Annotated in this window: 89 protein-coding genes and 5 pseudogenes (2 of these 94 cut by a window edge); 42 read left to right on the forward strand and 52 right to left on the reverse strand. The window is 63.6% G+C overall.

All coding sequences use genetic code 11. The features are described 5' to 3' along the window. A protein-coding gene (locus LLW23_RS09295) for a DUF389 domain-containing protein (RefSeq protein WP_228944890.1) crosses the window boundary here: on the forward strand, positions 1–1,498 show its 3' portion. The gene continues 74 nt to the left of window position 1, outside the view; the window shows 1,498 of its 1,572 coding nt (coding positions 75–1,572); the start codon falls outside the window, past its left edge; its stop codon occupies positions 1,496–1,498. 32 nt (positions 1,499–1,530) lie between these two features. Here LLW23_RS09295 and LLW23_RS09300 read toward each other — a convergent pair. Both LLW23_RS09300 and LLW23_RS09305 read right to left on the reverse strand, forming a co-directional pair. Continuing rightward, a pseudogene (locus LLW23_RS09300) lies at positions 1,531–2,786 on the reverse strand (DUF2254 domain-containing protein). Positions 2,787–2,931: 145 nt separating this feature from the next. Continuing rightward, a complete protein-coding gene (locus LLW23_RS09305) occupies positions 2,932–3,201 on the reverse strand; it encodes a GlsB/YeaQ/YmgE family stress response membrane protein (protein ID WP_228944892.1) in 270 nt (89 codons plus the stop codon). Between the two features lie 158 nt (positions 3,202–3,359). Between LLW23_RS09305 and LLW23_RS09310 the strand changes: the two genes are divergently transcribed. Beyond that, positions 3,360–4,841 carry a helix-turn-helix transcriptional regulator gene (locus tag LLW23_RS09310; protein ID WP_228944894.1) on the forward strand — a complete coding sequence of 494 codons (1,482 nt, stop codon included), beginning with the start codon at positions 3,360–3,362 and terminating at the stop codon, positions 4,839–4,841. 29 nt (positions 4,842–4,870) lie between these two features. Here the strand turns inward: LLW23_RS09310 and arsH are convergent, their stop codons facing one another. From arsH to LLW23_RS09335, 5 genes are all read right to left on the reverse strand, one after another. Further along, positions 4,871–5,638 carry an arsenical resistance protein ArsH gene (gene arsH, locus LLW23_RS09315; protein WP_228944896.1) on the reverse strand — a complete coding sequence of 256 codons (768 nt, stop codon included), beginning with the start codon at positions 5,636–5,638 and terminating at the stop codon, positions 4,871–4,873. Continuing rightward, on the reverse strand, positions 5,638–6,921 hold the full coding sequence (locus LLW23_RS09320) for an arsenic transporter (protein ID WP_228944898.1): 1,284 nt from the start codon (positions 6,919–6,921) through the stop codon (positions 5,638–5,640). The genes arsH and LLW23_RS09320 overlap by 1 nt, the downstream gene beginning before the upstream one ends. Next, on the reverse strand, positions 6,921–7,349 hold the full coding sequence (gene arsC / locus LLW23_RS09325; protein WP_228944900.1) for an arsenate reductase (glutaredoxin): 429 nt from the start codon (positions 7,347–7,349) through the stop codon (positions 6,921–6,923). The genes LLW23_RS09320 and arsC overlap by 1 nt, the downstream gene beginning before the upstream one ends. 11 nt (positions 7,350–7,360) lie before the next feature. After that, on the reverse strand, positions 7,361–7,693 hold the full coding sequence (locus LLW23_RS09330; RefSeq protein ID WP_228944902.1) for an ArsR/SmtB family transcription factor: 333 nt from the start codon (positions 7,691–7,693) through the stop codon (positions 7,361–7,363). Positions 7,694–7,959: 266 nt separating this feature from the next. Further along, the gene (locus tag LLW23_RS09335) at positions 7,960–8,295 is read right to left on the reverse strand and encodes a TFIIB-type zinc ribbon-containing protein (protein WP_228944904.1); all 336 of its coding nucleotides are present in this window, start codon (positions 8,293–8,295) and stop codon (positions 7,960–7,962) included. Positions 8,296–8,430: 135 nt separating this feature from the next. Here LLW23_RS09335 and LLW23_RS09340 point away from each other — a divergent pair, with 135 nt between their 5' ends. Next, positions 8,431–9,093: a Fe2+-dependent dioxygenase gene (locus LLW23_RS09340; RefSeq protein WP_228944906.1), complete on the forward strand. Its 663-nt coding sequence runs from the start codon at positions 8,431–8,433 to the stop codon at positions 9,091–9,093. A 33-nt stretch (positions 9,094–9,126) separates the two neighbouring features. Here LLW23_RS09340 and LLW23_RS09345 read toward each other — a convergent pair whose 3' ends face one another. Then, positions 9,127–10,734, reverse strand: a complete 1,608-nt coding sequence (locus tag LLW23_RS09345; protein ID WP_228944908.1) for a carbon-nitrogen hydrolase family protein — start codon at positions 10,732–10,734, stop codon at positions 9,127–9,129. A gap of 381 nt (positions 10,735–11,115) precedes the next feature. On the opposite strand from LLW23_RS09345, the gene LLW23_RS09350 reads away from it, so the two are divergent. Both LLW23_RS09350 and LLW23_RS09355 read left to right on the forward strand, forming a co-directional pair. Then, positions 11,116–13,392, forward strand: coding sequence for a putative bifunctional diguanylate cyclase/phosphodiesterase (locus LLW23_RS09350; RefSeq protein WP_228944910.1), 2,277 nt, complete (start codon positions 11,116–11,118; stop codon positions 13,390–13,392). Between the two features lie 126 nt (positions 13,393–13,518). Beyond that, positions 13,519–14,085 (forward strand): DUF1993 family protein, encoded by a 567-nt coding sequence (locus LLW23_RS09355; RefSeq protein WP_228944912.1) that lies wholly within the window; start codon positions 13,519–13,521, stop codon positions 14,083–14,085. A 12-nt stretch (positions 14,086–14,097) separates the two neighbouring features. On the opposite strand, the gene LLW23_RS09360 is transcribed toward LLW23_RS09355, so the two are convergent. Beyond that, positions 14,098–14,625: a TetR/AcrR family transcriptional regulator gene (locus tag LLW23_RS09360; RefSeq protein ID WP_228944914.1), complete on the reverse strand. Its 528-nt coding sequence runs from the start codon at positions 14,623–14,625 to the stop codon at positions 14,098–14,100. A 223-nt stretch (positions 14,626–14,848) separates the two neighbouring features. Between LLW23_RS09360 and LLW23_RS09365 the strand changes: the two genes are divergently transcribed. Next, the gene (locus tag LLW23_RS09365; protein WP_228944916.1) at positions 14,849–17,242 is read left to right on the forward strand and encodes a TonB-dependent receptor; all 2,394 of its coding nucleotides are present in this window, start codon (positions 14,849–14,851) and stop codon (positions 17,240–17,242) included. Positions 17,243–17,329: 87 nt separating this feature from the next. Here the strand turns inward: LLW23_RS09365 and LLW23_RS09370 are convergent, their stop codons facing one another. The 4 genes from LLW23_RS09370 to LLW23_RS09385 form a co-directional block, all read right to left on the reverse strand. Next, positions 17,330–18,154 (reverse strand): ferredoxin--NADP reductase, encoded by an 825-nt coding sequence (locus tag LLW23_RS09370; protein ID WP_228944918.1) that lies wholly within the window; start codon positions 18,152–18,154, stop codon positions 17,330–17,332. A 120-nt stretch (positions 18,155–18,274) separates the two neighbouring features. Then, positions 18,275–20,242, reverse strand: a complete 1,968-nt coding sequence (locus LLW23_RS09375; protein WP_228944920.1) for a TonB-dependent receptor — start codon at positions 20,240–20,242, stop codon at positions 18,275–18,277. Positions 20,243–20,306: 64 nt separating this feature from the next. Next, entirely contained in the window at positions 20,307–23,450 is a 3,144-nt protein-coding gene (locus tag LLW23_RS09380; protein WP_228944922.1) for a sialidase family protein, read from the reverse strand. Positions 23,451–23,547: 97 nt separating this feature from the next. Then, positions 23,548–26,637, reverse strand: a complete 3,090-nt coding sequence (locus tag LLW23_RS09385; RefSeq protein WP_228944924.1) for a TonB-dependent receptor domain-containing protein — start codon at positions 26,635–26,637, stop codon at positions 23,548–23,550. A gap of 423 nt (positions 26,638–27,060) precedes the next feature. Between LLW23_RS09385 and LLW23_RS09390 the strand changes: the two genes are divergently transcribed. The 3 genes from LLW23_RS09390 (at position 27,061) to LLW23_RS09400 (ending at position 30,874) form a co-directional block, all read left to right on the forward strand. Next, on the forward strand, positions 27,061–28,302 hold the full coding sequence (locus tag LLW23_RS09390; RefSeq protein WP_228944926.1) for an LLM class flavin-dependent oxidoreductase: 1,242 nt from the start codon (positions 27,061–27,063) through the stop codon (positions 28,300–28,302). 43 nt (positions 28,303–28,345) lie between these two features. Further along, positions 28,346–29,581, forward strand: a complete 1,236-nt coding sequence (locus tag LLW23_RS09395; RefSeq protein WP_228944928.1) for an acyl-CoA dehydrogenase family protein — start codon at positions 28,346–28,348, stop codon at positions 29,579–29,581. A 138-nt stretch (positions 29,582–29,719) separates the two neighbouring features. Continuing rightward, positions 29,720–30,874 (forward strand): extracellular catalytic domain type 1 short-chain-length polyhydroxyalkanoate depolymerase, encoded by a 1,155-nt coding sequence (locus LLW23_RS09400; protein WP_228944931.1) that lies wholly within the window; start codon positions 29,720–29,722, stop codon positions 30,872–30,874. A 95-nt stretch (positions 30,875–30,969) separates the two neighbouring features. Here LLW23_RS09400 and rfbA read toward each other — a convergent pair whose 3' ends face one another. Genes rfbA through rfbC form a run of 4 tightly spaced genes read right to left on the reverse strand, consistent with a single transcriptional unit; the run spans position 30,970 to position 34,351 of the window. Further along, the gene (gene rfbA / locus LLW23_RS09405) at positions 30,970–31,839 is read right to left on the reverse strand and encodes a glucose-1-phosphate thymidylyltransferase RfbA (RefSeq protein ID WP_228944933.1); all 870 of its coding nucleotides are present in this window, start codon (positions 31,837–31,839) and stop codon (positions 30,970–30,972) included. After that, positions 31,836–32,729 carry a dTDP-4-dehydrorhamnose reductase gene (gene rfbD / locus LLW23_RS09410; protein WP_228944935.1) on the reverse strand — a complete coding sequence of 298 codons (894 nt, stop codon included), beginning with the start codon at positions 32,727–32,729 and terminating at the stop codon, positions 31,836–31,838. Before rfbD ends, rfbA begins: the two co-directional genes overlap by 4 nt. Further along, positions 32,726–33,778: a dTDP-glucose 4,6-dehydratase gene (gene rfbB, locus LLW23_RS09415; RefSeq protein WP_228944937.1), complete on the reverse strand. Its 1,053-nt coding sequence runs from the start codon at positions 33,776–33,778 to the stop codon at positions 32,726–32,728. The genes rfbD and rfbB overlap by 4 nt, the downstream gene beginning before the upstream one ends. A 12-nt stretch (positions 33,779–33,790) precedes the next feature. Further along, positions 33,791–34,351 carry a dTDP-4-dehydrorhamnose 3,5-epimerase gene (rfbC, locus tag LLW23_RS09420; protein WP_228944939.1) on the reverse strand — a complete coding sequence of 187 codons (561 nt, stop codon included), beginning with the start codon at positions 34,349–34,351 and terminating at the stop codon, positions 33,791–33,793. A 306-nt stretch (positions 34,352–34,657) separates the two neighbouring features. Here rfbC and LLW23_RS09425 point away from each other — a divergent pair, with 306 nt between their 5' ends. From LLW23_RS09425 to LLW23_RS09440, 4 genes are all read left to right on the forward strand, one after another. Continuing rightward, on the forward strand, positions 34,658–35,869 hold the full coding sequence (locus LLW23_RS09425; protein ID WP_228944941.1) for a sugar transferase: 1,212 nt from the start codon (positions 34,658–34,660) through the stop codon (positions 35,867–35,869). A gap of 142 nt (positions 35,870–36,011) precedes the next feature. Next, positions 36,012–37,079 carry a GDP-mannose 4,6-dehydratase gene (gene gmd, locus LLW23_RS09430; RefSeq protein WP_228944944.1) on the forward strand — a complete coding sequence of 356 codons (1,068 nt, stop codon included), beginning with the start codon at positions 36,012–36,014 and terminating at the stop codon, positions 37,077–37,079. 51 nt (positions 37,080–37,130) lie between these two features. Next, the gene (locus LLW23_RS09435; protein ID WP_228944945.1) at positions 37,131–38,093 is read left to right on the forward strand and encodes an NAD-dependent epimerase/dehydratase family protein; all 963 of its coding nucleotides are present in this window, start codon (positions 37,131–37,133) and stop codon (positions 38,091–38,093) included. Further along, positions 38,090–39,265, forward strand: a complete 1,176-nt coding sequence (locus LLW23_RS09440) for a DegT/DnrJ/EryC1/StrS family aminotransferase (RefSeq protein ID WP_228944946.1) — start codon at positions 38,090–38,092, stop codon at positions 39,263–39,265. The genes LLW23_RS09435 and LLW23_RS09440 overlap by 4 nt, the downstream gene beginning before the upstream one ends. 767 nt (positions 39,266–40,032) lie before the next feature. On the opposite strand, the gene LLW23_RS09445 is transcribed toward LLW23_RS09440, so the two are convergent. Then, positions 40,033–40,830 carry a 2OG-Fe(II) oxygenase gene (locus LLW23_RS09445; protein ID WP_228944947.1) on the reverse strand — a complete coding sequence of 266 codons (798 nt, stop codon included), beginning with the start codon at positions 40,828–40,830 and terminating at the stop codon, positions 40,033–40,035. A gap of 233 nt (positions 40,831–41,063) precedes the next feature. Between LLW23_RS09445 and LLW23_RS09450 the strand changes: the two are divergent. Beyond that, positions 41,064–41,321 (forward strand): annotated as a pseudogene (locus LLW23_RS09450) (transposase); the annotation flags it as partial. A gap of 413 nt (positions 41,322–41,734) precedes the next feature. Here the strand turns inward: LLW23_RS09450 and LLW23_RS09455 are convergent. Continuing rightward, positions 41,735–42,010: pseudogene (locus LLW23_RS09455) on the reverse strand (transposase); the annotation flags it as partial. 126 nt (positions 42,011–42,136) lie between these two features. On the opposite strand from LLW23_RS09455, the pseudogene LLW23_RS09460 reads away from it, so the two are divergent. Beyond that, positions 42,137–42,980 (forward strand): annotated as a pseudogene (locus LLW23_RS09460) (IS3 family transposase); the annotation flags it as partial. Between the two features lie 114 nt (positions 42,981–43,094). On the opposite strand, the gene LLW23_RS09465 reads toward LLW23_RS09460, so the two are convergent. Beyond that, positions 43,095–44,255 carry a glycoside hydrolase family 55 protein gene (locus tag LLW23_RS09465; protein ID WP_228944948.1) on the reverse strand — a complete coding sequence of 387 codons (1,161 nt, stop codon included), beginning with the start codon at positions 44,253–44,255 and terminating at the stop codon, positions 43,095–43,097. A gap of 241 nt (positions 44,256–44,496) precedes the next feature. Here LLW23_RS09465 and LLW23_RS09470 point away from each other — a divergent pair, with 241 nt between their 5' ends. From LLW23_RS09470 to LLW23_RS09505, 8 genes are read left to right on the forward strand one after another with little or no spacing between them, the layout of a single operon-like run. Next, a complete protein-coding gene (locus LLW23_RS09470; protein ID WP_228944952.1) occupies positions 44,497–45,240 on the forward strand; it encodes an O-fucosyltransferase family protein in 744 nt (247 codons plus the stop codon). A gap of 11 nt (positions 45,241–45,251) precedes the next feature. Next, positions 45,252–46,271, forward strand: a complete 1,020-nt coding sequence (locus tag LLW23_RS09475) for a glycosyltransferase family 10 domain-containing protein (protein ID WP_228944954.1) — start codon at positions 45,252–45,254, stop codon at positions 46,269–46,271. Then, positions 46,264–47,244 (forward strand): glycosyltransferase family 2 protein, encoded by a 981-nt coding sequence (locus LLW23_RS09480; RefSeq protein ID WP_228944956.1) that lies wholly within the window; start codon positions 46,264–46,266, stop codon positions 47,242–47,244. Before LLW23_RS09475 ends, LLW23_RS09480 begins: the two co-directional genes overlap by 8 nt. Then, a complete protein-coding gene (locus LLW23_RS09485) occupies positions 47,241–48,365 on the forward strand; it encodes an EpsG family protein (protein WP_228944958.1) in 1,125 nt (374 codons plus the stop codon). Before LLW23_RS09480 ends, LLW23_RS09485 begins: the two co-directional genes overlap by 4 nt. A 7-nt stretch (positions 48,366–48,372) precedes the next feature. Then, entirely contained in the window at positions 48,373–49,659 is a 1,287-nt protein-coding gene (locus LLW23_RS09490; RefSeq protein ID WP_228944961.1) for a glycosyltransferase family 4 protein, read from the forward strand. Continuing rightward, positions 49,656–51,161 carry a lipid II flippase MurJ gene (locus LLW23_RS09495; RefSeq protein WP_228944963.1) on the forward strand — a complete coding sequence of 502 codons (1,506 nt, stop codon included), beginning with the start codon at positions 49,656–49,658 and terminating at the stop codon, positions 51,159–51,161. The genes LLW23_RS09490 and LLW23_RS09495 overlap by 4 nt, the downstream gene beginning before the upstream one ends. Continuing rightward, a complete protein-coding gene (locus LLW23_RS09500) occupies positions 51,161–52,204 on the forward strand; it encodes a glycosyltransferase (RefSeq protein WP_228944965.1) in 1,044 nt (347 codons plus the stop codon). The genes LLW23_RS09495 and LLW23_RS09500 overlap by 1 nt, the downstream gene beginning before the upstream one ends. Next, positions 52,201–53,280 carry a DUF1972 domain-containing protein gene (locus tag LLW23_RS09505; RefSeq protein WP_228944967.1) on the forward strand — a complete coding sequence of 360 codons (1,080 nt, stop codon included), beginning with the start codon at positions 52,201–52,203 and terminating at the stop codon, positions 53,278–53,280. Before LLW23_RS09500 ends, LLW23_RS09505 begins: the two co-directional genes overlap by 4 nt. A gap of 33 nt (positions 53,281–53,313) precedes the next feature. Here the strand turns inward: LLW23_RS09505 and LLW23_RS09510 are convergent, their stop codons facing one another. From LLW23_RS09510 to LLW23_RS09540, 7 genes are all read right to left on the reverse strand, one after another. Beyond that, entirely contained in the window at positions 53,314–53,676 is a 363-nt protein-coding gene (locus tag LLW23_RS09510; protein WP_228944969.1) for a hypothetical protein, read from the reverse strand. Further along, positions 53,676–54,917, reverse strand: coding sequence for a tetratricopeptide repeat protein (locus tag LLW23_RS09515; protein WP_228944971.1), 1,242 nt, complete (start codon positions 54,915–54,917; stop codon positions 53,676–53,678). Before LLW23_RS09515 ends, LLW23_RS09510 begins: the two co-directional genes overlap by 1 nt. After that, complete coding sequence (locus LLW23_RS09520; protein WP_228944973.1) at positions 54,917–57,121, reverse strand: GumC family protein; 2,205 nt, start codon at positions 57,119–57,121, stop codon at positions 54,917–54,919. The genes LLW23_RS09515 and LLW23_RS09520 overlap by 1 nt, the downstream gene beginning before the upstream one ends. Before the next feature lie 10 nt (positions 57,122–57,131). Then, complete coding sequence (locus tag LLW23_RS09525; protein ID WP_228944975.1) at positions 57,132–57,842, reverse strand: polysaccharide biosynthesis/export family protein; 711 nt, start codon at positions 57,840–57,842, stop codon at positions 57,132–57,134. Between the two features lie 41 nt (positions 57,843–57,883). Beyond that, positions 57,884–59,197, reverse strand: coding sequence for an O-antigen ligase family protein (locus tag LLW23_RS09530; protein WP_228944977.1), 1,314 nt, complete (start codon positions 59,195–59,197; stop codon positions 57,884–57,886). 126 nt (positions 59,198–59,323) lie between these two features. Next, positions 59,324–59,794, reverse strand: a complete 471-nt coding sequence (locus tag LLW23_RS09535) for an IS5 family transposase (RefSeq protein WP_228944741.1) — start codon at positions 59,792–59,794, stop codon at positions 59,324–59,326. A gap of 134 nt (positions 59,795–59,928) precedes the next feature. Beyond that, positions 59,929–60,090, reverse strand: coding sequence for a transposase (locus LLW23_RS09540; RefSeq protein ID WP_228948520.1), 162 nt, complete (start codon positions 60,088–60,090; stop codon positions 59,929–59,931). A 378-nt stretch (positions 60,091–60,468) separates the two neighbouring features. Here LLW23_RS09540 and LLW23_RS09545 point away from each other — a divergent pair, with 378 nt between their 5' ends. From LLW23_RS09545 to LLW23_RS09555, 3 genes are read left to right on the forward strand one after another with little or no spacing between them, the layout of a single operon-like run. Further along, entirely contained in the window at positions 60,469–62,163 is a 1,695-nt protein-coding gene (locus tag LLW23_RS09545; RefSeq protein WP_228944979.1) for a hypothetical protein, read from the forward strand. 3 nt (positions 62,164–62,166) lie between these two features. Continuing rightward, positions 62,167–63,315 carry a glycosyltransferase gene (locus tag LLW23_RS09550; protein ID WP_228944981.1) on the forward strand — a complete coding sequence of 383 codons (1,149 nt, stop codon included), beginning with the start codon at positions 62,167–62,169 and terminating at the stop codon, positions 63,313–63,315. Positions 63,316–63,354: 39 nt separating this feature from the next. Further along, entirely contained in the window at positions 63,355–64,254 is a 900-nt protein-coding gene (locus LLW23_RS09555; RefSeq protein ID WP_228944983.1) for a class I SAM-dependent methyltransferase, read from the forward strand. Between the two features lie 130 nt (positions 64,255–64,384). On the opposite strand, the gene LLW23_RS09560 is transcribed toward LLW23_RS09555, so the two are convergent. The 3 genes from LLW23_RS09560 to LLW23_RS09570 are packed head-to-tail and all read right to left on the reverse strand — an operon-like array spanning position 64,385 to position 66,913. Beyond that, positions 64,385–65,221, reverse strand: coding sequence for a class I SAM-dependent methyltransferase (locus LLW23_RS09560; protein WP_228944985.1), 837 nt, complete (start codon positions 65,219–65,221; stop codon positions 64,385–64,387). 1 nt (position 65,222) lies between these two features. Further along, complete coding sequence (locus tag LLW23_RS09565; protein ID WP_228944987.1) at positions 65,223–65,651, reverse strand: GtrA family protein; 429 nt, start codon at positions 65,649–65,651, stop codon at positions 65,223–65,225. Further along, positions 65,648–66,913 (reverse strand): glycosyltransferase family 2 protein, encoded by a 1,266-nt coding sequence (locus tag LLW23_RS09570; protein ID WP_228944989.1) that lies wholly within the window; start codon positions 66,911–66,913, stop codon positions 65,648–65,650. Before LLW23_RS09570 ends, LLW23_RS09565 begins: the two co-directional genes overlap by 4 nt. A gap of 273 nt (positions 66,914–67,186) precedes the next feature. Here LLW23_RS09570 and LLW23_RS09575 point away from each other — a divergent pair. Continuing rightward, a pseudogene (locus tag LLW23_RS09575) lies at positions 67,187–67,753 on the forward strand (IS3 family transposase); the annotation flags it as partial. Between the two features lie 219 nt (positions 67,754–67,972). Here LLW23_RS09575 and LLW23_RS09580 read toward each other — a convergent pair. Both LLW23_RS09580 and LLW23_RS09585 read right to left on the reverse strand, forming a co-directional pair. Then, positions 67,973–69,286, reverse strand: coding sequence for an NAD(P)/FAD-dependent oxidoreductase (locus LLW23_RS09580; protein WP_228944991.1), 1,314 nt, complete (start codon positions 69,284–69,286; stop codon positions 67,973–67,975). A gap of 187 nt (positions 69,287–69,473) precedes the next feature. After that, entirely contained in the window at positions 69,474–71,324 is a 1,851-nt protein-coding gene (locus LLW23_RS09585) for a bifunctional diguanylate cyclase/phosphodiesterase (protein WP_228948523.1), read from the reverse strand. A gap of 475 nt (positions 71,325–71,799) precedes the next feature. Here LLW23_RS09585 and LLW23_RS09590 point away from each other — a divergent pair, with 475 nt between their 5' ends. Further along, a complete protein-coding gene (locus tag LLW23_RS09590) occupies positions 71,800–72,225 on the forward strand; it encodes a fasciclin domain-containing protein (protein ID WP_228944993.1) in 426 nt (141 codons plus the stop codon). 84 nt (positions 72,226–72,309) lie between these two features. Beyond that, a complete protein-coding gene (locus LLW23_RS09595) occupies positions 72,310–73,245 on the forward strand; it encodes an NAD(P)/FAD-dependent oxidoreductase (protein WP_228944995.1) in 936 nt (311 codons plus the stop codon). Here the strand turns inward: LLW23_RS09595 and crtI are convergent. The 8 genes from crtI to LLW23_RS09635 form a co-directional block, all read right to left on the reverse strand. Next, positions 73,242–74,861: a phytoene desaturase family protein gene (gene crtI, locus LLW23_RS09600; RefSeq protein WP_228944996.1), complete on the reverse strand. Its 1,620-nt coding sequence runs from the start codon at positions 74,859–74,861 to the stop codon at positions 73,242–73,244. The genes LLW23_RS09595 and crtI overlap by 4 nt on opposite strands. Further along, positions 74,858–75,058 (reverse strand): hypothetical protein, encoded by a 201-nt coding sequence (locus LLW23_RS09605; RefSeq protein WP_228944998.1) that lies wholly within the window; start codon positions 75,056–75,058, stop codon positions 74,858–74,860. The genes crtI and LLW23_RS09605 overlap by 4 nt, the downstream gene beginning before the upstream one ends. 180 nt (positions 75,059–75,238) lie before the next feature. Beyond that, positions 75,239–75,862, reverse strand: a complete 624-nt coding sequence (locus LLW23_RS09610; RefSeq protein WP_228945000.1) for a LuxR C-terminal-related transcriptional regulator — start codon at positions 75,860–75,862, stop codon at positions 75,239–75,241. A 141-nt stretch (positions 75,863–76,003) separates the two neighbouring features. Continuing rightward, positions 76,004–76,675 (reverse strand): glutathione S-transferase, encoded by a 672-nt coding sequence (locus LLW23_RS09615; RefSeq protein WP_228948524.1) that lies wholly within the window; start codon positions 76,673–76,675, stop codon positions 76,004–76,006. 114 nt (positions 76,676–76,789) lie between these two features. Then, positions 76,790–77,185 (reverse strand): DUF1761 domain-containing protein, encoded by a 396-nt coding sequence (locus LLW23_RS09620; protein ID WP_228945002.1) that lies wholly within the window; start codon positions 77,183–77,185, stop codon positions 76,790–76,792. A gap of 52 nt (positions 77,186–77,237) precedes the next feature. Further along, positions 77,238–78,305, reverse strand: a complete 1,068-nt coding sequence (locus LLW23_RS09625; protein WP_228945003.1) for a lipocalin-like domain-containing protein — start codon at positions 78,303–78,305, stop codon at positions 77,238–77,240. Beyond that, on the reverse strand, positions 78,305–80,830 hold the full coding sequence (locus LLW23_RS09630) for an FtsX-like permease family protein (protein WP_228945005.1): 2,526 nt from the start codon (positions 80,828–80,830) through the stop codon (positions 78,305–78,307). The genes LLW23_RS09625 and LLW23_RS09630 overlap by 1 nt, the downstream gene beginning before the upstream one ends. After that, entirely contained in the window at positions 80,820–81,482 is a 663-nt protein-coding gene (locus LLW23_RS09635) for an ABC transporter ATP-binding protein (protein ID WP_228945007.1), read from the reverse strand. The genes LLW23_RS09630 and LLW23_RS09635 overlap by 11 nt, the downstream gene beginning before the upstream one ends. Positions 81,483–81,858: 376 nt before the next feature. On the opposite strand from LLW23_RS09635, the gene LLW23_RS09640 reads away from it, so the two are divergent. Beyond that, positions 81,859–84,987, forward strand: a complete 3,129-nt coding sequence (locus LLW23_RS09640) for a PAS domain S-box protein (protein WP_228945009.1) — start codon at positions 81,859–81,861, stop codon at positions 84,985–84,987. 74 nt (positions 84,988–85,061) lie between these two features. Here LLW23_RS09640 and LLW23_RS09645 read toward each other — a convergent pair whose 3' ends face one another. Beyond that, positions 85,062–86,141 (reverse strand): FAD-dependent oxidoreductase, encoded by a 1,080-nt coding sequence (locus LLW23_RS09645; RefSeq protein WP_228945011.1) that lies wholly within the window; start codon positions 86,139–86,141, stop codon positions 85,062–85,064. Between the two features lie 386 nt (positions 86,142–86,527). On the opposite strand from LLW23_RS09645, the gene glsA reads away from it, so the two are divergent. Both glsA and LLW23_RS09655 read left to right on the forward strand, forming a co-directional pair. Next, on the forward strand, positions 86,528–87,346 hold the full coding sequence (gene glsA / locus LLW23_RS09650; RefSeq protein ID WP_228945013.1) for a glutaminase A: 819 nt from the start codon (positions 86,528–86,530) through the stop codon (positions 87,344–87,346). Then, positions 87,343–88,440: a serine hydrolase domain-containing protein gene (locus LLW23_RS09655; protein ID WP_228945015.1), complete on the forward strand. Its 1,098-nt coding sequence runs from the start codon at positions 87,343–87,345 to the stop codon at positions 88,438–88,440. Before glsA ends, LLW23_RS09655 begins: the two co-directional genes overlap by 4 nt. Before the next feature lie 15 nt (positions 88,441–88,455). On the opposite strand, the gene LLW23_RS09660 is transcribed toward LLW23_RS09655, so the two are convergent. Genes LLW23_RS09660 through LLW23_RS09670 form a run of 3 tightly spaced genes read right to left on the reverse strand, consistent with a single transcriptional unit; the run spans position 88,456 to position 92,202 of the window. After that, entirely contained in the window at positions 88,456–90,459 is a 2,004-nt protein-coding gene (locus LLW23_RS09660; protein ID WP_228945017.1) for a M3 family metallopeptidase, read from the reverse strand. Next, complete coding sequence (locus tag LLW23_RS09665) at positions 90,452–91,267, reverse strand: transglutaminase-like domain-containing protein (protein WP_228945019.1); 816 nt, start codon at positions 91,265–91,267, stop codon at positions 90,452–90,454. Before LLW23_RS09665 ends, LLW23_RS09660 begins: the two co-directional genes overlap by 8 nt. Then, complete coding sequence (locus LLW23_RS09670; RefSeq protein WP_228945021.1) at positions 91,261–92,202, reverse strand: transglutaminase family protein; 942 nt, start codon at positions 92,200–92,202, stop codon at positions 91,261–91,263. The genes LLW23_RS09665 and LLW23_RS09670 overlap by 7 nt, the downstream gene beginning before the upstream one ends. Between LLW23_RS09670 and LLW23_RS09675 the strand changes: the two genes are divergently transcribed. The 3 genes from LLW23_RS09675 to LLW23_RS09685 all read left to right on the forward strand — a co-directional run bounded on the left by LLW23_RS09675 (position 92,196) and on the right by LLW23_RS09685 (position 95,113). Further along, the gene (locus LLW23_RS09675) at positions 92,196–92,975 is read left to right on the forward strand and encodes an N-formylglutamate amidohydrolase (protein ID WP_228945023.1); all 780 of its coding nucleotides are present in this window, start codon (positions 92,196–92,198) and stop codon (positions 92,973–92,975) included. The genes LLW23_RS09670 and LLW23_RS09675 overlap by 7 nt on opposite strands. 204 nt (positions 92,976–93,179) lie before the next feature. Then, a complete protein-coding gene (locus LLW23_RS09680; protein WP_228945025.1) occupies positions 93,180–93,944 on the forward strand; it encodes a hypothetical protein in 765 nt (254 codons plus the stop codon). 143 nt (positions 93,945–94,087) lie between these two features. After that, a complete protein-coding gene (locus LLW23_RS09685) occupies positions 94,088–95,113 on the forward strand; it encodes a hypothetical protein (protein WP_228945027.1) in 1,026 nt (341 codons plus the stop codon). Between the two features lie 28 nt (positions 95,114–95,141). Here LLW23_RS09685 and LLW23_RS09690 read toward each other — a convergent pair whose 3' ends face one another. The 7 genes from LLW23_RS09690 to LLW23_RS09720 form a co-directional block, all read right to left on the reverse strand. Next, positions 95,142–97,580: a zinc-dependent metalloprotease gene (locus tag LLW23_RS09690; RefSeq protein ID WP_228945029.1), complete on the reverse strand. Its 2,439-nt coding sequence runs from the start codon at positions 97,578–97,580 to the stop codon at positions 95,142–95,144. A 105-nt stretch (positions 97,581–97,685) separates the two neighbouring features. Then, positions 97,686–98,573, reverse strand: coding sequence for a DMT family transporter (locus LLW23_RS09695; protein ID WP_228945031.1), 888 nt, complete (start codon positions 98,571–98,573; stop codon positions 97,686–97,688). 171 nt (positions 98,574–98,744) lie between these two features. After that, complete coding sequence (locus tag LLW23_RS09700; RefSeq protein WP_228945033.1) at positions 98,745–104,069, reverse strand: autotransporter domain-containing protein; 5,325 nt, start codon at positions 104,067–104,069, stop codon at positions 98,745–98,747. A gap of 60 nt (positions 104,070–104,129) precedes the next feature. Beyond that, on the reverse strand, positions 104,130–104,330 hold the full coding sequence (locus LLW23_RS09705) for a hypothetical protein (RefSeq protein ID WP_228945035.1): 201 nt from the start codon (positions 104,328–104,330) through the stop codon (positions 104,130–104,132). Positions 104,331–104,398: 68 nt separating this feature from the next. Next, a complete protein-coding gene (locus LLW23_RS09710) occupies positions 104,399–105,886 on the reverse strand; it encodes a deoxyribodipyrimidine photo-lyase (RefSeq protein WP_228945037.1) in 1,488 nt (495 codons plus the stop codon). Positions 105,887–105,893: 7 nt separating this feature from the next. Beyond that, positions 105,894–106,388, reverse strand: coding sequence for a DUF427 domain-containing protein (locus LLW23_RS09715; RefSeq protein ID WP_228945039.1), 495 nt, complete (start codon positions 106,386–106,388; stop codon positions 105,894–105,896). After that, positions 106,385–106,681 carry a DCC1-like thiol-disulfide oxidoreductase family protein gene (locus LLW23_RS09720; protein WP_228948525.1) on the reverse strand — a complete coding sequence of 99 codons (297 nt, stop codon included), beginning with the start codon at positions 106,679–106,681 and terminating at the stop codon, positions 106,385–106,387. The genes LLW23_RS09715 and LLW23_RS09720 overlap by 4 nt, the downstream gene beginning before the upstream one ends. Positions 106,682–106,907: 226 nt before the next feature. Here LLW23_RS09720 and thrC point away from each other — a divergent pair, with 226 nt between their 5' ends. The 6 genes from thrC (at position 106,908) to LLW23_RS09750 (ending at position 113,405) form a co-directional block, all read left to right on the forward strand. Continuing rightward, complete coding sequence (gene thrC / locus LLW23_RS09725) at positions 106,908–108,305, forward strand: threonine synthase (protein ID WP_228945041.1); 1,398 nt, start codon at positions 106,908–106,910, stop codon at positions 108,303–108,305. A gap of 75 nt (positions 108,306–108,380) precedes the next feature. After that, complete coding sequence (locus LLW23_RS09730) at positions 108,381–109,907, forward strand: peptide chain release factor 3 (protein ID WP_228945043.1); 1,527 nt, start codon at positions 108,381–108,383, stop codon at positions 109,905–109,907. Positions 109,908–109,912: 5 nt separating this feature from the next. Next, entirely contained in the window at positions 109,913–110,092 is a 180-nt protein-coding gene (locus tag LLW23_RS09735) for a hypothetical protein (protein ID WP_228945046.1), read from the forward strand. 60 nt (positions 110,093–110,152) lie between these two features. Next, a complete protein-coding gene (locus tag LLW23_RS09740; RefSeq protein WP_228948526.1) occupies positions 110,153–111,274 on the forward strand; it encodes a BaiN/RdsA family NAD(P)/FAD-dependent oxidoreductase in 1,122 nt (373 codons plus the stop codon). 540 nt (positions 111,275–111,814) lie between these two features. After that, positions 111,815–112,357, forward strand: a complete 543-nt coding sequence (locus tag LLW23_RS09745; RefSeq protein WP_228945047.1) for a hypothetical protein — start codon at positions 111,815–111,817, stop codon at positions 112,355–112,357. Between the two features lie 322 nt (positions 112,358–112,679). Beyond that, on the forward strand, positions 112,680–113,405 hold the full coding sequence (locus tag LLW23_RS09750; RefSeq protein ID WP_228945048.1) for a hypothetical protein: 726 nt from the start codon (positions 112,680–112,682) through the stop codon (positions 113,403–113,405). Positions 113,406–113,464: 59 nt separating this feature from the next. Here the strand turns inward: LLW23_RS09750 and LLW23_RS09755 are convergent, their stop codons facing one another. Beyond that, positions 113,465–114,916 carry a M23 family metallopeptidase gene (locus LLW23_RS09755; RefSeq protein ID WP_228945049.1) on the reverse strand — a complete coding sequence of 484 codons (1,452 nt, stop codon included), beginning with the start codon at positions 114,914–114,916 and terminating at the stop codon, positions 113,465–113,467. A 217-nt stretch (positions 114,917–115,133) separates the two neighbouring features. Here LLW23_RS09755 and LLW23_RS09760 point away from each other — a divergent pair, with 217 nt between their 5' ends. Then, on the forward strand, positions 115,134–115,343 hold the beginning of the coding sequence (locus LLW23_RS09760) for a helicase-related protein (protein ID WP_408642040.1). It continues 2,253 nt past the right edge of the window; 210 of the gene's 2,463 nt are visible here — the first part of the coding sequence; it begins with the start codon at positions 115,134–115,136; its stop codon lies off the right edge, out of view.

Here is a 115,343-nt window from a genome sequence, read left to right on the forward strand (position 1 = left end):
ATCGATCGTCGCGCCGGTCGATCACGAAGCGGTGGTCGCCCGCATCGTGGAGGAAAGCGGGTGGTCACCGCGCTACGCGTTCATGATCATGATGTCGGCAGGGATTGCAGTTCTCGGATTGCTGCTGTCGTCGCCGGCCGTCGTGATCGGCGCGATGCTGATCTCGCCATTGATGAGTCCAATCCTCGGCTTCGGGTTCAGCCTGGCGCTGTTCGATTCGGCGGAGCTGCGCCGTTCGCTCAAGGCCCTGGCGCTCGGCGCTGCCGCAGCGGTCGCGTTCACCGCGCTGATCGTGACGATCTCGCCATTACAGGCCCCCACGGCCGAAATCGTCGCGCGGACGCGGCCGAGCCTGTTTGACCTTGCCGTGGCGCTGTTCGCGGCGCTCGCGGGCAGTTTCGCCATCATCCGCGGCCGGGGCGAGACGATCGTCGGGGTGGCGATCGCGACTGCCTTGATGCCGCCGCTGGCGGTTGTCGGCTACGGTATCGCCACGCGCAACGTTCCCGTCGCGACTGGGGCGTTCGCGCTGTTCGTCACCAACTTCGTCACCATCGCGCTGTCCGCGACGGTGATGGCGCGCTTCTACGGCTTCGGCCATCATCTGTCGCGTCGGCAGAGCTGGGCGCAGTCGATCGGCTTGATCCTGGTCTTCGTAATCATGTCGGTGCCGCTCGGCATATCCTTGAACCGGATCGGGCGCGAGGCGGTAGCGGTCTCGCAGGTTCGATCGATGCTTGGAGAGCGGTATGGCGAGGATGCGCGCGTGACTCAGCTCGACCTCGATTTCGCGTCGACCCCGCTGGTGGTCCGGGCGGTCGTCATTACGCCGCGTGGCGCGATGCAGAAGACGCAGGCCGTTCAGGCGGCGCTGGGCGAAACACTCGGCCGGCCCGTTCGCCTCGACCTCGACCAGATCGTGCTGGAGGCGGGCGCCGGCGCGATCGACGCGCAGCGCGAGGAATTGCGTCAGGCCGGCGAGAGCGGCGCAGCCGAGGCGGCGCGGTTGGGCAAGCTGGCGGCGATGATCGCACTCATCACCGGCATTGCCGCGGACGACGTGACGATCGACCGCGATCATCGTCGCGCGACGGCCGCGGCACGCGTGCTGCCGGGCGCGACGATTGCGACCTACCGCACGCTGGAGGCGCGAGCGACCGAGGAGGCCGATGGCTGGGATGTGGCGATCGTTCCCCCGCAGGTGCCGCTGCCGATCATCGCCTTCGCCGACAACGTGGACATTCTGGACGATGCGGCGCGTGCGGCAGTGTTGACGTCCGCATGGGCTGCGCGCCGGTGGAACATGCCCGCGCTTGGCGTCCCCGGCTTACCGCAAGGAACCGTCCCCGACCGACCCGCGCTCAACGAGCGCCGGGCACTCGCGATTGCGGCCTTGCTGCAGACGCAAGGGTTGGCAGCGGTTTCGGCGCCAGCAGCCGGCCAGCGGTTCGCACTCATTACTACCCTGTCGAACGCGACCGGCAGCTCGGGCAACTGACGCCCCGGCAGCTTCCGGACGCCAGTATTCGATCAGAGGGTGCCCGCCGCCGCGGTACGAAGGATGGCAAGATCGTCGTCGAAAGTCATGGCTGCCTCGGCGCGCGTCAATGCCGCTGCGGCATGGTGTCTTGCCGATGATTCGAACAGTCCTGGCGCATGCGTCGCGAGTGCAGCCAAGGTCGCCCGCAAGCGCAATTGCACCTCGATATTGCCGGCGCCGTCGCGTGCTATAGGCCGGAAAAAGTCGTCGAACAGCTCTTCGATCCTGAGCCCTGGCGCATGGACCCGCTCGTGAACACCGGCGTCGGATCCGCGCTCGTTGTCGGCCAGCGCGAACAACACGCGCTGGCCCGCGCCCAGGACACGGATCGCGGTCCCCGGATCGTTCACTGCGGGTGATAATGCCCGGGATGCAATCTCCGATAGGACGATCAAGCCGAAGCGCGGGTCCTGCTCGAAGTCGCGGTCCGACTGGATCGTGAAGGCATCGACGATCTCTTTCCGGCAGTCATCGCCGACCTCGCCGACGATGTGTACGAGCGCGCGCTCGGGGAAAACGAACGCGCCGGGAAGCGGTGCGATATGGATCGTGAGGTTGTGGCGCTCGGCAAGCTGCGCCAACGCCGATGCATCGATGTGGACTATATAGCCCGACTTGGTGGTGAAACCCGCGGTGGCGGTGTTCGGAATGGTGACCGGCGGCTGCGCGCCGAGATGAGGCGCCTGCGCCCATGCCTCCATCGCCTCGCGGGCGACCTTTTCCACTCGTTCGACCGTGTCCCGCACGCGCCCGAAGCTCGACAGATGCTGGATCCAGCGCAGTAGGGTGATGACGATGACGACCACGATCACGATCGTGGCGAAGAACAGGACGACGCGTCCTTCGGCGCCGTACAGTCCCGTCGTCAACGCGATGATGCCGACGATGCTGAACAGAAATGTCCCGACAAACGTCGAAAGCGCGTTTTGCGTGAACCGGTCATCGACAAGCAATGCGTCGCACGGGGGGTCACGGTGCTCGTCGCTGCGCTATAGGCAGTCACCGAGGCGGACAGGGCAAAGGTTGTTACCGCGAGCATGCTCGATGCCAGGATCGACAGGATGTTGTCGACCGCCTTGCCACCCACCCGCAGACTGAGTTCGTAAGGGATGAACGGGGCGATCCACGCCGCCAGCAGCGCCGTCAGGACCGCTGCGATGCTGAAGAGCGACGCGCGGAACCAGATGCGCTTGGTTATCTGTCGAATGATGAAAAGGCTGCGCCCGGCCAGATAGCTACCCGTCAATGCATGTTCCCGGCCGTAATCGGGGGTAGCTCTACATCAGATTGCCGCCCACTGCGACTGCATGGCCGGCTTCTGGCAGCATGGTGTGGGTCAGGTAGAAAATACTGGGCCGGCAGCATTGCCGACCCAGTACCAGCTCTTTCGATTAGCGCAGCGAACCGCGGCGAAAGAGATTGATGATCGCGAGCAGCACGATCGCGCCGAGCAGCGACACCAGCACCGACTGGATAGAGATCGCGCCGCTCGTGATCGGCGCGCCGCCGATGAGTGGCGTCACGATGAAGCCGGCGAGCAATGCGCCAACAATGCCGACGACGACGTTCAGAATGATGCCTTGTTGGCCATCGGTGCGCATAATCATGCTTGCGACCCAGCCGATGAGGCCGCCGACAATAAGAAGGACGATGAGGCCCATGGTTTTTCCTTTCGCGTGTTTGCTTGAAGTCTAAACCAGCGGAGCCGCTCGAATGTTCAGATCGGCGCTTGCGGCCCAGAGCTACCGTTGGTGCTGATGCACTAGACGGATTGGTATCGGGCCTTGGAACGCCTGGCCGCGTCAGGCGCTTGGCCTCAATGTCTGACATGCTTTCGAGCCAAGGCCAGCTCACGCTCGGCCATCTGCAGCAATTGATGGCGCAGTTGCTCGATGGCGTGATCCTGATCGACCCGGCCGGGACGATCCTGAGCGCCAACGAGTCAGCGCTTCGGATGCACGGCGTCCAACACGTCGAGCAGCTCGGCGGGACGGCCGAAGGCTATGCGCAGCGCTTCCTGCTGCGCACGGGCGATCATCGCGCGATGAAGCATCGCGACTATCCGTTATTCCGCCTGCTCGCGGGAGAAAGCTTTCCCGACCTGATCGTCGAGGTCGCACCCGCGAGTGACGGCGAGGTACGGTGGGTCCATCAGGTCCGTGATGTCGTGATGAATGTCGATGGCGGCGAGGCCGATTATCTGGCGCTCGTCATCACCGACGTGTCGCAGCGGTTCGATGCCGAGGTGCGGTTCAAGGCGATGTTCAACGCCAACCCCGCGCCTGCGATCGTAGTGCGCTTGCACGATCAGCGCATCGTTCAGGTGAACCCGGGGTTCAGCACGTTAACCGGGTTTGCCGCGGATGACTTGCTCGACAAGACGCTGTTCGGCCTCGACCTGCTCCACGGGCTTGCCGACCTGCGCGCGTTCCGGCGACACATCGAAAACGGGGAGGTCGTGTCGCAGACCGAAGCCGAGTTGCGCGTCGCCGACGGATCGAGGCGGCTTGTGCTGTTCGCCGCCCAGCCGATCGACGTCACCGCTGAAGACGCGCTCCTCTTCACCTTCGCGGACCTCGAGCCGCGGCGACAGGCCGAAAAGGCATTAGCGGCCAACGAGCAGCATCTTCTGGCGATCTTCGAGATGGCCCCCGTCGCGATGATGGTCACGCGCAACGCCGATCACCGGATATCGGCGATCAATGCCGCCTTCCGGCAGCTGACCGGCCACGATGGCGCGGCCGTTGGGCAGACAGCCGATGAATTGAAGCTGTGGGATGGCGCCAAACAGCATGAAGCGCTCGAACGGATGCTCGCCGAACAGGGCGGTATCCGCGACGGCGATGGCAGAATCCTGTCGACAGCAGGCGCAGAGATCGATTGCCTCGTCTCAGCGGAGGCGATCAGCGTGGACGGCACGCCGTGCGTGCTCTGGGCCTTTCAGGACATCACCGAGCGCAAGCAGACCGAGCGTGAACTTGCCGACGCGATCGAAGCGGTGATGAAGGACACCAATTGGCTCAGCCATTCGATCCTCGACAAGCTGGCGACGCTTCGCCGACCCGAGGCTCGCGCGCCGGCGGTTGGGCTGAGCCCGCGGGAACGCGAGATCCTCGAACTGATCTGCGATGATCTGGACGACGGCGCGATTGCGGAGCGGTTGGCGCTATCGCGTAATACGGTGCGCAACCACGTCGCGCGGCTGTACGCCAAGATCGGCGTGAACCGTCGTAGCGGCGCGGTGATCTGGGGCCGCGAGCGGGGGATGGGCACGAGGCGTGATCCAGGCGCCGCTTCGTAGCGGCCGGCTGCCAATCGCGAAGGTGGCTGTTACTTGCTGTCGGTCGAGCGCCCAGGCTGGGGCGCAGTAGCGATGCTCGACAGGTCGTTGGCCGCATCGATGGGCGCGTTTGCCGCCTTCCGTTCGGAATAACGATCGACCAGCTGCGCGGTGTGTGGACGCAGCAGGATCGTGAAGCGCACCAGTTCCTCCATCACGTCGACGATCCGGTCGTAGTAACTTGACGGCTTCATCCGGCCCGCGTCGTCGAACTCCTCGAATGCCTTGGCGACGCTCGACTGGTTCGGGATCGTCACCATCCGCATCCAGCGGCCGAGCACGCGCAACGTGTTCACGCTGTTGAACGATTGCGACCCGGCCGAAACCTGCATCACCGCGAGCGTGCGGCCCTGCGTCGGGCGCATCCCGCCCATCGCGAGCGGCAAGTGATCGATTTGAAGCTTCATGATGCCAGTGATCTGGCCATGGCGTTCGGGGCTGCACCACACATGCCCTTCGGACCACAAAGATAATTGGCGCAGTTCGTGGACGGCGGGGTGATCGTCGCCGCTCACCTGATCGGGCAGCGGCAGCGTGGACGGATCGAAAATGCGGGTTTCGCAGCCGAAGAACTGCAGCAGGCGGGCTGCTTCCTCGATGCAGAGGCGCGAATAGGACCGTTCCCGCAGCGAGCCGTAGAGCAGCAGGATGCGCGGCGGCGGGTCGGCTGCGCCCAACCCGAGCGCTGGACGGTGAAGCGCGTAGCGTCGATCAAGTGCGGGCAGATGGTCGGGATCGATAAGCGGGCGAAGCGGCATTACAGACTGAGCCTTAGGGCGAGCGCGGCAAGCGTCACCAACAAAACGGGGACCGTCAGCGTCGCACCGACCCTGAAGTAATACCCCCAGCCGATGCGGATGCCCTTCTGCCCCAGGACGTGCAGCCACAGCAATGTGGCGAGCGAGCCGATCGGGGTGATCTTCGGGCCAAGATCACAGCCGATCACATTGGCGTAGATCATCGCTTCCCTCACCGCGCCCGTGGCCTGGGTCGCGTCGATCGACAACGCCCCGATCAGCACGGTCGGCATGTTGTTCATCACCGAAGACAGCAAGGCCGCGATGATCCCGGTGCCGAACGCCGCGCCCCATACGCCGCCCTGCGCGGTGCGATCGAGCAGCGCGGCGAGATAGTCGGTCAGCCCGGCGTTCCGCAGGCCGTAGACGACGAGGTACATGCCCAGCGAGAACAACACGATTTGCCACGGCGCGCCGGACAGCACCTTGCGCGTTTCGATGACGCGCCCGCGCCCCGCGACGACGAGCAACAGCGCAGCACCGGTCGCGGCGACGGCGCTGACGGGCACGCCGATCGGTTCGAGCAGGAAGAAGCCGGCGAGCAGGGCGGCGAGGACGACCCAGCCGGCCTTGAACGTGGCAGCGTCGCGGATCGCTGCGGCCGGAGCGCGCAGGTGCGCCACGTCGTAGCTCGCCGGTATGTCGCGCCGGAAGAACAGCAACAGCACGATAAGCGTCGCGGCGATCGAGGCCAGATCGACCGGCAGCATCACCGCGGCATAATCGGCAAAGCCGATCCGGAAGAAGTCGGCCGACACGATGTTGACGAGGTTCGACACGATCAGCGGCAGGCTGGCCGTGTCGGCGACGAACCCTGCCGCCATCACGAACGCGAGCGTTGCCTTGTCCTTGTATCCCAGCGCGCGCAGCATCGCGATGACGATCGGCGTCAGGATCAGCGCCGCGCCGTCATTGGCGAACAGCGCCGACACCGCCGCGCCCAGCAGCACGATCAGCACGAACAGCCGCCGCCCATGCCCGCCGCCCCAACGCGCAACGTGGAGCGCCGCCCATTCGAAGAACCCCGCCTCGTCCAGCAGCAGGCTGACGATGATGATCGCGACGAACGTCGCCGTCGCGTTCCAGACGATGCCCCACACCACCGGCACGTCCGACAGCGAGACCACCCCGACAAGCAGCGCCACGACTGCCCCGCCGATCGCGCTCCAGCCGATGCCGAGCCCCCGCGGCTGCCAGATGACGAGCGCGATGGTGACGACGAAGATGGCGAACGCGAGCAACATCAGGCGATGCGCTGGCCCGAGGCGTCCACCACCTGCTCACCGTCTTCCTTGGCGAACGCGCCCTGTTGCGGCTCGGGCAGCAGATCGAGCACGGCCTCGGACGGACGGCAAAGCTTCACCCCGAGCGGCGAGACGACGAGCGGGCGATTGATGAGGATCGGGTGCGCCATCATCGCGTCGAGCAGCGCATCGTCGGACAGCGCGGCGTCGGCCAAACCAAGCTCGGCGTAGGGCGTACCCTTCTCGCGCAGCAGATCGCGGGGGGCGATGCCGGCGCGCTCGATCAACTGGGCCAGCAGCGCGCGCGACGGCGGCGTTTTCAGATATTCGACAACGTGCGGTTCGATGCCGGCATTGCGGATCAGGCCGAGCGTATTGCGCGACGTGCCGCAGGCCGGATTGTGGTAGATCACGATATCGACGGTCACGGCACGTCCTTTCAGCAGCAGGGGGCGAGTTCGGCGACAAGCGGCGCGCACAGCTCGGGTGAGCCGGCGCAGCAGTCGTTGACCAGGAACAGCATCAGCGTGCGCAAACCGTCCAGATCGGCGCGGTAGATGATCGAGCGGCTGTGCCGTTCGGACCGGACGATCCCGGCGCGCGCGAGGATGCCGAGGTGCGCCGACATGGTGTTCTGCGGCACATCAAGCTGCCGCGCGATCTCACCCGCCGCCATGCCGGTCGGCTCATGGCGCACCAGCAGGCGGAAGACGTCGAGCCGCGTGGCTTGCGCAAGCGCCCCCAAGGCAACGATCGCCGAATCGCTATCCATATATCCAGCATAACGGATGGATGCGGTGATGCCAGAGCTTTGCTAGACCTCTGAGTCAGTGCTGAGCGGCGCGCAATCTAAGGTGCGCCTGCGACACCCACCTGGCGTTCTGTCGCTCCCGCCGGCGCGCGGGAATATGCCGTTGCGGCTTGGCACGGCCGATGTGGAGCGGCCGAGCCGAGACGCCTACTGGCGCGTGGACCCGCGGCCGCTCAGGTAATCGGGCCGAATCCATGTCCGTTTGCCGTAACGATCCCGCAACGCGGTCAGTCGAAGATGTCGAAGATCGAATTCCGCTTACGATAGCCTCCGCCATAGCTACCGCGCTCGCCCCGTTCGCCATACTCGCCGCGCTCACCGTATTCACCGCGTTCTCCGTGCGCGCCATAGCCGCCACCCCAGGGTTGCGGCGGGGGCGGGGCGTAGTGCGCGCCGGCCTGGGGCGGAGGCGCGGCGTTCTGGGCGCCCGCTGCCATCAGCTTTTCGAGCTCGCCCCGGTCCAGCCACACGCCGCGACAGGTGGGGCACATGTCGAATTGCACGCCCGCGCGGTCGACCGTCTGCATCGAGCTGTTGTCGTTGGGGCAGAGGAGTAGGGGCATGGGCGCTTCCTTTCAGGCCAGGCGCGGCATTGCTACGATCGCCGGAGCAGACCTAGGCCGATGCTCGATCGCCCGCAAGAATGGGGTGGCTCGCAGCTACGAGCGGAATGGGCGTAGGGCCTCGGGAGACCAAGATTGATCATCCAAGCCAATGTGTTGCGCCAGGAGGATCTGCTCGCGATCCGGGAGGGGCTTTCCAGCGCGGCGTTCCGTGACGGGCGGGCGACGGCGGGCGCTGCGGCGGGCCGGGTGAAGGACAATGCGCAGGCCCGCGGCAACGATCCCGGCGTGATTGCGCTCGCCCGCCGGGTGCGGCTCGCGCTTGAGGCGCACCCTGTCGTCCGCAGCTGGGTGCGACCGGTTCGCTGGTCGCAGCCGATGTTCGCCCGATACGGCCCCGGCCAGCACTACGGCGCCCACACCGACGCCGCCTTTGTCTATAACGAGAGCGGACGACCGGTTCGCACCGACATCAGCTTTACCCTCTTCCTGTCTGACCCGGGCGCGTACGACGGTGGTGAACTTTTGATCTCCGACCCGGCCGGGGATCGCCAATTCAGGCCCGCAGCAGGGTCGGCCATCTTCTACACGACGGGCCAGCTGCACTCGGTGACACCCGTCACCCGCGGCGAGCGGCTGGTTTGCGTCGGCTGGGTTCAAAGCCTGATCCGGCGTTCGGACCAGCGCGAACTCCTTAACGATCTCGAGCAGGTCCGAGACGAGATGGAGTCCGGCCACGGCTCGCTGCTGATGGACAAGGCGATTGGCAATTTGCTCCGCATGTGGGGCGAAGACTGATCGCCCGATCCCCGAGAGTCCGGCATCTAGCCGTCAGCCCCCGCCGGGCGCCTTTGCTTTCGTCGGTGGGTGCGCCTGTGGCGCTGCGTCGCGCGGTGCGCCGGTTTTCCAGTCGATCCGATACAGATCAAAGCGCCGGTCCGCGAGGTTGCGCACCGTGCCTTCCGCACGCGCCCAGGTGAGATCCGCCAGATTGACGTCGGCGATCGTCAGCGTCTCGATATTCTCGCTCGCTTCGGCGGCAATCCCGTCACGCGCAAACGGGAAGTCGCACGGCGTCAGGATGCAGGATTGCGCATATTGGATGTCCATATTGTCCACGCCGGGCAAGTTGCCGACATTGCCGGACAGGACGACGAAACACTGGTTCTCGATCGCCCGCGCCTGCGCGCAATAGCGCACGCGCATATAGCCCTGGCGATTGTCGGTGCAGAACGGAACGAAGATGATGCGGGCGCCCTCGTCGACCAGTCGGCGCGCCAGTTCGGGGAATTCGCTGTCGTAACAGATCAGGACGCCGACCGGCCCAATATCGGTCTGGATGACGTCGACCGAGCTGCCGCCCTTGATCTTCCACCAATAGGCCTCGTTGGGCGTGGGGTGGATCTTCTCCTGGGCGTGGACCGACCCGTCGCGTAGGCACACATACGCGACGTTCTGGATGCTGCCATCTTCGGTGCGGGTCGGGTGTGATCCGCCGACGATGTTGATGTTGTACCGCAGCGCCATGCGCGAAAGCTCGGCGACGATCGGTGCGCGATGCTCAGTCATGCGATCGATCGCTTCCATCGGCGACAGCGCGTGCGATTCGAACGAGAGCAGCGACATCGTGAAGAGTTCGGGAAACACGACGAAGTCGGAACGATAGTCCGCGGCGACGTCGACGAAATATTCGATGTTGTGGACGAACTCCTCGAAGTTCTTCACCGCCCGGGCCTGCAGCTGAACGGTCGCCAGGCGGACGCTCTCCACATCGCGCGGCACGCGGAACGCAGGGGGCTCGTTGGGGTCGACGTACGGGTTGCGCCACACCATGTGCGCTGCGAAGCCGTCGGACGGCTTGTCCGATGGCAGATATTGGCGAAGCGCCCCGATCGGCGTGAAGCCGTTCGCGAGCTGAAAGCCGATTACCTGGTCGCGCAATTCCCCGGCACGCACCCGCGCGATATAATCTTCCGGCCCGGCCAGCTTCGATTTCACCCGCGCATAGCCTGGCATGCGGCCACCGAAGACGATGCCGCGAAGTCCCAGTCGCTCGGCGAGCACGCGACGCGCTTCGTACAGGCGCTTGCCGATGCGCAGGCCGCGATGACGCTCGTCGACGGCCATTTCGATGCCGTAGAGCCAGTCTCCGGTCGGATCGTGCCGGCTGCCGAAGCCGCCGCCGGTGATCGTCGCCCAGTCATGCGGCGCGAGCGCGACAGCCTCGTCGATGCGGGAGGAGGCGCAATAGCCCACGATCGCGGACTCGTAGACCGCGACGAACTGCCCCTCGGGGAAATTGTTGATCTGCCCGCTGATCTGCCCGCCGCTGTAATTCTCGATGCCGGGGTAAGCCCGGCTGATGAGGGTCAAGATCCCCGGGACGTCGGTTGGAACGGCAACGCGCACCTCGAGGGTGGCTGGGCTCTTTCTGGGCACGATGGTCTCCTGAGCTGCTCACGACAACGCGCAGCGCTCGAATCGTATCAAGCTGGACGAACGGCGCTCCTTGGTCCGGCTGGCGCCCGATGCCAAGCGTCAGTGGCGGCGCCACGCAGATTGTTCGTATCGGGCGCTGACATCGTAGGTCCGGACGGGCTTCCCTCGCGCGGGGCCTCGACTTCCGGCACAAGTGCCGGATTGCTGACATTCTCCGCGAGTTCCAATCGCTTCGTCCTGATTGCGCATGGCGGCTGTCGATCTCCATCTGCCTGCGCGCGGCTTCATGCAGTGTTTACCTGTAAGCCATATCTGGCGGCGATCGCGGCGTTAAACTTTTGTCTTTGAGGACAAAGCGATGCGCGAGGAGTCGGAACCGGGATGCAGTATAATCCAGGCGTAAGCTGGTCCGCAGGCACCCCTGCCGTTCCTGTTCCGGTCGTAACCGACAACCGTATCCAGCAGCTGCTCGAAGCGACCCTTCAGGCAACGGCCTGTGGCGTTGCTGCCGTGTTTGCCGAGGATGGCGACGGATATCAGCGGATCGGACATGCCGGCGATCCGCTCGCTGAACTGGTGGAGATCGTTCCCACTTCGGCGGCAACGAGGCTGCCATCGGGCGCGTTCCAGATCGCGCCGGCCGCGGCTGGGGGAGGGCTGCGGGTGCAGGTCGGCGGGCGAGACCTGGAATGCTTCGCCGCGGCGGCTGCCTTCACGATCGCGAGCGGTAGGGTCGGTCTACTCGTCGTGGTGGACGAAACGTCGCACCGACATCTCAGCCCCGCGCAGGGTTATGTGCTGCAGGCCCAGGCCGCACACTGCCGGACGTTGCTGGAGCTTGCGGACGCCCACCGCTGCGCGCGCGACGAACGCGTAGCGGATGGCGTCGCGTCGGAGCGGCTTAGGCTCCTGGAATCGGTCGCCGTCCATGCTCGCGATTCGATCGTGATCACCGAGGCGGAGCCTTTGGACCTGCCCGGTCCGCGGATTCTGTTCTGCAACGCGGCGTTTACCCGCGCCACTGGCTATGCCGCGGAAGAGGTGCTCGGGAAGACACCCCGCATCCTGCAGGGCCCGGAAACCAGCGCAATCGCCCGCGCGAAGCTGCGCGAGGCCTTTGCATCGTGGCGCCCGGTCGAGGTCGAACTGGTCAATTATCGCAAGGACGGCACGCCGTTCTGGGTCGAGCTGAGCATCGTTCCCGTGGCGAACGAAGCTGGCTGGTTCACGCATTGGGTGTCCGTCCAGCGCGAGATCACCGAGCGCAAGGCAGCCGAAGAACTCGCCATGCGCATGCGCGTGACGCAGATCGAAAACGAGATGCTCGCCACGGAGATCCAGGAGCGCAAACGGGTCGAGGCGGAGCTGCTCTACGCGGCATTTCACGACAGCCTGACCCGCCTACGGAATCGCGCCTTCTTCATGGAACGGTTGAGCGGCGCGATCGAGCGACAAAGGGCGAATGCGGCCAATAGCTGCGCCGTGCTGTTTCTCGATCTCGACCGGTTCAAGGTCGTGAACGACAGCCTCGGCCATTCGGCGGGCGATACGCTGCTGAAGGAAATCGCGCGGCGGCTGAAGAGCTGTATGCGTCCGCAGGACACGTTGGCGCGCATCGGCGGTGACGAATTCGCTGTGCTCATCGAGGACGCAGCCGAGCTGGAAGCGGCCGCGGCGATCGCGGAGCGGATCATCGAGGCGATGCGGACGCCGGTGCGGCTGGGGCGTCAGGAGGTTTTTCCGGCCTGTAGCATCGGCATCGTCCAGTCGTCGCGGTACGATAATCCCCAGGTGCTGCTGCGCGATGCAGACATGGCCATGTACGAGGCCAAGCGCGCCGGTTACGGCAGCTACGCGGTCTTCAACGAAGTCATGCACGCTGACGCAGTCGCGAAGCTCGAGCTGCAGACGGACCTTCGGCTCGCGCTCGCCCGCGGCGAATTCGAGATCGTCTACCAGCCGATCATTCACCTCGCGAGCGGCCAGGCTTCCGGGTTCGAGGCGCTGCTTCGGTGGCGCCATCCGGTGCGCGGTCTGATCTCGCCTGCGGAGTTCATCGATGCGATCGAGGAGATCGGGCTCATCCGGCAAATCGACGGGTGGGTCCGGGTGGAGGCCTGCCGGCAGCTGAAGGCTTGGCAGGAGGCCTCGGGCCGACCCGATCTGCACATGAGCATCAATGCTTCCGCCACCGAATTCGCCGATCCGAATTTCGCGTCCGATCTTGCGGACCTGCTGACGCGCTTCGACCTCGCACCATCCACGGTGCAGCTCGAGATTACGGAAGGTATCTTCCTGGATCCTACGGCGGGCGTGATCGGCACGGTGGAGCAATTACGGCACCTAGGTGTGCGGATCGCGCTGGACGATTTCGGCACCGGCTATTCGTCGCTCAGCTACATCAACCGCTACCCGATCGATACGATCAAGATCGACCGTTCGTTCGTCATTGGCATGATCGCGAACGAGCGCACCTTCGCGGTCGTGGATCTGATCGTGAGCCTTGGGCGCAAACTGGATCTCGCGATCGTCGCCGAAGGGGTGGAGACGGCCGAACAGGCCGCAGCGCTTGCCGCCATCGGCTGTGGCTTCGGCCAGGGGTATCATTACGCCAGGCCAGCGCCGGCCGCCGTCGCGCAGGCGTTGTTGATCGGTTGATCCAAGGCTGGCGAAAGCCATCCCGGTCGTCGGATTTTGCAAGCGCGCGTATCGCTTTGTCATGAGGCTCGGGATAGGCGAGCGCTGGAGCGCGCCTGGCCGCCGATCGGGATAAGAGAGATCATCATGACATTGCTGGACACCCTCGTACCGACCTACGTGCAGATGCTGGGTGCGCTGTCAGCTTGGCTGGCCAAGGCCGAAGCGCAGCGGCCGGATGGTGGGGCGGAAGCGCTTCTCGCCGCGCGTCTGGCGCCGGACATGTTTCCATTATCCACTCAGGTCCGCTTTGCTTGCGTGCAGGCGCAGGAAGGCGTGTGCAGGCTGCGCGGGGATGCGCTGCCGGCGTCAGTGACGGCGCTGCTGGACGAGGGGCGGAACGCGGCCGAGCGCCCAGGATCGATCGCGGACGCGCGGGCTAGGATTGCCGAGACGTTGGCGGTCGTGGCGGCCGCCGCCGCGGACGCGCCAGTAATTGACCCCGCGACGCCGATTGCGCATGCACTGCCGCAGGGCATGGTGTTCGACCTCACCGCCGAGCAATATGCGCGCGACTGGGCGCTGCCGCAATTCTACTTCCACATCATGACCGCCTATACGATCCTGCGGGCGCAAGGCGTCGAACTGGGCAAGGCGGACTATGTCGCGCACATGTTCGCCTATCTTCGCCCCGGGACGCTGCCTGCGCAATAACGCGCGACAGGCCTATGCGCTTTGCTCGACGGGCAGCACCAAGGCGATCAGCAGGCGGGCGGCTTCGGCCGGGGCCGGTGTCATCCCGCCTTCGATCCAGGCCAGCAGAAAGCCGCTGACCGCGCCGGACAGCATTGCGATCGTCAGCTTCGGATTGTGCCGCCGCGCCTCGGTCGTTGGATAGGGCAGGGTAGCCGTTAGCTCCATCATCTGCTGGCGGAACAGCGTCGTCGCGTTCGCGCCGGCCGACCCGTCGAGCAGCGCGCGATAAAAGCCGGGGCGTTCCATGATGCGATGGAAGGCATAGCTGGTGATCTCCTGCACCGCCGCACGGGCATCCAGGCCTTGCGCCGCAAGCCGCCGCGCCAATGTGCGCTGCTCGGCAAGATCGTCGCCCAGCCGATCGATCAGCAGCGCGTTCACATCGGTGAAATGGCGATAGAAGGTCGGCCGTCCTACATCCGCTTCCTGCGCCAGCAGGCTGACCCCGATGTCCGAATACGGCATCCGCGCGATCAGGCGCTCGAGCGCGGCGTGCAAAGCGACACGCGTACGCCGCTGCCGCTGATCAAGCGACCCTTCCCCCTCTCCTGTCATTGCGTGGGTATCCACGCACGACCGTGACATTGCAACAACACCGTCGCGACAGTGCCGCGCCGGACATAAAGAGACACTTGTATCATAAAACGGCCGATGATAGCGCCCGCCGCACTGTAAGGCTGGCCGCTCAACGAGCCCGCTTCACCGCTTAGGAGTGGAACGAATGACTTTGAAGACCTGGGCTATCCTCGCATCGACCGCATCGATGCTGAGCGCCACCGCCGCCCTGGCCCAGAGCGCGCCGGCACCGACATCGGCACCTGCGACGCCGGCCGCTGCCGAGCAGGAGCAGGATGGCGTCGCACTCGGCGACATCATCGTCACAGCCCAGCGTCGCAGCGAGAACCTTCAGAACGTCCCGATCTCGATCACCGCAGCGAATGCCGATGCACTGGCGACCGCGCGCGTCGAGAACATCTCGAACATCCAGGCGATCAGCCCCAGCATCAGCTTCCGCGTGACGAACATCGCGTCGTCGTCCGCCAACGTCATCATCCGCGGTCTCGGCACGACGGGCAACAGCCGCAGCTTCGAAGGCTCGGTCGGCGTGTTCATCGACGGCGTCTATCGCAGCCGTGCGGCGTCGGCGCTGCAGAACTTCCTCGACATCGACAATCTGCAGGTGCTGCGCGGCCCGCAGGGAACGCTGTTCGGCAAGAACACCACGGCCGGCGCGCTGCTGCTGACCTCGACGCTGCCCGATCCCAATCAGGTCTCGGGTCTGGTCGATCTCAGCTACTCCAACTATGATACCGTGCTGGCGCGCGCAGCGGTCGGCGTGCCGCTGACGGATACGCTGACGTTCCGGATTGCCGCGCTTTCCTCGACCCGCGACGGGTTCTTCACCGATGCCACGAGCGGCCGCCCACTCAACAACGATGCCAGCCAGGCGGTGAAGGCGCAGCTTCGCTTCGAGCCGAGCAGCGCATTCTCGATCCGCCTGATCGGCGACTATTCCAACAGCGAAGGCAATTGCTGCTACGCCACCGCCGACTTCGTCGATGGCCCGACGCAGCCGCTGGTCAATGCACTGACGCAGGCCAACGGGAAGGTTCTGCCGTCTCGCCGGCTGAGCGCATTCAGCCAGTCGCTCGATGCCACGAACCAGCAGCAGATTCAGGATTACGGCGGCACCGCGCTGATCTCGATCGGCGTCGGCGAGGGCGAAATCCGCTCGGTCTTCGCGCTGCGCAAGTTCACCGTGGGGCAGCGGGACGCCGATGCGGACTTCTCGGGCGCCAGCATCCTGAGCCTGGACGAAGATTTCTCCAGCCGCTTCATCTCGCAGGAGCTGACGTACACCGGCAAAATCGAGGCGGTGAATGCCGACCTCGTGCTGGGCGGCTTCTTCTCGGACGAGAAGCTGGAAATGGCGCGTGATCTCGCGTGGGGAACGCAGGCGCAGACGTACTGGAACACGCTGCTCGCCGGGCAGGGCGTGCCGGCGGGCACTGCCTCCGCCACGCCAGGCCGCGTCGCCACGGAAGTGATGGGTGGACGCGCGCGCTCCTATGCCGCGTTCGGCCATCTCGATTTCGCGATCGGCAGCAAGTTCAACATCATCGCCGGCCTGCGCTATTCGATCGAAGAGAAGCAGGGCGACTTCCGCTACAGCTTCTACGATCCGCGGCCCAACGCGGTCTTCAAGCTGCTGGGCGTCTCGCCGGGCCCGGCCTATGACGCCGAGATCCGCAACAAGGCGCTCAGCGGCACATTCGGCCTGCAATACCGCCCGGTCGACGACCTGATGATTTATGCGACGTACAATCGCGGCTTCAAGGCTGGCGGCGTCAACATCGATGCCAACGGCGCGGGCACGCTCCTGAACAACCCAGCCGAGTTCAATGCCTTGCCGGCAGCGGTGCGGGGGCTGGTCAGTGCCTTCAATGGCGGCGCGACCGTCGGGCAGCCGCAGAATCCGACCTATGAGCCGGAAACCGTCAACGCCTATGAAGTCGGTGCGAAGTTCGAGTATCTCGATGGCCGCGCACGGACGAATGTCGCGCTGTTCTACTACGACATCTCCAACGTCCAGATTGCGCAGTTCGTCGGCCTTCAGTTCACCGTGCTCAACGCCAATGCCGCGAAGGATTACGGTGTCGAGTTCGAAAACCTGTTCCAGCTGACCTCGGCACTCACGCTCGGCCTCGACGGCACATGGCTGCCGCATGCCAGCTACGAGGACGATGCCGGCATCGATCCGGTGCTGTCGGGTTCGCGCTTCCGCTTCGCGCCGAAGTTCCAGGGCAATGCGACGCTCAACCTCGATCAGCCGATCACCGATGATCTCAATCTGACCGCACGCGTGCAATATCAGTATAGCGGGCGGCAGCTCATCAACACCGCTTCGCTGACCGAGCGTGGCGCGGTGAACATGATCAACGCCAATCTGGGCTTCAAGCTGAAGTCGGGGCTGAGCGTCGAGGGTTGGGCACAGAATGTGACCAACGAGATCTATCCGTCGCAGTCGTTCAACACGCCGCTGCAGACCGGCGACCAGAACGCCTATCTCGCGCCGCCGCGGACCTACGGCATCCGCCTGCGCGCGCAGTTCTGATCTGACAATTTGCTAATAATCTCGACCAGCGCCGCGCAATCGCGGCGCTGGTGGGCAATAAAACTACGACCTGCGGGTCGCCGGTCGTTAGCCGACGAACGCCTTTTCGATCACATACCCGCCCGGCGCCGCGTTCGACCCTTCGGTCAGCCCCGCCTCTTCCAGAATCTCGGCCATCTCCTTGTTGAAGGCGAGCGAGCCGCAGATCATGAACCGATAATCCATGTGATCTTCATCCGCGATCCCGAGCTCGGCGCGGAACTTGCCGCTGCGGATCAGGTCGGTAATCCGCCCCTTGCGGTGGAAATCCCCCTGCGTGACGGTCGGATAATAATGGAAGCGGTCCTTCAGCATCTCGCCGAAAATCTCGTCTTGGCGTATCTCTTCTTCCAGGAAGTCGCGATAGGCCAATTCCTCCGCTTGCCGCACGGTGTGCGTGACGACGATCTGCTCGAACCGCTCGTGCGTTTCGGGATCACGTAGCACCGACAGGAAGGGCGCGAGTCCTGTGCCCGTTCCCACCATGCAGAGCCGCTTGCCGGGCGTCAGCGCGTCAATGACGAGCGTCCCCGTCGGCTTCCGGCCGAGGAAGATGTAATCACCTTCCTTCAGATACTGGAGCCGCGAGGTGAGGGCACCGTCGGTCACCTTGACCGAGAAGAACTCCAGATGCTCCTCCCAGCTGGGGCTCGCGATCGAATAGGCGCGTAACACTGGCCGCTCGTTCTCGCCCAGCAGGCCGATCATCACGAACTCGCCCGATCGGAAGCGGAAGCTCTGCGGCCGCTCGACACGGAAGCTGAACAGGCCGTGGGTCCAATGATGGACCCAGGTCACCTTCACCAGCGCCAGACCCTTGGCTTCCGCCACATTCCGCAGCTCGCTCTCGGACAGGTTATTGCTAATCGACATGGAATCCATTGGTTCAATCGCCGTCATTCGGGCAGCGAGCCCGGTAAGTGAGAGGATAAATCGCTGACGTCCTTACATAGCGTGCAAATCCGCGATCACTAGTGAAGAGCCACTTGCCCCTCACCAAGCCGTGATTGCCACGCCGAGGCGGATGGTGCGTCCCGGTGCCGGCAGGCCGAGCTGCGGCACGACCAGGGTGTCGGTAATATTGTCGCCGCGCACGAACAGATCGACCCCGCCGTTGCCGACCGTCAGGCGCTGGCTCACCCGAAGGTTCAGCGATGCGGAGCGCGGCAGTGCGACCAGCACGCCATCGGCATCGGCGGAGAAGGCGCGGCCCACGTACTGCATCTCTGCCAGCGCACCGAAGCCCGATGGGGCGAGGTAATCGGCGAACAGCCGCGCGAGTGCGTCGGGCTTTTCGGCGAGGCGATCGCTCTGACCCGCGGCGACTTGCTTGCGCCGCGTGCGGCTGAGCGTGCCGCTGCCACCCAGCGACCAGCCGGCTGCTGGACGCCACTGCGCCGTGGCCTCGATCCCGAGCACGGTCGAGCCGGGCAAGTTGATGCGCTGTCGCAAGCGACCGACGTTGCGCTGGTCAATCGTGCCGTCGAGATCCTGCGCGAAGCCGGTCAGCGACAGCGTGGTAGAATCATCGTGCCACCTGGCGCCCAGTTCAGCGCTGACGATCCGCTCGGGCTGGAGATCGGGGTTGAGCAGGAAGCGATTCAGCACCTGGCCGAACAATTCACGCATCGTCGGCGCGCGCATCTTGCGCCCGAGGCTGGCATTCACCCGCCAGCTGTCGTCCGGTGTCCAAGCGAGTCCGACACGCCCGGTCCAGCCGCCGGCATCGACGATGCCCGGCTTGTCGCCGGTCTCAAGATACTCGACACGGTCGTAGCCGCCGCCAAGGTCGATGTTCAGTGCGTCGGTCGGCTGATTGGACAGGTCGAGCCCGAGGCTGACGTTGCGCTGGCGATAGTGAAGGAAGGCGGGCAACTGCACCGGCGCGATCCCGCCGACGAAGGTCGTGTCGCGCTGATCGTGCGTCGAATCCAGGACGTTCGCAGACGCAATCAGCCGCGCCGAGCCGAGCCGCTGCGTGAGCAGCGCGCGCGCGCCGACCGTGCGATCGCGGTCGACCTCCTGCGTGTCGCGCCGTTCGTAGGTGGCGCTGGTGTAGCTGTCGATCGTCTGGTTAAAGCGCTGATACCAGCCGATCAGGTCGAGCGCGGTGGTTGCGCCGAGGATCAGGCCCGCCTTGGCGGTGATCAGGCTGTGCTGGAGCGAGGGATAGCGCCAGAAACGTGCGCCAGCGGCGCGATCACTCTCGGGCGCGATGCCCTTTTCGGCATCGACGTGAAAGGCGGTGAGCGACAGGCGGTGGTCGCCGATCATCGTGCCGACGCGGCCGAAGACGCTGGCGAGTTCGCGATCGGTGTTGAGGCGGCGAGCGCCGACTTGCGAGAAGGGCAAAGCGGCATCATCGGCGACCGTCTCGCCATCACGCGAGGCGTAGTTGCTGCCAATCAAGAACTCGGTCACTCCGGTGACGAACGGAGAATTTGCCTGAAGCTCGCGGATGCCTCCGCTGCCCACCATCGCGCGGGCTGTGGCTGACGCAGGGCGTGCCGGCGCGAAGCTGATAGCGCCGAGCGCGTTGACGCCGTAGCGTGGCGCCAGCGGCCCGGGCGCGACCAACGCGCTGCCCGCGAGCCCAGACGGCAACATGCTGAGATCGAGCCGATTGTCCCAGGGCACGTTGATCGCGGCGCCGTCGTAGAAGACCGCGACCTGGCGCTCGGCGGCGCTGCGGACGAACGCGATCGCCTCGCCGCGCGAATTGATCGGCACGTAGGTCGACGGCAGCCGCCGCACGATATCGTCGGCAGCGTTGGCACCGATCAGGTCGATCGCGCGAGCGTCGATCGAATGGCGCGTACCGGTGGGAAAGGGCGCGCGCGCGCCGGGCAGCGACACGACGATATCGCCGGTAGTGTCGGTTACCTGAGCGCGCGCCGGAGACGCTGCGACGCCGACTGCGAGCAGAATCGTACTCGCGCCGACAAGACAATGACAACGCATACTCTTTTACTCGTCGAGGTCGGGCGTGTCGGTGCCGACGCTAAGGCGCCGGCACCGCTAATCCTCAACTGTCGTCGCTTTCCTCTTCATCATCAGTCGTCACCGCAACGTCGAGCCGCGCACCGTCAACGCCCTTGAGGAAGCGGCCGAGCTCGGCGGTGGTGACCGGGCCGAGCACGCGATCAAGCTCGGTCGTGATCGCGTCGATCTTGCCGCGGAGCTCGGTGTAGCGCTCGACCGTATCAGGCGGCAGCTTCTGATCCGCCGCATTCGTCTGGCTGTAGAGATAGGCGACGTGGGTTTGCAGTGCCGGCTTGCTGTAGCGGATCTTGGGCGTAATCAGCCGGTTGGCGATCGGCGCCAGTGCACTCGCGCGCGCCGAGTCGGGCGTGGTGGCGAGCGCGGTCTGCGCCTGCGTGAGCCGCGATACCGCCAGATTGGTATCGTTGACCAGCTTCAGTACGCGCACATTGTGATCGTACAGCGCCGTCAGATCGGCATTGGTGATGCCGCTGGCGAGGACGCGCGGATCCTCGACGACCTCGAGCGGCTGGCGACTGGTGACGCCCCCTGCGGTCATCTCGACGGTGTAGCTGCCTGGGGGCACCATCGGCCCCGGTGGATAACGCCGGCCCGCCGCCGGCGCGGCGCCGGCCGGTTCGCCCGACTGGCGCAGATCCCAGATGAAGCGGTGCATGCCGGGTGCGGCATCGAGCTTCGCGGGATAGGTCGGGCGATAACGGCCAAGGTCTTCGTCACCGCCGCCGCCGCCGCCGCCGGTTGCAGCGGGCCCTTCGCTGGTGAAGCTGCGCACGACCTCGCCGGCCGCGTTGCGGACGGTGAGCGTCACTGGCGTGGCCGGAGCCTTGTCGGCAAGGAAATAATCGATCTGCGCGCCGGGCAGGATATATTCCGGCCCCATGCTGGGGTCGGAGCCCTTGTCGCCGCTGGCGTTCACGCGGATCGCTGTCGCCGGCTTGTAGAGGCGGGTCGCATCCGCGGCGCCGGATTGCGGCAGCTGGCGCAGCACGCTCAGGTTGTCGAGCACGTAGAAGCCGCGCCCCTGCGTCGACAACACCATGTCGCCATGCGCGAGCCGAAGGTCAGTGACAGGTGTTGCCGGCAGGTTGAGCTGCAGGCTCTGCCACGCCGCGCCGTTATCGAAAGAGGCGTAGAGGCCGTATTCGGTGCCAGCGTAGAGCAGCCCCGGCCGCTCGGGATCCTCGCGAATGACGCGCGTCGGCTCGTCTGCAGCGATGCCGTTCTTGCCGTTCGTCAGCCGCGTCCATGATTTGCCATAGTCCGTCGTGCGATAGATGTAGGGCGCGAAATCCCCCATCAGATAGCGGTAGATCGCGGCATAGGCAGTGCCGGGATCGCGCACGCCCGGCTCGATATTCTGCACGCGCCCGCCCGGCGGCAGGCCCTTGGGCGTCACGTTCTGCCAGGACGCGCCATCATCCTGCGTTACGTGGATCAGGCCGTCGTTCGATCCAGCCCAGATCACGCCGGGCTTCAGCTTGCTTTCGCGGATCGCATAGACGGTGGAATAGACTTCCTCGCCGGTCGCATCGATCGTGATCGGGCTGCCCGAGGCATATTGCTTGTCGGCAGGCTTGGCGGTGAGATCGGGGCTGATCGCCTGCCACGTCACGCCGCCGTCGCGCGAGCGATGGACGAACTGCGAGCCGTAATAGACGGTATTCGCATCGACCGGCGAGATCTCCATTGGAGCGACGCGCTGGAAACGGTAGCGCAGGTCCTTCGGATCGTTGCCGTATAGCGATTCACTGCCGATCCAGTAGCGTTCCTCGTTGCTGTTGGTCGCAAGCTTCAGCCGGCTGAACTGCCCCTTGCACGCGCCCCAAACCATCGATGGATCGCCCATCTTGGGGATGATCGGTCCGGTTTCGCAGCCCGGCCCAATGAGGTAATCCTGCCCGTTACCCAGCGACTGCGAGGGAACGATGACGGTCGTATTGTCCTGCTGCGCGCCATAGAGGCGGTACGGATACTGATCGTCCACCGCGACCTGGTAGAGTTCGGCGGTCGGCTGGTTCGCTTGCGTCGTCCAATTGTCGCCGCCATCGACCGAGACGTTGGCGCCGCCGTCATTGGCCTGGATCATGATCTTCGAATCGCGCGGGTTCATCCACACGTCGTGGTTGTCGCCGTGCGGCACGGGGCGCGTCTTGAAGGTCTTGCCGCCGTCGACCGACTTGAACCAGCCTTCGTTGCCGACGAACACGGTGTTGACGTCGGTCGGGTCAACGCCGAGCGTCGTATAGTAGAACGGACGAGTGACGAGCTTGCCGTCGCCGTTCACCAGCGTCCAGCTCGTACCGGCATCGTCCGAACGGTACAGGCCCTGGCCGGGCTTTGCCTCGATCAGCGCGTACAGCGAGTTGGGCGCCGAGGGCGTGACGCCGATATTGGCGCGCCCGAACAGCCCGGTGGGCAAGCCGCCGCCCAGCTTCGTCCAGCTGTCGCCGCCATCGACCGACTTGTACACGCCGCCATCATTGCTGCCCGAGATGATCGACCACGGCTGGCGCAGGCCGTGCCACATCGTGGCGTAGAGGATCGCGGGATTGTCGGCCTGGAACTCGACATCCGCCGCACCCAGCCGGTCGGTGAGGAAGAGCACCTTCTTCCACGTCTTGCCGCCGTCTCGCGTGCGATAGACGCCGCGGTCCTTGGTGTATTTGAACGGATCGCCGGTCGCGGCGACGAACACTTCGTCGGGGTTTGTCGGGTTCACGCGCACGGTGGCGATCTGGCCGACGTCGCGCAGCCCCATGAACGTCCAAGTCTTCGCGCCGTCGACCGACTTGTAGAGACCCTTGCCGATCGAGACGTTGCTGCGGATTTTGGACGATCCGGTGCCAGCGTAGACGATGTCGGGGTTGCTGTCCGCCACCGCAACTGCGCCGATCGAGCCGACCCGAATCTGGCCGTCAGTGGTGTTGACCCACTTGTGGCCGGCATCGGTGGTCTTCCACACGCCGCCGCCGACGGTGCCCATGTAGAAGGTGCGCGGTTGCGAGGGGACGCCGGTAACGGTGGTGACACGACCGCCGCGCCATGGCCCAACGTGCCGGAACTTCATGCCCGACCATTGCGCCTTGTCGTAGCGCTGCGCCTCGGCGACGGTTCCAACGGTGGCAAGCAAGCCGCTCATCACGAGCAGCGCGAAAGACTTCCTCATCCCGGGCCCCTTTATCATTCGACCTGCGAGCATTCCGCTTGATCGTTCGACGACGGCCGGGCTGACACTGTCAGCCCGGCCACCGCCTTGTTACACATCACATATCGAAACGTAGGCCGATCCGGAATGTCCGGCCGAGATAATCGTAGAAGGTCTGGTTGATGCCCAGATCGACGTTGGACGTATCCGACGGTCCCTTGCCGACCGGAGCCGGATCGCGGTTGAAGAGGTTCGCGACGCGGAAGAAGAGCTGGCTCTTCGTTTTGCCGATCGGCACGTCATAGGCGAAATAGGTATCGACATAGAAGGCGCCGCTGAGGTGGTTGTCGGCGATCGTGCGGTTGATCGTGTTCGAGGCCGGGCAATTGATCGCGCACTCGACCCACTGGTTGTTGTACACGCCCGCGCTGAAGCCGCGTCCGATCACCTGCATCGAGAACGGCTCGGCCGCATAACCCAGCGTCATGCGATAGGTGAATTTCGGAGGACCGCCGCCGCCGTTTTGACCGACCGTATCGGTCGGTGCGTTGACGCCGTTCGATTCCGACGCTTCGAGATAACGCGTGGCGATGCCGCGGAAGCTCATCTTGCCGCCAAGCGATGGTGCGATGTCGGCGAGGTCGAACTGATAGCTCAGCTCGAAATCGAGGCCGCGTGCGCGCTGCTCGAGGAAGTTGTACGGGCTGTTGGCAATGAAATACTCGACAGCAGTGCCCGGCCCGGACGTGTTGTTGAAGCCGTTGGTGCCGTAAGCGATCGTTCGCGGGTTGGCGTCGGTGCCGATATTTGCCGACAGTCGCTCGCACAGGTCGAGCGTGCCGGTGAAGCAGCGATCGATGATTTCCTGTGGCCCGAGCGTGCCGATCGCCCCCTTGATCTTGATGTCGTAGTAATCGACCGACAGGCCGAGGCCCGGGATGAACGAGGGCCGATAGATGAGGCCCAGGCCCCAGGTGTCCGCCTTCTCGGGCTCGAGCGCGAGATTGCCCGTCACCGTCTGGGTATAGCGGATCGCTGCATTGCCCTGCCACGGATCGCCGATCGAATTGGTGTTCCGCGCGCCGCCCTGGAACAGTTCCGACAAGTTAGGCGCGCGGATGTCGCGCGAGCGCGTCACGCGCAGGCGAAGATCGGGGATCGGCTGCCAGCTGAGCCCTGCCTTCCACGTAACGACGTCACCCGATTCGCTGTAGCTGGTGTACCGCGCCGCGCCGCTGAACTCGAACTCGAATGGCAGCGAGACGAGCGCCTCGCCATAGGCTTCGGTGACGGTGTATGATCCGAACGTCGGGGTGAAATTCCCCGAATACCAGCCCGCTGCGAATTCCGGCGGCACAAAGCCCGAGATCTGCTCCTCGCGGCTTTCGACGCCGAACGCGATGCCGATCGGCTTGAGCCAGGGATTGGTGATGCTGGTGCTGACGTTCAGTGCCGCAACATCCTGTTGCAGGCGTCGATCGCCATAAGGCTCGCCCATGATGTAATCGATCGCGGCCTGCGAATTGACCCCGATGCCCATGCGGTTGAAGGGAACGCAGCCTACCGCCAGCGGGTTGGTGCTACCGTCGCGAACGGAGCGGCAGACGATCTGACCGGCCGAGTTGAACACGGCATCCGCCGCTAGGTTGAGCTTGTCACGGTTGGCCGAGACAAGTGCTTCCTTCGCGTTGGTGATGCCGCGCTGATAATATCCGTCCCACTTCCAGTCGAGCGCAAGCAGATCGAACGATCCTTCGACGCCGACGAGATAACGCTGCACGTTGCGATCGTAATTGCTCTCGCGCGTCGGAATGTCCTGGTTCCACGTGCCCAGCGTGAAGCCGGCGCCGTTAAGCTGCGTCCGCAGCGCGGCCGGGATGAAGGCGTTGTCGCCCGCGATCACCACATTCGCCTTGTCGGTGTGGTACCCGCCCCAGCTACCCTGCTTGCTGCGGTTATACGACAGTTCGGTAAACAGCTGCAGATTGTCGGTCACGTCGAAGCTGAAACGGCCGAAGATGCTGGTCAAATTTTCTTCGGGCTGGATAGATGTGCCGTAATAATGCTGGCTGACCTGATAGTCGCCCCCGACCGTCCACGGCAGGTTGTTGAGGCGGTTGGCGCCATAATTATAGCGGTTCAACGTGCCGCCCGAGCCGAAATACGTTCCGCGAAGCGCGGCGGTGGTCGAGCCGGCGCCGTTCGCGGCAACCGTGCCCCGCGTGGAGGTGATGATGCCGCCGCCGGTGGTGGTGTTCAGTCCCGAATTGAACGATTCCATATATTCGGGCTGGCCGTTGCCGGCGACATAGCGCGGGTTCTGGATCAGGTGGACGGCGCGGTTCTGCCATTCGCGTGCGCCAGCGCCATAGACGCCGCCGCGCTGGACGTAGTTGCCGCTGAGCAGCGCACGACCGCGACCATCGGCGAACTGCACGCCGCCGGTCAGCGTCGCGCGATAGGAGACGTCGTCGCCGTACGTCGTCTCGCCGTAGCTGATTTCACCCTTCAGCCCGGTGTATTCGCGATCGAGGATGAAGTTGACGACGCCGGCCACGGCGTCCGATCCATAGACTGACGCAGCACCACCGGTGACGACCTCGACGCTCTTCACCAGCCCCTGCGGAATGGTGTTGACGTCGACCGTGCCGTTCGCGACCGAGCCGACCGAGCGATGCCCGTCGAGCAAGACGAGCGTACGGTTGGTGCCCAGCGAGCGCAGGTTGATCGTGTTGATGCCGCCGTTGCCGCCGCTCAAGTTACGCTGCGTGTTCGATGGCGTCACGCTGCCTGCGACCGATGGAATCTGGTTGACGAAGTCGGCGACGTTGGCGGGTGCCGCGGCCTGGATATCCGCGAGGCCGATGACGGTGACCGGGGTCGGCGCGTCATAACCGTTGCGCACGATGCGCGAGCCGGTGACGGTGATCACGTCGTCCTCGCCGGTTGTTTCCGCTTGCTCGGGCGGCAATTCGGCTGGCGGCGTCAGCGTGGGAGAGGGCGATGGTGCCGCCGGGATGACTGCGGCATCCTGCGCGTAGGCGTTTGTCGCACCGGTGAGCAATAACGCGCCGAGCAATGCCTTGCGCGAGCCGACTGCGCCGGTGCGAACCGCTAGGCGGAGTGTCTCGCTGGTTACCTGCCGAACGGCTGTTTCAGAGGCGCTCGACGAAGATAGCGCGGGCAGGAATGATCGAAAGGCACGCATTATGACCCCCTATTGAACTAATCGCATCGCTCCTGTCGGAAGGGACTTTTCGCTTTATGGCGTTATTTTATTGCTCTCGGACGTGTTGTCGCGTCTCAAAAAGCCTTCCCTGTATGCCGACGCTATCAGTTGATTGCGCGTCGTCAAGCAGCCGCTAGATCTGGTTCCATGCTGATGCTTAGCGCGGCCATAAGGATCGGTTATGGGGTGGCCCGTGATCGAAGTGGCCCCGGCCAGATCGCTCCCCGCATTGACAAACAGGGTAGCAGCACGGATCAGAGCGAAACTAAGTGAATCGACTTAGCAGGCGGATGTGCCATTCCGCTGCCTGGAGGAGAGGGTGATAAGGCGGTTCGATCCGGGGCCTCGTCCTCGCCGAGCGGCACTGTCACCACCCTCGAGCATTCGGTTCGGAGGTCGTGCATGCCTAGAATGAAGTTCGGCGCTTTTCTTGCGCCCCACCACCCGATCGGCGAGCATCCGATGCTCCAGATGCGCAACGACATGCGCCTCGCCAAGCATATGGACGAACTTGGCTTCGACGAATTCTGGGTCGGCGAGCATCACTCGACCGGCTGGGAGACGATCGCGTCCCCCGAGCTGTTCCTGGCCGCGGTCGGCGAACAGACGCAGCGGATCCGGCTCGGCACTGGCGTGGTGTCGCTGCCGTATCATCACCCGTTCACCGTCGCGCAACGCATCGTCCAGCTCGATCACATGACGCGCGGGCGCGTGATCTTCGGCACCGGCCCGGGTGCGCTGCCCTCCGACGCCTATATGCTCGGCATCGATCCGATGACGCAGCGCGATCGGCAGGATGAGGCGATCGGCGTGATCCGGCGCTTGTTCGCGGGCGAGCGAGTCACGCACGAAAGCGAGTGGTTCACACTGCGCGACGCGCGGCTCCAACTGTTCCCGCTGCAGGAGGACATGCCGTTCGTCGTCGCCTCGTCGATCAGCCCGTCGGGCATGACGCTGGCGGGGAAATACGGGATCGGCGCGCTCTCGATCGGGTCGAATTCGGAGGCCGGGCTGGCCGCGCTGCCGACGCAATGGGGCTTTGCGGAGCAGGCGGCGGCCAAATCGGGCAAGACGGTCGATCGCGCGAACTGGCGCGTGCTGATGTCGTGGCACATCGCCGAAACGCGCGAGGAAGCGCGCGAGCAGGCCGGCGCCGGGCTGATGAAATGGCACAATGAATATACTGTCGGCACGCTGATGCGGCCCGGTGCCAAGCCCTTCGACTCGCCCGATCACGCGGTCGACGAAACCGCCTTCGTCGATGGCGCGGCGGCAGTGATCGGCACGCCGGACGATCTGGTCGCGGCAATCCGCAAGCTATCTGCCTCGGCCGGCGGGTTCGGCACGGTGCTCGGCTTCGCACATGACTGGGCCAATCGCGAGAATACGCTGAAGAGCTGGGATCTGGTCGCGCGGTACGTGATCCCCGAAATCCACGGGATGCTCGAAGGCTATCGCACCTCGCGGCAGTACGTGGTCGACCATCGCGAATCGTTCGAACGCGCCGGCCAGGCAGTGCTGTCCAAGATCATGTCGCACGAAGGCGCCGTGGCAGCGCTCAAGGCCGGGCAAGAGGGCGGTGTCGCGATGCGATCGCCCAACGCCCCCGATCTCAACAAGGCGGCCGAGGCGATGAAAGGCTGATCGCGCGGCGCCCGACAACGATACCCCAGGAAAAGGATGCCGCATGTCGATCGATTTCGAGATTCCCGCAGAAGCGAAGGCGATCCGCGCCAAGGTGCGCCAATGGGTGCACGACGAGTGCAAGCCGGCCGAACAGCGGCTGGTGGCGGGTGAGGACTATAAGACCGTCCTGAACGAACTGCGCACAAAGGCGCGAGGGCAGGGGCTGTGGTGCCCATTCATCCCGACCGAACATGGCGGCATGGGGCTCGGCCCGCTCGCCAACGCGCTGGTGCAGATGGAGCTCGGCGAAAGCCATCTCGGTGCGCTGTCGATGAACACGCAGGGGCCTGACGATGCAACGATGCTCACGCTGCTGACGCACGGCACCGAGCACCAAAAGGAGAAGTACCTCAAGCCGCTGCTCAATGGCGACAAGCGCATCTGCTATTCGATGACCGAGAAGGCCGCCGGCGCCGACGCGACGGGCATGCAGACCCGCGCGGTGAAGGACGGCAACGAGAATTACATCCTCAACGGCGAGAAGTGGTTCTCTTCCGCCGCCAGCGTCGCCGACATCGCGCTCGTCATGGCGATGACCGATCCCGATGCGCCGCGCCACCAGCGTTATTCGACCTTCATCGTCGAACTGCCAAACCCCGGTTACAAGATCATCCGCGATATCGAGACGATGGCAGTCCACGGCCCGCTGACCGAGATCCTGGGTGGCGGCCATTCGGAAGTCGAGATCAAGGACCTAGTCGTGCCGGCGGAGGATCTGCTCGGCGGCGAAGGCAATGGCTTCAACATGGGGCAGCATCGCCTCGCCTACGGCCGCTTGCGCCACGGGATGCACAATGTCTCGATGGCGCAGCGTGCGCTCGATCTGGCGACGGCGCATGTCGTGAAGCGCGAGACGTTCGGCAAGCTGCTGTCCGAGCGGCAAGGCGTCCAGTGGATGCTTGCCGATTGTGCGGCGGAGATCTACAAGGCACGGCTGATGCTGCTCCACATCGCCTACAAGGCCGAGCGCGGCGAGGATCTGCGGCAGGAGAATTCGATCGCCAAGGTCTTCCTCGCCAACATGGTCCATCAGGTGGTCGATACCGCGATCCAGCTCCACGGCGCGCTTGGCTTCAGCCTCGATACCCCGCTCGCCGCTTGGTACACGCACATCCGCTCGCAGCGGCTGGTCGACGGGCCGGATGAGGTGCATCGCTGGACGGTGGGCCGCAACGTCATCAAGGCATTTCAGCGCGATGGCACCACCGCTGCGGCGTGCGGGGGCGACTTGCTTTAGGTTTGCACCGTCGGTCGCGCGTTGGGGAGAGCGCCACGTGCGCCCTTGCAATGCGCGACCTGCGCGCCATCTTTTGTGCAACGCAGCATAGACCGCGGCCCTCCGGCTCGGCTGAGCCAGTCGAACAAGGACGCTGCGATGCCAAACCTCTCCGATACGATTTCCTTCCTCTCGCATCTGCAAGGCGTGATGGCTGGCGGCGCGACGCCTGCCGCGGCCGGCCGGCTGACCGAGCTTGAGGGGTTTGGCACCAACCCGGGCGCACTGCGGGCGAAGGTCTATGTACCGGATGGGGTGGTAGAGCCGTCACCGCTGGTGGTCGTGCTGCATGGCTGCACGCAGACCGCCGACGGCTATGATGTCGGCTCGGGCTGGTCACAGCTGGCCGATCGGCACGGCCTCACCTTGCTGTTTCCTGAGCAGCAGCGGCAGAACAACCCCAATTTGTGCTTCAACTGGTTCTCGCCCGAGGATAGCCGGCGCGATTCGGGCGAGGCGCTGTCGATCCGCCAGATGATCGGCGCGATGATGGCTCGGCATGCCATCGCAACGGACCGCGTGTTCGTCACTGGCCTGTCTGCGGGCGGCGCGATGGCGATGGTGATGCTGGCGACCTACCCGGAAGTGTTCGCTGGCGGCGCGATCATTGCCGGTCTGCCGTTCGGCTCCGCAAACACCGTGCCCCAGGCGCTCGAACGGATGCGTGGTCGCGGCGGGCCCGACTCGGCGGGGCTTACCGCATTGGTGCGCGGCGCATCGGATCATTCCGGCCCGTGGCCTACGCTATCGGTATGGCATGGCAGCGCGGACGCGACGGTCAGCCCCAAGGCCGCCGACGCGATCATCGATCAATGGCGCGCGCTGCACGGCGTCGGCAGTGAGCCGACTGAAACCACGACGGTGGCAGGCTATCCGCATCGACTGTGGCGCGATGCTGGCGGACGGGCAGTGATCGAGGATTACAGCATTACCGGCATGGCGCATGGCACGCCGCTCGACACGATCGGCGTGGATGGCTGCGGCAAGAGCGGCGCGCACATGATCGAGGCCAAGATATCCTCGTCGGATCGCATCTGCAGCTTCTGGGGGCTGGCGAGTGACAGCGTCGCGGCTGCCGGCACTCCGTCCAAGCGCGCGCCCGTCGCGCGCGAGACAGTTGCCCCGGCCAAGTCCAGCGACAAACCCTCGGCGACCTTCCGCCCATTGCGGCCCACCATCACAGCCCCGGCTGCTGTTACCGGCGTCGGCAAGGTGATCGAGGATGCGCTGCGATCAGCCGGATTGATGCGCTAGGCAAACCGCTACTCACCGGACCAGTGCGGAAACGACCTCGTCAACTCGGGAATGCCCATGTGCCTAGGCCACGCTTTAATGCGCCAGATGTGGGATCAGCGCCCGTCGACGGCGTTCAGGATCGCCCGGCCATAAGCGGTTTTCTTGAAGCGCTCGCCGGCTGCGCGCGCCTCGTCCTCGCCGATAAAGCCCTGTAAATAAGCGATTTCCTCGAGGCAGGCGATCTGGATGCCCTGGCGGTGCTGGAGCGTTCGGACGAACTCGGATGCCTCGAGCAGGCTGTCGTGCGTCCCGGTATCGAGCCACGCATAGCCGCGGCCCATCTGTTCGACGTAGAGGTCGCCGGCCTCCATGTAGAGCCGGTTGAGATCGGTGATCTCCAGCTCGCCGCGTGGGCTTGGCTTGAGGTTGCGGGCGAAGTCGACGACGCGATTGTCGTAGAAATACATGCCGGTAACCGCATGGTGCGACTTGGGGTTGGTGGGCTTTTCCTCGAGGCTCAGCGCGCGGCCGTCAGCGGCCAGCTCGACCACGCCGTAGCGCTCGGGATCCTCGACGCGGTAGCTGAACACCGTCGCGCCGCTGGTGCGCGCAACGGCGCTCGCGAGCAGGTCGGTCAGATGCGCGCCGAAGAAGATGTTGTCGCCGAGCACCAGCGCCACGTTATCGTCACCAATGAAGTCTGCGCCGATCGTGAACGCCTGCGCGAGGCCTTCGGGCTTGGGCTGTTCGGCGTAAGCGATCTGCAGCCCGAGCGCCGCACCGTCCCCGAACAAGCGCTGGTAATTGCCGATATATTCCGGGCTCGAGATGATCAGCACCTCGCGAATGCCGGCGAGCATCAGCACCGACAGCGGATAATAGATCATCGGCTTGTCGTAGACCGGCAGCAGCTGCTTGTTGACCGCGAGCGTTGCCGGGTGGAGCCGAGTGCCCGATCCGCCGGCGAGAATGATGCCCTTCACTTCTTGGCTCCGATCAGTTCGTCGAGGATGTCGCTTAGCGCGTCCTGCCACGCGCGCGGCTCGATGCCATAAGCGGCGCGGATCGCGGAATGGCTGAGCAGCGAATTGGCCGGGCGCTGCGCGGGCGTCGGATATTGGTCCGTCGTGATCGGGGTGACGTTGGCGAGCGGCCCGCCGCGGTCGCCCGACTGGCGGAAGATCTCGGCCGCAAAGCCTGCCCAGCTCGTCTCGCCGGCATTGCTGAAGTGGTACGTGCCGGTCGGCGCGTCCGCGTCCAGGGTCAGCCGCACGGTGATCGCCATCAGCGCAGCCGCCAGATCCGCCGCGCTGGTCGGCGAGCCGCGCTGGTCGGCGACGACGGTCAGCGTGTCGCGCTCGGCGCCGACGCGCAGCATCGTCTTGACGAAATTATTGCCATGCGCCGACACGACCCACGCGGTCCGCACGACCACATGGCGCGCGCCGCTGGTGCGCACCGCCAGTTCGCCGCCGAGCTTCGACGCGCCGTACACGCCAAGCGGGGCGACTGGGTCAGTCACTTCCCACGCGCCGTGCTTGTCGCCCGCGAAGACATAGTCCGTCGAAACCTGCACCAGCGGGATGCCGGCCGCGGCGCACGCCGCGCCGAACGCCGCAGGCGCCATGGCGTTGACCGCCCAGGCGGTGACGAGGTCGCTCTCCGCCTTGTCGACCGCGGTATAGGCCGCGCCGTTGATCACTGCCGACCAGGGGCGTTCCGCCACCTTGGCGGCGATCGCGGCGGTATCGGTGAGATCGAGATCGGCGACGTCGATCGCGACGACCTCATAGCCCGCCGGCCAGACGCAGCGCTGCAGCTCGGTGCCGAGCTGACCGTTCCCGCCCGTGACGAGGATCGCGTGAGTGCTCATGCCGCCACCCCGCGCCGCTGCGCCGCGCCACGCGCGACGATCGGGCGCCACCAATCCTCATTGTCGAGATACCAGCGCACCGTCTTCTCGATCCCGGTCTCGAACGTCTCCTGCGGCCGCCAGCCGAGCTCGCGCTCGATGCGCGTGGCGTCGATCGCGTAGCGCTTGTCGTGCCCCGGCCGGTCGGCGACCGAGGTGATCTGGTTCGCGTAAGCCTTGCCGTCGGCGCGCGGGCGAAGCTGGTCGAGGATGCTGCAGATCGTGTGCACCACCTCGATGTTCTGCTTCTCGTTGAACCCGCCGACATTGTACGTCCGGCCGATCTCGCCACGCTCGAACACTGCCTGTAGCGCGCGGACGTGATCCTCGACGAACAGCCAGTCGCGCACCTGATCGCCCTTGCCGTAGACCGGCAGCGGCTCGCCATCCAACGCCTTGGCGATCATCAGCGGCACGAGCTTTTCGGGGAAGTGATACGGCCCGTAATTGTTCGAGCAATTGGTGATCAGCACCGGCAGTCCGAAGGTATGGCCCCAGGCGCTGACGAGATGGTCGGACCCGGCCTTCGACGCCGAATAGGGCGAGCGCGGATCGTATGGCGTGTCCTCGGTGAACAGCCCCGTATCGCCGAGCGAGCCATAAACCTCGTCGGTCGAGATATGGTGGAAGCGGAACGCCTGCTTGGCGTCACCCTCCAGCGACTGCCAATAGCTGCGCGCTTCGGCGAGCATCGTATAGGTGCCCACGACATTGGTCTGGACGAACGCGCCAGGGCCGTCGATCGAGCGGTCGACGTGGCTCTCGGCCGCCAGATGCGTAATGACTTGCGGCTGGAACTCGGTGATCGCGGCGCGGACCGCTTCGGCGTCGCAGATGTCGCCCTGGACAAAGCGATAGCGGTTCGACTGCGCCACGCGCTCTACGGTCGAGAGCGTGCCGGCATAGGTCAGCTTGTCGAAGTTGAGCACTTCATGGTCGGTGTTCTCGACCAGGTGGCGGACGAGCGCCGAGCCGATGAAGCCGGCCCCGCCGGTGACGAAGATACGCATGGGATCAGTCCTTCAGGCGAGCGGGGCGAGCGGATTGCCGTCATAGGCAAACGGGCTGTCGAGATCCGCGAGTGCGGGCTGCACCTTGTCCTTGTCGCTGAGTTCGGGCGTGGCGCCGGCGGGGATCGGCCAGTCGATGCCAGCGCTGTCCCAGCGGATGCCGCCGTCAGCCTCGGGCGCATAGGTGTCCGAGCATTTGTACGTCACTTCACAATCGGGTTCGAGCGTGACGAAGCCGTGCGCGAAGCCGATCGGGATGAACAGCTGGTGGCCGTTCTCCGCGGAAAGCTCGGCGCCGACCCATTGGCCATAGGTCGGCGAGCCGCGCCGCACGTCAACCGCAATGTCCCAGATCCGCCCGCGAATGCACCGGACGAGCTTGTCCTGCCCCCGCGGCGACGCCTGAAAATGCAGCCCGCGAAGCGTAAAGGCGGGGGTGGAAAGCGAGTGATTGTCCTGCACGAAGCGGCACGTGATCCCGAGCTTCGCGAACGCGGGCTCGGAATAGACCTCCGTGAACCAGCCACGGGCGTCGCCAAAGCGGCGGGGGCGGATGAGTTGGACGGGAGACATGGCTTTTGCCTATCTTTTGTAGTGGATCGTTGCAATTGGGCCGGAAAAAACCGGAACCATTGGGCCGCTGGGATCAGAGACAACGACGAGGAAATAGCACGAATTTTTCGTTCCAAAACGCCGAGATACATACCCGATCTGTCTCGGAGTTCGGCTTGGCTTCGGTATTCTGCTGGAGTAGGTCGGCTCATTGTGGGTCAGCCGATCAGTCGATAATTTGGTTTGCATAAAAACTAGTTTTGCTGATGTGCCAAGTTGTGAAAGTGTAAAATGCTGAAGAGAATTCGATACCAAATAAGCGCCGGCTTGCTGATTGGTGTTGTTATTCCGGTTGTAATTCGTCAGTCGATTTTTGGACTGCCGTTCTACGTAACCACTCAATTTGCAACTATATTAGGTAGTGCGATAGCAATCATACTTGGATATATAGGATATCGCAGGATGTTGCTATTCCCCGGAATATCGTCGGGAGGGTATGTCATAACGTATTTGACAATAACATTTTCGGCGCTCGTTCTGATAATGTTTGTTTTACGCCTGGACTATAGCAGGCTTCAGGTAGCAAGTTGTTACACATTGTCTGTAGCAACACTTCTATTCATTCATTTGAAGTTCGAAAGATCAAGAGAATTCCTATTCTCCTATGTTCCCGGTGGGTTGGTAGAGGACTTGCCGCGCCTGCCGCACGTGCGCTGGCACCGTATAGAGACGCCGGAAATGGTTCTAAAAGGGGAAGATGCGGTTGTCGTCGACCTGCATGCTGACCATGATCCCCGATGGGAAAGCGCAATAGCCAAGTGGGTTCTTGCGGGAATTCCGTTATATGATGCTAGGCTGGCCAAAGAACAGCTGACCGGACGCGTAGAAATAAATCACCTTTATGAAAACACCTTGGGATCATTAAATCCGAACAATGTTTTGCTGAAGATGAAATCGGTGGTAGACTTTTTTATGGCTGCGCTCCTTATCATAATATTTATGCCTTTTATGGCGGTAATTGCTGCCATGATAAAGATAGACTCCAAAGGTCCGGCAATATTCAAGCAAAAGAGGATGGGTTTTCGAGCAAGTCCCTTCACGGTTTACAAGTTCCGGACCATGTTTGTCGCGAGCGAGACACACGACGTGGAGACCTTGCGCCAAAGCGCGATGACCAAGGATGGCGATGTCAGGATTACCAAATTTGGTCGTCTCTTGCGGCGAACCAGGTTGGACGAGCTTCCGCAACTGTTCAACATTCTGAAGGGTGATATGAGCCTTATTGGCCCAAGGCCAGAGGCAGTGGCGTTAAGCGAATGGTATGAAAGTCAGATACCGTTCTATCATTATCGTCATATCATCAAGCCAGGACTGACGGGCTGGGCCCAAGTCAACCAAGGGCACGTGACTGACGTGACAGATGTGCGTGAGAAGCTAAATCTGGACTTCTATTACGTAAAAAACTATTCAATCTGGTTGGATATGCTTATTGCACTGCGCACAATAGCGATTGTATTCACTGGTATTGGCGCGCGCTAAGCCGCATGGGAATACGTATACCGGGCAACGTATGACGCATACGGAAACGGGGCACTGCCGGACCGCACAAAACGGCCCCTGATGCGTATTACGTAATACCTAATGCACGTGTTGACTGTGCAGCAAGACGAAAGAGGAAAGAATGACGACGAGTAAGACGGCACTAATCACGGGTATTACTGGACAAGACGGTGCCTATCTCGCCGAACTGCTGCTGGCGAAAGGTTATGAGGTTCATGGGCTGAAGCGGCGCTCATCATCGTTCAACACTGGGCGGATCGAACATATCTACCAAGACCCGCACGAGCAGAACGCGCGCTTTCACCTGCATTTTGGCGACCTGACGGATTCGACCAACCTCATTCGCCTGGTGCAGCAGATCAAGCCCGATGAGATTTACAACCTTGCTGCCCAGAGCCATGTCGCGGTGAGCTTTGAGACGCCTGAATATACCGCCAATGCTGATGGAATTGGCACGCTTCGACTGCTAGAGGCGATCCGTATCCTTGGCATGGAGAAGACATGTCGTTTCTACCAGGCGTCGACTTCGGAGCTATACGGCTTGGTTCAGGAAGTGCCGCAGCGCGAGACAACCCCCTTTTATCCGCGTTCGCCTTATGCCGCGGCGAAGCTGTACGCATATTGGATTACCGTCAATTACCGCGAAGCGTACGGCATGCATGCCAGCAACGGCATTCTGTTCAACCATGAGAGTCCGCTGCGTGGCGAAACCTTCGTTACGCGCAAGATTACGCGCGCGGCGGCGGCGATTTCGCTCGGCCGCCAGGAAATGTTGTATTTGGGCAATTTAGACGCCCAGCGTGACTGGGGCCATGCCCGCGAATATGTCGAAGGCATGTGGCGCATCGTCCAGGCCGACATCGCAGACGACTTCGTGCTGGCAACTGGTGAGACGACGCGGGTTCGCACGTTTGTCGAATGGGCGTTTGAGGACGCCGGCATCAACCTGCGCTGGGATGGCGAAGGCGTTGACGAGAGAGGCTATTGCCAGGAGACTGGCCGATTACTGGTGGCGATCGACCCGCGCTATTTCCGTCCGACCGAAGTTGAGCTGCTAATCGGCGACCCAAGCAAAGCACGTGAAAAACTGGGCTGGACGCATCAAACCAGCCCGCGCAATCTGGCCCGCGAAATGGTACAAGCAGATCTGAAAATCATGCGCGATGCGCCAATCGGGAAGGGCGCCTGACTGAACTGCCGGCTCGGTGCGCGAGCGGTCGTCAGTCAGGCGAATGACATCATGAACGGCAGCAACGGGGTCGTAGGCACGGGCCGGCGACGAGTGTGGATTACTGGTGGTAACGGCATGGTTGGGCGCAACCTGCGCGAACATCCGCGTGCAGCGGAATGGGATATCCTTGCCCCGTCACGTCGCGATCTCGATCTTGCCGATCGCCGGGCGGTCGGTAACTTCGCGCGCGACGTGCGGGTTGACCTGGTGATCCATGCCGCGGGGCAGGTAGGAGGTATCCAGGCGAACATGGCCGATCCGGTCGGCTTCCTTGTCAATAATCTCGACATAGGTCGCAACGTTATCATGGGTGCTTTCGAGGCCGGTATTCCTGCACTCATTAACCTGGCTAGTTCGTGTATGTATCCGCGCGGTCGCAACCATGCGCTGCGCGAAAGCGACATAATGTCCGGCGAGCTAGAACCGACCAACGAGGGCTATGCTCTGGCTAAGATCGTCTCGACCCGGCTGTGCGACTATATCGCGCGCACCCAGCCCGATGCAGCCTATCGTACTATAATTCCGTGTAATTTATACGGGTGGCACGACAAGTTCGATCCGAAGGCCTCCCATTTGGTCCCCGCGATCATCGCGAAGGTCAGCGCGGCGGTTGCCGAGGGGCAGGGCGAGGTCGAAATCTGGGGCGACGGTACTGCGCGACGCGAGTTTATGTATGCCGCCGATGCAGCTGACGCGATCTGGCGCGGTGCAGAACATCCCGCCGCGCTGCCGCAGTTGATGAATATCGGCATCGGCGACGATCACACCATTCTCGAGTATTACGAAGCGGTTGCCCGAACGCTTGGGTGGAAAGGCAATTTTCGTTTCGATTTGACCCGCCCCGTGGGCATGCAGCGCAAGTTGAGCGACGTTTCCCTGCAACGCGCCTGGGGCTGGACATCGCCCACGTCGCTGCAGGACGGCATCACCGCCACCATTCAATTCTATCAGCAGCAGGCACAAGCATCATGAACAAGCGGTTCCCACTCGCCACGACCTCATGGGACGAGGCAGAATATCAGGCGATGCAGGACGTCATTGCCTCTGGCCAGTTCTCAATGGGGCCGAAGGTAAAGGCCTTTGAGGAAGCCTTTGCCGCCTACACCGGCACGCGCTATGCGGTGATGTGCAATTCGGGATCGTCGGCCAACCTGCTGATGATCGCAGCGCTGCGCTTTACTAAGAACTCGGCGCTGCGTCTTGACAAAGGCGACGAGGTGCTGGTGCCCGCGGTGTCGTGGAGCACGACGTACAGCCCGCTCGAACAATATGGCCTGCACGTTCGCTTCGTAGATATCGACTTGGCGACGCTAAATTTTGATCTGGTTGCGCTGGAAGCTGCTATTACACCGCGAACGCGGGCGATTTTCTGCGTCAACCTGCTGGGGAATCCCAACGACTTCGCCGCGATCCGCGTGCTGGCCGACAAGCACAGCCTAATTGTGCTTGAAGATAATTGCGAATCGATGGGTGCCGAATTCGCGGGTCGTAAGACCGGCTCGTTCGGGGCGATGGGCAGCCAGAGCTGCTTCTTCTCGCACCATATCTCGACAATGGAAGGTGGACTTGTCACCACCGATGTCGAAGAACTCTATCACCTGATGCTGTCGCTGCGTGCGCATGGCTGGACCCGGCAGTTGCCAATCGATAATCAGGTGGTCGGACGAAAGGGTGGCGATGCGTTCGAGGAATCGTTCCGTTTTGTACTGCCGGGTTACAATCTGCGCCCGCTGGAACTGTCGGGTGCGATTGGCATTCATCAGATCGCTAAGTTGCCGCGCCTGATCGAGGAACGCCGGCGTAACGGCGCACTCTTGCAACAGCATCTGTCTAATCATCCCGACCTGATCATCCAGCAGGAAATCGGCAAGAGCAGCTGGTTTGGCTTCAGTCTGGTCATCCGTCCTGGAAGCGCAATGACGCGGGCAACGCTGATGCAGCAGCTTGAAGCGCTAGGGTTCGAATATCGCCCGATCGTCAGCGGGAACTTTGCTCGCAAAGAAGTAGTGCGTTATTTTGACCATAGCATATGCGGCAATCTGTCCAACGCCGACCACATCGACGGCAATGGCCTTTTCATTGGCAATCACCATTACCCGATCGACGAAGCGATCGAGGCGCTAAAAACAATCGCGGCAAACTAATCCGCAAGCGGCGGGGTAGGCTGCCATACGCGCTCCTGTTTAGTCGTTTGCACCGCCTCAGCGTCCATTGGTAAGCGACTGTGCGCCCTGTACCGTCCGGCAATTGAAGGTTTCTGCGGGCGTATAGTCTTCGATCCTGGAGACTGCCCGCTCCATGTACACGCCGGCCAGCGTGCCTTCTGATGCGGCATCGAACATTGTTGCCTGGTCCGGGTGTTAAACGACGAACCGAATCGCCCGAAGGGAAAGGGCCTGTATCAGGACGTGAATGCCGGTCGGAGATTTGGTCAGCGCCACAAGTTTAGACAATCCGCGATCTGCACCCGGTTGAGCCAATGGTAATATCTGTAGGCGGCTTTTCCGCACTTATCGTTCAATCGCGAGATTTCTGATGGAGCCCCCGAAACATCGTGCTGTCGATCATGTCGTTGCTGCCGTCGCGCTCGATCACCGCGGCCAGCGCCTACAGCTTGGCCCGACCACGCCCGTCATTTTCCAGCGCCAGCAGCGGTGGAACGCTGTTCCACTTGCCACACTCGTCCGGCAAACGTTGCCACTGCGCACCCGTCCGGGCGATGCACATCATGCCTTCGAATATCGACGGTTGTCCCGCGCAGGGCGGCAGCCCCGGCCTCGCTCTGCTGGCAACAGCGCGCGCATGAGCTCCCATTTTGCGTCTGACAACCCGATCCTCTCACCCAACACTGCCTCCAAGTAGCAGCCTTGAATCAACCGCAGATCACCTCGGCAACCTATGCCCACGTAACCTAGCGTTGTGCACGACGAGCGGTTCGGCTGCCGAGCAGCTTCTGTTTGGTGATCACGAGTGGATTAAGGACCGTTGCAAGGGCGCGTTTGAGGCGGCTTTGGGGTATCCACGTCGTGCTTGCGTATTCCACATCCCTGGTGCCGTCGTCGATTGTATAGGCATAAGCCGCAATCGATGTTCGGAAGCGGTCGCTCGGAAAACGGATCGGCTTATAGCCATGCAGCGTGTGGCGCTTGGTCAGCATGATCACGGCACGGTTTTCGACCGGAGAGATCGACGCCTTTTCGCCCGTTTCCGCATGCTGCAAATCTAGGCACCCGCCCCAGGATTCCTCGTAATCCTTGTTGAGGTAAAGCAGGATGTTCAATTCGCGAATCCATTCTTTTTTCAGTGGATGTCGCGTGAAATCCGCATGCATTTCAAGGAACGACCCTTTCCCTCCTTGATGAAGTCCGCCGCCCGTGAAGCTGGGGTCTACGAACAGATCCATGCTGACAATACGCGATAGAGCCAAGCGGAAACGGTCAGAAAGAAGTTCTTCGCGAATAACGCGAGTAGATCCACTTATATGCTCAATTCTTGGGTTCTCTATCTTATTTTTTGCAAAAAGAAAATCAGAAGAACTCTCTTTTGTGGAAGCCGTTTTGAAAAAACCCTCCTTGCGAATTGTGTTTAGTCCATCTCTGGTCAGAAAACCATCTATAACAAGGTGTTCAAAAGGCGATGCATCACGATACTGTAACCGCAGTCTCTCAATATTGTCTTCAATATAATTGAAATCGATAAAGCTATTCATTTGCTACCCATTTCCGTTTCGCCAACAGCGTTGCTGTCTGCGATTTAGTATGCTGATAATGGTTGCTTTAGTGATTTGCAACTGATCCGCGTGGTCACAGGGCAATCAGAGCAATGTTGAGGCGAGAGACGAAGCCGATGTAGGACTTGACCTGTGACGTCCCCCCTGTCTTTTCATCCGGATTGAGTGAGAGTTTTCTGGCCCTTTGAAGCCTACGGGTGAGGAGCTGGGACATGAAGAAGTCGAGGTATACGGAAGAGCAGATCGCGTTTGCGCTGAAGCAGGCGGAGACGGGAACGCCGGTAGCCGAGGGCATCCGCGGGATGGGCGTGTCGGAGCAGACGTTCTACCGCTGGAAGAAGGTGTATGGCGGGCTCGGCGTGGGCGAGCTGCGACGGGTAAAGCAGCTCGAGGACGAGAACCGCAAGCTGAAGCAGCTCGTCGCCGACCTGAGCCTGGACAAGCACATCCTGCAGGACGTTCTGTCAAAAATAGTATGGTCCGCCCCCGTCTGGCAAGCGTGAGATGTGGTTGGCGGCACAGTCTGCGTAAATGTATCCGGCCTGTGTGTGGGACATCTCGATCCGTGGCCATGATGGGATACGCGTCACGATCGGCATTTCAAGCTGGTCCAGCCTTTGACGGGTGCGTTTTTGGCCAGGCTTCGATCGTGTCACCATCGACTGTTTGCCATCACTCCTCTCGCTGCAGACCTCTTCGTGCGGGTGCCCGGCTCAGGCGGCGATCGGCACGGATGGCCGATACTCTTCCTGCCGGGCCAGCACCGCCCAACTGATGCGTACTATTTTGTTCGCCAGCGCTACGACGGCGACGTTCTTGGGGTTCGCGTCTCGAGCTGATCGAGTCAGGAGCCGAGGCCGCGATCACGCTTCATGTGCATGCTCGCTGATCTGGCGCCGTGAATGAAAAGCCGGCGCAATGAGCCGTTGCCACGCTTCGACATGCCGAGCAGCGTCTGCTTGCCGCCGGTGGAGTGGTGGCGTGGAACAAGGCCGAGCCACGCGGCGAGATCGCGACCGCGCTTGAAGCCGGTGCCATCGTCAACTGCGGCGACCAGCGCCGTGGCGACCAGCGGCCCAACGCCGGGGATGGCGAGCAGGCGTCGGCAGCCGGCGTCAGCGGCCGCGATCGTCTCGATCTCCTTGATCACCGCAGCGATGTCGGTGTAAAGACGTCTACTAATATCGATGCCGACTACCGCTGCCTCTGTCATGACGGTCCTCCTTTAGTGAAGGCAGTCAGGATGCTCCTGATCGCGCCGCTCCGTAAGGGGCGGACCATCCCACAAGCTCTGACGCCTGGGCGACGGCGCAAGATCGTCGCGCACGTCCAGGCGTGCCATGGCGTCAGCGAACGCCGCAGTTGCCTGGCGCTGGGCATCGACCGATCGTCGGTGCGCTACATATCACATCGGCCGGATCAGGCGCCGCTTATGCTGCGCATCCGTGATCTGGCGGCGACGCGGACGCGGTACGGTTACTTCAGGATCTACATCCTGCTGCGCAGGGAAGGTTGGCTGGTGAACCACAAACGCGTCTATCGGCTTTACCGGGATGATGGACTGAGCCTTCGGCTTAAGAAGCCCGGACGCAACGTCAGCGCCGCTAACCGCGACCGGCAGCCAGCGACCGCACCGGCAAACGAGATGTGGTCGATGGACTTCGTCTCCGACGCGCTGTTCGATGGCCAGCGGCTGCGGGCGCTGACGGTGGTCGACGCGTTCACGCGCGAGGCGCTGGCGATCAGTCGACCAGGGCATCAAGGGTGAGCAGGTGGTCGAAGCAATGACGCGGATCACGCTGTCACGCGCGGCGCCCCGGACCATCCGGGTGGACAATGGGCCGGAGTTCATCTCAAAGGCATTCGTCGACCGCTGGGCCTGCGACAACGGCGTCACACTGGACTTCAGCCGTCCGGGAAAGCCGACGGACAATGCCTTCGTGGGGTCGTTCAACGGCCGCCTGCGGGACGAGTGCCTGAACACGCACTGGTTCCTTTCGCTGGAGGACGACCGAGTCAAGGTCGAGGCTTGGCGGAGGGATTACAACGAGAGCCGTCCTGACACATCACTTGGCTGGATGACGCCGGTCGAATATGCTGCTGCCGCGGCCAAGATCGCGGCCGAATGAACGGCGGAAACTCACCCTCAGGCTGGATGAGAAACGAAGGTACCATCAGTGCTCACACTAGCTGTTGTGCGTGGCCAGTGCAATTGCGTTTGCGCGTGATATTGCCGGTGCATGCTATTTGGAGCGCACCGGACGGGTGACAGCTTGGGCAGCCTGCACAACCCAGCGATCAAGCGTCTCAACTGGCGTGTAATCTTCGATTCTGGTTGCTGACTGGTCCACGTAGACACCGGTCAGTGTGCCTTCGGAAGCGGCATCAAAGATCACCGCGCGGTCAGGCTGAGGAGCGACCAACCGGATTGCGCGGAGCGAAAGCCCTTGCCCGATAACGCGCACGCCGATCAGGCATTTGCGGCGATCAACGCCTATCAGGTTGAGGCATTCTGCGATCTGCACCTGATTGAGCTGGATCGCGATGTCGGAAGGTGGCTTTTCTGCGGTGATCGTTTCAATCGCGAGATTCCTGATAGATCCCCCAGGCGACGAGAAATAGCAGCATCCGTCCGCGGTCAGATTAGTGAAATTGGAGTAGTTGGAATGGATCCAATAGGCATAGGCGCCTGATCGCACATGGGTAACTTCAAGATCGCGAAAGCTGTTGTAGGTGACATCCTCGAACCCGGCATCGCAATAGAAACCGTAGCGGGTCACATGGCCGGTCACCGAGATGTTTTCGAAACATGAGCGATACACGACGCCCGCCAGCGAGACGCCCGTGCCGGTGCTGACAATATGGATGTCGCGCAAGGTCGTCTGGTGGATCGCAGCGCCATTGCCCGCCGTCGACAGGCGGATGCCGTCGCACGGATCGTCCGGTACCGCGGCAAGCAGTCGGATGCCGGAAAGCGCGAACCCCATGATCGAATCTGTCGTTTTTGCCTCAACGTGGATGACCGGCCGGCCCTTGCCCGATGCCGCCAGAATAACGCTGCGCTCGATCCCGTCGCCTTCGATCCGGATGCCGCGATTGATCGTTAGCGTGCGGGTGATCCGATAGCGGCCCGCCGGGATGCGCAGCCTGCGACCCTGCTCGGAGGCGGTGCGGATCGCGCGTTCGAAGGCCGCGGTATCGTCGGCATTGCCGTTACCGCGTGCACCGAACTGGGTAACCAGTATATCGCCGGATTCCGCCGATGGCGCGGCAGGGCCGTCCAGCGCCTGAGCCGCACCCGGTGCGGCTACGCCCGTAGCCAGGATCTTGATGGCGTTGCGGCGGGATGTTTGGTTCAACAAGGGTTTTTCCCATTTCCAGATAAGCGAGCTGGTATGACGCACGGGCACCTGTCAGGGTCCCGACAAGAGAGGTGGCACATTGGCCGTATCCGACGGCGCTTGCAATTGACGCTACTAGGCCGGGGCGGTAGCAGCACGCGCGATGCAGGGTCATTGCAGCCTTGCCGATGAATTCGTTGGGCTTTCACCATCGGCGACAAACGCAGGACATGAACATGAAACTAACCGACATGCGTTTGCGGTGTGTCGATACGACAATGTTCGGTTGTCGGGAGATGATGCTGTGAATCACGTCGTGGTGCGCACGCACGGCGGCTTGGGCAATCAGATATTCCAGCTTCTCTATGCCCGGCTTTACGCCGATCGGATCGGCGCGCCGCTCTATGATGTGCACGACCTCCGTTACGCGCACGGCTTCACCCGCAGCGTCGAGATCGGCCGCGCGCCGGCCCCGTCGCGCTTGCGGCAGGCGGTATCGTCTGTGCGTCTGCCTAAGCTTCTCACGCGCGCGGGGCTGCGCCGAGATCGTGTCTCGCTCTTTGGCACCACCTATCTCGACGGTTATTTTCAGCGGCCCGACAATTATGCCGATTTTGGCAACGCGGCGCTGCGCCGGGAATTGCAGCGGCTGCGTGAGGAGCTGCGCGTGTCAAGCCATCCGACGCGGGCGCTCGGCATGCACCTGCGGCTTGGCGATTTCTTCAGCTCCGATGCTGCCGTCACCGCCCATCTGAACGAGCGGCTGGGGCGCCTTGGCCCCGATATCGGGATCGTGACCAACGAAGAGGAACGGCTGCGCACGCCTCTGGTCGCGGAGGTCCTGGCGGCCAAGCGCGCCTGGATCGTGCCAACGGGCGACATGACGCCGGAGGACGTGCTGCGTACCCTCGCCTCGTTCCGGCGCATGGACGGCAATGACAGTACGCTGTTGTTCTGGGCGTCGGCTCTTTCAGGTATGGAGTGCAATTACAAGAACCCCGAACTGCGGGCCCTGCGCGAGCGGTTCCTTCAAGTGCTAATGGGCTGAGAGCATTCTTAATGTCTGACGCCCGGCCTCACGTGAACATTCTCCATTCTTATGGTCACGCCCTGTTCGGATCCCATTTTGATCCTGTGCGGGATGGGTTCGATGTCGTGGAAAATGACACCCGCGACCGCTTATGGGATCTGGTCATCGTCTTTGAAGCGATCACGGCCCCGCAACGATTGCGCGTGCGTGGTGGCCGGGTCGTCTTCATATCCGGCGAGCCGCCCGAAATCGGAAATCATGGCAAGGCGTTCCTGCGGCAGGTCGATGCGGTGTTTTGCGCAGGCGCCTGCCCGAGGTTGGGGCCGGGGCAGCAAGTGTCGGGCGAGCAGCATTTTAACAATTGGCATTTCGGGTACAGCCGGGACACCGGTTATCGCCACGGCCACGAGTTTATCCGCGATCTGCTGCCCCCGGCCAAGACACAGATGCTATCGACGGTGACTTCGAACCTGAATTACCTGCCGATGCACATCAAGCGTCGCGCGCTGGTTGACCGCCTGGCGCGCGATTATGCGGGCAGATTGGATATATTCGGCCGGCCGCATCGCTACGTTGAATACAAGGAAGATGCCATTCTTCCTTACCGCTTCCATCTGTGTGTCGAGAATTGCGCGGTGCCCGATCTGTGGACCGAAAAGATCGCGGACGCGCTGCTGGGCTATGCCGTGCCGGTTTATGCGGGATGCCCGAATATCGATCGCTATTTTCCCGGCGCGACGATCGCGATCGATCTCGACGATTATGCCAGCACGCGCCGGACGATCGATGCCATTCTTTCGGACGGCGAAGCGATCTATCGCGAACGCCTGGCGGCGGTGATTGAGGCTCGCAAGCAATTGATCGAGCGATATGACATTTCGGCGCTGGTCGGTACGATGCTGCAGGCGCCGGCCGGGACCATGGTTCGCGACATCGTCTTGCGGCCCGAGGCATCATTCTCGATGGCGGGCCTTCGCGATCTTGCGGCGCGTACGCGTCGCAAGGCGATGACGCTGCTGTGGCGGCGAAGGATCGCCCGGCATGGCTGATCTGGAGTCCTGCATGGCTGCCCCGATCCTGTCGCTCATCGTCCCGGTCTATGGGGTTGAGGATTATGTAGGCGCTTGCCTGGATAGTATCCTGAAAGCGCCCGGGTTCGCCAACCAATGCGAGCTGATCGTCATTGACGACGGTTCAAAGGACGGCAGCATGGACATTGTCGAGCAGCGCTGCCGCGGGATCGCCAATGTCACGATCGTCCGGCAGGCGAATGCGGGATTGGGCGCTGCCCGCAATACCGGCATCGCCCATGCGCAAGGGCGCTATCTGTGGTTTGTCGACAGCGACGACGAGATCTGTGGCGATGCCATCGTCCAGCTGACGGATTGCATCGTGCGCCACGGCCCTGATGTGATCGCCTTCGAATTCGAGACGATTGGTGGCTCGCTTGATCGCTCCCCATATCTTCCCATTTATGACCAGATCGTTGATCCGGTGCGATTCATGGCCTCCGGCCGTCCGCCCAGTCCCGTTCAATTCTACGCCTTTGCCCGCGCGCTGATCGCGCGGACCGGACACGCGTTCGCGCCGGGTATCTATCACGAAGATGCGTTGTTCACGCCGCTCGCGCTGGTACAGGCCGGCTCGCTCGTTCGCCTGAGTACCGCATGTTATCGCTATCGGCTGCGTGAGGGGTCGATCATGTCGCTCAGCCGTCCCGAAAAGCATCTGGCTGACATGCTGTCCATTTCGGAGGTTCTCGGCGCCCACGCCAATCGGGCGCCGACCGGCAGTGCACAGCAACAGGCGCTCGCCCGGGAGGTAGGTTTTGCGCTCGCCGCTGCGCGGCACTATGCCGCGCGGACCAGCCGGCGCGATCGTTGCCAGGCGGCGTCCTTCTCCCGGATGCTATCCGCCGGCGCGCGATGGTGGCACTATTTTCCTCTCCGCGTACTGATCAACTATGCCCGTCTGCTTGGTCTGGCGGCTCTCCCGACTTCCCTCGGAAGTGGCCGGAAATGACACTGGCATTTATTGTTTATCTGGGGCTGATGCTGGCGCTGACAACCGTGTGGGCCATGCCGACGCGCAAAATGGCGCTTGGTGTGGCGGAAACCGGACATGCCGCAACACAGGCAGCATGGATCTCGGTTACCTTGTTCACACTGGTGATTGGCGGTCGGTATAATGTGGGTGGAGACTATTTTGGGTACATCGATTATTATCGGTGGACTTCGCTAGATACGGGGATCAACGAAGTTGTATTTGAACCTGGATTTTTGTTGCTGATCCAGTTTTTGAAGCTTTTCGGATTGCCCGATCGCTCCATTATCGTGGCAAGCAGCTTCATACAGATTGCTTTGTTTTCGCTGTGGCTGCGAAAGCATCCGCAAATCGCGCCTTTTGCGGTGTTTTCCTTTATCGCGTTAGTTTTGCTGGATGTGAACAACATCGTCAGGCAGGGGATTGCCTTTTTCGCTATTCTGCTGGCGATTTCAGCTATCGCGGAGCGGCGCTGGTTGGCGTTCTTCGCGTGGGGGCTGTTTGCCTACCTGTTTCACCGCAGCGCCCTGATCATTTTTCCGATCGGCATTGCCCTGCGCTGGCTGCCGCTGCCGAAGGTTCAATTGCAGATCGCGGCGCTGCTGTTTTCATACGTATTTATCGGCTTGTTCTTTAACCAGATTGTTGGCCTGTTTACGCTGATGACGTCACTAATCGGATATGACAGCTATTCCGACATCAGCCGGGCCGACCTGGCTTTTTCACAGCAAGGTTCGTCATTAAATCTAGGCATCTATCTGTGGCCCATCGTGGACTTTGTTATCATATGTTATTCGAACAAAGTTGCAAGGCACTATGAGGTTATGAACTATCGGCTGTATCATACATTTTATCTGGTAGCAGCCCTTCTGCAACCTGTGGCAAACGCTTGGGATTTTCTTCCTTTTGCGCGCGGGCTGTTCTATTTCGTGGCGATGCGATCGATATGTGTTGGCTTCGTTTTGCATTTCTGCCTGATGGTATCGCGCAAGCCGCGCGATATCGTGGCCGGGTCAGGCATCGGTGCGGTCTTCCTGCTCTGGCTTATCATCGCGGTTTCGCGAGGAGCGGCGTGGAGCGCTCCTTATCAGTTTTCCTGAGAGCGTTATGTCCGAACGCCTGCGTGTCCTGGTGCTCGCTTATATGGTTTCGCCTGTCCGCGGCTCGGAATTTGCCGTCGCGTGGAATTATGTCGAAACCATGCGAGCGCATTGTGACCTGACCGTTCTGTACGGCTCTGCCGGCCCGCACATGGGCGATGTTACCGACTTCCCGACCCCCAGTTTCGTTGACCGGCATGTGCCCGGGGACGTGACGTTTCATTTCGTGCCCGAGCCGCCATTGGCGCGGCGCCTGAATGCGCTCAACCGGCGCGGCATCCTGACGTACAGCTTCTATCTTGCCTATCGGATCTGGCACCGCGCAGCCCTCGCCGAGGCGAAGCGCCTGATCACGCAGGGCGAGTACGACGTCATCCATTACGTAGGCCCGATCGGCTATCGCGAACCAGGCTATCTTTGGACCTTGCCGCTTCCCTATGTGTGGGGCCCGATCGGGGGCGCGACCAGCTTCCCCTGGCGGCTGCGCAGCGCATTGCCCGGCAGGGGGCAGCTTCGGCTGATTGCCCGCACGCTGGGCAATGCATTTCAGCTTCGCTTCAGCGGCCGAGTGACCAAGGCGTTGCGCCGCGCCGACGTTCTGTTCACCGCCACCACGGAGAACCAGGCAATCTTCGAGCGCCTGAAGAATGTGCCGTCGCGCTACCTCCCGGAGAACGGGATCGAGGGGACGATTACCCTCGACGACAGCAAATTCCCCGCCCGGCCGATCCGGATCCTGTGGATTGGCTCGCTTGAAGCGCGCAAGGGGCTGATCCTGCTGATCGAGGCGATCGGGATGTTGCGCGATCCGCAGCAGATCCGTGTCGATGTGCTGGGCAACGGGCCGCTGCGCGACAGCCTGATCGCGCGCGCCGCGGCGCTGGGGGTGGGGGAGCAATTCCATTGGCACGGCCATGTCCCGCGCAGCGAGGTGCTCGACCTGCTCGATCGCAGCCACCTGCACGTGATCACCGGCCTCAACGAAGCGAACACGACCTCGATTTGGGAAGCGCTTGGCCACGGCGTGCCGGTGCTGACGCTGGATCATTGCGGCATGCATGACGTGGTCGCGCCTGCTTATGGTATCCGCATTCCCGTCACCGACATGCAAGGGTGCAGCCGCGATATCGCCGCCGCGCTCGAGGCGCTGGTCGCGGCGCCCGAGCGGCTCGAGGCAATGGCGCGCGCCTGCGCTGCCGAGTGCGACCGCTTCCGCATCGTCCATCGATCCTGCACGTTCCTTGATGCTTACAAGGCCGCGATCGCGCGGCACCGTGCGAGGATCGCTGGTTGAGGCTGCAGTGGAATTTTGTCGGCCTCTTGGGCGCCCGTGGTGCCAAGCTGACGTTGGGGCTGGCGATGATGTTCGTCTACGCCCGCATCTTTGGCGCCAGCGCGACCTATGACGCCTGGATCTGGGCATTGGGCATCGTGAATGCGGCCGGAATGCTGCTGTTTGGGCCGATCACCGAGACGATCCGCGCCAGCTATGCCAGCATCGACAGCCGCGAGGGGCGAGCGGCGGCCGAGCAATATATCGCCACCATCGCCGTGATCATGATCGGCGGGGCGATCCTGGTCGCCGGGGCCGCGGCGTTGACTTTGCCGCTCTTGGCGGCGGGCTTGGCGCCGCAGCAATCGGGGCAAGAGCCGGCCGCGACCTTCTTTCTCTATGCGCTGGCGCCCTCCTTGGCCCTGTCACAGGTGGTAGCGGTCTTGACCGCTCACCTAAATTGCCACAGCCGGATCTATGCGCCGGAGATCGCGGGCACGGTTGGCGGCTGCATCGGCCTTGGCTTCATTGTCGCCTTTCCGCAGCTTCCGGCCACCTGGCTGTTGCCGGGCAGCTATTATATTGCGCTGTTCATGCCGCTGCTGGTGGGGGCATCGTTCTGGCCACAGCTCGTGCGCGTGCTGTGGCACCTTGAAGGATCGGCGTTCCGCCGTCATGCCCGCGAGGCGCTCGGCTTCTCGATGCCGCTCCTGCTGCCCTATGCGCTTGGCCAGGCGGGCGGGGTGGTGGAGCGCCAATATGCGCTGCTGGCGGGGACCGGCGCCCTGTCGATCCTGAGCTATGCCTTTTTTGCGCGCAACACCGTGCAGGCGGTCTTCACGGCTGCGCTTTCGGCGCTGGCGGTGCCCGCGCTGGCGCGCGCGTGGGATGCGGAGGATACCGGGCCGTTCCGTGCGACGCTGGCCCATTGGGCGCACCAGTGCCTGATGCTGGTGACGATCGGCATGGTGACGCTGTTCGGCCTGTCGGACACGATACCGCCGCTGCTGTTCGGCGATAACATCACGGCTGGGCAGCAATCGCTGCTGAGCGAGCTGCTGCGCTTCTATGCCGTTGCGATTGTCACCGTCGTTCTATATCTCATGGGGGGATCTGCCCTTCTGGCAGCCCGACGTGGTAAAACTTATGCAGCGCTGGGCACGCTCGCGAGCCTAATCGCCCTGGCGCTGCTGCTGATATTGTTTCCGGTGATCGGCATCATCGCAATTCCAATCGGCTTGGCGATCAGCCACGCACTGGCAGCGGGCCTGATGTTTCGCGCAATCGACCCGGCTGATGGTTGGCAAATCCTGCGCGATGCCGGTCTCCGGATCCTGGTGATTGTCGCGGCAGGATCTGCGCTTCGCGGTGCTGACACAGTGCTTTCTGCCGAATTCGGTCTTCTGGAACGCTTGGTGGCCGGCAGTGGGCTTGCGATGCTTCTGGGTGGGTTGTGGTGGCTGGCCGAGCATTGGCTGGGCCGCGACACAATGCGCTCCACGCCGACGAATCAGGTCTTTTGATGAAAATGCTGCTACTCAATACCTTTGATGCTTATGCCGGATCACAGCGTATCGGCCGGGACATGGTCCGGCTGCTTGCTGCGGCTGGCCATGACGTTCAGGTCAGGTTGGGATTTGGCGGCGGGGGGTTCCTCAGAGACTTGTCGGAAACGAGGACCGACGTGGGGATCAGCAATGTGGCGATCCGCAAATTGCTTTATCCGTTATGGGCCTTGCTGGTCAGCCTGCCGGTTGCGATCGCCGCGCTGCGCGGGCGGATCATCTGGGCCAATGCGGTCTATGCAACGCTGCCGGCGCTGCTGGCAGCGTTGCTTTGCCCACACCGGGTGGCCGTGCATCTGCACGAGGCAACGTTCCCCAAGCTGTTCATGATGATCCTGCGGCTGATGGTGTGGCGCGGCGTGCTCATTATCTGCGTTTCATCGGATCACGCCGCCCGCATCGGCTTGCCGGCGACGGTCTTGTACAATCCTGTGTCGTTGTCCCATCGCGATGCACCTTCGGCGTGCGATCGCCTGCTGTTCGTCGGGACGACGCAGCCGATTAAGGGCTTCGCGCTGTTCGTGGCAGTGTGCGACAAGCTGGAGGCTCTGCCGCTTCGCAAGACGGCCTATCTGTCAGACGAAGCGCGGCATGATCGAACCCTGGTGGCGCGCGCACGGCAAGCGGGCATCGACGTTGTCTTTGGGGAATCCCGTCCAGAGGTGCTGTACCGGGATGGTTTCCTGCTTCTACAGACCACGGACTCGGCGCTTTGGACTGAGACATTCTCGCTTGTTGCAGTTGAAGCGATGGCGCGGCTGGTCCCCGTCGCAGGCACTGGCACCACCGTGCTTCCCGAGGTCCTGGGCGAGGCGCTGGCCTTTAATGCGCCGTCGCGCGATCCGAGGGAGATCGCGGATGCCATCCGCTCGCTCCACGCCAACCCTGCCCAGCACGCCGCGCTGCGCTCTGCCTGCGCTTCCCATCGGGGGGTCTTTTCGGAATGCGCCTTTCTGAACAGGCTTGAGAATATTGTTCTTATGGGTGGGCGCCAATCATGACATCGGCAAAGGCCATCCCCCTCGTCGGCACGGTGGGCGTTCCTGCCCGTTACGGCGGGTTCGAGACACTGGCCGAGCAGTTGTGCCGCCACGTCCCCGCCACGGATGTGCAGTTCATCATCTATTGCGAGCGCAGCGCCTATGACAAGGACGAGCGCAGCCCCGATTTCTACAGACATCGGCGCATTTTTCTGCCGCTGCGCGCCAATGGCCTGGCGAGCATGCTCTATGATGCATTGGCGTTGATCGATGCCGTGTTCAGGCGGAAGGCCGAGCAGGTTTTCATCTTCGGCTATTCCGGTGCCTGGATCCTGCCGGTCCTGAAGCTCGCAAGGCCGCGGGTTCGGTACATGGTGAACGTTGATGGCATGGAGTGGCGTCGCGACAAATTTTCAATCGCCGCGCGGCAGCTGCTGAAGGCGCTGGAATGGTGTGCGGCGCGCTCGGCATCGGTTGTCATCGCCGACAATGATGCCCTCGCCGATCTTTTCCGTGAGCGATATGGCAGGGAGCCGGTCGTGATCGCTTATGGCGGCGACCACACCGTGTTGCCTGCTCCGCGGGCTGTATCGGAAACAACGCTGAAGGGGCATTATCTGGCGGTCGCCAGGATCGAGCCCGAGAACAACACCGAGGCAATCATTCAGGGGTGCATCGCTGCCAATGTGCCGCTGGTCTTCATCGGCAATTGGAAGGCCAATTCTTATGGCATGGCGTTGCGCGAGCGGTACGGCGATTCTGGCGGGATCACGCTTCTTGATCCCATTTATGACCAGACGGATCTGGCGCCGTGGCGGGCGGGTGCGATCGGCTACATTCATGGCCATAGCGTTGGCGGGACCAACCCCTCGCTGGTGGAGGCGCTGTTCCATACCGGGCGGATGGTCAGCTTCGATTGCACATTCAATCGGGCGACGCTGTCGGGCGCGGGCAGCTATTTCACCGACGCCGATAGTCTTGCCGCGCTCCTGCGCGATGGCCTGACGCCGATCGAGAATAGCGAACTGGAAAAACTGCGGGGGACCTATCGCTGGGATGCGATTGCCGCGCGCTATCTGGGATTGCTGAAGCAATGACGTGCAGGGTGGCCGGCCATGGGGCAGGCGTGATCAGCGCCTCGACCGGCCGCTAGCGCTGACCTGATCCTCCGCCGTGACAAACGCAGAACGGGCATCGCCCACGGGATCGTAATTCCGATCGATACGATTGCGCAGCCGGGCCTGAACGCGATTGTTGATTCGGTTGTTAATGCGAGCCATCGGCTCAGTTCCGGTCACGCGCGCGGCATCTTCACGCGTCTGGCGCTGACCGATCTTGCCGGTATTCGTCTGGGGCGCCCGGACCCAGGTGTCGTCGATCGGCGGCGGCGTGGGGCGGTCGATCTCCGGTGTGGGATCACGCACCTGGGCCGCCGAAGGTGTGCCGGTGAGCATTACGAAAGTTAGCAGAACCGGAAGCGAACTGCGCATCATCACCCGCCTGCAGCCGGAATAAGTGTCACGGTTTGAATCTGTCCCGTCACACCGCCAATTGCGGACGATGGCCGCGCAACCAGGCGAAGCAACTGTGCCGGACAAGCGCCGCTGACGGACAGTTCACCGCTAAAACGCCCGTTGTTCTCCGTCGATGAAGGAAGCTCAACCCGACCTAATTCCCGCCCGTCGCGACAGACAAGCTGCCAATAAGGCAAGTCTCGGGCTGTTTGTTCAATTCCGCCACTAGTCCCCTGGAGAAGGTAGCGGCCGGGTGGTAGCAACTGTAACTGCTGAAGCACAATTCCGCCGACTGTTGAGGCCGCCGCAAAATCGAACAGTCCGCCTTTGCGATTGGCTTGGATTGTCGCAGTCACGCCGGTCTCGTTCATCACGGGCATCCAATCAAATACCGACGGGGTTTCCAGATTGGCAGTGAAACGCGGATCACGCGATCGACGTCGATCAACATCCGAGCGAAACGACTGATAATAGTTCCACGCTTCGCTGAGCGCGCCCCGATCGACCAGTGCGTTGACCACGACCGATTGAGCCTCAGGTGGAACGGCAACGCCGCGCCGCGACAAGCGTCTGAACAGATCTGCGCTGGCTTCCGGATTAATGCTGGAGTTTGCGAGATGGCTGGTGAACCCAAGGCTCCAGGGCGGTCGCGCAGCGAGCGTATCGGTTAATTCCTTGCGGATCACCGGATCTGCCACTGCAAGCGTCAGTACGGGGAATAGGAGGTCGGACCCCACACGCGCCGTGCGCAACGCAATGTCGTAATGACGCAGCGCGCCTGCAATATCGTTGCGCGCAACGGCATCCTCGATCAGCCACAATTGCGTACCCAGTTCGCGCCGGGAGAGTGCATCCGAATGCGCAAATAGCTGACGGGCGCGGTTCACGTCGCCTTGTAACAACGTGTTCAATCCCAACGCAGTGAGCGCCGGCCCCGCGAGCGGCTCGTCGTAAAGTGCCTGTCGTGCGAGCCGCGTTGCCCTAGCGCGTTGCCCAGTGTTCGGATTGCCCGTCATCAGCCGTTCGACCAGTCGTGCCGCCACGCGTCCGTCACGTGGAGCGAGTGCATACGCCTGCTCGGGATTCGACCGGTACATGGCAAAGGCGATCGTGCGCGTCAGCGAAATATAGCCGATCCACAAAGCGGTAATCGCCAGGGCCCCTCGCAGCGCCCATTCACGTCCCGAGCGCTTGCGGCGTATAGGGCGCAGCTTGGCCATCAGCTGCCCTTGTTGGTCTTTTCGCGCCCGTAGCCATAGCCGTAATCATAGCCATAGCCGAAATGCGCCTTGCGCGCCTCAAACTTGGTCAGCACGCCGCCAAGGATATGGGCATTTGCGCCAAGCAGTCGCTGCAGCGCCGTTTTGACGAGGCTCGAGCGGATTCCGTGAGACTCGACGGCATAAACAACGCCTTCAACCTGGCTTGCGATCAGCGGAGCGTCGGCCAGGCCCATCACTGGCGGGCTGTCGATCACGACATGCTCGTAGGTTTCGAGCAAGCGCTGAAGCAGCAGCTTGAGGCGCGGGCCCGTTAGTAGTTCGGCGGCATTGGGTGGGATTGGGCCCGCGGACATGGCGGTGAAGCCAAGGTCGCGCATTTCGAACGTCAACTGGCTGATGTCGTCATTTCCAGCAAGGAAGTTGCTGAGGCCGCGATCGTGATCCACCCCGCCCAAATGGTGGATCGAGGGCGAGCGCATGTCGCCATCTACAAGGATTGCCCGTTTGCCCGAGCGCGCGAGCATCGTCGCTACCGCCAGCGCCGTGGTCGACTTGCCTTCCGCCGGTCGGGTCGATGTAACTGCCAGCGAGCGCGGGACGCCATGCTGGGTCGTGAAGCCGAGGCTGGTCTGAATAGCCAGATACGCATCGACCAACTCAGATTTGCGGTCAAGCAGGGCCTCACGTGGCTCCACACCTTCGACCTTGGGCACCGAGCCAAGCAGCGGCAGCCCGAGCCGGCGCTCAACCTCACCCGGATCGGCGATCGCCTCGTCCATCTGCTCAAGCGCGAACGCCAAGGCCGCACCGATAACCAGACCCGCTACAAGCGAGACGAACAGATTGATAAGAAGCTTGGGGCTTGACGGTGCCTTGGGCACGTCCGCGGGGTCAACAATCGCGATATTGTTGACCCCGACACCGCCCGCTACGCCGATTTCCTTGAACCGTTGGAGCAGACCGTCATAGAGGGCGCGGTTCGTGTCCACCTCTTGCTGATAGATATTATACTGGATGCTGCGGCGACGCAGGTCGAGATAGTTTGATTTCAGCCGCTCAACCTGCCGGCGCAGCGCATTTTCGTTCTCGGCTGCTTGGCGATAGTCGGCCTGTACCGAGCCAGACACCCGATTTTCTTCAAGGGTAATTGACCGGTCGAGCTGGTTAATCTGCGACTGGATCGCGCGTGCTGGCGGATATTCGGGTTCAAACTGAACCATTAACCGCTGGAATTCAGCCGCAAGCTCGGCGCGGCGCTGGCGCAGCGAATTGATGGCCTGATTGCGAAGCGCTTCGTTTGACTGGCCGCTCCGGCCGGCCTCGCGGGAGCGCGCTTCGGCTCCGATGCGGTCAGCGGTCGCTTGCGACAACGCGGTGTTCAGCGAGGCAAGCTCATCGGCGACAATCGAGCGCTCAGAGGTTGAATTTTCGCCATTACCCTGGCTCGGCAGATTGATGATGCGCTGCTGCTCAGCATAGGTTACAAGCTGGCGCTGCGTTTCATCGAGCCGGTCTTTGACCTGACCTAGTTCGCGTTGAAGGAGATTACGACCGTAAGACGTTGCCTGAACCTTGCGCTCTAGGTTCGTCTGTATGAAGTTTTCCGCCCAAGCATTCGAGACCTTCTGCGAGAAGCCCGCGTCGGGGCTAGTGAAGTGAATTTCAACAAGTCGCGACAGGCGGGTCGGGTCAATTCCGACATGTTTGAGCAGGATCTCGCCGGCGATACGCTGGCGCTCCTTGCGGCCATTAGCCGCGTATCGCCCGCTAATCTCCTGAAAAGCGGGATCGTCTTGATTGATGCCGAAACGCTCGAAGAACGTCTTATCGTCAATTAGACGAAGCTGGGTGGCAACACGCTCGGCCAGCACGCGCGAACGCAGCAAACCATATTGTGTCTGGTAAAACTCTTGGTCTGCAACACTGGTCTCGCGCTCGACACCTTGAAAATTTGTGACCTGGCTCGATTCCCGTGAAATCTCGATTGCTGAGGTGGCAGTGTATTTGGGGGTCATCAACAACGTGATGATGAGCCCGAGAATAAAACAGGCCGCTGTGACGCCGAAAATGACATAGCGCCAGCGCAGGGCGATGCGCAGATATTGCCGAATGATTGGCATTTTGTCGCCCCCTGGAGAACCGACCACGCCCGGCGTGGTCGGCAAGGCGCCGGAATTGGGTGCGGTACTAACGAAATGCATCAAAGGCGCCTTATTGGAGCACGGCGATTAAGGGCGCCGCAAGAACCGGCGATAGCGCGACAAGGTCACGGAACAGGCGGCGTTGCGGTGAGTCTCCCACGATGATCACGTCATTGGCGTAGACGGCAGGATCATCATAAGCCCCGCGGCGAATAGCGGCTATGTTGTAAAGGCCTGCCATGCGGCGGCTCTCGACGGTGCGCAGGATGACGACATCTTCCTGCCGGGCAAATTCAGTGAGGCCCTTGGCTGAGGCGACCACGCGCATCAGCGTCATCTGATTGGTAACCGGATAAAGACCAGGTTCAACGACCGAACCGTCGATCGTCACAACCTGACTGACCGAGCTCTTGATATTCACCGTCACCTGCGGATCGCGGACGTAGCGTGCCTGAAGAGCGGTCTCGATAGCACTCGCCAATTCCGCGGCCGTTTTGCCGCGCGCGTCAATGGTGCCGGCAAGCGGCATGGCAATGCGCCCGCTGGCATCAACCTGCATCTCGCGATCAAGATCAGGAATGCCGAACACGCTTACCTCAATCGTGTCGAGCGGGCCAATCAGGGCGGGCCGATCGGCTGCTGTAAGATCGCTGCGGTCAGGGGGGGGTAGCTCGGCGCTGTCGGGAACAACGGTGAGGCTGCCGTTAGAGCGGATTGGCTCGTAAGAGGCGCAGCTGGTTCCAAGCAGCGCAAGGCACAGAACAGGAAATGGGAGGCGCATGCGCGTGGATAGTCCGCAGATATCGTGAGAATGTGGCTGCTCTATAGGTTTGTCGGGCAATCCGGTAAAGTAGCCTGCGGCTTAGCGACATTGCCCCGCGCCAGCCAGAGGGCGGCGACAACCAGAAGAGCCATTATCGTCGGCGTGCGTGCCGGGTAATCGGTGATGCTTGCGACCAGAACAAGCAAAATCATCGTTGAGCCGAGCCGAGAAAGAACAATGCGATCGGTCTCTGGCGCCTGCCAGATCCGGATCGTCACGACAAACCACCATATAACGCCGACCACGAGCAGAGCAATGCCAGCGAGCCCGCCGTCCAGCGCGATGCCCAAGTAATCGTTATGCGCCTGGTTGAAGTACGTCAGCTTCAGTAGATCGAACGGTTCATGAATACGAAAAATCGGGTCAAAGCCGCCAAAGCCGGATCCGAATGGCATATAGCTCACAATCATCGACAAAACTGTTGGAAGTGCGCGTGATCGCATATCCTCGCCGCCTTCTGATTCGATCAGCCGATCAATGGACTGAGCGCGATCGGCGAGGAAGCTGAGCGCTACGAAGCCGCCGACTACCAAAACGGCGAAAGCTATCAGCGCCGGAAATACCCAGCCGGGCGCGCGTCGCAGGCGACGCCGGATGCGCCGGCCGACCAGCAGGGCCGCCATGGCCAACGCCAGCACGCCCAACAAGGCACCAGCGCGCGACCCAGTAGCGAGAATGGTCAGCACGAATAAAAGCACAAGACCGCCCGCCAAAGGCCCGCGCCAGCGCAGCGCGTCCAGATCCATGAACGCCCAGACCGGAGCGATCACGCACCCCATCGCCAACATGAGCGCGAAATGATTGCGATTGGCGAAAATGCTGCTGACGACGCCGGGCGTGTCATTAAGAAACGGGCTGTTGAAACCGGCGCCTGAAAACTGCATCAGGCCAAGCAGCGTGGCCGCGGCAATCATGCCGAGCAAAATCGTCGGTAGCCATCGACTGACACGGTCATTCGCCTGGGTGAGTAAAACAAGCATCGTTACCGGCACGATCAGCGAGGCAAGTGCATTGGTCGTCGCCCCGGGCGTCATCGTCCAAGGTCGCCATGGCGACGCCTCGCCCGGGATCAGGAGAACTTCTCTGCCTGGAAGCGCTTGCCACCAGGTGGGCGGCAGCGGGATCAACTGAATAAGGGGCAGGACGATGGTGGCCGCTAGCAGTATGGCCACGGGACGTCCTTGCGCCAGCGACGGTCGAGTGCCCCCAAGAATGGAAGCGATCAGGATAGCCCAACAACCCGCCCGGACGATCACTTGCCCTATGGCGTCCCCGCGCGAGGCTCCACCGGCAATCCACAGCAATGCAACCATTGCAGCGACAAGGACCAGGGAAAGGTCGGGTCGAAAAGATGACCGTCGGGCCGAATGCATATGAACCATCGGCGCGCTGTTATCCGATCGCGGCTATTTTAAAAATAGCATGGTGGTTCGTATCTATTAGGCATCGTGGACAAAGGGTATCCACAGCTTTGCTGATGCGAGGGTGACGAAGCCGAGGTAGGATTCTGCGGTTTTGTCATAGCGGGTGGCGACGCGCCGCCAGTTCTTGAGCTTGCTGAACAGGCGCTCGATAAGATTGCGCCAGCGGTACTTCTGCCGGTCGTGCGGGATGGGCGTGCGACGGTTGCTCCTGGCGGGGATCACCGCCTCGACATCGGCCTTGGCGAGCGTCTCGCGGATGGAGTCTGCATCATAGCCCTTGTCCGCGAGCAGCGCTTCGACCCGCTCGGCCAGCATGCAAAACAACGGCCCGAAGCCTTGCACGTCGTGCGCCTGGCCGGGCGTCAGGACAAAGCAGAGCGGCCGTCCCTGTCCGTCGCACCGCGCGTGGAGCTTGGTGGTGAACCCGCCACGCGATCTGCCGAGCGCCTGGGTGTCCTGATCCCCTTTTTTAGTCCGACGGCGCAATGGTGCGCCCGGACTACCGTGCTGTCGATCATGTCGGCGGTCGTGTCGCGCTCCACTGCCTCGGCGAGGCTCTCCAGCATGGCATCGAATACGCCAGTCTCGAGCCATCGCCGGTAGCGACGGAAGACGCTGTTTCATTTGCCGTACTCGTCAGGCAGGTGTCGCCACTGCGCTCCAGTCCGCGCCATCCACATCATGCCCTCAAAATACGGTCGGTTGTCACCAGCAGGGCGACATCCCCTGCCACACTCGGCCGGCAGCAACGGCCCAATCAGAGCCCACTCGTCATCCGACACCCCGATCCGCTCGCCCAACGCCGCCTCCAAAAGACAGCCTTGAATCAACCGCAGAGTCGCTCGTCAACCTTTGTCCACCATACCTAGGCCAGCATCTCACGCATTCATTCACCTGGTACGATCGAAAGACCACGCCAGATGCAATGCGAGCATGACGTTACAGGAATGGCCATCGTCATGGAGCATGGAAGGACATCAGCAAGCGGCGTTTAGATGATAATGTCCATGATCGCATGAGAAACCCATTCTGCTGAGGAAGATGGCGGCGCGCAGGTAATGCCTGTCCCGTGCGAAAGCCGCACCTCAACGCCGCAGAAAAAGACCCAGCCTGCGAAACAGGCTCTGGACGTTCACAGGTTCGCCGTAGAACGACGGCGCATGAATAGCGTAAGGATCATCTCGCCGGAGCGAGCACTGGCATATGTGGCGATCGTCCTCGCGGTCGTCCTCGCCGCGCTCGCGGTGCCCAAGGAAATGATCATCACGCGCTGGTATTTCCTGCATCAGGATGCCCTTGCCGGCATCGTGATGGCGGGATTGCTGCTGCTGGCGATCCGTCGGAAGCTACCACGCACGGACTGGATCGCCGCGCCGCGCACCGCTCGCGTGCTGCTCGCGTCGCTGCTTCTCGCGCTGCTGCTGTGGGTGGGTACGTATACGCTGATGGCCGATTATGCCCTCACGCGCGACGAGTTGATGGTCGAATTCGATCGCGCGATCTTCGCGGCCGGCACCATGTCGTTGCCCCTCCCCGCCGCCTGGGCGGGATATGCCGTGGCGCTCGTGCCGGCGTTCCTCCTCGACGTTCCAGCCAATGCGCTGCTGGTGTCGGCCTATATGCCAGTGAATGCGGCAATGCGAGCGGCGTTCGGGTTGGTGCTCGATCCGGCGTTGATGAACCCGCTGCTCGCGGCGGCCGGGCTGCTCCTGCTGCATCGCATCGCCCGCCGCCTGTTCCCCGATTGTGTCGGGGCGCAATGGGTGGCGCTGGCGGGCTATATGCTGTCGGCGCAAGTGCTGGTCACCGCGATGACGCCGTATGCGATGACGGCGCATCTGGTGTTCGATCTCGCCTGGCTCGCGCTGTTCCTGCGCGATCGGTGGTGGTCGCACGTCCTGGCGATGGCGATCGGCGTGGCCGCGATCGGATTGCACCAAGTGGTGTTCCACCCCTTGTTCGCCGGCCCGTTCATCCTGCTGCTGCTCGCCGAGCGGCGGTGGCGCCTGTTTGGCATTTATGCGCTCGTCTATGCCGCCGCGCTCCTGTTCTGGATCAGCTGGCCGCAGATCGTGGTCGCGGCGGGCGGTGTGCCGGCGGGCGGCAGCACCGCCGGGGGCGGCTCGTTCCTGATCGATCGCGTGCTGCCGCTACTGCGCGATCGCGATCCGCGAACGATCGCGTTGATGCTGCACAACATGCTGCGCGCAGTCACGTGGAACGCGGCGTTCGTCCTGCCCTTCGTCATCTTGGCGGTGCCGGCGATCCGGCGCCGCGAGGGCATGGCGCTGCCGCTCGCCGCCGGCGTGGTGTTGACGCTGGTCGCGATGGCGGTGCTCCTGCCCTTTCAGGGGCATGGCTGGGGCTATCGCTATGTGCACGGGCTGCTCGGCAACGCCATGCTGCTGGCCGGCTACGGCTATCGCGAACTCGCCCGCCGCGATGCCCCCCGCGCCGCTGGTCTCGCGCTGCTGCTGGGGCTCGGCACGCTGCCGATCGTCGCCTGGCTGCTGGCGACCAGCCATGGGTTCGTCGCGCCTTATGCCCGGCTGACACACGTGATCGAGCGCCAGCGCAGCGATTTCGTCATCGTCGACACCGAGCCACCATCGAGCGCGATCGACCAGGTCCGCAATCGACCCGACCTCGGGAACCGCCCGCTGATCTTCTCGAGCAAGGATCTGAGCCAGGCGCAGATCGCTGATCTTTGCGCGCGCGGCAGCATCACGCTGATCACGCGGCGCGATTTCCATGGCGTTGGGTTCGCGCCCGACCTGCCCGAGCAGAGCCGGCTGTTCGCGCGGCGCACCGCAATGCTGGCCAGGCGCGCATGCCTGCGCCGACCGATTGGGTGAAAGATGCGCATCTGCATTGTCTATGATTGCCTCTTCCCCTGGACGGTGGGTGGCGCCGAGCGCTGGTATCGCGCGCTGGCGGAGCGGCTCGCCGCGCAGGGGCATGACGTGACGTATGTGACGCAGCTGCAATGGGGCGCCGCGGACGCACCGGCCATCGCCGGCGTGCGCGTTGTCGCCGTCACGCCGCGTATGGCCTTGTACAGCAACGGGAAGCGGCGGATCGCGCCGCCGCTGCGTTTCGGGCTCGGCGTGTTCGCGCATCTGCTGCGGCACGGGCGCGGCTACGATCACGTCCATTTGGCAAGCTTCCCCTATTTCTCGCTACTGGCGGCCGGGGTGCTGCGCCCGATCGGGCGCTATTCGCTCGGGGTCGACTGGCACGAGGTGTGGAGCGCGGACTATTGGCGCGAGTATCTCGGCGCCGGCGGCAGGATCGGCTGGTGGGTCCAGCGGCTATGTGCCGCCTTGCCGCAGCAGGCCTTCGCCTTCAGCCGCCTGCACCGCGATCGCCTGGCCGGGCTGGGGCGCTGGGCGACGCTGCTGCCGGGGGAATATGCCGGCGGCGACAAGGACCAGGTCGCCGCCGGGGGTCCCCCCACGATCCTCTATGCCGGGCGCCTGATCGCCGAGAAGCGCGTCGATCTTCTGCTGGAGGCGTTCGCGCTGGCACATGCCGGAAACCTCGCGTTGCGGTTGCAGATCGTCGGCGACGGCCCGGAACGCGATCGGCTCGCGGCGCGGGTGGAGGAACTCGGTCTCGGCGCGGTGGCCGAGCTTACTGGCTTCGTGCCGCAGGCGGCGTTCGATCACCTGTTCGGCCGCGCCACGGCGATCGTCCAGCCATCGGCGCGCGAGGGCTATGGCATGGTGGTGGTCGAAGCTGCGGTGCGCGGCATCCCGGCCGTGCTGGTCGAAGCGCCGGACAATGCCGCGGTCGAACTGATCGAGTCCGGCGCGAACGGGCTCGTCGCCGAACCGACGCCCGAAGCGCTTGCCGCGGCGATCCTGGCGGTGGTGGCGGACAATCCGGCGTGGCGCGCGCGAACGGCGGGCTGGTATGCCGTCAATCGCGAGCGACTGTCGCTCGATCATTCGCTCCGGATCGTCGCCGGCGCGATCGATGGTTACGTTCCGGTAACCATGTCTTAAGCCCTGTATTCTAGCGTCTGCGGCATGATGGAGCGCGCGATGGCGACAATGCAATCACGGCCCGTTGGCGATGGGCGCGGCGCATGTGCCGTTGCGCCCGACGGCATCTGCGATTTCACCTCGCTGGGTACGTTCGAGGACAAGAGCGGGAAGGTCGGCGCGGTGAGCGTGCTGCAATGCCGGCATTGCCGCATCGGCATTTCGACGCCGCCGCTGCCCGATGTTGCCTTCTTGTACGAAGGCCGGGAAAGCCAAGACTTCCAGCCCGATACGAACGGCCTGGCGCGGCAGATCAAGCAGCTCGCCTTTGCACGGCAAGCCCGCCAGATCCTCTCGCAGCTCGAAGCCGCGCCGGGGAAGGTGCTCGATTTCGGGTGCGGCAGCGGGCTGTTCACGCGCTGCCTCGACGATATTCTGGGCGTCGGCTCGGTCACCGGCAGCGATTTTCATGCCGATGCCCCCGCCGAGCTTGCCGGGCGCGCCTATCTGCCGATGAACCGGCTCGATGAATGCGAAGGCCGGTTCGATACCGTGCTGGCGATGCATGTGCTCGAGCACGACGACGATGCCGCTGGGCTGTTGCACCGGGTGGCGCGCATGGTCCGGCCGGGCGGCCGCATCGTGTTTGAGGTGCCCAATATCGATTGCGTGTGGACGCGGCTGTTCGGACAAGCGTGGGATGCCTGGTACGTCCCGTTCCACCGCACGCATTTCAGTCTCGCCAGCCTCAATGGCTTGGTTGCGGGCGGTGGGCTCGAGCTGATCGCGACGCATCGCGTCAGCGTGCCGACGACGGGGCGGTCGCTGGCCAATCTGGTCGGCGCGCGCAATTCGCTGCCGTTCCTGCTTGCGGGCGCCATGCTGCACCCGGTGCAGATCGCCGGCGAGAAGCTCAGCGGACAATCATCGGCACTGCGAGTAATCGCGCGCAAACCCTGATCGGGTTCGTTTGAAAACGCGCTGAAGGCGCGTTTCGCGGCACCGGTCCGCGCCCCTACCTACCTCCCATTCAAGATACTGACGTGGAAGGTAAGGTAGGGGAGCGGGCCGGCAGCATCTGAAAAGCCTATCAGCGGTGCCCGGTCACCAGCAGGCATGATGGCACACCAGCGGGCTGCTCACCGACGCCGAGCATGATCGTCCTGGCGATGCCCGCCGCGATCGGCCGGGGCAACGCGGCGCGGTTCTGCAGGCTGCGCAGCTTCAGCCGGCGCTGGATCTCGATCGGCCGGCTCTTGCCTAGCGTCAGCTTGTGGAGCAGGCCACCCGTCAGGCGCGACAGCGTTTCCCAGCGCCGCGTCTCGCCCTGCGTGACATAGCCTTCCGCGCTGTCGAGCACGAGGCCGTTGCGGGCGCACATGGCGCCCCAGTCGGCCGCCGACAGATAATGGAAATGCGCCAGCCGCCGATCGAGCTCGGCCAGATAATCCGCGCGCGTACGGCCCGACAGGCTGCCGGCGAGATTCTCGTGGAAGCCGGGGCACGGCACGGTGAAGAAGAACTGCCCGCCCGGCTTGAGCAGCCGCCCGACCTCGGCAATCACCGGCTCGAGATCGGGAATGTGCTCCAACACCGAATTCGACAGCACATAGTCGAACGTGCCGTCTTCTTCCGGTATCGCGTCTCCGCCGCAACTGTGGATGCGGCGGTAGAATCCGTATTGGCGCGCCGCGTCAGTTTCCAGCGGATCGGGATCGATCCCCACCAGATCGGGCGTCGTGCCGATGCGCGCGAACAGGATGTCGGTCAGGATGCCATCGCCGCACCCCAGGTCGAGCCCTAGGCCACGCACATCGGCCATCGCGCGGGCGAGCGCGTCGATCTCGATCGCGCGGAACCAGGCGGTCGCCGGCTGCGCCGGATAGCGCGCGACGAATTCGGTCAGCAAGGCGCTGGAAACGGTCATCTCAAAGCCTTTTTATCGATCGCGGCAAGCTGCCGCCCAGCTTGCCACCCAGCTTTCCGTCCAGCGCGATCGCCCAGAAGCTGCTGGTGATATTGTAGAGGAACATCAGCCCAATCACCGCGGGCGCCGCCCAGACCATCGCCACGCCGGCGCAGTCGCGGATCAGGAAGAACAGCAGAATCGCGACCGGCGTGTTGACGATCTGCGCCGCGGCATAGCGCGCGAAGCTTCCGGCGCCTGGCTGGGTGCGATACGTGATCGCAAGGTGCAGCGCATAGCTGAGCGGGATCAGCACCAGCGCCGACGCGATCACCGCAAGCCCGTAATGCACGCCGACCCGGTCGAGTGCGACGAGCAAGGCGATGTTCAACGTCATGCACGTGACGCTGACCGCCAGATAGCGCGGCGAGCTGCTCAGCAGCGCCTTCACGCGTGCGCGCCCACCGGCACGACATCGGCGGCCGGCCCGGTATTGGCTGTGGGCACGAAATTGGCCTCGTTTCCACCGATCACCGCCAGCAGGAATCCGCCGAACAGCGTCTGCAGGCCGATCGTGCCAGCCACGCCGGCCAGCGCGACCGGCAGGATCGAGCGCAGCGCGGCGAAGCTCCCCGCCCCCCAGTGCACCGCCACGCCGATCATCGACGCGACCGCGATCGCCATCAGGAGCAGCCCGCCGATCACGCATCCTTCCAGCGTCAGCAGGCCGCGCGCGCGGATCAGCCAGCTGTTGGGCAGCCGATAGCCGGCACGAACGCCGTAAAGATGTGAGGCGACCGCCATCAACGCCGCCATATGCCCCGATACGGCGAGCAGGGCGCCGATGACGATCCAGCTCTCGCCGAACGGAATGCTGCCGAGCAGGCCAAGCGCGTGCAGCATCGCGATCGTCAGGATCAGCGTGCCCGCGCCGACGGCGACGATGCCCGGCACGCCGAACATCCAGGTCGGCGACAGCATGAACAGGTAGCGCAAGTGGCGCCAGCCATCGCGCCAGGGGCGCAGATGCGGTTCGCGCTCGCGCAGATCGGGCGACAGCGTCGCTGGCACTTCGGTGGTGCGCAGCTTCAGCAGCGCGGCCTTGATCACCATCTCGCTGGCGAATTCCATGCCCAGGCCCGTCAGCCCGAGCCGCGCGAAGGCGTCCTTGCGGATCGCGCGCAGCCCGCAATGCGCATCGCTGACGCCCGAACGGAAGAACAGGTTGAGCAGGCCGGTCAGCGCCGGATTGCCGATGTAGCGGTTCTTCCAAGGCATCGCGCCGGCTTCGATCCCGCCCTTGAACCGGCTTCCCATGCACAGGTCGAAGCCCTGGTCGAGCTTGGCGATCATTGCGACGCCCTCGGTGAAATCATAGCTGCCGTCGCAGTCGCCCATCAGGATGTAGCGCCCGGCTGCCGCCTCGCATCCCTTGATCAGCGCCGCGCCATAGCCGCGCCGAACGACCGGCACCACGCGCGCGCCAAGCGCCGCGGCAAGCGCCTGGCTGCCATCGGCCGAGCCATTGTCGGCAATCACGATTTCACCGCTGAGCCCGCACTCGGTGCGCAGCCTTGCCAGCGCGTCGATCGCATTGCCGATGCAGTGCGGCAGCGATTGCACTTCGTTGAGGCACGGCATCACGATCGACACGTCGATCGCATGCCGGTCGGCTGGCTCGACCAGCGAGAACTGCCGGTGCTGGAGTTCCAAACACGCCCCCTTCGGAAAAGTGCGCTCTTCATGAAGGCAGTTGGTTAACAACCGATCAAACCGGCATGTCGTTGTGTAGGTATCACGTCCGCCCACGAAACGTCGGGGGTCCGACAGAGGTGGCTCGGGGGATCTGAACATCGGGGATAAGTGGATTGCCGATCTGACAGCGGCCGTGCTGGCCGCGAGAAGGAGGCAAGATGAGCAAACGACCCCGCTGGAACCACAGCCCGGCATTCAAGGCCAAGGTGGCGTTGGCTGCCGTGAAAGGCGCGCCGGCCGAACACCTCGACGCCGGCACCGGGGCACAAGATCTATCCGTACCTGCTGCGCAAGCTCGCGGTGATCCGGCCGAACCAGGTCTGGGCGACGGACATTACGTATGTGCCGATGGCGCGTGGCTTCGTCTACCTCGTCGCCATCGTCGACTGGTTCAGCCGGCGCGTGCTGGCGTGGCGGGTGTCGATCTCGCTCGATGTCGGGTTCTGCATCGAGGCGCTGGAGGAGGCGCTGACCCGCTACGGCAAGCCCGCCATCTTCAACAGCGATCAGGGCTCGCAGTTCACGAGTGCCGCCTTCACCGCCGTCCTCCACCGCGAGAAGATCGCGATCAGCATGGACGGTAAGGGGTGCTGGCGCGACAACGTGTTCGTGGAGCGCCTCTGGCGCTCGGTGAAATATGAGGAGGTGTACCTCAACGCCTATGCCTCGGTTCCCGAGGCCCGCGCCGGCATCAGCCGCTACATCGGGTTCTACAATGCCGTTAGGCCGCACTCCGCGCTTGGCGGCCGCACGCCCGACCAGATATACTTCAACCAGCCGCTTCTCGCAGCGGCATGATCAACCAGCGGCAGTCCACTTATCCAAGCCGTGAACCTGTCCAGACAAACCGAGCAACCTCTGACAAGGCAACAGGTCGGCAACAAATGTCGACACCGCAGCAGATCGACATGTCGATGCTGGGTTAGGGGTCCGCGCCACCATCCGTCGCGATGGTAGTGTCGATAACGGAAGGGTGACCCAGCGATCCGCTGGCCGAGACCAGTGCGCGGCTCTACGTTAATGTAGCTTCAACTTCGGCCGTACGATCTGATTAACATGCCCGATCACGATCAACGCGACCCCACGCCACCACCCGTGGATCGCGATCAAGTGCATGCGATACAGCGACATATAGACCGTTCGCGCAATCCAACCCTCGACCCGCATCCGCCCGCCGACAAGATTGCCCATCAAGCTGCCGACGGTCGAGAAACGGCTGAGCGACACCAGCGAACCATGGTCCTGATAGACGAAATCCTTGAGCGGGTCGCCGGCTTGCGCGCGGACGAGATTGGCGAAAATCAGGCTCGCCATCTGGTGCGCAGATTGCGCGCGCGGCGGGATCGGGCGGTCACGGCCGGGAAGAAGGCAGGATGCGCAGTCGCCGAGCGCGTAGATGCGGTCGTCGCTGGTCGATTGCAGCGTCGGGCGCACGACGATCTGGTTGCCGCGGGTAAGTTCCAGGTCGCTCATCGTCTTGATCTCTTCGGCGCCCTTTACGCCCGCCGCCCAGACGATCAGATCGGCATCGATGACCCCGCCGTCGCCAGTATGAACCGCGCGCTCCGCCACCCGGACAACTTGCGTATTGTCGAGCACGCGCACGCCGAGATATTCGAGCTCGCGCTTGGCGGTCGCGGCTAGCGTCTCGTCGAGCGCCGGGAGGATGCGCAGCCCCGCCTCGATCAGCGACACTTCAAGCTTGCTCTCGTCGAACACCTCAAGCCCGTAATGCCGCAGCGCCTTGGCGGCGTTGTAGAGTTCAGCGGCGAGTTCCACTCCGGTCGCCCCGCCGCCCACGATGCTCACGCGCACACGCGCCTCCGGGCGCCCGGTCTGGTGCGCGTGGTTGGTGCGCAGGCACACGTTGAGCAGTTTCTGCCGGAAGCGATCCGCCTGCGGACGATCCTCCAGGAACATCGCATGCTCGCGCACGCCGGGGACGCCGAAATCGTTCGAGATGCCGCCAATCGCCATCACCAGATAATCATAGCGGATGCTGTGCCGCCCGATGATCTCCTCGCCGCGCTCGTCGAGCAACGGGGTGGTGGTAATTGTGCGCGCGGCGCGATCGATGCTCTCGATGCTGCCATTGAAGAAGCGATAGCCCCAGCGCACCGCGTGCCCGCCATAGCCGACCTCGTCGAGATTGGCGTCGAGCGATCCCGCGGCGACCTCGTGCAGCAGCGGCTTCCAGATATGCGTCAGGTTGCGGTCGACCAGTATGATGTCGTGCTGCTTGCGACCATAACGAGCGCCCAGCTTGCGCACGAGCTCCAGACCGCCGGCCCCACCGCCCACCACCACGATCTGCGTCTTCTGCTGAGCCACCCACTTCCCCCGGCGCAATCGCTGCGCACCTGCAAGTCTTGCCCGAAAGACGTGAGCAAACTCAAGAAGGCGACTTAGAGAGATATCAATCAATCGCAGCGAATTTGCACTTCCTGTAGGCAATCGGTGCTAAGCTATCGAGGCGAAGTGCGGATCGTCTCGCCCGACGCGCCTCCTAGCAGGCTCGTTATGGAAGCAGCCTTCTGGCTTGCGACTTTTGCGCCCTAGATGGCACCACAAGATGCTCATCTGGGCGTTGTGCTCGCTCGAGGAGCAGTTTCGTCGTAGCATGACGGTTAACTGCCCGGGAGAATAGATAGCCTTGGCCAAGGATGCAGCCGGCGGCCTGAAGCAACGAGGCCTGATCTTCGGTCTCGATTCCTTCTGCGATGACACGGATGTCGAGTTTCCTGGCGATCTGAAGGAGTCCCTCGATGATGGCCATGCTGGCGTTGCCGGGAGCGAGGCGATCGACGAAGCTCTTGTCGATCTTGATGATATCCACCGGCACGGTCAGGAGGTGCGTCAGCGAGGCGTAGCCGGTTCCGAAATCATCAAGCGCGACCCGGAAGCCCTTGGCCCGAAGGCTTTCGACCGCTTTCTGGACCGAAACGTCGCCGTCGCCCATGTAGACTGTTTCCGTTACCTCAATGATGACGTGCTTGAGTGGAACGTTTTCCCGTTCAAACGCTGCGGTGAGGACGGTTTCCAGCGTTCCACCATGCATGTCGGCCGACGAGACATTGACGCCGACGTGCTGAAAGGGAACGCCCATATCGAGCCAGACACGAAGATCAGCGGCCACAAGCGTCATCATCCGCGCCGTCAGTGCTCTTGCGACATGCACATCCTTCGTCGCTTCCTGGAAATCCGCGGCAGAGATGATCCGATCGCCTAGTCGCATCCGGCACAGCGCCTCGAGCCCGACGATCTCCCGAGTGTCGAGCCTGACGACGGGCTGATAATGAGCGTCGATCCGGTCTTCGCGCAACGCTGCGTCCACTTCGCGAATGTCGCCGAGGCGCCGCGTAATGTTGGTTCCGAGCCCAGGCCAGTACCTTACGAAACCGCCACGCCCGGTTTCCTTCGCATGGTACAAGGCGAAGTCCGCATTCTGGCGGACCTGCTCCGCAACCCGGTCGCCGGCAGTCAGGATTGCTCCGCCTAGGGTAGCGCGCGGCACGACGATCTGATCGCCGCATTGCGCCGGCTCGGCTAGTGCCCCCAAGACTGCTTCTGCGGTCCGCTCAAGGTTCAGCAAGTGCTCGCTGGCTTTAAGGATGATGGCAAACTCGTCGCCCCCGATACGAAAGGCGTGCCCCGCGGTTGCCTGTGCCGAGATCCTGGCGCCGGTCGTCCGCAATAGGGCATCGCCCACATGGTGGCCGAAGGTATCGTTCACGATCTTGAAGTTATCGAGATCGAGCACGATCAGTGCCCATTGCCCTGGCACGTCACAACTTAGCTCATCCAAGGCCTTATCGAACGCTGCCCGGTTCGCCAGCCCGGTAAGTGCGTCGGTGAATGCGCGCCGCTCGTGTTCGATGACGCGTTGGTGCCGCTCGAGGGCGATCACGCAAAGGTGCACGCAGTGCTGGACGATCTCGCGCTCAAGCTGGCTCGGGCCCCTGCATTCGCGATAATAGAAGGCAAAGGTGCCGATCGCGTCACCGGCGACATTGAGAATTGGTTTAGACCAGCACGCTTTCAATCCGAACGGAAGCGCCAGGTGCTTGAAGCTCGCCCATCGGGGATCGTGAGCGATGTCTGTGACCGTCACTTCCTCGCGAAGATAGGCTGCGGTTCCGCAGGACCCGGCGTTCGGTCCAATCGCTACGCCGTCCAGCGAAGTCGAGTAATCGCGCGGGAGGCTTGGCCCGGCAAGTGGATGTATGAGGCCGGCCCGGTCAATGGTGAGGACCGAACAGATGACGTTCGAGGCAAGCTTCTCAGCTTCCTGACACATACGTGTGGCGGTGCTCTCCAGTGTGTCGCCCCTCGCAATCATCTCGAGGATGGTATTCTGGAGCTCTAGCACGATGGTCAAACCTGACGTTGGAAAGCGTCTTGCGAAGGCCTTGTTGAGCGGAGAACATTAGCAATCATGGGTTAACGACTTGTACCCGAACCAACAGCAGCCATCAGAAGCTCACCGGGGTCTGTCGACCACCTTGCGCCGGGCGCTCAGCTACGCTGAGAGTATCACGCTTGGGCGCTTGCGGCGTTGTTCCACGCGGCGCCAGCTCTGCAGATTTTCGCGATGCCGGAGTGCCATTTCGAAGAGCGCTGCGCATCAGTCTTGCGCCGCAATCTACGATGCCGTGCCGTCGGCCTCAACTCGATCGTTCGTAGCGTTCCGGCAGCGCAAGATGGTTCAAAGGCCGTATTGAGGATCATGTGCCCCGATGCGACGGGGACGGCGTGGGTGACAGCGACGCGTGCAGGCATCTCCCACTTCAGGCTGTCGAGGACGATCATCCTGCCCTGAACCCTGCCGAAATCAAGGAATAGACATGACCGACACCACGCATGATATCGTCGATACCGCCGTCGCCGCGGGCGCCTTCAACACGCTGGTCGCTGCCGTAACTGCGGCGGGCCTGGTCGATACGCTGAAGGGCGACGGCCCATTCACTGTCTTCGCGCCGTCCGACGACGCATTCGCGGCATTGCCTGCTGGCACCGTCGACGATCTTGTAAAGCCCGAGAACAAGGACAAGCTAACTGCTATCCTTCTGCTGCACGTCCTCCCCGGCAAGGTGATGGCAGCGGATGTAGCGGGCCAGGTGCTCGATCCCGCAACCGCGGGCGGATCGACCGTCCATGTCGACGGCACTGACGGCGTCACCGTCGATGGTGCCAAGGTCGTGACCGCAGACATCGCATGCACGAACGGCGTGATCCACGTCATCGACACCGTATTGCTGCCCAAGGGCTGACCTTCGACGCCAGTGACCGAGGGCGGCAATGCTCCGGTCACTGGCGCGATCGCAATCTAACACGACATGCAGCAGGCTAAGGGCATGAAGATCGCGATCGTTGGAGCGGGCATTGCAGGGCTTTCTTGCGCCGAGATGCTGAAGGCGGCCGGGCATCAGGTTGTAATGTTCGATAAGGGGCGCGGCGCTGGCGGGCGCATGGCGACACGGCGTGTGCCGATGCCGTTGGGTGACGTGGCGTTTGATCACGGTGCGCAATATTTCACGACGCGCGACGCTCGGTTCGCAGCGGCTGTTAGGGGCTGGCAGGCGTCGGGCGTGGTGGCACGTTGGACCAACGCAGGCGATGACGCCTGGGTGGGAACCCCGGGAATGAACGCGGTGGTGAAAGCAATGGCCCGGCCATTCGCTGTGCGCTGGAATAGCCGTGTCGACGCGCTTCGTCGCCTCGACCGATTGTGGTTCCTGGATTCTGTTGCTGACGATGGGTTTGAGGCGGTGATCGTCGCGACGCCTGCCGAGCAGGCGGCCCCGTTGCTAGTCGCACACGATCCGGCGATGGCGACGATTGCGCAAGGCTCCCCATCCGCGCCATGTTGGACGACAATGGTGGCGTTCCCTGAACGGATCGCCCTCGCCGAGGACATCGTTCGAGACGCCGGCATCATCGGCTGGGCTGCGCGTAACAGCGCCAAGCCGGGCCGCACCGACATCGAAGCATGGGTGATACAAGCGAACGCGGACTGGTCGCGCGATCATCTTGAAGACGACGAAACCAGCGTTGTCGATGCAATGCTGTCGTCGCTCAGGGCGAAAGCGGGCCGAGAACTGCCCGACCCCACCAAACGGCTCGGCCATCGCTGGCGTTACGCGCGCCCCGAGGGCGCGCATCACGGTGCGCTTTGGAACAAAACGCAGCGGATCGGCGCGGTCGGCGATTGGCTCCTTTCACCGAGAGTTGAAAGCGCCTGGCTATCGGGACGAATGCTGGCCGACCGGATCCTCTCGATTTCACGCTAACCAGGCATCCCCGCAACGATCCGCGGATCAATTTGGTAATCGCGCGCTATCTCCCGAGCGGTCATCTTGGCTGACATCATCACCGACGGCGTCCCCCCACCCGGTTGCGTACCCTGCCCGACGAGGTACAGGTTCGTGATGTCCTCGCTGCGATTGTGTGGGCGGAAGAAAGCGGTCTGAGTCAGCCGCGGCTCGACGCCAAAGCCGTTGCCGGCATAGGCACCCAGCGTCTGCTCGAAATAATCGGGCGTGACGAAGCTGCGATAGACCAGTCGCTCGCGCAGGCCGGGAATGTAGCCGCGGTCATCCAGAAAATTCAGTACCTTATCCGCAAACCCTTCGCCGACGGCATCCCAGTCGATGTCGCCGAGCGTGTTTGGCACCGGAATGAGCGTGTAAGCGGCATGATGACCCGGCGGCGCCAAACTCGGGTCAGTCAGCGTTGGAACATGCAGATACTGGGAGAAATCCGCAGCAAGGATCTTTCGCTCAAAAATGTCCGTCAGCAACTCCTCGTAGCGTGGCCCGAGGATGATGTTGTGGTGCTGCAGATCGGGATCACTTTCGCGCATCGCATAGCCGAAATAGATCACCATCAGCGACATGCTCTGCTTGCGGAATTTGACCACGGCGTCGCGATTGATACGGCGATGCGCCTTGTCGATCAGCCGCAGGTAGGTGGTCGCGTAATCGGCGTTTGAGACGATCACGTCTGCCACTAGCGACTCGCCCGAAACTAGCGTCACGCCGGTCGCGACGCGCTTGCGACCACGCTTCTCCACATCGACCTGCGCCACTTCGCAATTGAGCCGTACCTGCCCACCAAGTTCTTCGAATTTGACGATCAGCGCCTTCACCAGCGCGCCGGTTCCGCCCATCGCGTAATGGATGCCCCACGTCTTCTCGACAAAATGGATCATCGCGTAGATCGCCGGTACTTTCAGCGGATTGCCACCGATCAGCAGCGGCTCGAAGCTGAACACCTGCCGCATCTTGTCGGTCTTGAAATACTTGCTGACGAGCGAGAACAGTGGCTGCACCGCGCCAAGCTTCAGCAGGTCGGGCACGACCGCGAGCATCGACCCGAGACTGCCGAAATAGGTATAGCCGAGCTCGAGGAAGCCGCGCTGGAAGATCGCACGTGCTGCCTCGTGAAAACGTTCATACCCATCCAAATCCTCGGGTGCGAGCCGCGCGATTTGCGCGCGCACATTCACCGGATCGGCATCGTAATCAAAGAAGCTGCCGTCATCGAAATAGATGCGGTAGAACGGCAAGACCGGCACGATCCTGAGGTAACGGCTAGTGTTGGGACCGCCGCTGACGCCGGAAACGATGCGCTGCCCATCGGCGAGTACGTCCGCCGGAAAGTCGGGTTCGGCCAGCATCGCCGCGTCGCGTTCGAGCGAAAACAGCTCTTCGATAAAGTGCGGAACCGTCAGTACGGTCGGCCCCATGTCAAAGGTAAACCCCTCGGCGCGGCGGACATAGGCACGGCCGCCGACATCATCGAGCTGTTCGACGATCCGAGTGTCGAAGCCGAGGCTCTGCAAGCGGATCGCACACGCGATCCCGCCGATGCCGGAGCCGATCACGATAGCGGTACGACGGCTCATGGAATTGCGGTCCTCTCTTGAAATAATGGAGCGGGAATCAACCGCCGTTCGAGCCAGTGCGACAGCAGCAGATGCGGCACCGCAACCGACGCTAGCAATTGAAAGGGCGTGAAGATATCCATCTGGCTCGCCGTCGCAATGATGCTCAACGCGATTGCGCCGGGCAGGGCTTCTTCGGGAGGTCGCCGGATCGTCATGATACGATCGCTGATTCCCCAAGTGTCGTCACAGCGGCAGCCGATGGCCAAGGGAATTGCCAAACCGCGCATCCCACGGGGACAGGAGCGCAGCACTGCTGCTGTGGCGACGGTTGGGGAATATGCCGAGGCCACCTAGCCGGCGATACGGACCTTGTGCGGTATCGGAAGAGAAGGCCGCTAAAGACCGGCCTCGACGGCCAGGCGGATCAGATCGGCCGTCGTTTGCAGGTCGAGCCGTTTCATCAAGATAGCTCGGTGCATCTTGACGGTCTTTTCGGCCAGACCGAGTTCGGCTGCGATCTGCTTGTTGAGCAGGCCGTTCGCGACGAGCTTGAGGATCTGCCCTTGTCGGCGCGACAGCGTCTTTACCAATTCGGCGGCACGAATGCGGCGCATGCTCGACGGTGACGAAGCGCCTGCATCGATTTCAACCTGCGAACCGAGAAAATACAACAAGGCGTCCTGCTCGTCGTAGATCGGCGCAACCAGGACGGCGTTCCGAAACGGTTGGCCACTGCGCTTGTAGTTCAGGATCTCCACGAGCACCGGACGATGCTCACGCACACCCCGACGAATTTCCTCTGTCAACCACGGCTCGGTCGCCGGGCCTGACAGGAAGCGGCAGTTGCGCCCGACCACATCTTCGACGGGATACCCAGTCAAATCGCAGAAGGCGTCGTTGCAGGCAACGATCGGGTTGTCGGGCAACCGTGGATCACTGATCACCGATGGAATGGGACTGTCGGTTACGAGGCGGAAATGGCGGTCCCGCGAGGGAAGGAGGTCGACCTGATTTGCCATATCTGCTGAGATTCCGGTGCGTACCGGCTCTATACCGGCGATGGGACGCCGTGGCACCGGAATTATGGGAAGCGGTGGACCGCTGTTCACCCGTAAAAAACGGAAGCTAGCTTTTAAGAATGGCGCGCGCGAGCGGCATTGTCACCGGGGCTGTGCAGGCGAGTGACCGGGTACCTTCCGAGGGGACGCGGCATCAACGACGCTAGGCCGATCGCCGGCTGACCACGGTGCGTGGCGAACCATGATCGCGTTGAAGAGATCGGACGCCAGATGCCCAGCCAGCCACTTCTGCAAACGAGGAAGGGGCTGCGCGTCGAACCATTGACGGTCCACGGCTGCGAATTGTCGAACAAACGGCATGATCGCGACGTCGGCGAGCCCGCGCAAAGATCCACACAATTGACGACCGCCCGCCAAGCGACCGTCGATCTCATTCAGGAGCGCAAGCCCGCTTTCACGATGGGCAAAGCGGTCAGATTTGTATCGTTCGAAGTATTTGTACCGATCGAGGTCGTGTTTGAACCCGCCATCGAACGAGGCGATCAACGCCGGATCATCACGCGCGCGCCAGCACTCCGGATCGGCGACGGCCAGCGCCCAGTGCATGATCTCGAGACTTTCGTCGATCACAGTTCCATTAGGGAGCACGAGGCCAGGAACGGTACCTTTTGGGGAGGCAGCGAACAGCTCTTTTGGTTTGTTGGAGAGTTTAACCTCGCGCAGTTCGTAGCGGATGCCGCTTACCGCCAGGGCCAACCTGGCGCGCATTGCATAGGGGCAACGACGAAAACTGTAGAGGACAGGAATGGCCATCCTGACCATATGGCTCTGCCCGCCGAACATGCCACTTACCTGCTCGGGCCAGCGCCTGGCGATCAGTCGCGTCACCCGTGCTCGTGGACCGCTCCCCGCCCGCGCTGAAGTTCCTTAAGCCGGCGCCACCAGGCCGATCAGCCGAAGCACGACCGCCTGGACCAGCATCACGCCCAGCCAATGGCCACAATCGACCAGCGCGGTGCGCATGGCGACAGCGCGGAAGCGATAGGATGCGATCACCGTTGGCACGACGAAGCCTGTCCAGATGACGAAGGCGCTACCTAGCGACATCGTCCACACGCCGCCCTTGGGCGGCGCTAGGATCAGCGCGCCAGCCAGGATTGCGCAAAGCCATAGTTCGGCGAGGAAGATCGTGGTGATCGCGCCGAGCGTAACGGTCATGCGTGGGTGCGTTCGCCGCATGATCCCGTAATATGCCGCGCCGAAAGCGAGGCCGGATAGCGTCGCAGCGATGATCGCGATCGCGTTCAAGACAATGTAGATCATCGGTCCTCCGTTGCGAAACCATTTGGGTCCAAACGCAATCCGGCCGGGTTCGTTACATCGCAAGTGGCTTGTCGTAGCCGGTGAGCTCCAGATACCCGCGACCACCCGCCGTGCGCACCGCACCCTCCCAATAGACCGGCAGGCCGCTTCGCCGCGCGTCGAGCTCCTGCGCTGCGAAGATCGGGGTGAGACGGCGGGTGAAAATGCGTCCGTTCACGCGAATGCTCACGTCCTGCACCACCGGATAGACCGCGCCGGTGGCCTTACTGCGCCATGTCCTGATCGGGCGAAAGCGCACGTCTTGTGCGCCCAGCACCACGGTCGATCCATCAGGACGGCGCAGCGATCCGCCGGCCCAAAGCGTGCCGCCGCCCTTGCGCCTGATCCGGAACGCCATCAGCGCCGATCCGTCGTCCAAGTTGAGCCCGGTCCAGTCCCACCCTTGCGCCGCGGGGGCGAGATAGTTGGAGGACCATTCCCGATCGAGCCATGCCTCGCCCGTCACTGGTACGCTCTTGCCGTCGCGCACCACGCTGCCGTTCACCCGCAGATGCGGTATCGAATAATAATAGCTCGCCTCTTCGGGGAGCGGCCCCTTGCGGCTGTATCCCCGCTGCCCCTGCAGCAGCGGCGGCTGGGTAGGCTGGAATGCGAGCGCAAGCGCAAACCCGTCCGCGGTGACGCGCGTGCGCCATTGTCCATTGGTTTCGCGACGCAGCCGCCAGTCACGGATCGCCACGTCGGCATCCCCGGTCCTGGCCGATGCCAGGCCAAAACCCTGTCGAGCGGCGCGCTCGCCATGCAGCAGGAGCCCACTCGCCGGGTCCGAGAGGGCGGCATGCGCGAAGATCACCTGGCGCGCCGCGAACCGGCTCGGATTGCCGGCGTCCACGGGTGGTCGCGTGCGGAAGAACGTGACCTGAAAGCCCAGATCCTTGCCGTCCACCGTCCGCAGCCAGCCGGTAACGTACCACCATTCGGTGCGGAACGTGGGATGCGCCCCATGATCTGCGGGGAATTGCAGCGTTATGCCGGGGCGCACCTGCGGATAAGGCGTCGCTGCGGGCGCGGCTGCAGCTACGATCGCCAGCCAAGCGGCGATGGTCGCCCCCCGCTTCATCACCAATCCTCCCTTACCGATTGAACGGCACTTCGCGCGGTCGCCCGCCGCCCCGCGAGCACTGCCGTGGCCGCCGCCGCGCCCGTCAACGCCACCGCCACCCCGATCAGCGTACCTACAGGCACCCGCGTCGCCATCGTCCAGTTGAACGATTGCGGGTTGATGACGTGGATCAACACCTGCGCGAGCAGCAAGCCAAGGCCGATCCCAGCCAGCGCCCCGGTCAGCCCGACCATGGCGCCCTCGGTCGCTAGCATCGTCGTCAGTTGGCCGCGCGTGAGGCCGAGGTGCCGCAACATGCCGAACTCCCGCTCGCGCGCGATCGTCTGCGCCGACATCGTCGCCGCGACGCCCGCGAGGCCAACCAGGATCGCAACTGCTTCGAGCAGATAGGTAACTGCGAAGCTGCGGTCGAACAGCGTAAGCGCAAACCGCCGCAGCGTTGCCGGCTGCGTGATCTCGACTTGGCCGCGAAGCGTGGCGGGCAAGCGCGCGGTAATGGCAGCGGCGACGCGGTCCGCGTCCTGGCCGGGCGTCAGCGTCACGGAAAGTTCGTCCCGCCCCTCGTCGCCGGTCAGCCGCTGATAGTCACCCTCGTCGATGATCACCGCGCCGGCCTGTCGCCCGTAATCGCGCCAGATCGCGGCGACCACGAAGCGGGTCTCGCCAGCGATCGGCAGCGTGATCGTCTCGCCAGGATCCCATCCGTACAGCCGTTGCGCGGGTTCCGAGACCCATATCGGAAGCGCGCCGGCTGGCAGCGATGCTGCGCGCTCGATCACCACCAGCAGCGGATCGCGGCTGTTCCGCTCCGGCCGCGCGATCAGGCTGATCGGTGGGCGATCGGCAGCGATAGTCAGCGGCAATTGCCGGCTGAACGCAACAGTCGCGATGCCCGGCGTGGCGGCCATACGCCTCCGGGTGCCCGGGTCGAAGGAAGCGCCCGAAGTGGTGCGCGCGTAGAGATCAGCACCCAGCACGTCGCCCAGCCAGTCGTCGACCGCGCCGCGAAAGCTCGTCACCATCGTCGCCATCGCGATCATCAGTGCGGTGGAGGCAACGATCCCGCACAGCGCTGTCGCTGCCTCGCCCGGCGCGCCGTACAGATGGCGCACCGCGAGTTGACCCGGCACCGCGCCAGACTGTCGTCGGGCCAGCGGGGCCAGCAGTGTCCTGGCAAACCAGGGCACCCCCGCCACCCCGCCCGCCAGCATCAGCGCCATGCCGAGGAACCCGAACACCGGCAGTCCCGCTATCGCCGGCAGGAGCGCGGCGCCGCCGCCCGCCACCAGCAGCACCGCCGCCGGCCACCAGGCGACCGGTTGACGCGGATCGAGCACGTCGCCGGCGTTCTTCAGCGCGGCGGCAGGCGCAGCCCGCGCCGCAACGCGCGCCGGCAGTGCGCTGCCGAGGCACGCGGCCAGCATCCCCAGCGCGAAGAAGCCCAGCGCCGCGACTGGCTGGAACACGACGCGCGCATTGCCCCGGCCGAAATATCCCGCGCCCAGATCGCCGCCGAACCAGTGAATCGCTGCCCAGGCGAGTCCGTAGCCCGCCGCGAGGCCCACAGCGGACCCGACCAGGCCGATCGCGATCCCCTCAACGATCACGGCCGCCACGACGCCGCCCTGCGGCATGCCGAGCGTGCGCAGCAGCGCAAAGGCGCGTTGCCGCCGGACGACCGACAGCGACTGCGCCGAATAGACGAGGAAGCCGCCGGTCAGCAGCGCGACGAGCGCCAGCATGTCCAGATTAACGCGATACGCCCGCGACAGCGCATCGCCCTGCGTGTTCTGCGCCGACGCCGTGGACACGATCGCATCGCGCGGCAGCAGGGCGGCCAGCGCAGGCTCTGCGATGGCGCGATCTGACAGCTTCAGGTCCAGCCGGTCAATCCGCCCCAGCCTGGCGAAGCGCCACTGCGCGGCCGCGATGTCGATGACGCCGACTGCCGCATCGTCGGTTGCGGCGAGCGTACCCGCGACCCGGAAGGAGGCCGTCCGCCCGTTCGCCGCTACCTGCACCTGCGCGCCGATTTGCGACTTCGTCAGCACAAGCGCCCGACGCGACAGGAACAGCATAGCCTCGTCGAAGGCCGCGTCGTTGCTGGTATCGGGGCCGTTCGGGCGCAGTCCGATCAGCGACGGCGTCACCATCGCGGCACGGATCACGTCGACGCCCAGTACCGCCACACGCGCATCGCCGATGCGCGCGTCGAGCCGGACGACGGGACTGGCGTCCGCCACGCCAGCGGCGCGCACGACACGTGGATAGACGCGCTCGTCGAACCCCAGCGGGCTGGTCCCCCGGATCGACAGCTCGGCGCCACCGCTCACGCCCCGCATCGCGCCGTCGAACGACGCCAGCGCCGAGCCATTCACCAAGTGGACAGCAAACCCCAGCGCCACGCCGACCGCGATCGCGATCGCCGTCATCAGGAATCGCGCGGGATGGAACCGCCACTCGCCGCCGATCAGCCAGGTGAGCGCCAGCCGGCCTGAGATCAGCCCCGCGTCACTGGCCACGCCGGTCGACCAGCCCCTCGGCGCCCAGCGTCAGCACGCGGTCGGCGATTGCCGCGCTCGCCGCGGAATGCGTGACCATGACCCCGGCGGCGCCATGATCGCGCACCGCCCCGGCAAACAACGACAGCACGCGCGCCGCCGTCTCCGGATCGAGGTTGCCCGTCGGCTCGTCGGCCAGGATCAGCGCGGGACGATGGACCAACGCCCTTGCGATGGCGACGCGCTGAAGCTCTCCGCCGGAGAGATCCCGCGCGTAGCCCTCACCGCGCCCACCCAGTCCGACCGCATCGAGCATTGCCTCTGCGCGCTGCTCCGCGGCGGCGGCGCCCGGGGAAACCAGCGCTAGCGGCAAGGCGACGTTCTGCCGCAACGTCAGGTAGGGAAGGATGTGGAAGGCCTGAAACACAAAGCCGATCCGCTCGCGCCTCAGCCGCGTGCGAGCGGTCTCGTCCAAGTTGCCGAGGTCAACCCCATCGATCGCGACGCTGCCACCGTCCACTTCGTCAAGGCCAGCGAGGATGTTGAGAAGCGTGGATTTGCCGACGCCTGACTCCCCAATGATTGCAACCAACTCGCCGGACGCTACCGCGAGATCGAGATGCTGGAACAGCCGGCGCGGGCCCGGAACCGACTTGGTCAGCCCGCGAACCACAAGAAGCGGCGTCGACGCGCCCGCCCGCGGCTTACGACCATCATGAGCCTTTGAAACGGTGCGTGTACTCAATGCAAAGGGTCCGTTCGCAGCCGCAGGTTCAAGAATAGCCGACGCTCTGGGCGAGTTCAAAGACTTCCGAAAGCCGGTTCTCGCCCTTCGAGCCCGATGTGCATTGTGGAGTACGCGGCTCGCGTTAAACTGACCGCACCGCACAGACCCGGTGGTCATGGGAAAATTACGCGACGTGAGTGAGCGAGAGAGCCAGAGGCTTGCCGGATTGGCTCGGTACGAGGTGATGGATACTCCGCGGGAGCCATCCTTTGATGAGCTCGCCGCCCTGACGGCCAGATTGTGCGATGCTCCGATCGCGGTCGTGAACTTGGTTGGTGACGGGCGGCAATTCTTCAAGGCTGAGGTGGGGCTTGGCGTTCGCGAGACGCCACTTGAGACGTCATTTTGCGCCAAGGCGCTGATCGAAGAGGAGTTCCTCCTCGTTCCGGATGCGACGCTGGACCCACGCTTTGCTTGCAATCCGTTGGTAACGAGTGAGCCGCACATCCGCTTCTACGCTGGCGCGCTGTTAAAGACGGAGGATGGGTTGCCGATCGGAACGCTGTGCGTTCTCGACTATCGTCCGCGTGACCTGACGCAGCTTCAGCAGGACACGATGCACGTGCTTGCTCGCCAGGTCATGGCGCAGCTCGAACTCCGTCGGGCGGTGCGCGAGCGTGACAGTAGGTATGAATTGGCTCGCGCGAGCGAGGAACGCCTGCGGCTGATCCTCGACAGCGCGCGGGACTATGCCATCATGACGATGGATGCGGATCGCCGGATCACAAGCTGGTCGGCAGGAGCGAAAACCGCATTTGGATGGTCGGAACAGGACGCGTTCGGGCGTCCGATCGACGACATCTTCACTTTGGAAGATCGCGAAGCTGGCGTGCCCCAAAGCGAGATCGCCATGGCTGCCGCCGAGGGCTGCGCATCCGATATTCGGTGGCACTTGCGCGCCGACGGATCGCGCGTGTTCATGAATGGGTCGACGCACCCGATCGTTGACGGGGATGGCGGCCGTACCGGCTTTCTCAAGATTGCCAGAAATGAGACACGCGACCGCGAACAAGTCGAGGAACTGGCCCGCACGAGAACCGAGCTGATCGACAGCGAGGCCCGCTTCCGCAACATGGCCGACCACGCTCCGTTGATGATGTGGGTGACCGAGCCGGATGGCTATTGCAGCTACCTGAATCGTCGCTGGTACGAGTTCACCGGGCAGACCGAAGAAGACGCGCTTGGACTCGGCTGGACCAAGGCAACCCACCCCGACGACGAAAAGATGGCCGGAGATGCGTTTCTGGCGGCTTGCGCTGCGCAGGCTCCTTTTCGGGTCGAGTACCGGTTGCGCCGTGCGGATGGGACCTATCGCTGGGCGATCGATGCTGCGGCTCCCCGCTTCGCCGAAGACGGCAGCTTCCTCGGCCATGTCGGATCGGTCATCGACATCGACGACCGGCGCGAGGCGGAGGATGCGCTTCGGCAGGCCAATGCGCTGCTTGCGGCGGTGATGGAGGCCGTGCCGGGCGTGGTTTACGCCAAGGATCGCGACGGCCGCATGCTGGCAGCCAATCGGGGAACTTCCGAACTCGTCGGCAAGCCGCTCGAAGACGTGATCGGCCGGACGGATCTCGAATTTCTCGACGATCCAACCCAGGCGCTAGAGGTGATGGCCAACGATCAGCGCGTCATGGCGCAAAACCGGATCGAGGCTCTGGAAGAGGTGATCAGCCTTGCTGATGGAACTGGCGCAACTTGGCTGTCGACGAAAGCGCCATTTCGCGATGCCAAAGGCGAGGTGGTCGGCTTGGTCGGATCGTCGATCGACATCAGTGAGCGGAAACGCGCCGAGGAGGCGCTTCGAAGGTTCAACGAGACGCTGGAGGAGCAAATCGAGGAGCGCTCTGCGGCGCTGCGACTGTACCGAAACATCGTACAGTCAGACACTGCCGCGGTTTGCGCGTTCGACACCGAGTACCGCCTGATCGCCTTCAATCAGGCGCACAGCGACGAGTTCTTCCGCATCTACGGGCATCGCGTAGAAATTGGGGAGGTGTTTCCCGACCTGTTTCTGCCGCATCAAGCACAGATCATGCGAGACTTCATGACCCGCGCGCTCGCCGGCGAGGTCTTCACGGTCACGCAGGAGTTCGGGGATCCCGATCTGGCTGTGCCGCACTGGGAAGTGACGTATAATCCCCTCCGAGTGGAAGACGGGCGGGTGATCGGTGCCTTCCACCACGCGATCGACATTACCGAGCGATTGCGTGCGCAGGCCGATCTCGCCGCGACGCAGGAGGCGCTGCGCCAATCCCAGAAGATGGAGGCGGTGGGCCAGCTCACCGGCGGGTTGGCGCACGACTTCAACAATCTGCTTACCGGCATCATGGGCAACCTCGAGCTGCTCCAGCATCGAGTCGCGCGAGGTCGGCTGGACGATCTCGATCGGCTGGTGAATGCGGCCCAGGGCGCAAGCCGCCGGGCCGCATCGCTGACTCAGCGCCTTCTCGCCTTCTCCCGTCGGCAGACGCTTGATCCCAAGCCAACCGACGTGAACCGGCTGATTGCGGGCATGGAGGATCTTCTCCGCCGCACGGTCGGGGCGACCACCGATGTCGAGATCGTCGGCGCAGCCGGCTTGTGGAATGCAATGATCGATCCGGGGCAGCTGGAGAATGCGTTGCTCAACCTGTGCATCAACGCCCGGGACGCGATGCCCTATGGCGGGAAGATCACGATCGAGACGGCGAACAAGTGGCTCGACGACCGCACGGCCCGTGAGCGCGACTTGCCGCCGGGCCAATATTTGTCGATCTGCGTCACCGATACCGGCACCGGGATGACGCCGGAAACCGTCCGTCGGGCGTTCGAACCCTTCTTCACGACGAAGCCGATCGGCCAGGGCACCGGGCTTGGCCTGTCGATGATCTATGGGTTCGCGCGCCAATCGGGTGGGCAGGTCCGCATCTACTCCGAGGTCGGGCAGGGCACCACGATGTGCATCTATTTGCCGCGGCATCTCGGCGATGCGGCCGCAGAGGAAGACGCTTCAGCGGTGCTGTCGGCTAATGAAGGTCATGGCGAGACCATACTCGTCGTCGATGACGAAGCGACGATCCGTCACTTGATCGATGAGGTGCTCGACGAGCTCGGCTATACGGTGATCGGCGCCGCCGATGGGGCGGCCGGGCTCAAGGTTCTTCAATCGGGCGCGCGCATCGAACTGCTCATCACCGACGTGGGCCTGCCGAACGGCATGAACGGACGGCAGGTCGCAGATGCTGCTCGTGCGATCAGGCCGGACCTGAAGGTATTGTTCATTACGGGCTATGCTGAGAACGCGGCGGTGGGGAATGGGCATCTCGAGCCCGGCATGGAGCTGCTGACGAAGCCATTTTCGCTGGACGATCTCACCCGCAAGGTCCGAGGCATGCTGGGGGTCGTTTGACGCCCGGCTCCGCGGGGGCTTCGAGCGATCGGCTGGTGTGGGTCGAACGCTGCTGACCTCTGGTGCCACGTTCTTCAGCAGCGGAACCGAGCGAACAGCTTCCGGTGCGACGCTATGATCCCCTCTATCGTTTCAGGTTGGGGCGTCGGGTCGCCGACATGCTCTTCATAGGTGCCGCCAAGCACAATGCCGTCCGATCGCGGGAACATGTATCCGGCACTGCCCGTGTAGGCGTAGCGGATTTCGGGCTGCGGGAGCAGGATCGCGAGCTGACCCCGAATGGGGTAGATGGTCGGATCGCCGAACAAGGCGCCGGCGCCCAGCCCCGTGCAGTTGAACACCAACGTTTCTGGTAGCCGCATGACGTCGGCGGGCGCGGCGAAACGCCGAACAACGATGTTGCCACCGGCGAGTTGGATATCCTTCGTCAACTCGCGAAGAAAGCGGCCGGTCTCGACGTACATCGTGTCGTAGCGCAGCAGCCGTTCGCCGCCGAACGGCCAGGCTTTGGGGTCGAGAGCCTGATAGGCCGGCATATGCGGGCCCGGTCGGCTGCCGCTCTCGACGTAGGTCGGTACCCAATGGATGCCATAGTCGTCGCCGACCATGATCTGGAAGCGGCGCCAGCTGTAATCCTCGGCACGCTCTGCTTGGGCGAGCCATGCGGGCGTCACCATCGAACGATTAAAATAACCATAAGCGTGGATCTGGCCACCTGCGATGTTCGAGGTCGTCTCGGGTGGCAGTGCAGCGGTGTAGACGGTGACTGGGAAGCCCGCCTCCTGCACAAGCCGCGCCGTGGTAAGCCCGACGATGCCGGCGCCGAGCACCGCGACCGGCCCGGTATGCCCAGGCAGACCGAGATCGACCGCGAGTTTCGACGTGCCCCAGCTCAGCGTGATCCCGGCGCCACCATGGCCGTAATTGTGGACCAGCGCTTTGTCGCCAAGCGCCTCGCGTTCGACGCGAAATCCGGCCGGGCGGAAGGGGCGCAAGCCCGCGACGCTACGAATGACGCGCTCGCGCGCGACATTCACCGGAGGCAGGCAGGCGGCGGATGTCGACGTGGACGCGATGCGCGCCGCGGTGCAGCCGGGCAGCGCGAGTGCGCCAGCTGCACCAAGCAGGCGGCGGCGATCGAGGAGAATGGTCACGGGGCCAAGCGTAGCCGATCGGTCGATGCTGTCGAGTGCTGCTCCGGTCAGCCGCCCTGAGCCACCCCGCACTGCCCTTTGATCTGAGCCGCTGCGGCGTGCCGGACATCACGCTTTGGAACATGCGCAGCGTTTCAGGCTTTCTTTGGGGACGCAGGCGTGTCCTGCGCCACCGAGGATCCCATAACGATGTGTGTTGATACTTCACCGGCTGCTTATTTACGTCTTGCTTCAAATGCCAGCGACGTGGCCATCGGCCGGTGAACGATCACGCCCAAATCGTTGCAGAGATCGCCGCAACGATCGACCGTGAGGCCGTGACGATCGAGAACGCGGCCGATCGGAAGGAAGATACCGCTCCAGGGCCGTTCGGGATCGCCGTTGCGTTGGCGTCCGGCGAGGTCGTCACCGCCGGCGAGGCAGGAACGGGCTTTCCGATCCAGAGCATCTCCAAGGTTTTCGCACTCGACATGGCACTGTCATCGGAGGGAGACGAACTGTTCAAACGTGTCGGCCGCGAGCCGTCCGGCGATTCATTCAATTCGATCATCGACCTGGAGCGAACCTCGGGACTCCCGCGCAACCCGTTCGTCAATGCCGGCGCGTTGGTCGTGGTCGACATCCTCGTCGAGAAACTGGCGGACGACTGGCAAGCCAGCGCCGTCGCGGAGGAAATCCGTGAAAGGGCCGGATTGGCGCGGATCGGCGCCGACGATGATGTGCTGGCGTCCGAGCACGAGGGCGGTGACCTCAACCGGGCCATGATGAGTTTTATGCGTCACCACGGGAACCTCCACTCCGATCCGGACGAAGTGATGGAAGCTTATGTCCACCAATGCGCCATCGTGCTCGACTGCTGCGGGCTTGCCAAAGCCGGGATTCCGTTCAGCAGGACGCGGCGTAGCCCGGATGACGAGGCTGCAGATGCGCGTGCACGCCGCCGACGCAGGGTGCTCGCGCTGATGATGACGTGCGGTCACTATGACGGGTCGGGCGATTTCGCGATGCGCGTCGGCCTGCCAGCGAAGAGCGGCGTCGGCGGCGGCATCCTCGCCATCGTGCCGGATGTCGCATCGATTGCGGTGTGGTCGCCGAACCTCGACCAGCATGGCAACAGCATTCTCGGCGTGCGGGCGCTGGAGATGCTATGTGATCGGACGGGATGGTCTGTGTTCGGCCCGCCACTCGTGTCAGCTGCGGCATGAACGTCGCGTCCTTTTCGGGCTTTCCTGCATGGCGGAAGGGAGGCGTCGCGCTGGCGTGCCTTTTGCCGTGTCTGCTTGCCACCGCCTGCGACGGCCAGACACCACCGTCCGCAGCGGTCGTCGAGCCGGCGGTCACGCCGGCAACCAAGGGGCTCGATGCAGCGACGATGCGCGACACCGTCGCTGCAGCCTCGCGCTTTCCGCGCATCCGATCGCTCCTCGTGCTACGCGATGGCGAGACGCTCGCAGCACACGTCTTCAATGGTGGACCGCCGCTCGACCAGCCGGTGAACATCAAGTCGGCGTCCAAGTCGGTGATGTCGGCCTTGATCGGCATTGCGATCGGACGCGGCGCGATCACCGTCGATCAGCCGATCCTGCCGCTGCTGCGTCGGGATGCGCCGGCACAACCCGACCCGCGGCTGGCGCGCGTCACGATCGGTAACCTGCTTTCCATGCAGGCGGGACTGGAGCGGACGTCGGGTGAATTCTACGGGCGCTGGGTGTCGAGCCCGAACTGGGTACGCTATGCCCTCGCAAGGCCGTTTGTCGCCGAACCGGGTACGCAGATGCTGTATTCGACCGGGTCGACGCACCTGCTGTCCGCCTTGCTGACCCGCACGACCGGGAAGAGCACGCTGGCCAATGCACGCGAATGGCTCGGCGAGCCGCTTGGTATCACGATCCCGTCATGGACGGCCGATCCACAGGGCATCTATTTTGGCGGCAACGAGATGAGCTTGTCGCCGCGGGCGCTTGCCCGGTTCGGGGAGCTTTACCGGCTCGACGGCGTGATCGACGGCCGCCGCGTTCTGCCGGCGGGATGGGTTGACCAAAGTTGGACGCCGCGCACGACCTCGCCGTGGAGCGGCCTGCGCTATGGGTATGGCTGGTTCCTGTCCGAGGCGAGGGGACACCCCGTTCGCTTCGCGTGGGGATATGGCGGCCAGATGGTCTACATACTGCCCGATCTGAAGCTGACGGTGGTGATGACGTCGGATCCAGGCGGTGCTCGCGACAGCGACCATATAGGAGCCCTGTTCGGCCTCCTCTCTGACGGTATCGTCCCTGCCGCGGAGCGCGGCGCGAGTTGAGGCTTGTCCCTGGGATCAGGCAGGCAACAGACCACGGGAACGCAGCAGGGCATCTTCGCGCGGGGGCCGCCCACGAAATGCTATGAAAGACGCCAGTGGGTCCCGGGTGTCGCCCTGCTCGAGGATCTCGCGGGCGAACCGGTCTGCCAAGCCTTGGTCGAACGGGTCATCGGCAAAGGCTTCGAATGCGTCGGCATCGAGCACTTCGGCCCAGAGATAGCTGTAATACTGACTGGCGTAGCCGCCGTCGAAGATGTGGGTGAAGTGTGTCAGCCCGTGACGCGGCACGATTGTATCGGGAAGCCCAAGCGAGCCAAGTAATTGCTCCGCATAATCGATCGGATCGGTCGGGTCGGGCAGCCGGTGCAGGGCAAGGTCGAGGATCGCCGACGCCACGAACTCAACTGTCGCAAAACCCTGGCCAAATTCGTCCGCCCGGCCGATCGCGTCGATCAGCGGCGCTGGGACGCCGAGTTCCACAAGGACGGAAGGATCGACGATCCAATGCTCCATGAACTTGCTCGGAAACTCGACAAAGTCGCGAACCACCGCCGTCCCGGCCTGGCTCGGATACGTCACTTGGGACAGCAGCGCGTGGAGCGCGTGTCCGAACTCGTGGAATAGCGTTCGGGATTCGTCGATCGACAGCCCCGCATCGCCGTCCTCCCGCATCGCGAAGTTGCCGACGATGTAAACGATCGGCCGTACCGGGCCGTCGAGCGCCTCCTGCACGCGCAGCGTCCCCATCCAGGCGCCGCCATGCTTCTCGGGCCGAGCGGCAAAGTCGGTGTAAAGCAGGCCGACGGCCTGTCCGTCGCGACCAGTGACTGCCCAGGCGCGAGCATCGGGGTGCCACGTCGGAAGGTCTTTACGGGCATCAAACTGCAGGCCGTACAGTCGACCGGCGACCCGGAACGCCGCCGCGCGCACGCCCTCCAGAGTTAGGAAGGTCTTCACCGCCGCGCCGTCGAGCGCATATCGGTCGCGCCTCACCTGCTCGGCATAATACCGCCAGTCCCAGGCGGCGATCGATACGCCGTCGCGATCCGCGAGCTGCTGCAGTTCGGACTGCTCGGCGGCCGCACGTTCGAGCGCGGGTGCCCAGACCCGCTTCAACAGAGCCTCCGCTGCTTCGGGCGTCGCTGCCATCGTTTCCTTCAGCGCATAGTCGGCGTAGCTCCGCTCGCCGAGCAGCGTCGCCATTTTCTGTCGCAGCGTAAGGATCGCCGCGAGGACGGCACGATTGTCGTGTGGTTCGGCAGCGCCCCGGTCAGTGAAGGATCGCCAAATCCGCTCGCGTAGATCGCGTCGATGCGCGAAGGAAAGGAAAGTCTCGACGTCGCCTCGGCTTAGCGTGACGACGTGGCCGCGTAGGCCGTCGGCCTCCGCGCGCTTTGCCGTCGATGCCAGCATCGCGTCGGGAAGCCCGGCGCAGTCTTCCGGCGACAGGTGCATCGACCATTCTGCGGCCGCCGCCAGAACATTCTGGCCGAAGCGCGTAGAGAGTGCAGCTAACTCCTGCTGGATAGTGGCAAAGCGCTCCTTCCGGACGGGGTCGAGCAGCGCCCCGCCGTCGATGAACCCGCGGTGGCTGGCGGTCAGTAGCCGAAGCTGCGCCTCGTCAAGCACGAGGCTCGTGCGCTCCTCCCATAACTGATCGACGCGCGCGAACAGCCTCGCATCGTGCGCAATCGCGGTGCCATGCTCGGTCATCATCGCCGAAACTTCGGCCTCGATTGCGCGGATCGCTGGTACCGCCTGCGCCGACGACAGCGTCCAGAAGATCCGACGTACCCGCGCCAGCGCAGCGCCGGCGCGCTCCATGGCAACGATGGTGTTATCAATCGTAGGCGGTTCGGCGTTGCCGGCGATCGAATCGATCTCGGCGCGCGCCGATGCGATGCCTGTGCGGAACGCTGGCAGGAAATCTTCGGACGTTATCCGGTCGAACGCGGGCGCGGCGAAGGGCAGGGAGCTTTCGTCCAATAATGGATCGCGGACCGCTGCTGCCTCAGTCAATCGATGACACTTCATCGGTATGGACTTCGAAGCGCGCGAGTGACGCCGGCCCAAACACGTTGGTGAGCGCAGTATCCGTCGCATCACGCCCGCGCGCCATCAGAATGCGTCCGATCCGTGGTGTGTTGTGACGCGCGTCAAAGGTGTGCCAAGCGCCGCCGAGATACACGTCGAACCAGGCCGAGAAATCCATCGCCGCGTCCGACAGCGGTACGCCAATGTCGCCGAGGTAGCCCGTGCAATAGCGTGCGGGAATGTTCATGCAGCGGCACAGGGTAATGGCGAGATGCGCAAAGTCGCGGCACACGCCTTGTTGCTCCTGATGGGCATCCCACGCGGTCTTGGTGGATCGCGCGTGATGATAGCCGAACTCGATATGGTTGTGCGTGAACGCAACGATCGCCTGCACCCGCTCCCAGCCCGGCGCGATGTGGCCGAACAGCGACCAGGCCGTTTCGGACAGTCGGTCGGTCTCGCAATAGCGACTGCCTAGCAGAAACATCAGAACGTCGTGGGGCAGATCCTCGATCTGGTGCTGGATAGCGTCGGGGGATCTAGCGTCCGGAAGGCCGCTGTCCTCGACGACGAAGTCGCAACTGAGCGTCAGGCCGCCTTCGGGCACCGTCACGCGCGTGCAGACGTTTCCGAACGTGTCGAGATAGTCATATACCGGCACCTCGGGAACCGTGGTGATCCGGTGCGGGGTGCGAAGGTCCTTGTGGCGCGATGGATGCACGCTCAGCATCGCCATCATCGGCGTCGAGGCGTCTGCATCAAAACTGATGTTGTAGCCAGCGCGGATCAGCATCGGATAGGCTCTCGGTTCTCGACCGGCGACGCGGTCGTTAGCGGGGAATGCGACGGAACGGGTGGGTCGACGGTGATGTCGACGGTCACTTCCATGTCGAGGAAGCTTCCCGGAAAGCCTTCGTAGGTGCCGGAGATCGGGACAGCTTGATAGATGTCCCGCGCGATCGCGACGCGGATCAGCCCTTCGCTGCCGACGATGCCATTGGTCGGGTCGAATTCCACCCACCCGGACCCCGGCAGATAGACCCGCACCCAGGCATGCGTGTTGCCACCTCCCTTGCGCGAGTCGCGCCCGCCGCCCGGGCTGTAAACATACCCCGATACGAAACGCGCCGCGAAGCCCAGCGCACGCACCGCTTCGATCATCAGCATCGCATAGTCGCGGCATGTGCCCTTGCGGCGGCGCAGGGTCTCGATCGGAGTCTGGGTGCCCTTCTCGGCGCGGGGAACGTAGGTGAATTCACGCCGGATCGCAGTCGTCATCGCGGTCAGCATCGCGAGCGTATCGGTGGCGCCCTCGAGGTTCAAAAATCGACGTGCCCAGGTGTCAATCTCGCGCTGGGGGTCGAGATGCTGTCGTTCGATCGAGCGCAGCAAATCCGGCATTTCTTCGGACGAGTAAGTGAAGGGATAGCTTCGGGCATATTCTTCGATGTCGACGTGCTGGACGTCTCCGGGCTCGTGCTGAACCCGCACCTTGCTGTCGATCGTCAAGCGACTGCCGTGGCGAGTAAAGGTTGCGATCGCAACCGCGTTACCGAAGACGTCCTGCAGCCAGCGAACATCGCTCGGCTCGGGGTCGATCGTCAGCGTCGCCTCGAGCAGGTGCTGGTCGAAACTCTCGCGCGGCCGGACCATGATCCGGTGTTCGCCGAACGAGACCGGTTGCTTGTAGGTATAGGTCGTAACGTGCGAGAGGGTCAGGAATGGCATCGAACGGTCATCGTAGCATCGGGTCTCCGTTACTGACCGAGTCCGATCCGTCACCGGTGACGATCGTGAACCCGGCGGGTCGCTCGCCGTTTCTCTTCATCGGCGATCATGCCGGCAATGTCATCCCTTCTTCGTTGGGAACACTGGGACTTAGTGAGGCTGATCGACGCCGTCATATTGCCTGGGACATCGGGGTCGATGGTCTTGGCGTTGCTTTGGCCGAAGAGTTGGACGCCGTCTTCATCCGGCAAACCTATTCGCGCCTGGTCATCGACTGCAACCGTACGCCAGACGCTCAAGACGCCATGGCGCCGACGAGCGACGGCACGCACGTACCGGGCAACGTGGCGCTGACGCCCGATGATCGTGCCGAACGTGTGGCGGCTATCCACGAGCCGTATCACCGCGTCATTGCGGACGAACTGAGCCGGCGCGACGCCGAAGGACGGGCTATGGTGCTCGTGTCGCTCCACAGTTTCACGCCCGTAATGCGAGGCGGAACGCCACGCCCGTGGCAGATTGGCGTCCTTTACTATGGTGGTGACACGTCGTTCGCCACCGTCCTGTTGGCTGCCCTAAAGCGCGACTCGGATCTGACGGTCGGCGATAACGAGCCATACCAAATGGACCAGATCGACTACACTGTGCCGCGCCACGCCTATCCGACGCGGCGGCCCTATGCCGAGCTTGAGATCCGGCAGGATCTCCTCGGAGACCAGCAAGCGCAGCGGCATTGGGCTTCGCTTTTGAAGCGTGCGCTACTGACCGTATAGTCAGGGTGCCTATCGTCGTTCGCGATCCAAAAGGATCGCCACGTTACGACGGCGCTACCAAGGCGGTTGGTAGAACCGCACTATGCAAGTTTTGGTCGGATGAACCTTCTTTGAGGCAGAGTTGTTGATTGCCAGTCTCCGGAGTGAGCGTCCTCGGGCGCCTGCACTCGCATCGGAGGCAACCTTTCAAGGGAGAGTTTTGTCATGAGTAACGACAACAAAAGCGCCTTCGGCTTCGACGATCCCAATCGCGGCCCGCTTGATAGAACGGCGAATGCACTCGATGGCCGCGATGATCCCAATCGTGGACCCCTCGACCGCGCTGCCAACGCCCTCAGCGGCCATGACGATCCGAACCGCGGCCCCCTCGACCGCGCCGCGAATGCGATGACGGGTGAGACTGGCGGCATCTCGGCAGCGACCGGCGGAAGCGTCGCGCATCATCAGGGCGGTGTCGTTTCAGCAATCTTCGATACCAACGAAGAGGCCGAGCGCGCTGTCGCCGAATTGCGTCAGATGGGAGTGACCGACAGCGATCTTTCGCTTATCGCGCAATCCAATCGGACCATGACGACGCGCGAAGGCGGTGGAGAAGTCACTGACGAAGAGCACACCAGCATCTTCCGCGGCATTCTTGGTGGCGGGGCGCTCGGTGCAGGTCTCGGCGTTGCCGCTCTTGCTATACCAGGCGTTGGCCCGCTTGCGGCAATTGGTGCCATTGCGGCCGCCGCAGTTCCTGAAGCAATTGCCATCGGCGCGCTTGCCGGAGCCGCTGCGGGCACCTTCAACGAGACGCTCAAGAAGCACGGCGTCAGCGATGAAGACTCAACGTATTACGGCGACCGGCTGAAGAGCGGTGGCGTGCTCGTCACCGTCAGCAGCGCAACCATCGACCGTAATCAGGCGCAGGAAATCCTGTACCGAAACGGTGGCCATTCGTCAGCACGCGCGCGCACCGCTGCTGTTTAATACTTGGGGACCGGGGAGCAATTGTTCCCCGGTTCTTTCGTTTAATGCGCCTGCTCGGACGAGGCCGCCGGAGATCGCGCTACGCCAAGATTTTGAGGCGCTGCAGTTATGACCGGCCGTCCATCAAATGGGTCCTCCAACTCATGAACATATCTCCGACCGTGAGCAGCGTTACCGGCGCATCTTCACGGGGGGTCATCGCGCTGCTTGCAGTGGCTTTAGGCGCATGCGGCGACATCAAGCAGAATGATACGCGTGACGCTGGTCAAGTGCGAACCGACGCGAAACGGCAGCAGGCCATCTGCGCTTCCTCAGCCGCGTATAGCCGGTTGAAAACCATCGTGTTTGATCAGGCGATCTCGCGGTACGAAGGTGATCGCGCCAATCTCGATACCTTGGCGGACTATTCCAGCGTCCGGATCGAGGCTCCCGTCGTCGAGGGCCGCGACGCTACGCTGGACCTAATACGATGCCAGGGCCGCTTCATCCTCGATGTTCCACCGGGCGCGGAGCGCGCGTTCGCCGGCGAGCGACGCCTCCAGGCGGACATCGGCTACACCGCGCAGCCGGCTGCGGATGGCAGCGGCATGGTCTATCGGCTGAGCGGTGGAGAACCAATCATCACAAGGCTTGCGGCGTTCAACTTGAAGACCGTCGCATTTCGCCCGCCGCCCGCCATTGATGAGACTCGGGCGGACGCGGACGCGGACGAGACGATCGCCGTGGCCGAAGCTCCCAGACCTGCACAGAAAAAGGAACTAGCTGCGCAACCGCCGAAACCAGCGGCGGAAGAAGATCGCGTACCGATCGCTCGGCAGGAAAGATCCGAACGCGTGGCGAGCGACGTGAGTGGCCGAACAGGGGAGGCGACCGTTCGCGCCTTTTATGCCGCGCTTGGCAACGGAGACGGCGATACGGCATCCGCTCAGGTCATACCGGAAAAACGTGCGAGCTCCGCGTTTTCGCCGGACGCAATTACGCGATTTTACGGGAGACTGCCCGAACCGATCAAACTCACCGATATCAAGCAGACTGCTCGCGATGCTTACCGCGTGAGCTATCGCTACTCGGCTGGACGCTCGCGCTGCAACGGGAGTGCCATCGTGAGCGTCACCAATCGTGCTGGCCGAGACCTCATCCGCTCGATCCGAGCGCTCAGCGGCTGCTAAGTCGTGGACACATCGCGAGGGACGTCAATCAGCCCAGGCCGTCGCTACCGATCGGCATTCCCGGCGGGATCTTCGGTTCGGCCGCTTCGTCGCTCAACGCAGCGTTGAGTGTCTCACGATCCAGCACCAGCCGCGCGGTCGACAGCGCCGCGGCACGCTGCGCCGGATCGGCGAAGCGACGGGAGGCCTGCGCTGTCGCCCAGTCGGTGAGCGCCTGATCGAGTACGCTCGCGGCAATCGCGCCCGTCGCTTGAGCCCGCGCGGCCTTTGCCAAGCTGAGCACGATGCGCCGGCCGACGACCTGCTGCACGGCGCTCCGCCGGGGCTGCGTGGTGGGAGCGGTGACCAAGGCAAGGAGCCGCTCGACGAGACGATCTGGGCCCGGTGAAGCAGGGTCGCGACGATGCTGGTCAGCAATCCGCGCCAGCCGCTCGGGCGCGAGCAGCGCATCGAGAGTGAGCTGCGCGGCAACCTGTGCCGCGATCAGCGGATCGAACACCGTACCGCCGGCCGTGCCCATCACCTCGATATCGAACTGCCGATCATTGTCGCCCGACCAGCCGGCCGACAGCGCAGGGATCAACGCTTCGGGAACGTCGAGCGCATCCGCGTCTAGCGTCGCCAGCAGCGCGTCGAGCGCATCGTCCTGCGCTGCGGCCGGCACGGCGCGGGCAGTGTCATGGCCCTCGTCGGCCATCGCATACTCCGATTCCACGCCGCCGAGCAGCTTCGCCGCCGCCTCGATCTGATAGCGATGCAGCAGCCAGATCGGCACGAACTTCCGCCGCAATGCCGCGACCGGCTCTCCTGCGCCCAGCGCGACAGGGCCGAAGCGCGCGATCGCCGCCGCGCGGACCTGCATCATCCGCGTCAACTCTGCGACAGGGTCGGCGCCATCGTCCCACAGGCTGCCCCATGGTTGTGCGGCGGAAACCGCGCGCGCATTCTCGTCGGCTACGAAGCGCAGCCCCTGGCGCTGCGCCTCGGCCACCTTGGCCCGTGCGTGCGCATCCGGATCAGTGCCCGCCTTGTCGCCGTAGAGCCAGTCGATGGCATGAGTGTCCCACCGGCCGAGCCCCACGCCATAAGCATCGGACAGATCCGGCGCGCCATTCACGAGGCCGATCCGCGGGGCGGGATAATCCATCACCGAGGCGCGGTCTTGCGTGCTGCCGGCGAAATTGTGCAGCAGGCCAAGCGCGTGGCCCACCTCGTGCGCCGCAAGCTGTCGGATCCGCGCAAGCGCCACTTGCGCAGGATCGTTCGGCCCGCCCTTGCCGGTGTTCGCCGCGCCGACGAGCGCTTCGTAGATCAGGATATCCTGCCGCACGCGCAGCGATCCGAGCAGCACCGCGCCCTTCAGGATCTCGCCCGTGCGCGGGTCAGTGACGGCATAGCCGTACGACCACCCACGCGTCGCGCGGTTGACCCAGTTGACGACGTTGTAGCGCATGTCGAGCGGATCGGCGCCGTCGGGCAGGATCTCGACGCGATAGGCATCGATATACCCAGCCGCCTCGAACGCCTGCTTCCACCACGACGCGCCCTCGAGCAATGCGGTACGGATCGGCTCGGGCGCGGCGTTGTCGATGTAGAAGACGATCGGCTTCTTCACGCGCGAGCGCGGCGCGGCGGGATCGAGCTTCTCCAGGCGAAAGCGATTGGCGAGATTGCGCACGATCTGCCTGCTGAGCGGCGCGCCGAAATCGAGGATCTGCGTCGCGAAACTGCCGCCGCGCGGATCGAAAGCGCGCGCGACATAGCCCGTCGCCGGCAACGCAACGAAACTGTGGCGGACAACGAGCGTGATCTGCCGGGGATCGGGCGCGATGTTGCGCACCTCCGCGCCGGGTGTGTCGCTGGCAAAGGTCTGTCGTGCCTCGAATTCCAGGTTGAGCGGGAATGTCTTCACCGCATTGACGTCTGCCGCGCTCAGTTCGCCGACCAGCTTCCAGCCCTTCTCGCCGCCGGCCTTGAGCTGGTCGGCGATCCCCTTGGTATCGCGGGCGAGGAACGGCGCGATGTCGACCAGCAGCCGCCCGTCGGCGGACGGCACGATATCGCCAAGCCACAAGGTGGACGTGGCGAACGCGTCGCGCGCCGCGGCTTGTTCCGAGGCCGAGACATTGCTGGCGCGAAAACGCGGATTGGAGAGCTCGAACGCGACCTTCTTGCCGAGCCGTCGGAGGAGGAGCAATTGCGCGGGGCCCGGCTGCGCCCGATCCAATCCGATTGGTGCCGAGCCAAGCCCCGTACGTAGCGCGGTCGTGTACAGTAGCTGTGTGATCATGCCGTCGCTGCCCGCCTGCGGGAGCGAGAGAAGGATGCGCCCCTCACGGCGATCCAGATACACTGGCAACAGGCCATCGAGGCGCTCGGTCCCAATGATCGGGTTCTTGACCGGTTGTGCCGTAGCGTACGGCGCAGCCGCCAGCGCCAGGCCAAGCAGCATCGTAATGCGGATCATTTAGCAAACCCCCGATTTCTGCGCAGCGTAGGAACACCGGCCCGGCTTGACCAGTCCGGCTCGTCCTCATTCGGGTTGCCGTCGTAAACCCTTCGGATGCTCCGACTACGCCTGCTCCCGCTCCGCCAGCAGCGCGCTCGCCGGGCGCGAGCGGCGGGCGACCACCAGAACGCCGGCAAGCGCGAGCACGGCCCCGGCGACCATCCGCGGGTCGAGCCGGTCGCCGGTCAGCATCACGCCGAAAGCGATCGTGAACAGCGGCGTCATCAGCGTCAGCGGCGCGAGCAGGTTCGCCTCGTAGCGTCGGATCAGCCCATAGTAAGTCGTGTGCCCCAGCACCGAAACGACTAACGCGGCGAACAGCACCGCGCCAACGAACGGCCAGCCGATCGCGGCGGCGCGCTCCCATTGCCCCTGCTCGAACAAAGCGGAGCCGATCGCCAGCGGCGCGCAGGACACCAGCCCGACCCACGCCTGGAAGCGCAGCGGGGCGACGTCCTCTACCTGCTTCATCAACACCGCACCGAGCGATCCGGTGAACGCCGCCGCTACGACGAACCACAGCCCGGTGGAAAGCGCGACGCGATCGGGGTTCCACACCACCAGCAGCACGCCGGACAGCGTCAGCGCGATCCCCAGCGCGCGGCGCCAGTGGATGCGCTCGCCCAGCACGACGATCGACAGCAAGGTCGTGAACGGCACGCCAATCTGGATCACGACCGCCGCGGCCGACGGCGTCGCGGTCTGCAACCCGATAAATAGCAGCGCGAAGTTGCCCGCACCCATCAGGATGCCGATCGCGACGATACGCCAGCGCGGGCGCGGCATCGGGAGCAGCCACGGCAAAGTCACCGCGATCACCACCGCAAAGCGGATCGCGGCGAAGAACAGCGGCGGGACGGCCCAGTTGCCCACCACGATCTTGCTCAGCACGTTGCTGTAGCCCCAGACGAGGCACACCATCACCAACAGCAGGAAGTCACGGGGCTTCATGATTCGGCGCCGTGGCAGACGCGGCGGCTGGATGCCAGCCATCTCCCGGAAGAAGCGTCACGCGACCCATCAATCGTCGATGGTGTGGCGATCAGCACGCCCGGCGCGAACTGACCTGGGATTGGGCGATACTGCCTTGGCCGGGAACTGCTCGGCTTTACCCCCGACGCACTAGAAGCGCAGCTTTGCCCCGACCGCGCCGCCAGTCGAATGGCCGACGACACCTTGGCCGTTGTCTAGCGAGAATCGGTGGGTCGCCTCTCCATAAACCGCGAACCTGGTGGCCGGAGACCAGGTGAGACCGCCGCCCGCTTCGCCCCATAGCGAGGCGTTCCGCGTGTCGATCGACGTTGCTGCCGTTGGCGTTACGAAGATCGTCCGGTCGGTCGAGGCGAAGCCCTTCCACAGATTTGCGCGCACATATGGCTGCACGCTGCCGCCGCCCATGGCGTAGTCGCCCTTGAGCCGAAGCCCGAGCCGGCCCGTCAGGTAGCCGTCGCTATCCTGGAAGACGGTTGCGGCGGGAATTGCGACCGGATCAAGCGAGACGCCTTGTGCGATAAGTTGCGCTTGCGGCTCGAGCGACCAGCGCGCCGAAAGCTGCAGCGCATAGCCTGTCTCGACAGAAGCCAGGATGCCAGACCCATCGATGTCGATGCGGTTTCCGCTCACGGCCCGCGCTTCGCCGCCGTACCAGCTGCGCTGCACGACGGTATCGACGTAGAAACGGTCGCTCGAGTAAGTCCAGTAGAGGCCAGCATAGATCGTCTTGGGGCGCAGCCGTCCGACGTTCAGATCCTGTATGCCGCTGGCGAAGCCGCGAACGGTTGCGCTGCCATCGGTATGGCCACCGTAGATACCAAAATCGTGTCGGCCCGAACCGTTGTTGAACTGAAACAGGTCGACGCCCAGCTGGAACCCGTATGTACGGCCATCGACCGACGGGCTGACCGTGCCTGCCTGGCGATAGCGCGAATCATCCAGCAGGAACCGTCCCCAGATTCGGCCCGGTACGGTGAACCCCGGCGTCGTTTCCAAACGGCCGATCCGGTCACCGACCCGACGATGATAGGTGCCGAGGAAGTCAAGGTCACCCTGGCGCAGCCAGCCTGGCAGGGCGGCCAGCAGCGGCGCTTCGACACGGAATGTGGTAGGCGCCGGCGTGACCGGGTCGGTTGGTGTCGGTGTCGGTGTCGGTGTTGGGGTTGGCGTAGGCGTGTTGGCCTGGGTGCGGAGGTACCAGCCCTCGTCGGTACCGGTCGTGTTCGAAGCAAACAGTCGGTACTCGAACGCACCAGCGCTGACCTGTCCGCCAGCGAGCGTGAACGCATCCTTGGTTGTCGTCGCGGTGGTGGTGCCGCCGTTGATCGCGCCGACCAGCTGAATGCCATTGCCGCTTGTCGCCGCGCCTAGGCCGCCGAGGTTGGTGATCTCGATCGCCGTGCGGCCGCTCGCCGCGCCGCCGTCGATGATCAGCTGGTCGGACGGCGAGCCGTCGGTACCGAGCACCGTCTGGAGCGCAAGCCGACCGTCCTGCCCGACATAGTTACCGCGAACCACCAACTGGTCGGTCGCGCCGGATGTCCCGTTGGTCAGGTCAATCCGTCCGGCGTTGACCAGCGTTGCGGTGCCACCGGCCGCAGCGCTGACCGTCGTGTTCGATCCTGCGCCCGCCCGGAAGGTCGAACCGCGGTCGATCGTCATCGTGCCGCCGGCGAGTGTCAGGTTGCCGTTCGAGACAAGCGTCGATGCAGTGAGGTTGATCGTGTTCCATCCGGTCAGCCGGGTCGTGCCCGTCATATTGCTGTTCTGGAAGTTGAGTACGTCGCTGCCACCCGCCGTGCCGTTACCGGCGATGCTGGTGGCGCCCGACAGGTTCGCGTCGGTGAGGCCGCGGAACGTGGCTGTGTCGTTGCCGGCGCCGGTCGCGAGCGAACCGGTCAGCGTGCCCGCTGTCATCGTGAACGTATCGGCGCCGGTACCGAGCGCGACGATGCCGGTTATTGCGCCGCCCGACACGGTCACCGACTGGCCATTGTTGCCGCCAGTAATCGCGGCGGCCGTGGGTGAAGCAGCGGCGATCGTGCCGCTCGTGACGAACGCGCGTGTGCCGCCCGTCAGGTCCACGACTGGCGCGGAGGAGACCGAGCGCAACGTGCCGGTGTTGGTGACCAGCGCGGCAGGTCCGGCGATCAGCGCCGAGCCGCCTTGCGCGGCAGTGACCGAAATATCAGTTGCCAGTGTCGCCGAGCCGGTCGTCGCGAGGCGCACGCCTGTCGCACCGGTGCCTGAAGCAGTGATGGAATAGCCGCTGCCCAACGCCAGATCACCCCTCGTCACGCCGCCATCGGTACCGGCAAAGGTGAAGCCCGTGCTGTTGGCGCCCGCAGCGGTGATCGTGGCGGTAGTCGCCGGATCAAGCGAGACTGCGGTGCGAATGCCCGACCCAGAACCGTCGACGCGGATCGTGGTGCCGTTCAGGCGAATAGCAGGGCTGTTAGCGGCGTTTTCGATGCCGTTGCCGCTACCCGTCGTCGTCAGCGTGCCGCCGCCCAGCGTCACTGCGCCGGCACCAGTATCGACCAACACGGCCTGAGCGGTGCCACCGCCGCTGAAGCCACCGCCAGCGTCGACCGTCGCGCCGTTGATGACGCGCAGCGCCGCAATGCCATCGCTGGCAAGGACAGCGGAGGTGCCGCTGCCTGCTAGGGTCGAACCGGCACCGTCGAGCAGGATGCCAGTGCCGTTCGCGACGGAAATGCTGCCTTGATTGGAGAAGCGCCCGCCGAGGACGGCGACCCCCGTGCCGCTGCCACTGAGCGCAATGCTGCCGGTATGCGTCGCGGACGAGTTTGCGCCCAGAATGCGGATGCCCGTGCCGTCCGCGCCGGTGAACGCGAGCGTGCCGCCATGCTGCAGCTGCCCGTCATCCTGCGCGACGTAACCGGTGAGATTGTTCGATCCAGCCGTGACCGTGGCGTTGCTTACGAGCGACGTGGTTGTAACAGGTAAGCCCACTGCCACGCCGTCAAGCCCGAAGGCCTGACCATCGACGATCGCCGCCGTCGTGTTCGCGCCGCTCAAGGTAAGTACTGTGTCTGCGCCCAGCCGACCCGTCGCGCCGCCCTCGATCCGAACGCCGGTCGCCGCATTGCCGGAAACGGTGATGCTGGCATTGGCGGCGTCGAAGGTAGTTTGCGTCGATGCGCCCGACGCGACAACGCCGAATGCGGATGCGCCTGACACGTTCAGCACCAGCCCGGTGCCCATCGCGTCGGCGCCGCCCTCGATGCGCAGGCCGGTCGAACGCTCCGTGTCGACGTCGGTCATGCCCGCGCCGGCGATGCTCGATCCCGCGCCTAGCGCATAATAGCCGATCTGGTCGACGTTCTGGAAATCGACGGAGCCGCCCGCGCCCACCGATACCGTGCCGCCATTGCGCGCGTGGATGCCAATGGCGCCCTCGCCACGCATCATGACTTGGCCGTTGTTGACCGCCGAAGATGACGCATTGCCGACGAAAATGCCGTAGTTGCGCAGCCGATCGATCGACAGGCTGCCGTTGATCGCGATCAGCCCATCGTTGACCGCGCGTGCCGCACCACCGGCCACATTGTTCTCAACGACCAGCCCGACGCTGTTCACGCCATTGACGTTGATCGTCCCGCCGTTCGTGGCGTTGAAGATCCCTGCCGCACTGCTGCCGAGCACTGCGATCCCGACATTGCGCCCGCTCGGCTCGGTCAACTGTGTCGCTTCGATGGTTATTGTGCCATCGTTGCGTGCCGTGTTGCCCGCACCGCCGACGACCATGCCGTTGGCATTCTGCGCGCGCGAACCGACGCTGATCAGCCCGTCGTTGAAGGCAGCCCCGCCACCGCCCAGCGACACCATGCCCGACGCATTGTTGGTCGACAGCACGTCCGTGACTGCCGCAAGTTCGCCGGCATTCCCCGCAAAGGTCGAGCCGACGCGGATCACGCCGCCGGCGGCGTTGGTGGCCGATCCGCCGTCGAAGACGGCCATCCCGGTCGCGCCGTTGAACGGCCCCGGCGTATTTGCGACCGCGCTGTCGCCGCCGCCGATCAGGATCGTGCCGGCATTGGTGGCTTGCGCGCCAGTGCTGACGACGATGCCGTTGTTGGCCTTGCCGAAACGCGGTTCCTCATCATGTCCGGCGATATCGCGGTTCGACACGTTGATGATGCCGCGGTTGTCGACAACCGCCCCATCGGTCACGCGCACCGCGGTGTTGCCGTAGGTTGCGCCCTGATAGTCGGTGAAGCCGCTTGGCACCGGTGTCCCGCTCGATCGATCCAGCGTTTCGTATCCGACGCCGATCACACCGGTGGCGCTGTTCGCCAGTGAAGTGCCGGCGTCGGTTACGCGGATGCCGACGCCACTGCCGCCCTGAACGATCGTCCCATTGTTAGTGACGGTGGAGCCGCCGCGCGCGAGGATCAGAGTCGAGAGGCCGTCCTCGTTCCCGTCCGCAACGATGACGCCGACGAGCTGGGAATCGAGCGTAGTGGTCAGCGTGGAGGCATTCAGCGCCATGAACAGCCGGTCGCTGGTCGTCGGCGGAGCGGTATAAGTCGGGATCTCGGGCGTGCGGACCGTAACGGCCCGCGGCGCGGTGCTGACGGCGGCTTGGATGCGCTCTTCATATTGATCGGGTGTTATCTGGCCGGTGCTCAGTTGCGCGATGAGGCTGGTGTTGTAGCGCTTCAGGCTGGCGAGATCGGTGACGCGATCGGTGCCGTCAAAGCCGATGCCGGAATAGTCAGTCACGAGCGCCTGCACGACGGTGGTCGACATTTGAGACAGGCCGTCCTGATCCGCGCCGTGCATTGTGGAGGTTACCGAGTCGTACGTGATGTCGCTGCCGTTGGTCGCGTTGTACAGCGTCGAGCCGGTGTCCGCGGTCAGCAGCGCGAAATTGGACGCGTCGTAAATGTCTCGGCTCTTGTCGCCCGTGAGAATGGCAACGGTCGACTGGCTGATATTCGCAAGCCGAAGGTCACCGTAGACGGGCGTGTTCGTATCGACAAACGTGATTGCTGGTGTCGTGTCGCTCGCTACTTCCGCAAGGCGATCATTGTCGTAGACGACGGTGGAGCGGCGCGTGCCCTGCACCAGATCAGGGTAGGTGATCGCCTGACTTTTCTGCTCCGACGTCAACCCGAGCGCACTTCGGCCAGCGATTGCGTCAAAGCCGGACACCACTTCGCCGCGCTGCTGACGCGTCGCAATGCTATCGGTAACGAATTCAAAGCGGCGGGCGCTGGTACCGCGCAGATTGTAGTCGCCCTCAATCGTATCGGTGCGCTGGAAGATGTCGATCACGCCGGTCTGCTCGGGCTCCGTGCCGCCCCCATTGTCAGCAGGTGGCGAGTAGACCGGCTTGAGCTCATCCGCGCGGACAGGGCAGGCGGCGGCAAGGCTCAATGCCAGAACGGAAGCACCGGTAGCGGAGCGAAAGCGATACTTGATCAAGATTAACAGCCTTATCGAACAATCCCCCTGAGATGTTCGACGACGCTGCGTGAAGTTCTATCAATTGACGCCCCAGCGTATGGAAACTTTATCGAACTTTTCTAAATCTGCATAAACGCCTGCGGCGCGCTGTCGATTCAGCCATGCTTCAATTCGGCTTGGCAGGGCACGAGACAGTTCGATGCTGTCGTCGGCACCCGTGAAGTCTTGGATAGCTTTTGGCGCATCGAGGCAGACCCGGTCGGAGCCCGCACCGCTCACCGGCCAGTCTGACGCTGCCGACCAGACGATTGCTGCCGCTCCCGCCCGGAAGCAATGTCGATAGCAGTTCAGATCGGCGGCGTGCCCGCCAGATAGAGCTCGCTTGGCACGCTGGAAGGCACGGATGCCGCAGGCACGGCGCGCGTTGCCGCAGCGCGGAGCCAATCGGGACCGTCAGGCCGGCTGCGCGTAGATCCGTCCGAGCGGGTCGCCACGCGGCCATAGACTGGCCGCTCGGAACTGCCGGGTGCCCCGCCGCCGAACATGTCGGCAATATTGCCGTAGGTCGCCGGATCGCGCCCGTCGAGGCTCAGCCGATCGTTGAGATAGCAGGCGGTGGTCCAGGCCGTCTTCGGATCGGGCGTCATCGCGATGATCCGCTTGCCCCAGTACATGCGCAGATTGTTGTGCATCCACCCGTCCGCGAGGAACTGGCGCTGACACGCGTTCCACGTCTCGTCGCGCGTCGTACCGCCCAGCATCGCAGTAAGCGACTCGATTTCTGGACGCGGGTCATCCGCGTGCGCGGCAAGCGAGTCGCGCGCCCAGCCGGATATTCGGTCGTAGCGTTCGGGGTGCGCGAGCGCCCGTGCACGATAATGGAACCACTCGCGCCAGCTGAGCAGCTCGTCGGCGAACTTCTCCTTATTCGCGGGCGCTGCCCTGGAGGTTTCGACAGCCGCCATGACCTCGCGCGGGCCGAGCACGCCGAAGTGCAGATACGGCGACAGCCCGCTTGCACCGTGTGATCGAGTGGCATCGTTGCGGACCGACGCATAACTCGGGAGCACCTCGGTCGCAGCCCTCCGCAATCGCGCCAGTGCCGGGTCGCGCCCCGCCGGGAACATCGCGCTCGGTGGGAGTGAGTGATCGATCGCAAGGCGTGCGACCAGCGCGTCCAACGCGGCGTCGGCCATATCGGTGAGGTGGTCGGGTTCGAAGGGCAGCGGCCCTGCGCAAGGCGCGACTTGGGGCAATTCCTCTGTGCTCCGCAACCACGCGTCGCGAATCGCCACGTGGCGCCGGCGGAACGCAGAGGTCGAGCCGACGCCATCACCGATCACCGCGGGCGGGACGACGCAGGCCGCGTTTACCGCGATGACCGGCATGCCGGCCTTGTCCGCGACGCGCTGCGCCTGCCAGCGCGCGACGAAGGTTGGCTGATCCTCGACCAGCACGGCCGCCGCATCGGCTGCAAGGCGATAGACGAGACCCTTCTCGCGCCTGTCGGCCCGATCGACGTGGGACACGCATGCCAGCCCTCGCTCCGCGCAGTCGCGCGCCAAGTCACGACTTGCCCCGAGAATGAAGCGATGGAGGCGGTCGGAGGCGTAGGGATAATCCTCGCGCAGTCCATGGTATACAAGCACTGGCAGTCCGCGTGCATTGCCGAGCCGGATCGCCGCATCGATCACAGGATTGTCGTGTGCGCGTAGCGCCTGCTGCAGCCAACACAGCACGTAGCGCGCCCCGTCCGGCTCGGCGGCAGTGTTGAGCCGGCGCGCACGCGGTGCCTCCGCCCAAGATGCCAGCGCCGCTGGCAGTGTGTCGCTCATCTTCGTCTCACCACCACCGCGATCCGGGCTCGCCCTTGAACGGTCCGGTCAGATCGGCCGTGATCCAGCCGCCGTAGAAACCGCCCGCCTGCGGCGTCACCAGCGCGCCATCGACGGTGCAGCGATCAAGCGGGCCGGCATAGAAGGCCACGTGATCGCGCAGCGCGCGGAAGGCGGCTGTCGGATCGGGGTAGCTCCAGGCAATGTCCCGCAGCAATTCGTCGCCGATGACGAGATCATGATAGACCGCCTCGCCTTTCCATTCGCAAAATGATCGGCGAGACGAGGGTCGAAGTAGACCGGGTGCGATATCGGCTGGCGGCAGGTAATAGCTTGGCGGATGGCTGGTCTCGAGTGTCCGCACGGCAGTGCGCGTGTCAGCCACCACCAACTCGCGATGTTCGATCCGGATATGCCGCGATGTCCTTTCGGCAATCGCGGGGCGGGGGTAGTTCCAAACGCTTTCCTTGCCTGGCTCAGCGGGGGCTGGGGTCGGTCTCACGCCGCGCTTCTCCGACGAAGGATTGCTTGAAGTCGCGGACGAACCTTGAGGAAACCGATGTAACCTCGTTCAAGCAACCGCAGCACGAGCGGCTGGCGCGCCAGCAGCCCCAGCGGGCGGAGCAGCGGGATTGCTCGCCACATCGCCGCAAACGCCGCAGCGCCTGACAGCAGTCGTCCGTTTTCCATGGCATGAAAACGGCCGAGTAACTCGCCGCGATCGATCGGGCAGGCGCTGGCCGGGTTCGCCGCGTCGACGAACGTGATGGCGCCGCGTTTATCGAGCCGGCGCATCACCGCGATCTCGCGCGCGCACAACGGACAGCCTCCGTCGTGCCACACTATCACCCCGCCAGACCCTGGCACTTTCCCATGATTCACATTCACACACCCATAATCCTCCGGATTCCTTCCACGATCCATGGTTAAATGCGCTAGGCATGTTCATGCGCGTCGAAACCAACGCAGATCGCCCGGCGCTGGTTGTTTCGTCCCGGTTAGCCGGCTAACCGGCGCGGTCATGCGCTACATCAGCACTCGTGGAGCCGCCCCCACGCTCGACTTCCGCGGTGCGACGCTTGCCGGGCTCGCTTCGGATGGCGGGTTGTACGTACCCGAAACGTGGCCGGCGCTTTCGCGCGACGAGATCGCTGGCTTCGCTGGGCTGTCCTATGTCGATACAGCGGTGGCAGTGATGGCGCCGTTCGTAGGCGACAGCCTCAGTCGCGATGAGCTGCGCGACTTGTGCGAGCAGGCCTATGGTCGTTTTTCGCACGCTGCCGTGACGCCGCTGAAGCAGCTCGATCATGATCAGTGGCTGCTCGAACTGTTCCACGGGCCGACGCTGGCGTTCAAGGACGTTGCGCTCCAGTTGCTCGGGCTGCTGTTCGAGCGATTTCTCGTCGGCGATACCGAGGGCCCGCTGACGATCGTCGGTGCCACCAGCGGCGATACCGGATCGGCGGCGATCGATGCGGTTGCTGGGCGCGCGGGGATCGATATCTTCATGCTCCATCCCGCCGGGCGGGTGAGCGACGTGCAGCGCCGCCAGATGACGACGATGCGCGCGCCGAACGTCCGCAACATCGCGATCCGCGGCGATTTCGACACCGCACAGGCGTTGGTGAAGGCGATGTTCAACGATGCCGCGTTCTCAGGGCGATTCCGGCTGAGCGCGGTCAATTCGATCAACTGGGCGCGGCTGATGGCGCAGGTGGTCTATTATTTCTACGCCGCGGTGCGGCTCGGCGCGCCCGATCGCCCGATCGCATTCAGCGTGCCGACGGGCAATTTCGGGGATGTCTTCGCTGGTTATGTCGCGGCGAAGATGGGGCTGCCGATTGCGAAGCTGGTGGTCGCGACCAACGTCAACGACATCCTCGCGCGGGCCTTGTCGTCCGGTGATTATTCCAGCCGCACGGTGATCCCAACCGCGACGCCATCGATGGATATCCAGGTCTCGTCGAATTTCGAACGGCTGCTGTTCGACCTTGGCGGGCGCGACGGAGTGGCGCTGGCAGCCCAGATGCAGGGCTTCGAGAGCTCCAAGGCGATGCGGCTGACCAACGCTCAGCATGAGGGCGCGGCGGGGCTGCTGACCAGCGCTACGATTGATGCAGATGGAATGGCGCTCGCGATGCGCTGGGCGCATGAAGCAGCGGACGAGGTGATCGATCCTCACACCGCAGTCGCGCTGGCAGCGGCGCGCCGACAGCCGTTTGGCGTGCCCATGGTGACGCTGGCGACAGCGCATCCTGCCAAGTTCCCCGATGCGGTGGAGCGCGCGACCGGGATCAGTCCTGTTTTGCCATCGCGTGTTGGCGACCTGTTCGAGCGCGAAGAAGCGTTTGACACGCTTGATGCTACGTTCGGCGCTGTGACGTCCTATATCGCGGAACGCGCTACAGCGCGTTCCTAGCGCCGCGCTCCGTTTGCCCGGATCACGATCAGGATCGGAGCTGCCGATCCTGCACTTTCATACTCGAGAAGACCGATGCCTTTCCCCCGCCGCACCTTCGCGATCATCTCGCACCCCGACGCCGGCAAGACGACGCTGACCGAAAAGCTGCTGTACGTTGGCGGCGCGATCCATCTTGCCGGCCAGGTTAAGGCGCGCGGGCAGACGCGGCGGGCGCGATCAGACTGGATGAAGATCGAGCAGCAACGCGGAATCTCGGTCACGTCGTCGGTGATGACGTTCGAGAAGGGGGGGGTTACCTTCAACCTGCTCGACACGCCGGGGCACGAGGATTTCAGCGAAGATACCTACCGGACGCTGACCGCGGTCGATTCTGCGGTGATGGTGATCGATGCGGCGCGCGGGATCGAGGCGCAGACGCGCAAGCTGTTCGAAGTGTGCCGGCTGCGTTCGGTGCCGATCATCACCTTCGTCAACAAGGTCGACCGCGAGGGGCGTAGCGCGTTCGATTTGCTCGACGAAATCGCCGACGTGCTGGCGCTCGACGTGTGTCCGATGAGCTGGCCCGTCGGCATGGGCGGCACGTTTGAGGGTGTGCTCGACTTGACGACCAACAAAATCAGCCGTCCCGATGGTGACAGTCGCACCTTTCAAGGCCGGATCGAGGACGCAGCGGACATTCCCGCCGTCGTGGCGGAGGAGATCGAACTCGCGCGTGGCGGTTATTCCTCGTTTGATGGCGAGGCGTATCGCGCGGGCGATCTGACGCCGGTGTATTTCGGATCGGCGCTCAAGGACTTCGGCCCTGCCGAGCTGATCGCGGCACTCGCCGACTATGCCCCGCCGCCGCGCGCGCAGCCAGCCGAGCCGGCGCCGGTGCAGCCCGACGAAAAGGACGTCACTGGCTTCGTCTTCAAGGTGCAGGCGAACATGGACCCGATGCACCGCGATCGCATCGCGTTCATGCGATTGTGCTCGGGGACATTCAAACGCGGCATGAAGCTGACGCCGACGGGCCACGGCAAGCCGATCGCGGTCCACTCGCCGATCCTGTTCTTCGCGCAGGATCGCGAGCTCGCCGACGAGGCTTTCCCGGGCGATATCATCGGCATACCCAATCATGGCACCCTGCGAGTGGGCGATACGCTGAGCGAGCGGCCGGGGGTGCGGATCACCGGGCTGCCGAACTTCGCGCCTGAAATCCTGCGCCGCGTGATCCTGACCGACCCGACCAAAACCAAGCAGTTGCGCAAGGCGCTAGACGATCTTTCCGAGGAAGGCGTGATCCAGGTATTCTATCCGGAGATCGGATCGAACTGGATCATCGGCGTGGTGGGACAGCTGCAGCTGGATGTGCTGCTGTCGCGGCTGGATGCGGAGTATAAGGTCGGCGCCAAGCTCGAGCCGGCGCCGTTCGATACGGCGCGATGGGTTTCGGCGGAGGAGCCGGCGGCGCTGAAGGATTTCATGGATCTCAACCGCGGCGCGATGGCCAAGGATCGCGATGGAAATCCGGTGTTCCTTGCCAAGAGCGCGTGGGAAGTGGGTTATATTGCAGAGCGTTACGCGACGGTGCGGTTCGCGGCGACGCGGGAGCGGTGAGGGTGATGGCCGAGCGATTTGAACGACATCGCCAGCCGTGGCGGCAGGATGAGATCCAGAAGCTGCACACGCTCGCCAAGAAGGGCATGGCGCTCAAGGCGATCGCCAAGGCGCTGACACGAAGCGAGGAATCGGTGAAGGATCAGGCCAAGCTCGACGGGCTGTCGATCGCCAAGCTCCGCTAAACAACTGTGATACCAGAGCATTACGACGTCATCGTGCTGGGCGCCGGCGCGGCCGGATTGATGTGCGCCGCAACTGCCGGACAGCAGGGCAAGCGCGTGCTGGTGATCGATCATGCTGAAAAGGCAGGAAAAAAGATCCTGATCTCGGGCGGCGGCCGGTGCAATTTCACCAACACGGGGACGACGCACGAGCGGTTTATCTCCGCCAACCCGCACTTCGCGCGATCGGCGCTCGCCCGTTACACGCCTGCGGATTTCATCGCCCTTGTCGATCGTTACGGGATCGCCTGGCACGAAAAGACGCTCGGGCAATTGTTCTGCGACGGATCGGCGCGGCAGATAGTGGCAATGCTGCTCGAAGAGGGTGAAAAATGGGGTGTTAAACAAGCAATCGACACTCGGATTGCGGAGATTCAGCACGCTGACGGTGAATTTCGGGTCACGTGTTCGACAAAGGTTGCGCAGGCCCGCGCGCTGGTGATCGCGACGGGCGGACCATCGATCCCGAAGATGGGCGCGACCGGCTTCGCCTATGATCTGGCGCGGCAGTTCGGATTGAAGGTGGTCGAGCCGCGGCCGGCATTGGTGCCGCTGACGCTGGGTGGCGACGATCCGTTCCGTGCGCTGGCGGGCGTCGCAACCGAGGTGATCGCGCGCGCGGGGAAGGCGGCCTTTCGCGAGGCGATGCTGTTCACGCATCGCGGGCTTTCGGGGCCGGCGGTGCTTCAGGTGTCGTCGTACTGGCGGCACGGCGAGCCGATCGCGGTCGACCTGCTGCCCGATCGCACCGAGGGCTGGCTGCGCGACGCGAAACGCACGACGCCGCGCGCGCAGGTGGGCAAGCTGCTGGCCGGGGCGATGCCGCAGCGGCTGGCGGAGGCGCTGGTGGGCGCGCTGGGCATCTCGGGCGAACTGGCCAATGTGGCGGATGCGAAGCTCGCGGCGGCGGAGCGGGCGCTGGCGGCGTGGCGGTTCGCGCCCAATGGCAGCGAGGGGTTCGCCAAGGCCGAGGTGACCGTCGGCGGCGTATCGACCGCGGAGCTTTCGTCCCAGACGATGGAGGCGAAGCGGGTGCCGGGGCTGTATGTGATCGGCGAGGCGGTGGATGTTACCGGGTGGCTTGGGGGATATAACTTCCAGTGGGCCTGGGCGAGTGGCTGGGCGGCCGGGATGGCGGTTTGAAGCCCACCTGTCAGGGAGGCGCTGCTTCCACTGAACTGCCGATCGACGGGCTCTAAAAAGTGGAGGCGACCGAAGCCGCCTCCCGAAGTTGCTGATGGAAAGGGGCCGGAAGCCCCGACTAAGCCGCTAGATTAGCGGCGGCGCATGTGGGGCCGCACACGCTCAACACGACGGTGCCGAATGCGCAGATACCCCGAGACATAAACCATAGCGGCTTTTCTCTTGATATTGGACGCTAGCCGTGCGATTCCGATGCTTGTCACAGCGGTGGAATTGGGCACGACTAGCGCCCGATTGAAGCTACGGAGGGCCGGCCTTTTGGTCGGCCTTTTCCGTCTTGCGGGCTAACGATTTCCGCGACTGCGTTTCCCTATCACATCGGCGCCTCCTTTAACTTGCGGGTACATCGCCCGCTTGCGAGTCGGAATCCTGCTCTCGCAGATTCGTCGGTAGGTCCGTTGCAAGATTTTGGCAACTGTGTATCTGTATGGCGGAACAGAAAAGATACGTGTTCTGTATCTGTTCTATACGGAGGCGAGCATGGATACCGCACTTAAAAATGCTCTGGCGCGTTTGAACGAAGAGGCTCGCCGCCTGACCACGATCGACGAAGATATCGCCTCGCTGCAGACTGCGCGCCTGCGGGTTGTAGCTGAATTAGAGCGTCTGAACCAATTCGTGAACCTTTGGTACGAAATGGCGGGGGAGAAGAGGCCGGTAGAGCCGAAACCTGAGCCAGGCGATACGCCTCCGTCTACGCGCCGGAAAAATCCGGATCGAGAGATCGTCGTAGGCGCAGCGCTGGACTTTATACGGGAGGCCGGCAAGCCCCTCAACCGGCGAGAGATCGCTGATAGGCTCCCCGAGCGGGGGCTGACTCTACAGGGGAAGGATCCCGACATGATCCTCAGCACGATGTTGTGGCGCTCTAAAGACCGCGTCGTGCGACTTTCTGGTCACGGCTACTGGCCAGCCGATGAGGACTATCTGCCGGCAGACTACATTCAATTCGGTGGGGTGGTGCTGGGTGGAGACGTCGCCGCGGGGCCGGAAGGTGGCGTTGAAGCGGACGATGCCGACTAACACGACACTCGCCATTCACGCGGGCTGCAAGTGGCCTTGCCGGCGAGGTCCAAAGAACCTCCGTTCAAGTCGTGCGCGGCGCTTTTCTCCAAGCTTAACTGCGCGCTCAAACCCTTCACTATAAATCTCTAGCAGCCGATGCGCAGACTCGAACGATGCGACTTTCGCAAGCACGTCAATACCAAGGGGGCTACATTCGTAGAGGAAATAACCGTCGTCGCCGAGGTGGTTTGCTTCGCTTTCGCTGACAACGCTCTTCGACAAAGAGGAAATGTAAAGGTAACGCTCACCGTCAATTCGACGATATGCTAGGAAGTCGTCCATGGCTATTCGACCTCATAAACGCATACGGCAGCAACCCGGCATCTCAGCTAATGAGCTGGCACGATACCTCGTTGCTGGCGATCACGCTCGCGAGGGAATCATACGCCGCGCGAAGGAAATCGCAACAGCACCAGTGATCCGCTATCGCGATTTGCGCAATGGTTTGGCTGCATATCTCGGCGACGCTGCAAGGCCCTCGGCGACCTTAGCCACACTGGAATTGCTCTTGCAGCAAAAAGCGGATGACCAAAGCAGCACAGGGTTCACAAGAGAGGACGCGCAGGCCTCTCTAGAGGCGTTGGCCACCTTCCGGCGCTTTCAAAACCAGCTTGGCGGCTTTGATTTCAAACAGCCGGGAAAATGGGCTGGTGCGCTGCCCATTGAGGGAGTGGCTGTTTCGGTTTATCCAGACTTAGCCCTGACACAGCAATCGCGTTCAAGTAGCCGTTACGGCATTGCGCTCTTCCGGCTCGCGAAAGGCGACGACCAAGAAAGCGTAAACGCGGCTGGTAAGCGCACCGAGATCGCAAAGTACGTCGCGACGCTCGCCTATATGCAAGCGAGCGCTCACTGCGCGCCCGATCATGTTGCATATCCCGCTCTTTGTATGTCGATCGACGTTCAGAATCAGCAGATTGTGGCGGCTTCAAACAGCCAAACGATCCGTGTCAACAATATCAAAGCTGCTTGTCGGCAGATCGCCCGTGCGTGGGATGCTCTGTAAGCGGCTGTGTCATACAACTCATAGGCCCCTCCCCTGAAGGGGAGAGGGGAAGAACAAGGCTATCTTGCTGTTGGGACGCCTAGCAGGTTGGCGACCTTGGCCTTGAAGGCGCGGAGCTTTTCGCCCGACAGGGTGGCGACGCTGGATAGCGAGATCGAGCGAGGGTTTACGTTCGTGCCGTTCTTCCACACTTCCCAGTGCAGATGCGGCCCGGTCGACAGGCCGGTCGAGCCGACATAGCCGATGATCTGGCCGCGCGACACGCGCTGGCCGGCGGAGACGGCGAAGCGGCTCATGTGGCCATAGCCGCTGGCGATGCCGCCGCCATGATCGAGCTTCACGAAATTGCCGTAGCCGCGGTTGCGGCCGGCCATTGCGACGCGGCCTTCGATCGGCGCGTAGATCGGCGTGCCGTGCGGCGCGGCGAGATCGAGGCCCTTGTGCATGCGCAGGAAGCCGAGCAGCGGGTGGCGGCGCATCCCGAAGGTCGAGGAAATGCGGCCCGAGACCGGCATGCCCATGAAGCCCTGACGCTTGGACTGGCCGTTCGCGTCCCAGAATTGCCCGCCGTTGCCGTCGCCGTCTTCCCAGCGCACCAGCCGCAGCTTCTTCGACCCCTGATCGAGCGCGGCATATTGCAGCTGGCCGACCTGGACCTCGCCGGTCGCGGCGCGCGCGTGATCGGCGATGATGTCGAACTTGTCGTCGGCCCCGATCGCGCCGATCGACGTGCGCGCGGCGATCGCCTTGATATAGGCCTCGACCAGCTTGGCGGGGGCGCCGGCGGCGCGCGCCGAACGGTACAGGCTCGATCCGGCGAGGCCCTGGATGCGCAGCGGGGTGCGATCGATCGCGATCGGGCGGCGCTCCATCGTGAGGCCATCGCCTTCGCGGTGCAGCGCGAGGTTGAGATCGAAGCGGGCGCGGAAGGCGAGGTGATCGAGCGGACGCGCGGTGCGGCGATCGCGGCGGCGGCCGAGCCGCAGATCGAGCATCGTGCCCGGCTTGAGATCGCCGAGCGCGACTTCGCTCGAGACGAGCGCGGCGGCGCGCGCGGCATCGGCGCGGCCGACGCCGGCACGCTGCAGCGCGGCGCCGAAGCTGTCGCCATTGCCGAGCGCGGCAGTGAGCTCGATCGTCGGGCGCTCGGGCGTTTCGGCGAGCGGGCGGACGAGATCGTTGGCGGCCATGCGGCGGCCGGTCGAGGCACCAAGGCCGAGCGGCGCGATCGAGAGCGTGTGCGCTTCCTCGCGCTCCGCCCCGGTCATGCTGGTCGTGATGAAGCCCGGGATCGGGCGGATGCCGGGATTGGTGAGCACGGCGGCGGCGATCAGGCCGGTGCAGGTGACGAGGCCACGCCACCACGTGCCGCTGCCGATCCGCGCGCCGAGATCGGGCACCCAATCGGTCTGGTGCAGCGTGCCGCGGACGCGATCGCGCAGCGGCACCTCGCGCACCGGCACGATGGCGCGCCCGAAGCCGCGCGAGCCCGCCGCGCCGGCGAGTTCCAATCCAGGCTGCTCGCGCAGAAACACGACGAGTAGAGGCGCCCCCAAACGCTAACTGTTCGCCGATCCACCCCCGGCGCAGGCATGGGCGTTGTGGCGGGCGAGTCCTAAAGTCAAATTAACCTGAGACTTAAAGGCGCAGCGTTGCGCCCAACCGTTCGGCCCATGCGCCGAAAGGGAGCGGTTGATTCGCAAGCGGTTGCGCCCGATGTTCCTGGCTATGCCTGGCCATGACAATGCCCGCGTCACCGCGGTTCTGGGGCCGACCAACACCGGCAAGACTCACCTCGCGGTCGAGCGGATGGCGGCGCATTCGTCAGGCATGATCGGCTTTCCGCTGCGGCTGCTGGCGCGCGAAGTGTACGACCGCGTCGTCGCGATGAAGGGGCCGGAGCGAGTCGCGCTGATCACCGGCGAGGAACGGATCGTT

The sequence above is a fragment of the Sphingomonas radiodurans genome (assembly GCF_020866845.1).
Lineage (GTDB): Bacteria > Pseudomonadota > Alphaproteobacteria > Sphingomonadales > Sphingomonadaceae > Sphingomonas > Sphingomonas radiodurans.

Bases quoted from the DNA above. Each gene is read 5' to 3' on its own strand.
- LLW23_RS09305 (WP_228944892.1), bottom strand. From the start codon at position 3,201: ATGGGCCTCATCGTCCTTCTTATTGTCGGCGGCCTCATCGGCTGGGTC.
- LLW23_RS09310 (WP_228944894.1), top strand. From the start codon at position 3,360: ATGTCTGACATGCTTTCGAGCCAAGGCCAGCTCACGCTCGGCCATCTG.
- arsH (WP_228944896.1), bottom strand. From the start codon at position 5,638: ATGCCGCTTCGCCCGCTTATCGATCCCGACCATCTGCCCGCACTTGAT.
- LLW23_RS09320 (WP_228944898.1), bottom strand. From the start codon at position 6,921: ATGTTGCTCGCGTTCGCCATCTTCGTCGTCACCATCGCGCTCGTCATC.
- LLW23_RS09330 (WP_228944902.1), bottom strand. From the start codon at position 7,693: ATGGATAGCGATTCGGCGATCGTTGCCTTGGGGGCGCTTGCGCAAGCC.
- LLW23_RS09335 (WP_228944904.1), bottom strand. From the start codon at position 8,295: ATGCCCCTACTCCTCTGCCCCAACGACAACAGCTCGATGCAGACGGTC.
- LLW23_RS09350 (WP_228944910.1), top strand. From the start codon at position 11,116: ATGCAGTATAATCCAGGCGTAAGCTGGTCCGCAGGCACCCCTGCCGTT.
- LLW23_RS09355 (WP_228944912.1), top strand. From the start codon at position 13,519: ATGACATTGCTGGACACCCTCGTACCGACCTACGTGCAGATGCTGGGT.
- LLW23_RS09365 (WP_228944916.1), top strand. From the start codon at position 14,849: ATGACTTTGAAGACCTGGGCTATCCTCGCATCGACCGCATCGATGCTG.
- LLW23_RS09370 (WP_228944918.1), bottom strand. From the start codon at position 18,154: ATGTCGATTAGCAATAACCTGTCCGAGAGCGAGCTGCGGAATGTGGCG.
- LLW23_RS09375 (WP_228944920.1), bottom strand. From the start codon at position 20,242: ATGCGTTGTCATTGTCTTGTCGGCGCGAGTACGATTCTGCTCGCAGTC.
- LLW23_RS09380 (WP_228944922.1), bottom strand. From the start codon at position 23,450: ATGAGGAAGTCTTTCGCGCTGCTCGTGATGAGCGGCTTGCTTGCCACC.
- LLW23_RS09385 (WP_228944924.1), bottom strand. From the start codon at position 26,637: ATGCGTGCCTTTCGATCATTCCTGCCCGCGCTATCTTCGTCGAGCGCC.
- LLW23_RS09390 (WP_228944926.1), top strand. From the start codon at position 27,061: ATGCCTAGAATGAAGTTCGGCGCTTTTCTTGCGCCCCACCACCCGATC.
- LLW23_RS09395 (WP_228944928.1), top strand. From the start codon at position 28,346: ATGTCGATCGATTTCGAGATTCCCGCAGAAGCGAAGGCGATCCGCGCC.
- LLW23_RS09400 (WP_228944931.1), top strand. From the start codon at position 29,720: ATGCCAAACCTCTCCGATACGATTTCCTTCCTCTCGCATCTGCAAGGC.
- rfbD (WP_228944935.1), bottom strand. From the start codon at position 32,729: ATGAGCACTCACGCGATCCTCGTCACGGGCGGGAACGGTCAGCTCGGC.
- rfbB (WP_228944937.1), bottom strand. From the start codon at position 33,778: ATGCGTATCTTCGTCACCGGCGGGGCCGGCTTCATCGGCTCGGCGCTC.
- rfbC (WP_228944939.1), bottom strand. From the start codon at position 34,351: ATGTCTCCCGTCCAACTCATCCGCCCCCGCCGCTTTGGCGACGCCCGT.
- gmd (WP_228944944.1), top strand. From the start codon at position 36,012: ATGACGACGAGTAAGACGGCACTAATCACGGGTATTACTGGACAAGAC.
- LLW23_RS09435 (WP_228944945.1), top strand. From the start codon at position 37,131: ATGAACGGCAGCAACGGGGTCGTAGGCACGGGCCGGCGACGAGTGTGG.
- LLW23_RS09440 (WP_228944946.1), top strand. From the start codon at position 38,090: ATGAACAAGCGGTTCCCACTCGCCACGACCTCATGGGACGAGGCAGAA.
- LLW23_RS09445 (WP_228944947.1), bottom strand. From the start codon at position 40,830: ATGAATAGCTTTATCGATTTCAATTATATTGAAGACAATATTGAGAGA.
- LLW23_RS09475 (WP_228944954.1), top strand. From the start codon at position 45,252: ATGTCTGACGCCCGGCCTCACGTGAACATTCTCCATTCTTATGGTCAC.
- LLW23_RS09480 (WP_228944956.1), top strand. From the start codon at position 46,264: ATGGCTGATCTGGAGTCCTGCATGGCTGCCCCGATCCTGTCGCTCATC.
- LLW23_RS09485 (WP_228944958.1), top strand. From the start codon at position 47,241: ATGACACTGGCATTTATTGTTTATCTGGGGCTGATGCTGGCGCTGACA.
- LLW23_RS09490 (WP_228944961.1), top strand. From the start codon at position 48,373: ATGTCCGAACGCCTGCGTGTCCTGGTGCTCGCTTATATGGTTTCGCCT.
- LLW23_RS09500 (WP_228944965.1), top strand. From the start codon at position 51,161: ATGAAAATGCTGCTACTCAATACCTTTGATGCTTATGCCGGATCACAG.
- LLW23_RS09505 (WP_228944967.1), top strand. From the start codon at position 52,201: ATGACATCGGCAAAGGCCATCCCCCTCGTCGGCACGGTGGGCGTTCCT.
- LLW23_RS09510 (WP_228944969.1), bottom strand. From the start codon at position 53,676: ATGATGCGCAGTTCGCTTCCGGTTCTGCTAACTTTCGTAATGCTCACC.
- LLW23_RS09515 (WP_228944971.1), bottom strand. From the start codon at position 54,917: ATGGCCAAGCTGCGCCCTATACGCCGCAAGCGCTCGGGACGTGAATGG.
- LLW23_RS09520 (WP_228944973.1), bottom strand. From the start codon at position 57,121: ATGCATTTCGTTAGTACCGCACCCAATTCCGGCGCCTTGCCGACCACG.
- LLW23_RS09525 (WP_228944975.1), bottom strand. From the start codon at position 57,842: ATGCGCCTCCCATTTCCTGTTCTGTGCCTTGCGCTGCTTGGAACCAGC.
- LLW23_RS09530 (WP_228944977.1), bottom strand. From the start codon at position 59,197: ATGGTTGCATTGCTGTGGATTGCCGGTGGAGCCTCGCGCGGGGACGCC.
- LLW23_RS09545 (WP_228944979.1), top strand. From the start codon at position 60,469: ATGAATAGCGTAAGGATCATCTCGCCGGAGCGAGCACTGGCATATGTG.
- LLW23_RS09550 (WP_228944981.1), top strand. From the start codon at position 62,167: ATGCGCATCTGCATTGTCTATGATTGCCTCTTCCCCTGGACGGTGGGT.
- LLW23_RS09555 (WP_228944983.1), top strand. From the start codon at position 63,355: ATGGCGACAATGCAATCACGGCCCGTTGGCGATGGGCGCGGCGCATGT.
- LLW23_RS09560 (WP_228944985.1), bottom strand. From the start codon at position 65,221: ATGACCGTTTCCAGCGCCTTGCTGACCGAATTCGTCGCGCGCTATCCG.
- LLW23_RS09590 (WP_228944993.1), top strand. From the start codon at position 71,800: ATGACCGACACCACGCATGATATCGTCGATACCGCCGTCGCCGCGGGC.
- LLW23_RS09595 (WP_228944995.1), top strand. From the start codon at position 72,310: ATGAAGATCGCGATCGTTGGAGCGGGCATTGCAGGGCTTTCTTGCGCC.
- crtI (WP_228944996.1), bottom strand. From the start codon at position 74,861: ATGAGCCGTCGTACCGCTATCGTGATCGGCTCCGGCATCGGCGGGATC.
- LLW23_RS09605 (WP_228944998.1), bottom strand. From the start codon at position 75,058: ATGACGATCCGGCGACCTCCCGAAGAAGCCCTGCCCGGCGCAATCGCG.
- LLW23_RS09610 (WP_228945000.1), bottom strand. From the start codon at position 75,862: ATGGCAAATCAGGTCGACCTCCTTCCCTCGCGGGACCGCCATTTCCGC.
- LLW23_RS09615 (WP_228948524.1), bottom strand. From the start codon at position 76,675: ATGGCCATTCCTGTCCTCTACAGTTTTCGTCGTTGCCCCTATGCAATG.
- LLW23_RS09620 (WP_228945002.1), bottom strand. From the start codon at position 77,185: ATGATCTACATTGTCTTGAACGCGATCGCGATCATCGCTGCGACGCTA.
- LLW23_RS09625 (WP_228945003.1), bottom strand. From the start codon at position 78,305: ATGAAGCGGGGGGCGACCATCGCCGCTTGGCTGGCGATCGTAGCTGCA.
- LLW23_RS09655 (WP_228945015.1), top strand. From the start codon at position 87,343: ATGAACGTCGCGTCCTTTTCGGGCTTTCCTGCATGGCGGAAGGGAGGC.
- LLW23_RS09665 (WP_228945019.1), bottom strand. From the start codon at position 91,267: ATGCTGATCCGCGCTGGCTACAACATCAGTTTTGATGCAGACGCCTCG.
- LLW23_RS09675 (WP_228945023.1), top strand. From the start codon at position 92,196: ATGGCATCGAACGGTCATCGTAGCATCGGGTCTCCGTTACTGACCGAG.
- LLW23_RS09670 (WP_228945021.1), bottom strand. From the start codon at position 92,202: ATGCCATTCCTGACCCTCTCGCACGTTACGACCTATACCTACAAGCAA.
- LLW23_RS09680 (WP_228945025.1), top strand. From the start codon at position 93,180: ATGAGTAACGACAACAAAAGCGCCTTCGGCTTCGACGATCCCAATCGC.
- LLW23_RS09685 (WP_228945027.1), top strand. From the start codon at position 94,088: ATGAACATATCTCCGACCGTGAGCAGCGTTACCGGCGCATCTTCACGG.
- LLW23_RS09690 (WP_228945029.1), bottom strand. From the start codon at position 97,580: ATGATCCGCATTACGATGCTGCTTGGCCTGGCGCTGGCGGCTGCGCCG.
- LLW23_RS09695 (WP_228945031.1), bottom strand. From the start codon at position 98,573: ATGAAGCCCCGTGACTTCCTGCTGTTGGTGATGGTGTGCCTCGTCTGG.
- LLW23_RS09710 (WP_228945037.1), bottom strand. From the start codon at position 105,886: ATGAGCGACACACTGCCAGCGGCGCTGGCATCTTGGGCGGAGGCACCG.
- LLW23_RS09720 (WP_228948525.1), bottom strand. From the start codon at position 106,681: ATGCGCCGGCTCGATAAACGCGGCGCCATCACGTTCGTCGACGCGGCG.
- thrC (WP_228945041.1), top strand. From the start codon at position 106,908: ATGCGCTACATCAGCACTCGTGGAGCCGCCCCCACGCTCGACTTCCGC.
- LLW23_RS09730 (WP_228945043.1), top strand. From the start codon at position 108,381: ATGCCTTTCCCCCGCCGCACCTTCGCGATCATCTCGCACCCCGACGCC.
- LLW23_RS09735 (WP_228945046.1), top strand. From the start codon at position 109,913: ATGGCCGAGCGATTTGAACGACATCGCCAGCCGTGGCGGCAGGATGAG.
- LLW23_RS09740 (WP_228948526.1), top strand. From the start codon at position 110,153: ATGTGCGCCGCAACTGCCGGACAGCAGGGCAAGCGCGTGCTGGTGATC.
- LLW23_RS09745 (WP_228945047.1), top strand. From the start codon at position 111,815: ATGGATACCGCACTTAAAAATGCTCTGGCGCGTTTGAACGAAGAGGCT.
- LLW23_RS09750 (WP_228945048.1), top strand. From the start codon at position 112,680: ATGGCTATTCGACCTCATAAACGCATACGGCAGCAACCCGGCATCTCA.